The organism is Nocardia sp. NPDC003999, from assembly GCF_053604885.1.
Genome location: NZ_JBSGIB010000007.1, coordinates 57,672 through 171,693 on the forward strand (window position 1 = coordinate 57,672; position 114,022 = coordinate 171,693).

General features: G+C 67.2%; 104 protein-coding genes and 9 pseudogenes (1 of these 113 running past the window's edge). 47 read left to right on the plus strand and 66 right to left on the minus strand.

Annotated elements, in window-relative coordinates:
• Nucleotides 1-70 precede the first annotated feature (70 nt).
• From hxsC to hxsA2, 5 genes are all read right to left on the minus strand, one after another.
• On the minus strand, nt 71-1,231 hold the full coding sequence (gene hxsC, locus ACWESM_RS16335; RefSeq protein WP_452492376.1) for a His-Xaa-Ser system radical SAM maturase HxsC: 1,161 nt from the start codon (nt 1,229-1,231) through the stop codon (nt 71-73).
• A complete protein-coding gene (locus ACWESM_RS16340) occupies nt 1,228-1,911 on the minus strand; it encodes a hypothetical protein (RefSeq protein ID WP_452492377.1) in 684 nt (227 codons plus the stop codon). Before ACWESM_RS16340 ends, hxsC begins: the two co-directional genes overlap by 4 nt.
• A complete protein-coding gene (locus ACWESM_RS16345; RefSeq protein ID WP_452492379.1) occupies nt 1,911-2,687 on the minus strand; it encodes a radical SAM protein in 777 nt (258 codons plus the stop codon). The genes ACWESM_RS16340 and ACWESM_RS16345 overlap by 1 nt, the downstream gene beginning before the upstream one ends.
• Before the next feature lie 3 nt (nt 2,688-2,690).
• Complete coding sequence (locus tag ACWESM_RS16350; RefSeq protein ID WP_356963958.1) at nt 2,691-2,948, minus strand: hypothetical protein; 258 nt, start codon at nt 2,946-2,948, stop codon at nt 2,691-2,693.
• A 119-nt stretch (nt 2,949-3,067) separates the two neighbouring features.
• On the minus strand, nt 3,068-3,664 hold the full coding sequence (gene hxsA2, locus ACWESM_RS16355; protein ID WP_452492381.1) for a His-Xaa-Ser repeat protein HxsA2: 597 nt from the start codon (nt 3,662-3,664) through the stop codon (nt 3,068-3,070).
• Between the two features lie 769 nt (nt 3,665-4,433).
• Between hxsA2 and ACWESM_RS16360 the strand changes: the two are divergent.
• The 3 genes and pseudogenes from ACWESM_RS16360 to ACWESM_RS16370 all read left to right on the plus strand — a co-directional run.
• Nucleotides 4,434-4,547: pseudogene (locus ACWESM_RS16360) on the plus strand (IS3 family transposase); the annotation flags it as partial.
• Between the two features lie 621 nt (nt 4,548-5,168).
• Entirely contained in the window at nt 5,169-5,798 is a 630-nt protein-coding gene (locus ACWESM_RS16365) for a glyoxalase (RefSeq protein ID WP_452492383.1), read from the plus strand.
• 41 nt (nt 5,799-5,839) lie between these two features.
• On the plus strand, nt 5,840-6,274 hold the full coding sequence (locus ACWESM_RS16370) for a YdeI/OmpD-associated family protein (protein WP_397278104.1): 435 nt from the start codon (nt 5,840-5,842) through the stop codon (nt 6,272-6,274).
• Nucleotides 6,275-6,501: 227 nt separating this feature from the next.
• On the opposite strand, the gene ACWESM_RS16375 is transcribed toward ACWESM_RS16370, so the two are convergent.
• Entirely contained in the window at nt 6,502-7,383 is an 882-nt protein-coding gene (locus ACWESM_RS16375) for an IS3 family transposase (RefSeq protein WP_452492385.1), read from the minus strand.
• A gap of 2 nt (nt 7,384-7,385) precedes the next feature.
• Nucleotides 7,386-7,685 (minus strand): transposase, encoded by a 300-nt coding sequence (locus tag ACWESM_RS16380; protein ID WP_452492387.1) that lies wholly within the window; start codon nt 7,683-7,685, stop codon nt 7,386-7,388.
• 555 nt (nt 7,686-8,240) lie between these two features.
• Here ACWESM_RS16380 and ACWESM_RS16385 point away from each other — a divergent pair.
• Entirely contained in the window at nt 8,241-10,535 is a 2,295-nt protein-coding gene (locus ACWESM_RS16385) for a molybdopterin-dependent oxidoreductase (RefSeq protein ID WP_452492389.1), read from the plus strand.
• A complete protein-coding gene (locus ACWESM_RS16390) occupies nt 10,532-11,044 on the plus strand; it encodes a winged helix-turn-helix transcriptional regulator (RefSeq protein WP_397278108.1) in 513 nt (170 codons plus the stop codon). Before ACWESM_RS16385 ends, ACWESM_RS16390 begins: the two co-directional genes overlap by 4 nt.
• A 256-nt stretch (nt 11,045-11,300) precedes the next feature.
• Here ACWESM_RS16390 and ACWESM_RS16395 read toward each other — a convergent pair whose 3' ends face one another.
• On the minus strand, nt 11,301-12,938 hold the full coding sequence (locus ACWESM_RS16395) for an MFS transporter (protein ID WP_452492392.1): 1,638 nt from the start codon (nt 12,936-12,938) through the stop codon (nt 11,301-11,303).
• A 331-nt stretch (nt 12,939-13,269) separates the two neighbouring features.
• On the opposite strand from ACWESM_RS16395, the gene ACWESM_RS16400 reads away from it, so the two are divergent.
• Nucleotides 13,270-13,857, plus strand: coding sequence for a TetR/AcrR family transcriptional regulator (locus tag ACWESM_RS16400; RefSeq protein ID WP_397278112.1), 588 nt, complete (start codon nt 13,270-13,272; stop codon nt 13,855-13,857).
• A 69-nt stretch (nt 13,858-13,926) separates the two neighbouring features.
• Here the strand turns inward: ACWESM_RS16400 and ACWESM_RS16405 are convergent, their stop codons facing one another.
• The 5 genes from ACWESM_RS16405 to ACWESM_RS16425 are packed head-to-tail and all read right to left on the minus strand — an operon-like array spanning nt 13,927 to nt 17,591.
• Nucleotides 13,927-14,331 (minus strand): hypothetical protein, encoded by a 405-nt coding sequence (locus ACWESM_RS16405; RefSeq protein WP_452492394.1) that lies wholly within the window; start codon nt 14,329-14,331, stop codon nt 13,927-13,929.
• Entirely contained in the window at nt 14,328-15,596 is a 1,269-nt protein-coding gene (locus tag ACWESM_RS16410) for a molybdopterin-dependent oxidoreductase (RefSeq protein WP_452492396.1), read from the minus strand. Before ACWESM_RS16410 ends, ACWESM_RS16405 begins: the two co-directional genes overlap by 4 nt.
• On the minus strand, nt 15,593-16,249 hold the full coding sequence (locus ACWESM_RS16415; protein ID WP_364425613.1) for a methyltransferase domain-containing protein: 657 nt from the start codon (nt 16,247-16,249) through the stop codon (nt 15,593-15,595). Before ACWESM_RS16415 ends, ACWESM_RS16410 begins: the two co-directional genes overlap by 4 nt.
• Nucleotides 16,246-16,935: a TIGR04282 family arsenosugar biosynthesis glycosyltransferase gene (locus tag ACWESM_RS16420; RefSeq protein WP_397278120.1), complete on the minus strand. Its 690-nt coding sequence runs from the start codon at nt 16,933-16,935 to the stop codon at nt 16,246-16,248. Before ACWESM_RS16420 ends, ACWESM_RS16415 begins: the two co-directional genes overlap by 4 nt.
• Nucleotides 16,932-17,591 carry a glycosyltransferase gene (locus ACWESM_RS16425; RefSeq protein ID WP_452492575.1) on the minus strand — a complete coding sequence of 220 codons (660 nt, stop codon included), beginning with the start codon at nt 17,589-17,591 and terminating at the stop codon, nt 16,932-16,934. The genes ACWESM_RS16420 and ACWESM_RS16425 overlap by 4 nt, the downstream gene beginning before the upstream one ends.
• Before the next feature lie 124 nt (nt 17,592-17,715).
• On the opposite strand from ACWESM_RS16425, the gene ACWESM_RS16430 reads away from it, so the two are divergent.
• Genes ACWESM_RS16430 through ACWESM_RS16440 form a run of 3 tightly spaced genes read left to right on the plus strand, consistent with a single transcriptional unit; the run spans nt 17,716 to nt 20,814 of the window.
• On the plus strand, nt 17,716-19,062 hold the full coding sequence (locus ACWESM_RS16430) for a hypothetical protein (RefSeq protein WP_397278122.1): 1,347 nt from the start codon (nt 17,716-17,718) through the stop codon (nt 19,060-19,062).
• A gap of 5 nt (nt 19,063-19,067) precedes the next feature.
• A complete protein-coding gene (locus ACWESM_RS16435; RefSeq protein ID WP_364425607.1) occupies nt 19,068-19,778 on the plus strand; it encodes a response regulator transcription factor in 711 nt (236 codons plus the stop codon).
• Complete coding sequence (locus tag ACWESM_RS16440; protein ID WP_397278124.1) at nt 19,771-20,814, plus strand: sensor histidine kinase; 1,044 nt, start codon at nt 19,771-19,773, stop codon at nt 20,812-20,814. Before ACWESM_RS16435 ends, ACWESM_RS16440 begins: the two co-directional genes overlap by 8 nt.
• On the opposite strand, the gene ACWESM_RS16445 is transcribed toward ACWESM_RS16440, so the two are convergent.
• Complete coding sequence (locus ACWESM_RS16445) at nt 20,798-21,856, minus strand: NAD-dependent epimerase/dehydratase family protein (RefSeq protein WP_364425603.1); 1,059 nt, start codon at nt 21,854-21,856, stop codon at nt 20,798-20,800. The two genes, ACWESM_RS16440 and ACWESM_RS16445, sit on opposite strands and share 17 nt — an antisense overlap.
• A 385-nt stretch (nt 21,857-22,241) precedes the next feature.
• Between ACWESM_RS16445 and ACWESM_RS16450 the strand changes: the two genes are divergently transcribed.
• Nucleotides 22,242-22,574, plus strand: a complete 333-nt coding sequence (locus tag ACWESM_RS16450; RefSeq protein ID WP_364425601.1) for a site-specific integrase — start codon at nt 22,242-22,244, stop codon at nt 22,572-22,574.
• On the opposite strand, the gene ACWESM_RS16455 is transcribed toward ACWESM_RS16450, so the two are convergent.
• Entirely contained in the window at nt 22,565-23,050 is a 486-nt protein-coding gene (locus tag ACWESM_RS16455; RefSeq protein WP_397278127.1) for a hypothetical protein, read from the minus strand. The genes ACWESM_RS16450 and ACWESM_RS16455 overlap by 10 nt on opposite strands.
• A gap of 356 nt (nt 23,051-23,406) precedes the next feature.
• Here ACWESM_RS16455 and ACWESM_RS16460 point away from each other — a divergent pair, with 356 nt between their 5' ends.
• Entirely contained in the window at nt 23,407-24,369 is a 963-nt protein-coding gene (locus ACWESM_RS16460) for a tyrosine-type recombinase/integrase (RefSeq protein WP_452492399.1), read from the plus strand.
• Between the two features lie 22 nt (nt 24,370-24,391).
• On the opposite strand, the pseudogene ACWESM_RS16465 reads toward ACWESM_RS16460, so the two are convergent.
• Nucleotides 24,392-25,021, minus strand: a pseudogene (locus tag ACWESM_RS16465) (recombinase family protein); the annotation flags it as partial.
• Nucleotides 25,022-25,303: 282 nt separating this feature from the next.
• Nucleotides 25,304-26,674, minus strand: a complete 1,371-nt coding sequence (locus ACWESM_RS16470; RefSeq protein ID WP_452492400.1) for an FAD-dependent monooxygenase — start codon at nt 26,672-26,674, stop codon at nt 25,304-25,306.
• 69 nt (nt 26,675-26,743) lie between these two features.
• Between ACWESM_RS16470 and ACWESM_RS16475 the strand changes: the two genes are divergently transcribed.
• The 3 genes from ACWESM_RS16475 (at nt 26,744) to ACWESM_RS16485 (ending at nt 29,665) form a co-directional block, all read left to right on the plus strand.
• Entirely contained in the window at nt 26,744-27,424 is a 681-nt protein-coding gene (locus ACWESM_RS16475; protein ID WP_452492402.1) for a TetR/AcrR family transcriptional regulator, read from the plus strand.
• A gap of 677 nt (nt 27,425-28,101) precedes the next feature.
• The gene (locus ACWESM_RS16480; RefSeq protein ID WP_452492404.1) at nt 28,102-28,719 is read left to right on the plus strand and encodes a hypothetical protein; all 618 of its coding nucleotides are present in this window, start codon (nt 28,102-28,104) and stop codon (nt 28,717-28,719) included.
• 610 nt (nt 28,720-29,329) lie between these two features.
• Nucleotides 29,330-29,665, plus strand: coding sequence for a DUF732 domain-containing protein (locus ACWESM_RS16485; protein ID WP_452492406.1), 336 nt, complete (start codon nt 29,330-29,332; stop codon nt 29,663-29,665).
• A gap of 1,012 nt (nt 29,666-30,677) precedes the next feature.
• Here ACWESM_RS16485 and ACWESM_RS16490 read toward each other — a convergent pair.
• Complete coding sequence (locus ACWESM_RS16490; RefSeq protein WP_452492408.1) at nt 30,678-31,316, minus strand: TetR family transcriptional regulator; 639 nt, start codon at nt 31,314-31,316, stop codon at nt 30,678-30,680.
• 86 nt (nt 31,317-31,402) lie between these two features.
• Here ACWESM_RS16490 and ACWESM_RS16495 point away from each other — a divergent pair, with 86 nt between their 5' ends.
• The 4 genes from ACWESM_RS16495 (at nt 31,403) to ACWESM_RS16510 (ending at nt 34,021) form a co-directional block, all read left to right on the plus strand.
• Nucleotides 31,403-32,062, plus strand: coding sequence for a class I SAM-dependent methyltransferase (locus ACWESM_RS16495; RefSeq protein ID WP_364425585.1), 660 nt, complete (start codon nt 31,403-31,405; stop codon nt 32,060-32,062).
• Nucleotides 32,059-32,244 carry a hypothetical protein gene (locus tag ACWESM_RS16500; protein WP_364425583.1) on the plus strand — a complete coding sequence of 62 codons (186 nt, stop codon included), beginning with the start codon at nt 32,059-32,061 and terminating at the stop codon, nt 32,242-32,244. The genes ACWESM_RS16495 and ACWESM_RS16500 overlap by 4 nt, the downstream gene beginning before the upstream one ends.
• A 157-nt stretch (nt 32,245-32,401) precedes the next feature.
• The gene (locus tag ACWESM_RS16505; protein WP_452492410.1) at nt 32,402-33,646 is read left to right on the plus strand and encodes an MFS transporter; all 1,245 of its coding nucleotides are present in this window, start codon (nt 32,402-32,404) and stop codon (nt 33,644-33,646) included.
• Between the two features lie 3 nt (nt 33,647-33,649).
• Nucleotides 33,650-34,021, plus strand: coding sequence for an ArsR/SmtB family transcription factor (locus tag ACWESM_RS16510; RefSeq protein ID WP_355079489.1), 372 nt, complete (start codon nt 33,650-33,652; stop codon nt 34,019-34,021).
• 219 nt (nt 34,022-34,240) lie between these two features.
• Here the strand turns inward: ACWESM_RS16510 and ACWESM_RS16515 are convergent, their stop codons facing one another.
• The 3 genes from ACWESM_RS16515 to ACWESM_RS16525 all read right to left on the minus strand — a co-directional run bounded on the left by ACWESM_RS16515 (nt 34,241) and on the right by ACWESM_RS16525 (nt 36,147).
• Nucleotides 34,241-34,633 (minus strand): RDD family protein, encoded by a 393-nt coding sequence (locus tag ACWESM_RS16515; protein WP_364425578.1) that lies wholly within the window; start codon nt 34,631-34,633, stop codon nt 34,241-34,243.
• 95 nt (nt 34,634-34,728) lie between these two features.
• Nucleotides 34,729-35,085, minus strand: coding sequence for a hypothetical protein (locus ACWESM_RS16520; protein ID WP_452492413.1), 357 nt, complete (start codon nt 35,083-35,085; stop codon nt 34,729-34,731).
• A gap of 39 nt (nt 35,086-35,124) precedes the next feature.
• Nucleotides 35,125-36,147 carry a YncE family protein gene (locus ACWESM_RS16525; protein WP_452492415.1) on the minus strand — a complete coding sequence of 341 codons (1,023 nt, stop codon included), beginning with the start codon at nt 36,145-36,147 and terminating at the stop codon, nt 35,125-35,127.
• Between the two features lie 125 nt (nt 36,148-36,272).
• Between ACWESM_RS16525 and ACWESM_RS16530 the strand changes: the two genes are divergently transcribed.
• Nucleotides 36,273-36,419 carry a hypothetical protein gene (locus ACWESM_RS16530; protein ID WP_355079497.1) on the plus strand — a complete coding sequence of 49 codons (147 nt, stop codon included), beginning with the start codon at nt 36,273-36,275 and terminating at the stop codon, nt 36,417-36,419.
• A 186-nt stretch (nt 36,420-36,605) separates the two neighbouring features.
• Here ACWESM_RS16530 and mhpA read toward each other — a convergent pair whose 3' ends face one another.
• From mhpA to ACWESM_RS16555, 5 genes are read right to left on the minus strand one after another with little or no spacing between them, the layout of a single operon-like run.
• On the minus strand, nt 36,606-38,240 hold the full coding sequence (gene mhpA / locus ACWESM_RS16535) for a bifunctional 3-(3-hydroxy-phenyl)propionate/3-hydroxycinnamic acid hydroxylase MhpA (RefSeq protein WP_452492417.1): 1,635 nt from the start codon (nt 38,238-38,240) through the stop codon (nt 36,606-36,608).
• Nucleotides 38,237-38,593 (minus strand): DoxX family protein, encoded by a 357-nt coding sequence (locus ACWESM_RS16540; RefSeq protein WP_452492418.1) that lies wholly within the window; start codon nt 38,591-38,593, stop codon nt 38,237-38,239. Before ACWESM_RS16540 ends, mhpA begins: the two co-directional genes overlap by 4 nt.
• Nucleotides 38,590-40,506 carry an acyl-CoA synthetase gene (locus tag ACWESM_RS16545; RefSeq protein ID WP_452492420.1) on the minus strand — a complete coding sequence of 639 codons (1,917 nt, stop codon included), beginning with the start codon at nt 40,504-40,506 and terminating at the stop codon, nt 38,590-38,592. Before ACWESM_RS16545 ends, ACWESM_RS16540 begins: the two co-directional genes overlap by 4 nt.
• The gene (locus tag ACWESM_RS16550; RefSeq protein ID WP_452492422.1) at nt 40,503-41,441 is read right to left on the minus strand and encodes a fumarylacetoacetate hydrolase family protein; all 939 of its coding nucleotides are present in this window, start codon (nt 41,439-41,441) and stop codon (nt 40,503-40,505) included. Before ACWESM_RS16550 ends, ACWESM_RS16545 begins: the two co-directional genes overlap by 4 nt.
• Nucleotides 41,438-42,571: a VOC family protein gene (locus ACWESM_RS16555; protein ID WP_452492424.1), complete on the minus strand. Its 1,134-nt coding sequence runs from the start codon at nt 42,569-42,571 to the stop codon at nt 41,438-41,440. The genes ACWESM_RS16550 and ACWESM_RS16555 overlap by 4 nt, the downstream gene beginning before the upstream one ends.
• A 133-nt stretch (nt 42,572-42,704) precedes the next feature.
• Here ACWESM_RS16555 and ACWESM_RS16560 point away from each other — a divergent pair, with 133 nt between their 5' ends.
• Nucleotides 42,705-43,364, plus strand: coding sequence for a TetR/AcrR family transcriptional regulator (locus ACWESM_RS16560; protein ID WP_452492426.1), 660 nt, complete (start codon nt 42,705-42,707; stop codon nt 43,362-43,364).
• Between the two features lie 199 nt (nt 43,365-43,563).
• Here the strand turns inward: ACWESM_RS16560 and ACWESM_RS16565 are convergent, their stop codons facing one another.
• Entirely contained in the window at nt 43,564-44,268 is a 705-nt protein-coding gene (locus tag ACWESM_RS16565) for a TetR/AcrR family transcriptional regulator (protein ID WP_452492428.1), read from the minus strand.
• A gap of 38 nt (nt 44,269-44,306) precedes the next feature.
• On the opposite strand from ACWESM_RS16565, the gene ACWESM_RS16570 reads away from it, so the two are divergent.
• Nucleotides 44,307-46,553: a molybdopterin-dependent oxidoreductase gene (locus tag ACWESM_RS16570; RefSeq protein ID WP_452492430.1), complete on the plus strand. Its 2,247-nt coding sequence runs from the start codon at nt 44,307-44,309 to the stop codon at nt 46,551-46,553.
• A gap of 11 nt (nt 46,554-46,564) precedes the next feature.
• The gene (locus tag ACWESM_RS16575; protein ID WP_452492432.1) at nt 46,565-48,271 is read left to right on the plus strand and encodes an FAD-dependent oxidoreductase; all 1,707 of its coding nucleotides are present in this window, start codon (nt 46,565-46,567) and stop codon (nt 48,269-48,271) included.
• Nucleotides 48,272-48,295: 24 nt separating this feature from the next.
• Here the strand turns inward: ACWESM_RS16575 and ACWESM_RS16580 are convergent, their stop codons facing one another.
• Both ACWESM_RS16580 and ACWESM_RS16585 read right to left on the minus strand, forming a co-directional pair.
• Nucleotides 48,296-48,568 carry a hypothetical protein gene (locus ACWESM_RS16580; RefSeq protein ID WP_452492434.1) on the minus strand — a complete coding sequence of 91 codons (273 nt, stop codon included), beginning with the start codon at nt 48,566-48,568 and terminating at the stop codon, nt 48,296-48,298.
• Between the two features lie 92 nt (nt 48,569-48,660).
• On the minus strand, nt 48,661-49,569 hold the full coding sequence (locus tag ACWESM_RS16585) for a hypothetical protein (RefSeq protein ID WP_452492436.1): 909 nt from the start codon (nt 49,567-49,569) through the stop codon (nt 48,661-48,663).
• 80 nt (nt 49,570-49,649) lie between these two features.
• Between ACWESM_RS16585 and ACWESM_RS16590 the strand changes: the two genes are divergently transcribed.
• Together ACWESM_RS16590 and ACWESM_RS16595 are read left to right on the plus strand one after the other, a co-directional pair.
• Nucleotides 49,650-50,060, plus strand: coding sequence for a winged helix-turn-helix transcriptional regulator (locus ACWESM_RS16590; protein WP_364425548.1), 411 nt, complete (start codon nt 49,650-49,652; stop codon nt 50,058-50,060).
• Nucleotides 50,061-50,121: 61 nt separating this feature from the next.
• A complete protein-coding gene (locus ACWESM_RS16595; RefSeq protein ID WP_364425546.1) occupies nt 50,122-50,778 on the plus strand; it encodes a hypothetical protein in 657 nt (218 codons plus the stop codon).
• A gap of 168 nt (nt 50,779-50,946) precedes the next feature.
• Here the strand turns inward: ACWESM_RS16595 and ACWESM_RS16600 are convergent, their stop codons facing one another.
• From ACWESM_RS16600 to ACWESM_RS16620, 5 genes are all read right to left on the minus strand, one after another.
• On the minus strand, nt 50,947-52,611 hold the full coding sequence (locus tag ACWESM_RS16600) for a regulator (protein WP_452492438.1): 1,665 nt from the start codon (nt 52,609-52,611) through the stop codon (nt 50,947-50,949).
• Nucleotides 52,612-52,626: 15 nt separating this feature from the next.
• Nucleotides 52,627-53,337: a cysteine hydrolase family protein gene (locus tag ACWESM_RS16605; protein WP_452492440.1), complete on the minus strand. Its 711-nt coding sequence runs from the start codon at nt 53,335-53,337 to the stop codon at nt 52,627-52,629.
• Nucleotides 53,334-54,722 carry an allophanate hydrolase gene (locus ACWESM_RS16610; RefSeq protein WP_364425540.1) on the minus strand — a complete coding sequence of 463 codons (1,389 nt, stop codon included), beginning with the start codon at nt 54,720-54,722 and terminating at the stop codon, nt 53,334-53,336. The genes ACWESM_RS16605 and ACWESM_RS16610 overlap by 4 nt, the downstream gene beginning before the upstream one ends.
• Before the next feature lie 63 nt (nt 54,723-54,785).
• Nucleotides 54,786-55,454 (minus strand): GntR family transcriptional regulator, encoded by a 669-nt coding sequence (locus ACWESM_RS16615; protein ID WP_355079529.1) that lies wholly within the window; start codon nt 55,452-55,454, stop codon nt 54,786-54,788.
• A 385-nt stretch (nt 55,455-55,839) separates the two neighbouring features.
• The gene (locus ACWESM_RS16620) at nt 55,840-56,064 is read right to left on the minus strand and encodes a hypothetical protein (protein ID WP_364425536.1); all 225 of its coding nucleotides are present in this window, start codon (nt 56,062-56,064) and stop codon (nt 55,840-55,842) included.
• Between the two features lie 127 nt (nt 56,065-56,191).
• Here ACWESM_RS16620 and ACWESM_RS16625 point away from each other — a divergent pair, with 127 nt between their 5' ends.
• Nucleotides 56,192-57,055: a hypothetical protein gene (locus tag ACWESM_RS16625; RefSeq protein ID WP_452492442.1), complete on the plus strand. Its 864-nt coding sequence runs from the start codon at nt 56,192-56,194 to the stop codon at nt 57,053-57,055.
• Between the two features lie 221 nt (nt 57,056-57,276).
• On the opposite strand, the gene ACWESM_RS16630 is transcribed toward ACWESM_RS16625, so the two are convergent.
• A complete protein-coding gene (locus tag ACWESM_RS16630; protein WP_452492444.1) occupies nt 57,277-57,831 on the minus strand; it encodes a VanZ family protein in 555 nt (184 codons plus the stop codon).
• A gap of 580 nt (nt 57,832-58,411) precedes the next feature.
• On the opposite strand from ACWESM_RS16630, the gene ACWESM_RS16635 reads away from it, so the two are divergent.
• Both ACWESM_RS16635 and ACWESM_RS16640 read left to right on the plus strand, forming a co-directional pair.
• The gene (locus ACWESM_RS16635; RefSeq protein ID WP_397278182.1) at nt 58,412-62,941 is read left to right on the plus strand and encodes a HAMP domain-containing protein; all 4,530 of its coding nucleotides are present in this window, start codon (nt 58,412-58,414) and stop codon (nt 62,939-62,941) included.
• Nucleotides 62,941-65,322 carry a SpoIIE family protein phosphatase gene (locus ACWESM_RS16640; RefSeq protein ID WP_452492446.1) on the plus strand — a complete coding sequence of 794 codons (2,382 nt, stop codon included), beginning with the start codon at nt 62,941-62,943 and terminating at the stop codon, nt 65,320-65,322. The genes ACWESM_RS16635 and ACWESM_RS16640 overlap by 1 nt, the downstream gene beginning before the upstream one ends.
• Nucleotides 65,323-65,550: 228 nt before the next feature.
• On the opposite strand, the gene ACWESM_RS16645 is transcribed toward ACWESM_RS16640, so the two are convergent.
• A complete protein-coding gene (locus tag ACWESM_RS16645; RefSeq protein WP_397278186.1) occupies nt 65,551-66,498 on the minus strand; it encodes an anti-sigma factor RsbA family regulatory protein in 948 nt (315 codons plus the stop codon).
• Entirely contained in the window at nt 66,495-66,842 is a 348-nt protein-coding gene (locus ACWESM_RS16650; protein WP_356964031.1) for an STAS domain-containing protein, read from the minus strand. Before ACWESM_RS16650 ends, ACWESM_RS16645 begins: the two co-directional genes overlap by 4 nt.
• Nucleotides 66,843-66,941: 99 nt before the next feature.
• Between ACWESM_RS16650 and ACWESM_RS16655 the strand changes: the two are divergent.
• Nucleotides 66,942-67,136: pseudogene (locus ACWESM_RS16655) on the plus strand (IS256 family transposase); the annotation flags it as partial.
• A 144-nt stretch (nt 67,137-67,280) separates the two neighbouring features.
• Here ACWESM_RS16655 and ACWESM_RS16660 read toward each other — a convergent pair.
• Nucleotides 67,281-68,318 carry a PfkB family carbohydrate kinase gene (locus tag ACWESM_RS16660; protein WP_452492447.1) on the minus strand — a complete coding sequence of 346 codons (1,038 nt, stop codon included), beginning with the start codon at nt 68,316-68,318 and terminating at the stop codon, nt 67,281-67,283.
• Nucleotides 68,315-68,859: pseudogene (locus ACWESM_RS16665) on the minus strand (bifunctional 4-hydroxy-2-oxoglutarate aldolase/2-dehydro-3-deoxy-phosphogluconate aldolase). The gene ACWESM_RS16660 and the pseudogene ACWESM_RS16665 overlap by 4 nt, the downstream one beginning before the upstream one ends.
• Between ACWESM_RS16665 and ACWESM_RS16670 the strand changes: the two are divergent.
• Nucleotides 68,813-69,211 (plus strand): TSUP family transporter, encoded by a 399-nt coding sequence (locus tag ACWESM_RS16670; RefSeq protein WP_452492449.1) that lies wholly within the window; start codon nt 68,813-68,815, stop codon nt 69,209-69,211. The pseudogene ACWESM_RS16665 and the gene ACWESM_RS16670 sit on opposite strands and share 47 nt — an antisense overlap.
• A gap of 208 nt (nt 69,212-69,419) precedes the next feature.
• On the opposite strand, the gene ACWESM_RS16675 is transcribed toward ACWESM_RS16670, so the two are convergent.
• Entirely contained in the window at nt 69,420-69,566 is a 147-nt protein-coding gene (locus ACWESM_RS16675; protein WP_452492451.1) for a hypothetical protein, read from the minus strand.
• Nucleotides 69,567-69,844: 278 nt separating this feature from the next.
• Between ACWESM_RS16675 and ACWESM_RS16680 the strand changes: the two are divergent.
• The 3 genes and pseudogenes from ACWESM_RS16680 to ACWESM_RS16690 form a co-directional block, all read left to right on the plus strand.
• Nucleotides 69,845-69,904: pseudogene (locus tag ACWESM_RS16680) on the plus strand (hypothetical protein); the annotation flags it as partial.
• 69 nt (nt 69,905-69,973) lie between these two features.
• Nucleotides 69,974-70,585 carry a hypothetical protein gene (locus tag ACWESM_RS16685; RefSeq protein WP_355079577.1) on the plus strand — a complete coding sequence of 204 codons (612 nt, stop codon included), beginning with the start codon at nt 69,974-69,976 and terminating at the stop codon, nt 70,583-70,585.
• Between the two features lie 14 nt (nt 70,586-70,599).
• Nucleotides 70,600-72,858: a heavy metal translocating P-type ATPase gene (locus tag ACWESM_RS16690; RefSeq protein ID WP_452492453.1), complete on the plus strand. Its 2,259-nt coding sequence runs from the start codon at nt 70,600-70,602 to the stop codon at nt 72,856-72,858.
• 39 nt (nt 72,859-72,897) lie between these two features.
• Here ACWESM_RS16690 and ACWESM_RS16695 read toward each other — a convergent pair whose 3' ends face one another.
• Complete coding sequence (locus ACWESM_RS16695; RefSeq protein WP_452492455.1) at nt 72,898-74,808, minus strand: cytochrome c oxidase assembly protein; 1,911 nt, start codon at nt 74,806-74,808, stop codon at nt 72,898-72,900.
• A 346-nt stretch (nt 74,809-75,154) separates the two neighbouring features.
• On the opposite strand from ACWESM_RS16695, the gene ACWESM_RS16700 reads away from it, so the two are divergent.
• Together ACWESM_RS16700 and ACWESM_RS16705 are read left to right on the plus strand one after the other, a co-directional pair.
• Entirely contained in the window at nt 75,155-76,333 is a 1,179-nt protein-coding gene (locus ACWESM_RS16700) for an MFS transporter (protein WP_452492456.1), read from the plus strand.
• Nucleotides 76,334-76,484: 151 nt separating this feature from the next.
• A complete protein-coding gene (locus ACWESM_RS16705) occupies nt 76,485-77,501 on the plus strand; it encodes a hypothetical protein (protein WP_452492458.1) in 1,017 nt (338 codons plus the stop codon).
• 7 nt (nt 77,502-77,508) lie between these two features.
• Here ACWESM_RS16705 and ACWESM_RS16710 read toward each other — a convergent pair whose 3' ends face one another.
• Nucleotides 77,509-78,684: an acyl-CoA dehydrogenase family protein gene (locus ACWESM_RS16710; protein ID WP_364425507.1), complete on the minus strand. Its 1,176-nt coding sequence runs from the start codon at nt 78,682-78,684 to the stop codon at nt 77,509-77,511.
• Nucleotides 78,685-78,807: 123 nt separating this feature from the next.
• On the opposite strand from ACWESM_RS16710, the gene ACWESM_RS16715 reads away from it, so the two are divergent.
• A complete protein-coding gene (locus ACWESM_RS16715; RefSeq protein WP_364425504.1) occupies nt 78,808-80,607 on the plus strand; it encodes a CoA transferase in 1,800 nt (599 codons plus the stop codon).
• Nucleotides 80,604-82,256 (plus strand): class I adenylate-forming enzyme family protein, encoded by a 1,653-nt coding sequence (locus tag ACWESM_RS16720; RefSeq protein ID WP_364425502.1) that lies wholly within the window; start codon nt 80,604-80,606, stop codon nt 82,254-82,256. Before ACWESM_RS16715 ends, ACWESM_RS16720 begins: the two co-directional genes overlap by 4 nt.
• A gap of 52 nt (nt 82,257-82,308) precedes the next feature.
• Here ACWESM_RS16720 and ACWESM_RS16725 read toward each other — a convergent pair whose 3' ends face one another.
• The 17 genes and pseudogenes from ACWESM_RS16725 to ACWESM_RS16805 form a co-directional block, all read right to left on the minus strand.
• The gene (locus tag ACWESM_RS16725) at nt 82,309-83,079 is read right to left on the minus strand and encodes a metal ABC transporter solute-binding protein, Zn/Mn family (RefSeq protein WP_364425500.1); all 771 of its coding nucleotides are present in this window, start codon (nt 83,077-83,079) and stop codon (nt 82,309-82,311) included.
• An 8-nt stretch (nt 83,080-83,087) separates the two neighbouring features.
• Nucleotides 83,088-83,930 carry a metal ABC transporter permease gene (locus tag ACWESM_RS16730; RefSeq protein WP_364425498.1) on the minus strand — a complete coding sequence of 281 codons (843 nt, stop codon included), beginning with the start codon at nt 83,928-83,930 and terminating at the stop codon, nt 83,088-83,090.
• Complete coding sequence (locus ACWESM_RS16735) at nt 83,927-84,562, minus strand: ABC transporter ATP-binding protein (protein ID WP_364425496.1); 636 nt, start codon at nt 84,560-84,562, stop codon at nt 83,927-83,929. Before ACWESM_RS16735 ends, ACWESM_RS16730 begins: the two co-directional genes overlap by 4 nt.
• A 128-nt stretch (nt 84,563-84,690) precedes the next feature.
• Nucleotides 84,691-85,224: pseudogene (gene sigC / locus ACWESM_RS16740) on the minus strand (RNA polymerase sigma factor SigC); the annotation flags it as partial.
• A 391-nt stretch (nt 85,225-85,615) separates the two neighbouring features.
• Nucleotides 85,616-86,119, minus strand: a complete 504-nt coding sequence (locus ACWESM_RS16745; protein ID WP_452492461.1) for a hypothetical protein — start codon at nt 86,117-86,119, stop codon at nt 85,616-85,618.
• A gap of 448 nt (nt 86,120-86,567) precedes the next feature.
• The gene (locus ACWESM_RS16750) at nt 86,568-87,203 is read right to left on the minus strand and encodes a hypothetical protein (protein WP_355078066.1); all 636 of its coding nucleotides are present in this window, start codon (nt 87,201-87,203) and stop codon (nt 86,568-86,570) included.
• Nucleotides 87,204-87,799: 596 nt separating this feature from the next.
• The gene (locus ACWESM_RS16755) at nt 87,800-88,240 is read right to left on the minus strand and encodes a DUF1931 family protein (RefSeq protein ID WP_355078196.1); all 441 of its coding nucleotides are present in this window, start codon (nt 88,238-88,240) and stop codon (nt 87,800-87,802) included.
• Nucleotides 88,241-88,253: 13 nt separating this feature from the next.
• Entirely contained in the window at nt 88,254-89,978 is a 1,725-nt protein-coding gene (locus ACWESM_RS16760) for an FAD-dependent oxidoreductase (RefSeq protein WP_452492463.1), read from the minus strand.
• On the minus strand, nt 89,956-90,222 hold the full coding sequence (locus tag ACWESM_RS16765; RefSeq protein WP_083865197.1) for a UBP-type zinc finger domain-containing protein: 267 nt from the start codon (nt 90,220-90,222) through the stop codon (nt 89,956-89,958). Before ACWESM_RS16765 ends, ACWESM_RS16760 begins: the two co-directional genes overlap by 23 nt.
• Nucleotides 90,219-90,671 (minus strand): thioredoxin, encoded by a 453-nt coding sequence (trxA, locus tag ACWESM_RS16770; protein WP_379252338.1) that lies wholly within the window; start codon nt 90,669-90,671, stop codon nt 90,219-90,221. The genes ACWESM_RS16765 and trxA overlap by 4 nt, the downstream gene beginning before the upstream one ends.
• Before the next feature lie 14 nt (nt 90,672-90,685).
• Nucleotides 90,686-93,319, minus strand: a complete 2,634-nt coding sequence (gene clpB / locus ACWESM_RS16775) for an ATP-dependent chaperone ClpB (RefSeq protein WP_452492465.1) — start codon at nt 93,317-93,319, stop codon at nt 90,686-90,688.
• Nucleotides 93,301-93,629 (minus strand): annotated as a pseudogene (locus ACWESM_RS16780) (chaperone modulator CbpM). Before ACWESM_RS16780 ends, clpB begins: the two are co-directional and overlap by 19 nt.
• Nucleotides 93,626-94,531 carry a DnaJ C-terminal domain-containing protein gene (locus ACWESM_RS16785; RefSeq protein ID WP_397278256.1) on the minus strand — a complete coding sequence of 302 codons (906 nt, stop codon included), beginning with the start codon at nt 94,529-94,531 and terminating at the stop codon, nt 93,626-93,628. The pseudogene ACWESM_RS16780 and the gene ACWESM_RS16785 overlap by 4 nt, the downstream one beginning before the upstream one ends.
• Before the next feature lie 6 nt (nt 94,532-94,537).
• A complete protein-coding gene (locus ACWESM_RS16790) occupies nt 94,538-95,053 on the minus strand; it encodes a nucleotide exchange factor GrpE (RefSeq protein ID WP_364425480.1) in 516 nt (171 codons plus the stop codon).
• 8 nt (nt 95,054-95,061) lie between these two features.
• Nucleotides 95,062-96,945 (minus strand): molecular chaperone DnaK, encoded by a 1,884-nt coding sequence (gene dnaK / locus ACWESM_RS16795; protein ID WP_452492467.1) that lies wholly within the window; start codon nt 96,943-96,945, stop codon nt 95,062-95,064.
• Between the two features lie 3 nt (nt 96,946-96,948).
• Nucleotides 96,949-97,454: pseudogene (locus ACWESM_RS16800) on the minus strand (general stress protein).
• Between the two features lie 566 nt (nt 97,455-98,020).
• Nucleotides 98,021-98,317 (minus strand): putative quinol monooxygenase, encoded by a 297-nt coding sequence (locus tag ACWESM_RS16805; RefSeq protein WP_397278258.1) that lies wholly within the window; start codon nt 98,315-98,317, stop codon nt 98,021-98,023.
• A gap of 346 nt (nt 98,318-98,663) precedes the next feature.
• Between ACWESM_RS16805 and ACWESM_RS16810 the strand changes: the two genes are divergently transcribed.
• The 4 genes from ACWESM_RS16810 (at nt 98,664) to ACWESM_RS16825 (ending at nt 102,492) form a co-directional block, all read left to right on the plus strand.
• On the plus strand, nt 98,664-99,803 hold the full coding sequence (locus tag ACWESM_RS16810; protein ID WP_356964064.1) for a glutathione-independent formaldehyde dehydrogenase: 1,140 nt from the start codon (nt 98,664-98,666) through the stop codon (nt 99,801-99,803).
• A gap of 81 nt (nt 99,804-99,884) precedes the next feature.
• Nucleotides 99,885-100,298: a GlcG/HbpS family heme-binding protein gene (locus tag ACWESM_RS16815; RefSeq protein ID WP_355078076.1), complete on the plus strand. Its 414-nt coding sequence runs from the start codon at nt 99,885-99,887 to the stop codon at nt 100,296-100,298.
• Nucleotides 100,299-100,408: 110 nt separating this feature from the next.
• Nucleotides 100,409-101,704 (plus strand): DUF2254 domain-containing protein, encoded by a 1,296-nt coding sequence (locus tag ACWESM_RS16820; RefSeq protein WP_364425475.1) that lies wholly within the window; start codon nt 100,409-100,411, stop codon nt 101,702-101,704.
• A 422-nt stretch (nt 101,705-102,126) separates the two neighbouring features.
• The gene (locus ACWESM_RS16825; protein WP_364425473.1) at nt 102,127-102,492 is read left to right on the plus strand and encodes a MerR family transcriptional regulator; all 366 of its coding nucleotides are present in this window, start codon (nt 102,127-102,129) and stop codon (nt 102,490-102,492) included.
• Between the two features lie 7 nt (nt 102,493-102,499).
• On the opposite strand, the gene ACWESM_RS16830 is transcribed toward ACWESM_RS16825, so the two are convergent.
• A complete protein-coding gene (locus ACWESM_RS16830; RefSeq protein ID WP_364425471.1) occupies nt 102,500-102,907 on the minus strand; it encodes an ATP-binding protein in 408 nt (135 codons plus the stop codon).
• Between the two features lie 490 nt (nt 102,908-103,397).
• Here ACWESM_RS16830 and ACWESM_RS16835 point away from each other — a divergent pair, with 490 nt between their 5' ends.
• On the plus strand, nt 103,398-103,601 hold the full coding sequence (locus ACWESM_RS16835) for a cold-shock protein (protein WP_067806012.1): 204 nt from the start codon (nt 103,398-103,400) through the stop codon (nt 103,599-103,601).
• Between the two features lie 128 nt (nt 103,602-103,729).
• Here ACWESM_RS16835 and ACWESM_RS16840 read toward each other — a convergent pair whose 3' ends face one another.
• Nucleotides 103,730-104,023 (minus strand): DUF1330 domain-containing protein, encoded by a 294-nt coding sequence (locus ACWESM_RS16840; RefSeq protein WP_452492471.1) that lies wholly within the window; start codon nt 104,021-104,023, stop codon nt 103,730-103,732.
• A gap of 188 nt (nt 104,024-104,211) precedes the next feature.
• Here ACWESM_RS16840 and ACWESM_RS16845 point away from each other — a divergent pair, with 188 nt between their 5' ends.
• On the plus strand, nt 104,212-105,114 hold the full coding sequence (locus tag ACWESM_RS16845) for a LysR family transcriptional regulator (RefSeq protein ID WP_452492473.1): 903 nt from the start codon (nt 104,212-104,214) through the stop codon (nt 105,112-105,114).
• A 35-nt stretch (nt 105,115-105,149) separates the two neighbouring features.
• Here ACWESM_RS16845 and ACWESM_RS16850 read toward each other — a convergent pair whose 3' ends face one another.
• A complete protein-coding gene (locus ACWESM_RS16850) occupies nt 105,150-105,371 on the minus strand; it encodes a WXG100 family type VII secretion target (RefSeq protein WP_356964069.1) in 222 nt (73 codons plus the stop codon).
• Nucleotides 105,372-105,724: 353 nt separating this feature from the next.
• Nucleotides 105,725-106,954, minus strand: coding sequence for an alpha/beta fold hydrolase (locus ACWESM_RS16855; protein ID WP_452492476.1), 1,230 nt, complete (start codon nt 106,952-106,954; stop codon nt 105,725-105,727).
• Nucleotides 106,955-107,135: 181 nt separating this feature from the next.
• Between ACWESM_RS16855 and ACWESM_RS16860 the strand changes: the two genes are divergently transcribed.
• Nucleotides 107,136-107,696 (plus strand): TetR family transcriptional regulator, encoded by a 561-nt coding sequence (locus ACWESM_RS16860; RefSeq protein WP_355078083.1) that lies wholly within the window; start codon nt 107,136-107,138, stop codon nt 107,694-107,696.
• A 180-nt stretch (nt 107,697-107,876) separates the two neighbouring features.
• Here the strand turns inward: ACWESM_RS16860 and ACWESM_RS16865 are convergent.
• A pseudogene (locus ACWESM_RS16865) lies at nt 107,877-108,083 on the minus strand (MarR family winged helix-turn-helix transcriptional regulator); the annotation flags it as partial.
• 432 nt (nt 108,084-108,515) lie between these two features.
• On the opposite strand from ACWESM_RS16865, the gene ACWESM_RS16870 reads away from it, so the two are divergent.
• Both ACWESM_RS16870 and ACWESM_RS16875 read left to right on the plus strand, forming a co-directional pair.
• A complete protein-coding gene (locus tag ACWESM_RS16870) occupies nt 108,516-109,895 on the plus strand; it encodes a DEAD/DEAH box helicase (protein WP_452492478.1) in 1,380 nt (459 codons plus the stop codon).
• Between the two features lie 154 nt (nt 109,896-110,049).
• The gene (locus ACWESM_RS16875) at nt 110,050-110,502 is read left to right on the plus strand and encodes an excalibur calcium-binding domain-containing protein (protein ID WP_397278409.1); all 453 of its coding nucleotides are present in this window, start codon (nt 110,050-110,052) and stop codon (nt 110,500-110,502) included.
• A 328-nt stretch (nt 110,503-110,830) separates the two neighbouring features.
• Here the strand turns inward: ACWESM_RS16875 and ACWESM_RS16880 are convergent, their stop codons facing one another.
• Together ACWESM_RS16880 and ACWESM_RS16885 are read right to left on the minus strand one after the other, a co-directional pair.
• Nucleotides 110,831-112,237, minus strand: coding sequence for a selenium-binding protein SBP56-related protein (locus ACWESM_RS16880; RefSeq protein WP_452492480.1), 1,407 nt, complete (start codon nt 112,235-112,237; stop codon nt 110,831-110,833).
• Nucleotides 112,238-112,514: 277 nt separating this feature from the next.
• The gene (locus tag ACWESM_RS16885) at nt 112,515-112,805 is read right to left on the minus strand and encodes an FAD-dependent monooxygenase (protein WP_452492482.1); all 291 of its coding nucleotides are present in this window, start codon (nt 112,803-112,805) and stop codon (nt 112,515-112,517) included.
• Nucleotides 112,806-113,239: 434 nt separating this feature from the next.
• On the opposite strand from ACWESM_RS16885, the gene ACWESM_RS16890 reads away from it, so the two are divergent.
• Together ACWESM_RS16890 and ACWESM_RS16895 are read left to right on the plus strand one after the other, a co-directional pair.
• Nucleotides 113,240-113,542, plus strand: a complete 303-nt coding sequence (locus tag ACWESM_RS16890; RefSeq protein WP_452492484.1) for a hypothetical protein — start codon at nt 113,240-113,242, stop codon at nt 113,540-113,542.
• A gap of 266 nt (nt 113,543-113,808) precedes the next feature.
• Nucleotides 113,809-114,022, plus strand: partial view of a hypothetical protein gene (locus tag ACWESM_RS16895; protein ID WP_452492486.1) — the 5' end (the start) only. It continues 359 nt past the right edge of the window; 214 of the gene's 573 nt are visible here — the first part of the coding sequence; it begins with the start codon at nt 113,809-113,811; its stop codon lies off the right edge, out of view.

Below are 114,022 nucleotides of genomic sequence, written 5' to 3' on the forward strand. Positions count from 1 at the left end.
GGGAATCTACGATCGAAACACCAATCCGAAGCCCCTCATGCCAGCACACCCATCTCGTGAAAGAATTAGGCTAGATAGCGGTTATCCCGCGACTGAACTTTGGTCGCCCTGTCGAGAAGAAGCCGGCACATTCGTGGCGCACCGAGCAGTCGTCACACTCCGCGACGTACGCGTTCTTCCAATCCGAGATTGACTGCACCGCGAATGGCCGGATGCCGACATCGAGGACGCACAGGGGCAGGTTGTAGATCGAAACGTTCACCCCGGCGACGGACAGGGCGTCGACACCGGCCTTCAACTGCTCCTGGTAATCGACGGGATCGATCCACAGTGTGGCGTCGTTGGCGACCGCGAAGCCGGTGTTTTCCATGCCCATCAGAGCCACATGATCGACGAATGGAAGGTTACGCGCGATCCACGAGCAGGTCTCACGGAGGCGCGGTGCGGTGATGGCGTGCAGAACAATCCGAATCTCGACCCGTTGCCCGAGGTTCTTGAGTCGGAGCACGCCGAGAACAGTTTCGTCGAACGCGCCCGCGGCCTGAACCACATAGTCGTGAATGTGATCCACCGCCGCGTAGATCGGTATACCTGCTGAGAGCTGCGGATGCCCGATCTCGGCCCAGGCGCGCGCGACCTCGGGAACGGAGAAGGCGCGCCCGTTGGTCAACACGTGGATCGCGGTGCCCGGGAGCAGATCCCGCGACAGCTCCAGCAGCCCGATGAATCGGCGCCATTCGGTGAGCGGTTCCCCGCCGGTGAATGTCAGTGCGGGAGTCGCCGGGTCGAGCAGTGGCAGTGCCTCTGCGATCTCGTCGATCAGCCAGCCATCATCGACCTTCTTCGGCGGCTGCGAACACATCAGGCAGTAGTTGTTGCAGCGTTCGGTGACGAGGAAGAAGTTGTGTCGCGACGACCGACGGTAGAGCAGCCTCACTCTACCCGACCGCGGGTAGATGCTCATCACATCGCCATCGCCGACCTCGGCGAACCCAGCCGGAAGTCGGATGTAGCTCGACGATGCGCCGTCCGGGCACGCGTCGCGCCCGACCGCGATCCGGAATCCATTCGCCTGCGCCGCCGTCCAGTCGCAATCGTCGACGATCAGCGCGGCATCGCGATTATCCGACGGGGCACTGTTCGGGGGGCGGAGCCGCACGATCCGGTTCTCGTCACCGAGCCCGACGTTGTCCGCCGCCGGTGATCGTCCTACGAGCTGAAGAGGTTTCACGACGCCCACTCCCGGAGAACGGCGGCGTCTTCGGGTGAGTGTTCCAACAGTTCGAACAAGTGCGTGATCACGCCCTTCTGTCGCTCGCAGAACTCGGATAGCGGTTTGATCCCCAGCAGGTCCCCCTGCGTCGCGTGGTGATACACAGGGTCCGCGCCGCAGTTGGGCTCGAATACGCACGTCGAGCATTGGGGGGCCGTCTGGGTCAGCGAATCCGCCACCGCTGACACCAGCGTGTCGGACAACACCATATCTCGGTAACTATGCTCATGTACGTTGCCGAGTTCGAAGCTGCGGTCCCCCATTTCGGCGAGCATCCGTGCCTCGTCCGAGGCGAATACGGTGCCGTCATAGTTGTAGACCAGCGCACCGAGACCGATCCCCGCAGGACTTCTCAGATCGACATACCCGATGGGCTCATCACTCAGCATCCGGCGAAGGATCAGGGCCGAATAGAACTCGGGAAACCGGCGGCCGGACTTGTTGATCTCCAGGATGTAGCGAAGACCGCGCTTCCAGAATTCGAGCCATTCTCGGGCACCGTACTTGTGGAACTGTTTGGTCTTGATCGCATGACCGTACGGAGACAACGGCCTCAGGAAGATGCCGTCGAGACCCTGCGCGAGGTATTCGTCGACGATCTGCTCCACACGATCCAGACTCGCTTCGGTGGTGGTCATCAACGCACCAACCCGGTCCGGGCCGAGCCGAGCCGCTCTCGAATGCGCCCGATTCCGGCCACCGCGAGCTCGTAGCTGTTCTGGCCACGACGGGGCCGATTCTTGTTGTGCAGATCGCGCGGCCCGTCCAGTGAGGTACTGAGCAGAACATCGTGCTCAGCGCAGAATTCGAGCACCTCGTCATCCAGGAGCGCCAGGTTCGTCGCGATCACGAACTGCAACTGCTTACCCAGGGACATCGCCCGCTCCTCAGCGGTCACGACGATCCACCGGATGAGCTCGAAGTTCAGCAGCGGCTCGCCGCCTTGAAACTCGATCTTGATCATCGGCGCCGGCGCGGACAGAGCGATAGCCAGTGCTCTGGACGCCGTGGCGCTGTCCATGTCGTAGCGGACGCGGTCCTTGCTCTGACGCGACACCTGGCAGTACGGGCAGGAGTGCTCGCATCGCAGCGTGACGACGAACAGGTGCAATGGCGTGGCGGCGCGCAGGAAGCTCAGGCGGCTACGCAGACGAAGGGCGAGAAGCTGCTGCGGTGCGCGCTGATCGGCCGATCCGACGAAAAGCTTCTCGAAAGCCCTTTCATAGAGCCCGTCACCAGGGGTGAGATCGAGCGCGCACAACCGCTCCAGCTCGGTTGCCGTCATTTCCGCCATGTCGCCAACCATGTTGCCGACGAGGAAGCGGTCCGCACCGAGCCGTTCGAACCGAATGGGCAGGAGTCGCAGCCGGGACGTGTCGGGACGGAACGAGTCCGCTGAGGCGAAGCCGACCAACGGTCACTCCCCCTCGGCCAGCGATCCGAATGCCAACGCGACGATGACATCGCGAAACCGGCCGGTCTCGCGACCGACCTTCTCGCGCAGGTTCTCGTCCGTCACGAGATTCAGGAAATGAGTGCGCAACTCATCGCCCCGGAGCTGTGACTGCGTTGGTGAGAGCCGACAGACGTATCGCCCGTCCGCTTCATCGATCTGGCATGCCGCCTGCCCGATCAAACGGTAAGCGGCCTCCCGCAGCGCGTCGAGCGACTGCACCGACCTGCTGAAGTCGACAACCAAATCAGACACTGACATCACTCGATCCCATCACAGAACGCGGAACCCGCACTCGCCGAGAGCACCTGACATAGTTCGAAGGCAACTGCACTGCTCGGTCACCGAGGGGGCACCGCGGTCGTGTCAACCTCCGTACACAGGTCCAATGCTCGCTGGGCAAGATCCTCAGCCTCGGTCGCAGCGAGGCCGAAGACCTCTTGCAGCTCGCGCGCGATCTCATTCAGGCCAAGGCCCTCCTTTGCCCGCGTGCACGCCAGAGAGAACGGATCGGAAGCAGGCTGCGAGCTGGGCGGTGGGGTGGTGGTAGGAGGCGGAGCGGCTGCGGGCGGCGGAGCGGCCGGTGGGGTCACAGCAGGCGGTGGAATGTAACCCGGCTTCGGCACATCCGGTCGGCCGAACCCTGGACTGGAAGACGCATGAGATGCATGAGACGAATGGGATGAATGAGACGAATGAGAACCATGCCGCGCGAACAATCTGCCATCGCTGGCGCGATGTGTCGTGAAGCTCATCAACTCGACGTCGTCCGGCAAGGCAACCCGAGGCTCCGGCAGGGCCTGCTCCCGTGCCGCCGAGACGCGAGGTTCGTCCGTTCCCGTCGAGACGGACGTCTCCGCGACTGCCTGTGCGGCCGTGGGGATCGCGAGGGCGGCGAGGGCCGCCGTCAGACTCACGATCTTCGGCGTCTCACGCATTCGTACCTCCCAGAATCGAACCCGAGTAGACCACGGCGAACGAAATGCCCGTGCGTTCCATCGTCACTGCCCTCCATCACCACCCGACGAGCTTCGAACTCGTTACCGCAACTAGTATCTCGCCCGGCACCGGACCGTTACACATCGAGGCCTTACGCGCCCGCACAACGTTCCGGTGACGTCGACGACCGCACCCATCGGCCACAGGATGCGCCGTCACACTGGCACCGCCGACACCGACACCGACACCGCGCCCGCCACAGCTACTCCAGCGACGAACCGAATCACACCGCGATCCGGAAGTCCGGCTGGAGACTGACCCCGGATCCACGCGAACAACGTTGCGGGAGGTGGCGGGCATCGAGTCGATCGACAACTCGGTGATCGGCGACCGCCTGACCGACGCCGAACTCGCCTCCAAACATGTGTTACCGCGCGTGTACGATTCGCCGGACACACCACCGCGGGAGCTCGGGCGAAGGCCGGGCTGACAGGGCGCGACTACGCGGCGCCGACCGCATGAACCTGTCCGGGTAATGCCGGCGTAGGGAGCGAGCCGCACCATGGCGTCATCGACCGTCGAACCGAGCGGGCGCGAATCCCCCCTCACCCTAGACAAATTCGCGCCGCGGGTGCTCTCGTTTCGGCGCGGCGGGCGGCGCTTACGCCCTCACCCAGATCGTCGCCTACACCCTCGGATCGTGAGCATCGCGATCACCGCCCCGCAGATCGTCCGTGCTGCTGCGACAGGCTTTTGCGAGCAAACGCGATCTTCGAATACCTGGAGATCTTCCACAACCGTCGACGCCGTCATTCGGCCCTCGGCATGCGGACCCCGATCGAGTACGAGATGATGCAGTCATCTATCCAACCCGTGGCCTGAAGTCCGATATCCCGACTCCACGCAACCGTGGGAACATCAGTTCACCGCGGGCCTGCCCGGCATCGAGCAGTTCCGCGGCAACATGGCCTTGTGGTTCTTTCACCCCGGCTCCGCCACGCCCACCGCCGAACCCATCGTCATGCACTGGAATAGCGCCGCCGCCTACCGGGTCGCGACCCTGCGCGGCGCCCTCGGACGCCACCGCGACACCCCGCACGCCCTCACCCTGTGTCAGCTAACGATTCGCGGCTGGGTTGAACACCGCTCGGGCAGTTGCCTTCCAGGCTGCTGGATATAGTCATTCCAATTGAGCAGTAGCCGATGACCGCGCACGCCCTGGGCCAGGGTAGATCGCGATCTCCGTCGACCGTTCTGGTGGCAGCGTTCACGCGAGCGCCTGCGATCTACGTATGGGTCAGCACGACACCCGTGAGATCGCGGCCTCGCAGATCCGATTCCCAGAGCGACGTCATTTCCATGCGCACACCCCGAAGGTCTTCTGCTCGGTCATGGGGACAGGGCCGCCGCGGTCCACCAACCAACCACCTACTAGATTCTCCGTGGTGGGTTCCGTGGTCGGCACGGATGGCACCGGGGTGGCCCGTTCCTATCGTTATGGACATGGAAATCACCACGAAGACCAGCACCGACATCACCATCGAACTCGAAGTGGCCGACCCCCGAGCCGCCACCGCGATCTACGAGTCCGCCTTCGGGCTCGGTGACCGGATCGGGTTCCGCGCCTCGCAGACACCCAGCACCGGATTCCGCGGATTCCTGCTGTCGCTGGTCGTCTCCCAGCCCTCCGCGGTCGACAGCCTCGTCATCACCGCCCTCACAGCCGGGTTCACCATCGTCAAACCGGCCAAGAAGAGCCTGTGGGGATACGGCACGGTCCTGCAAGCACCCGAAGGCACGATCTGGAAGGTCGACACCTCCAACAAGAAGGACGTCGGGCCGTTCACTCGCGAGATCGACAACCTGGTATTGCTGCTCGGCGTGGCAGATGTCAAGGCCAGCAAGCAGTTCTACGTCGATCGCGGGTTCACGGTCGCGAAGAGCTTCGGCGGCAAGTACACCGAGTTCGCCAACCCGGGTTCGCCGGTGACCCTGGCGATGTATCCACGCAAGGCCGCCGCCAAGGACGCCGGGATGTCGCCGGAAGGCAGCGGATCGCACCGCATCGTGATGGACAGCGGCATTGGTTCGTTCACCGACCCGGACGGGTTCATGTGGGAAGCCACGGCCTGAGCCCACAAGTTGACCAGCGGCAGAACAACAGGAGAAGGCTCATGAAGTTTCGGACCCACGTCGAACCGCCCGAGCCCATGCGTGGCCTGGAAGTTCCGCCCGAAGTGGTAGCCGCGCTCGGCGAGGGCGCGCGGCCACCGGTGACGATCACGATCAACGGGCATTCCTGGAAGAGCCGGGTCGCCCTCATGCGCGGCCGCTACCTGCTCGGCCTCAGCAACGCCAACCGGCAGGCCGCGGGTGTCGAGATCGGCGAGGAAATCGAGGTCGAGGTCGAACTCGACACCCAGCCTCGTGTCGTCGTCGAACCACCGGACTTCGCCGAAGCTCTGGACGCCGACCCCGTCGCCCGCGCCGCGTACGACGACCTTGCCTACAGCCGCAAGCGCGAGCACGTGCACGCCATCGAGAGCGCGAAGAAGCCCGACACGCGTCAACGGCGCATCGAGAAGGCCATCGCCACCTTGCAGGGCTGAAATTCGGTAGCGATACTCCGCCGACTGGCTACACGGGTCAGAGGAACGCCACCAGTGCCAGTAACTGAATCCGCTTCCGACCCGACGGCACCCAACACCCGCGCCGATCCGAACACATTGAAATACCGCGACGCGCGTGTCTCCGCCTGCTCACGCGCCCCTCGGATGCCAGGCTCGGGAACCAAGGCAGGGTTGAGGTTCCCCCGCATTGTTGGAGGGCGGGGTAATCAGGTTCCAGCCGGAACCGGGTGATGGTAGCTTGCCTCGAATTCATCCGGTGATCGCCAACCCAGCTTCTGCTGGATGCGCTGGCTGTTGTACCAGCCATCGATGTAGGCGAACAGGGCGTTCTCGGCCTCGTCGCGGGTCCGCCAGGCCCGGCGATAGACCAGTTCGGTCTTCAGTGTGGAGAAGAAGTTCTCCATCAGTGCATTGTCGTAGCTGTCGCCGATCGATCCCATCGACTGCGCGATGCCGTTGTCTGCCAATCGGTTAGCGAACCGGATCGCTGTGTAGGTAGAGCCTCTGTCGCTGTGGTGTATCAACTCGCCGTCGCGGATGTCGCGGCTCCAGACCGCGAACTCGAGTGCACCCAACACCAGCTCGGTGTCGCAGCGATCCGAGGTTTTCCAGCCCACGATCCGGTTGGAGAATGCGTCCCGCACCGCGGCCAGCCAGAACGCGCCCTGACCGCACTGGATCCTGGTGGCGTCGGCCACCCACAATCGGTTCGGCCGGTCCGCGGTGAAGACCCGCTCGACCAGATCCGGTGCAGGCGCCGCCCGCGGATCGGCCCGCGTGGACGCGATGCGCCACCGTTTCCGCAGGAACGCGCCCTGCAAACCCGCGCCACGCATCACCCGCTCCACCCGTTTGCGGCCGACCGAGATGCCGCGTCGGGCCAGCATCGCATGCACCCGAGGAGACCCGTAAGTGCCGCCGGAGCTGGTATGGATATCGACGATCTCGGCAAGCAATGCTTCGTCAGCGAGCTGCCGCGCCGAGGGCTGTTCCAGGCGTTTGCACCACCAGTAATAGGTCGACGAGGCGATACCGAGGACCCGCAATACGAGCTCGACCGGGTGCCGGCTGTTCTTGACGAACCGCACGATCACCTCCGGGTCTGGCCGAGCTCCGAAGCGAAATACGCACTCGCAGAACGCAGAATGTCGTTGACCCGCTCCAGCTCGGCGACCTGTTTACGCAGCCGCTTGTTCTCCTCGGCCAGATCCGTCGCCGCGGGTTCCGGTCGCTGCCCGGTACCGGCTTGGCGGATCCAGTTCCGAAGCGCCTCGTGATGGACACCCAACTGCTGGGCGAGCTTCCGGATCGTCGGTTTCGGATCCGACTCCAGATACAGCCGGACCGCGCGAGCCTTCAACTCGTCCGGGTACTTCTTCGGTGCTGCCACGCGGGGCTCCTTCCCGGCCCTATCGGACCATGCTCAGAGCCCTCCAAGGAAGCGGGGGAACCTCAGACTGATGGTTGCCACCCCTAGCGCCGTGACAGCGTGAACCTACCCGCACGGAGCAGCGGGCATCTCATCACCCAAGCTCGAAGATCCGCACAGCACAAGGCCAGAGGGACTGGGCACGGTCCCACTGATCGACATGGCACCGAGCAGAGTGGTGGTTGCCTGGAATGAAGGTGACACCAACCCCCTGATCCGATCGTTCGTGCAGATAGCCACGATCGCATACCTCGTTCCCCCACCTCGGCCGTCAAGGCGACCCGGTCCACTAGGCGAACGGAGAGCGCGCCTCGGGACGCACCGAAAGTGACCCGTCGCTGCACGAGCAGTGGCTGATTCGGTTCGCAGATCCGGACACAGCGTCTGGCTGCGCCACACCGCCGCCGAGTGCATCGACTTCACAACCGGGGCCGCGCCGAATGGGCAACACCACTGCCAGCGCCGTTTCCGCCGGTGTCAGTAGCGCTAGTGAACTCACTCCCTTAGTATGGCGAGATGACGGAGTGGCGGCCTACGGCCTGCATCCTGTGCGAGTGCAACTGCGGCATTCAGGTACTTGTCGGACCTGATGGCCGGACGTTCGAGAAGATTCGCGGGGACAAGCAGCATCCCGCTTCAGCGGGGTACACGTGCAACAAGGCGCTGCGGCTCGACCACTACCAGAACGGGCGCGCGGGCCGGCTCACCGCCCCGCTGCGCCGTCGCACGGACGGCGGTTTCGACGAAATCGATTGGGACACAGCGATCTCGGAGATCTCGACCGGACTGCGGGAGATCGGCCGCCGCTACGGCGGCGAATCGATCTTCTACTACGGTGGCGGCGGTCAGGGCAACCACTTGGGCGGCGCGTACGCTCCGGCGACCATGGCCGCCTACGGCATGCGATATCGCTCCAGCGCCTTGGCCCAGGAGAAGACCGGCGACTTCTGGGTGTCGGCGCGGATGTTCGGTCACCCGCTGCGTTCCGATGTCGAGCATGCCGAAGTAGCGCTGTTCATCGGCAAGAACCCCTACCAGTCGCACGGATTCCCACGCGCGAGATCGGTGCTCAAGGAGATCGCCCGCGACCCGAACCGGGCGATCATCGTCCTGGACCCGGTGCGCACCGAGACCGCCGAGATGGCTGAATTCCACCTGCAGTTGCAGCCCGGCACCGACGTGTACCTGCTGATGGCGATGGCCGCCATGCTGGTGCGCGACAACCTGATCGACACCGGCTGGCTGGCCGAACACGCCGAGGGGCTCGAAGAGGTGCTGTCCGTGCTGCGCGCGGTGCCGATCGAGAAGTACTGCGTCATAGCCGACGTCGACCTCGAGCTGGTCACCGCCGCCACCCGGCGGCTGGCCCGAGCGGAGTCGGTGGCGGCCCTCGAGGACCTCGGCGTCCAGATGAACCGCTATTCCACGGTGGTGAGCTACGTCGAGAAGCTGCTGTGGCTGTTGACCGGCAACCTCGCCAAACCCGGAACGCAGTACGCGTTCACCGGGCTGACCGCGCTCGGTCACGACCGCGGACATCCGGCCGGACAGTGGCCGACGAGCCCTGTGGTGGGCGCACCCATCATCAGCGGCCTGGTGCCATGCAACGTGATCAGCGAGGAAATCCTCACCGATCACCCGGCACGCTACCGCGCGATGTTCATCGAGAGCAGCAATCCGGTGCATTCGCTGGCCGATTCGGCGCGGATGCGCGAGGCGCTCGCAGCGCTGGAACTGGTCGTGGTGATCGACGTGGCGATGACCGAAACCGCGCGGCTGGCCGACTATGTGCTGCCCGCGCCCACCCAATTCGAGAAGTACGAAGCGACGTTCTTCAACTTCGACTTTCCCCGCAACATCTTCCACCTGCGCAGGCCGGTGCTGCCGACGCCTGAGGGTGTGCTGCCGGAACCGGAAATCCACGCCCGCCTGGTCGAGGCGGCGGGCGCACTCGGCGAACAGGACTACGCACCGCTGCGCGCCGCCTTGGAACAGGGCAGAGACGCCTACGCGCTCGCGATGCTCACCGCGTCGGCCGATCCGGCCAAGGCCAAACTGGCTCCGGTTCTGCTCTACCGCACACTGGGCCCGACCCTGCCCAACGACGCGGCCGCTGCCGCGCTGTTGTGGGTGGCCGCGCACAACTGCGTCCGCAAGTTCCCCGCGAGCGTCGAACAGGCGGGATACGGAACGGGATTGCCCGCAGGCGAGCGACTGTTCGAGGCCATCCTCTCCGGTGAACACGGCATCGTCACCACCGAGGACAGCTACGAAGAGACCTGGAACCGCCTCCGCGGCAAAAAGGTCCAGCTGGACATACCGGAGCTGCTGGAAGTGGTGGCGGGCCTGCCGGATATGTCCGCCGATTCCGACGACTGGCCATTCGTGTTGTCCGCCGGGGAACGCCGGGCTTTCACCGCCAACACGATCATGCGCGACTACGGCTGGCGCAAGCGCGACGGTGCCGGTGCGCTCCGCATCAGCGCCATCGACGCGCAGCGACTCGGGCTGGTCGCCGGCGATCGGGTCCGCGTCACGACTCCTCGCGGCAGCGCGGAGGTGGCGGTCGAGCCCACCGACCGGATGCGATCGGGGCACCTGTCGCTGCCCAACGGCTTCGGACTCGAGGTCGCAGAGGCCGACACCGAGACGATCAGTATCGGGGTAGCGCCCAATGAGCTGACCCGATTCGACTCCCGCGACGAATGGGTCGGTACGCCTTGGCACAAATACGTAGAGGCCAGGCTGGAGGTATTGCCGAACGACACGGCGACCGACACCACGACATTCCTGGATACGGTCGAGGCATGAAGCGCACCACCTTCGCCAACTGGCCGTGCACCGTAGCCCGCACCGTGGATCTGATCGGAGACTGGTGGACTCCCCTCGTTCTGCGGGAGGCCTACTACGGTGCGACGCGTTTCGAGGAATTCGAACGCTCCCTGGGCTTGAGCCGCAACGTCCTCAGTCAACGGCTGACCCGGCTGGTGGACGAGTCGCTGCTGGAGCGAGTGCCCTACCAGCAACGACCGGTGCGGTACGAATACCGGCTCACCGAGCAGGGCCGCGACTTCTTCCCCGTCATCACCGCGATGATGCGCTGGGGCGATCGCTGGCGCGCACCCAGCGAAGGCCCCCCGATCACGCTGCACCACAACAGCTGCGGGCACGACATCTACGCCGAGACGGTGTGCGCGCACTGCCGGGAACCCTTGCGGCACAGCGATGTCAGCGCTCGGCTCGGGCCCGGATTCCCCGAACGACTGAGGGAGACCGCGCTGGCGACCGGACGATTCGACGACAACCCAGCGCAGCCCTAGCCTCGACGCCCGAATCGGCTGCCGAATTCGAAGAATTCCGCTCTCGGCGACGTCCGCAGTGCTGGCGATTCGGTGGTCGCCGAGCCCGCTGTCGCCACATCGGTGACGCGGGCCGTCCCCGCTGTTCTGTGAACACGTCCTGCCCTACGGGGGCGGTCGAGTTGGACATGAACTCCCCCAAGCCCCCTCAGCGGTGGCCGAACCCTGAGCAGTTCGGGCGAGACCGATTCCCTTTCGGCGGTAGCAGAGGTCAAAACTACCTGGATCGCGTCCGAAGTGGCTTGGGCTTCTCCCTGTAGGCGAGGAGAACGGAATCTTCAGCGGGTTTCCATGGCAGGAAGACGGCGATGGCGGCCGCGACGAGCAGTGACGCCGAGACCGTCACATAGGATGCGAGCTGGAACCCCTCCATCGATGCGGATTTCATCGCGTAGATCAGATCGGCCTTCTGTTGCGCGAAGGCGGGGCTGGTCGGGCGCCTGACCATTTCCATCACCGCGATGACGCTCTCGCGAGCGAAGCTCTTCTCGTTCGGGGTCATCAAGAAGTCGGGGACGGCATCGATCCGCGGGCCGATCTCGGATGTGTACACCGAGGCCATGATCGATCCCAGCACCGCGACCCCGAGCGTCCCGCCCGCTTCGCGGGTGGTGTCGTTCACCGCCGACCCGGCTCCTGCCTCATCGAGGGTCACCGAGGACATGATCGATTCCGTTGCCGGGCCTTGCACGATCGCCAGCCCCAAGCCCATCAGCACCATCGAGACAAGCACCGGACCGACATACGGTGTCTGCACCTTCACCTGCCCGGCGATGAACATCCCGACGCTCATCACCACCAGACCGAAGACGATGACGGCAGTGGTGCCGACTCTCTGCGCGGTCAGCGTGGCCAGCGGGGCGCCGACGGCGATGGAGGCCGCGAACGGCAGTGAGTGCAAACCGAATTGCAGCGGCGACAGCTCCATCACTCCCTGGAAGTAGGAAGTGATCATGAACAAGAACCCGAACATGCAGAAGTAGGCGACCGCGATCGCCGCCGCGGGCAGGGAGAACCGGCGTATCCGAAACAGGTTCATGTTCAGCACGGGCGAGGCGGTGCGCGTCTCCCATCGGATGAACACCACGAAGCAGACCACCGCGAAGACGAAGCCCATCAGGCTGATCGGGGCGAGCCAGCCTCGATGCGGGGCCTCGATGACAGTCCACACCAAGGCGGTAACGCTCATCAACGACAGGGCGATACCGACGACGTCGAGCCTGCCGACGTGTGCGCCCTTCGACTCAGGGACCAGCATGCGGGCGAGCACGAGGAGGACGAGGGCCACGGGAATGTTGACCCAGAAGACCGAGTGCCACGAGAAGTGCTCCAGGAGCCAGCCTCCGGCGGTGGGGCCGATCGCGATGGCGAACCCGGCCATCGCCGTCCACGCCGCGATGGCGATGGCCCGTTCCCTGGTGTCGGTGAAGACGTTGATGATCATCGCCAGGGTGGCTGGGAACACCGCGGCGGCGAACACTCCCATCGCGGCGCGGGCGGCGATCACTTGCCCCAGATCGGTGGCCGAGGCGCCGGCCAGGGACATCACCGCGATGCCTGCCAACCCGAGAACCATGACCTTGCGGCGGCCATAGCGGTCTCCGAGGTGACCGAACGCCAGCAGCAGCCCCGCGAAGGTGAGCGTGTAGGCGTCGACCACCCACTGCAACCCGCTGAAGCCTGCGCGCAACTGCACTCCCAGTGAGGGCAACGCGACGTTGACAACGGTGTTGTCGAGCACCACGAGCAGTTCCGCGACACAGATGACGACGAGGGCAGCCCACCGGCCCCGTGCTCCCAGGTCTGCGGTGTCCACTGTCGGTGCGGGTGGTGCTGCAACAGATGAGTGGGGCATAGCGAATCGGCTCCTCGTGATCGAAACAGGGCGCCGCCTCGGAAGGCGCGGTGAACGGCCCGACTGTCCGCGGCGGCCGGGCCACCAGGGTCGGCAGCCACAGCGGCGCTGGCGGCGCAGCTCGGGACCGAGCCAGGCTTTCGATACGCGGGCGCCATCGACCACTCCTTGCAAATTTGCCCGTTACGGTCGGTAACACTTAGTCACGTTAGTAGAACAGCTGGTCTATTACAAGGCGCAGAGCAACGCAATATCCAGGCTGTCCTGCACAGGGGCTCGGGTCAGAGAAGACGAACTGGTCTAGTGTGGCCATCGCTAGGCTGGTTGATCTGTGCCGCAGGCGAGGAGGGCGCATGGCCGTGAACGCGCGAAGGCGTTTGATCGAGAGCGCGATCGAGCTGATCCGACGTCGGGGGTGGCCGGCACGGGAGTGGCCGACCTACTCGAACAGAGCGGCACCGCTCGGCAGTCGATCTACACACACTTTCCTGGCGGAAAGACCGAGCTGATCGAGGAATCCGTCCGGACCGCAGGGGCCTGGATCGAGCAGATGATCCAGCAGATGGCCGAGACGCTCACTCCACTGGAAATGCTGCGGGCTTTCGTCGAGTACTGGAAATGGGTACTGGTAACCAGCGACTACCAGTCCGGATGCCCGATCGCCGCGGGGGCATACGGTGGAGCGCCTGGGGCCCGAGAACTGGCCAGCCAAGCATTCCGGCGCTGGGAAGACCATCTGGCCGAGCAGGCCATCGCCCGAGGCGTAGCCGCCCATACGGCACACAGCCTCGCGACGACAACAATCGCAGCTATCGAAGGCGCAGTCATGATGTCGATCGCAGACCGCAGCATCACACCCCTCAACCGCACCTACGACCAGCTTCGCGAACTGTTCCAGATCCATTTCCAGGCGCACTGACCGGCCTCGATCGAGCGCCCACAACGCGACAGCGGAGGACACATCGTCGAACTTCGATCCGGATCGAGGTCATCGAAGGCATCGGCGCAAGAGCAGGATGACGACGACGAGCGACCATACGATGACAAGGGCGGCGGTCAAGTTGAGCGAGTAGGCGCGGTCCAGCACGGTCGGATTGTCGGGCATCGCGTGTCGACGGCCGACAACTGGCGCGGCGATCACGGTGAGCGTGACGGTGCATACGGCGCCGCACGCTGCGGGCGCCCACCAGCCAGAGGGGAGTATTCGTCTCGCGCCGAGTCCGATGGCCGCCGACAGTGGAGCGAAGACGGCGTCGTGCAGCAGGATTCCGCCGCAGAACCACGCCACGACGGACAGCAGCTCCGCGGGGGCGAAGCTCAGCAGTGCGGTGATGCCGTACCAGCCGAGCCCGATGCCTGTTACGAGTAAGGCTGCCCGTGCGGCGGTGATCACGACAGCACCTCTATTCGGGAAAGCCATTTCGTCTGCAGCACGCCCGGTCGGTTCGGCGCGATGAGACGGCACGGGTAGCCGTGGTCGAGGTCGAGCGTTTGCCCGTTCAGCGTCAGCGCGACGAGCGTGTCCGGGTCGATGACATGATGCGCGGGCAGGACCGAGCTTCGATAGATTCCACCGGCTTCGAGGGAATCGAAGCGCACGTCTCCCCCGCTGTAACCGACCGCGGCGAGCAGCTCGCGCAGCCGGACACCGGACCAAGAGGCGGACGCCGACCACCCTTCGACGCACGCGATCGGCAGTCGGGCGCTGGTTTGCGGTAAGGCGGCCAATTCCTCTCGAGTGAACTGGTGTACCCGGTTACCTGCTGTGATGACCAGCCGGTAGCCCGGATCGCGTGCGAGATCGGCGACCGCGGCCGCAGCCGCTGATCTGTTGACCGGAACACCTTGCGGTCCTTCTCCGCTACGGGGCGCGAGGATCGCGGTCCAGCGCAGGAATGGGACAGTCTGGCCCGATATCGCCAGCGCGCCGACTGTCGCGGAAACCCATGCCGCGTTCAGGACCGCACGGCGGGAAATACGGGAGACGTCGGTCGCGGGACCGACTGCGATCGGATTGTCACGTGCTTTCGCCGCGGAGAAGTCATTGGTCGATAGTGATGCGGGCGCTGACGACTGTGCTGAACTCACGTCGGATGCCGCATCGGCCGACGAATCGAGCGGGCGGCTCAACACGTCGCGCAGCACAGGCAGCTTCACCGCCAGATGCACTGCGAGGGCCCCGATCGCGACGTATGCCATCGCATAGTGCGCTTTGGGGAAGAAGAATCTCCACGGATAGTACTGCGCGATGTTCGCAAGCCCGGTCGACAGTTGGAATACGACTGATCCCACCAGCAAGCCGATCGATCCACGTTCGGCGATCCACAGGGGCGATCGCAGGTTCGGTCGTCGGAACAGCCTCGGATAGACCGCCCAGAGCTTCACCACCAGCAGCGGAATGGCGACGACTCCGGCGATGACGTGCGCGCCCTGGCTGAGCCGGTACAGCCACACGGGTCGCGTGGGCCACCAGAACCAGATCGGTGGATGCTGGATCCAGTGGCTGACCAGACCGGTCGTGAAGCAGATCAGGATCGTGATGCCGAGTGGGATACCGACCCGGCCGGCGAGTTCCGGCCCGCGTGGTCCGGGGATGAAACGCTCACTGCCGCTGGTAGATTCGTGCGGTCGCTGCTCGGCGGAGTCGCGTGCGGTCATGCGAGCGCCGCCGCTGCGGTGGTCCTGTCGCGGTCTAGCCAAGCAATGTGTCGCCCAGCCACCTCGACTGTCGTGCGCACCCGGAAGCCCGCGGCCCCGGCCAGAGGTTCGGCGTACTCGACGCCGACCCGGGTCCACGAGAACCACGGCCCCGCCGAGGTCGCGGTCTCCACGCGTATACGCTGGGTGACCATACCGCTACCGGGACGGTCGAATTCGATCACGGCGACCCCATCGCTCGCGAGCAGTTCACCGACTCGGCGCAGCAAACGATCAGGATCGGCGCCGATGCCGATGTTGCCGTCCGCCAGCAGCGCGTAAGACCATCGTCCGGCGCCGGGCAGCGGTCCGAACAGATCGCGCTGCAGGGCGGGCGCGCCGCGACCTCGCGTGATCGCCACGGCCGTGGCGGAGATGTCCACGCCGAGGGCGATGACGCCGCGCCGCAGCAGCGTGGCGACCAGTCGCCCTGGTCCGCAGCCGAGGTCGATCGTCGGCCCGTCGCACTCTCGGGTCAGGGCGGTGTCGGCACGACGGTCGGCAGAGTCGGAGGAGTTCAGCCACCGTCGGGTCGGCAACGCGCGTCGGGTTCCGTCCCCGGCACGGATCCAGCATTCGGCGCCGGTAAGTGCCCGGTCGAACACTCCGCTCATCGGATCGCCAAGTGTCGGCCGCGTAGGCGGTGCACCGTCTCGGCGAACTGTCCTGAAGTGGACGCGGCGACGCGCAGGGCGTCTTCGAACAGGTCGACGTCGGAATGGGTGGGCAGCGTGCGCACATGAAGTCCGCATTCTCGCACGGCCTTTCGAGTCAGCAGGCCGGTGCGCGGGGTCGACATCGGCACGGTGATCAGGGCGCGCGCGGGCTGCGGTGTGGGCAAACCGAGGGCCCACCAGCCGCCGTCGGTGGCTGGGCCGAGGACGGCGTCTTCGGTGTCGACGAGTTCGCCTGCGGCGCAGGTCAGTTGATCGGCGCCGATCTGCGGTGTGTCCATGCCGATCTGCAGCACTGGCAGTGCGGCCCGGGCCGCGTCGGCGTGCGCGTTGGCCAGTCGCTCTCCGAAGGTGCGGCCGCGCTGTGGCAGGACCTGGACCCGGGTCAGCAGTTGCCGTAGTTCGCCCTGGCGCTCCGCTGCGGTCAGGTCGCCGGTCAGGGCGACAACACGGTGTGCGACGTTGCTGCGCAGCACGGCGTCGAGCGTGTCGAGCAACGACGCTGCGGCGAGGTCAGCGGCCTCGTGCGATGTGAGTGGCGGTGTGAGACGTGTTTTGGCGAATCCGGCGACCGGCGCCTTCGCCAGTACCAGCAGCGTCGCCGCTACAGTTGTCGGCCGTCTCATTTCAGGACCGCCCAAAAGTCGGCCGTGGCACGCACCGAGCCGCGCAAAGAGCCGGATACTTTCGACGCGCCACCGGCTCGTGGCCGGTAGGTGATGTCCTTTTCCACTATTCGCCAATTGGCTCGCGCCGCACCGATGAGTAGTTCCAGCGGGTAGCCGAAGCGGGTGTGCAGCGGGCCCAGCGCGAGCAGCGCAGAGCGTCGTGCGACTCGCATCGCGGCGATGTCGTGGACCGGCACACGATATTTGTGGCGCAATCGACCGGCGATTATCCGGTTGCCGAGGTGTGCGTGCCAGGGCCAGACGCCAGGGTGGACAGGTTTGCGTCGGCCGACCGCGAGGTCCGCGCCCGCCAGCACCGCCCTTACGAGCATCGGCAATTCGGCGGGGTCCATCGAGCCGTCTCCGTCGAGGACCGCGATCAACTCGGTCTGCGCCGCGGCGACACCTGCTTGAACCGCGGCGCCGTATCCGGGCTCCGGTTCGGCGATCACCCGGGCTCCCGCCGCGCGGGCGACGGCCGCGGTGGCGTCGGTGGATCCGTTGTCGACAACCAACGTTCGGTAGCTGCCGGGAATGGCCGCCAGAACGCCGGGCAACGCTTCAGCTTCGTCGCGGCACGGGATGACGACGGTCACTCCGTCTCGCTCGTCCATGGATTGGGTCACCGTGCCGACGCTAGGCGCAAGGACGCGTCGGAGGGCCTCGAAACTCGTGACGAAACTCTGACGTTATGCGAATCGCTTCCCTTCTCCGCTGATCCGGGAATCGCGCGAGCCTATGGTGACCTCTGTGCACGATCTCACCGAAGCCGCACGGGGCCATGCGGTCCGCCTGCGCGGCGATGTACTCGCCGGCGGTGCCGCCTGCGCGCTGGTTGCCGCAGCGTTCATCATTCCGCGAATTTTCAGCGAACAATGGCGCCGCTCGCTCTACGCGGGGACGGCCCCGATCTTCGGCGTATGGCTGCCACACGTCGGATGGGGCACCGTCCCGGCGATCTTGCTAGCCGGAGCGATCGTCACGTCCGGTCCTGCGGTCGCGGCCCGGTTGTCGTGGCGGCGGCTGCTGGGTGCGTCCTACGCTGCGTCGGTGTGCTGGGCGCTGTCGCTGGCGCTGATCGACGGATGGCAGCGGGGTTTCACCGAGCGTCTGATGGATCGCAACGAGTACCTGTACGAGGTTCCCGGGGTCACCGACTTGGCCGCGATGCTTCGCGGGTTCTCGGGACGAATTCTGGACTTCCAGCCTGACTCGTGGACCACGCACGTCTCTGGCCATCCTCCAGGGGCGCTGTTGTTCTTCGTGCTCTTGGAGCGGGCCGGACTCGGCGGCGGGACATCGGCGGCATGGGCCTGTCTGCTGATCGGGTGCAGTGCGGTGATCGCCGTGGCTGTCGCGCTGGACGCGCTCGGTGCTCGGGCACGCGCGCGGGCAACGTTGCCGTTCCTCGTGCTCGCGCCCGCGGCGTTGTGGATCGCGGTATCGGCCGACGCGGTTTTCGCCGCTGCGACCGCATGGGCTGTCGCATTGCTCGCTGTCGCGGCCCGTTCCGGCCGCGTGGCGGCTGCTGTCGGGGCGGGAGTGTTGTTCGGCCTCGGCGCGTATCTCAGTTACGGGCTGGTGCTCATGGCTTTTCCGGCTGCGGCCGTGCTCATCGCCGGTCGGACGGTGCGGCCGCTTCTTCCCGCGCTCGGGGGTGCGCTCGGGGTGGCTCTGGCGTTCACCGCCGCCGGGTTCTGGTGGCTCGACGGATACCACTCGGTGGTTCAGCGCTACTATCAGGGAATCGCCGCCGAGCGGCCGTTCGGCTACTGGTGGTGGGGAAATCTCGCCGCCACCGTGTGCGCTGTCGGTCTGGCCACCGTCGCGGCGATGCCGGGCGTGCTGGCCCGGTGGCGCTCGAGGGACCCGGCTGCGCTGCTGGTGGTCGCCGGGTTGTGCGCTGTCCTCCTCGCCGACGCCAGCGGTTTGAGCAAGGCCGAGACCGAGCGGATCTGGCTGCCGTTCGACGTGTGGCTGCTCGCAGGCACCGCTTTCCTGCCCGGGCCGTCGGTCCGGATCTGGCTTACGGTGCAAGCGGTGGGCACGTTGCTGCTGGTCCATCTGATCCTGACGAATTGGTGATCGCCATGTGCATACTTGTCGCCGACGACGACCCCGTAGTGCGGGAGGTGGTGCGCCGCTACCTCGAACGCGACGGCCTCACCGTGATCGAGACCGCCGACGGGGCAAGCGCCACGGCGGCGCTGGCCCGCCGCGACGACACCGAGCAGGTCGAGCTCGCGGTGCTGGACGTGATGATGCCTGCCCCCGACGGCATCGACATCTGCCGGTCCGTTCGCTCCGGGGCGCATCCGGACATGCCGATCATTCTGCTCACCGCGCTCGGCGAAGAAGAGGATCGGGTGCTCGGGCTGGAAGCGGGCGCCGACGACTACGTGACCAAACCGTTCAGCCCACGCGAACTCGCGCTGCGGGTGGCGTCGGTGTTGCGCAGGTCCCGGCTTCCGGTGACCTCTGGCCAACCGATATTGCGCGACGGCGGCATCGAGGTGCGCCCCGCGGCGCGATTCGCGACCGTCGACGGTGTGGCGGTGGACCTGACCCCGCGTGAGTTCGACCTGCTCGACTTTCTGCTCCGGCATCCGGGTACGGTGTTCAGCCGCGAAGATCTGCTGGCACGGGTGTGGGGTTGGGACTTCGGCGATCTGTCCACGGTCACCGTGCACGTCAAACGACTGCGTGCCAAGCTCGGCGACCAGCACCGGATCGACACCATATGGGGACGCGGCTACGCGTGGAAACGCGCCGGTGACGAGCGCGAGGCTTCGCATGGATGAGTCGACGGCGCACATCATCCTGTTCACCGCGGCCGGTTCGGTGCCGGTGGTCCTGCTCGGCGCGATCCTGCTGCACGCGGCGGGCAAGCGGTCGCTGACCAGCAGCATGGTCGTGCTGGTTCTGGTCCCGATTCTCTCGGCGCTGGCTGGTATGACCGTGGTCAGTGGTCTGATGTTCACCGCCGAACTGCATCGCACCCTGCTCGTGCTCCTCGTCGTCTCCGTGGTCACCGTGCCCGCGGCGGTGCTGCTCGGCCGGCAGCAGGCCCGCAAGACCGTCTGGGAGAAGCAGATCCGTGAGCAGGAGCGAGCCGCCGAACATGCCAGGCGTGAGCTGGTCGCATGGGTGAGCCACGATCTTCGTACCCCGCTCGCGGGTATCCGCGCCATGACCGAGGCGCTCGCGGATGGCGTGGTGGCCGACAGCGCCGACGTATCGCGCTACGCCGCTCAGATCGGCCGGGAGGTGCACCGGCTTGCCGGCATGGTCGACGATCTGTTCGAGATGTCGAAGATCAGCGCCGGTGCGTTGCGGCTGGAGCCGGAGCTGCTCGACCTGCGTGAACTCATCGATGAGGTACTCGCCGCCCACCGCGTGACCGCCGAGCGCGCCGCGGTCGCGCTCCATGCCGAGCACCCGGACTCCGCGATCACGGTGACCGCTGACGACCGGGCCCTGGGTCGTGTGCTGGCCAATCTCGTGTCGAATGCGATCGCGCACACCCCGCCCGGCGGTCAGGTGGCGATCTCGGCCGGATCCGACGACGGGCATGCCTGGGCGCGAGTCGACGACACCGGCCCGGGCATCGCCGAGAACGATCTGCCGCGCATTTTCGAGGTCGCCTACCGGGGCGCGTCCACCCGATCGCAAGTAGCCGCCGACGGCGTACCGGTAGGCAGCGGCATGGGACTGGCCATTGCCGCGGGCCTGGTCGAAGCGCACGGTGGCGACATCACCGCGCGCAATCGCGAACAGGGTTGCCGGTTCGAAGTGCGGCTGCCCTCTCCAGGGCACCGAGTCAGATCGTCGGCGTGAGCGCCCCGGTCGTCGCACGCAACGGCGCGAACGCGAACTCCGCGAGCCCCTCCCGCGGCCCTACTCGCGCACAGAACCCCAGCGCCCGCCGCGCTGCCTCGGGACTGGCCACGATATGGCGGACGTCGCCGGGCCTGAAGTCGCCGGTGACGACCGGAGGCAAGCCATCGCGGGCGCTCGCCAGTACCGCGGCGACCTCACCGATCGTGATGGGCTGTCCCGAGCAGATATTCAATGCCGAGAATCCGGGCAGCGGTTGCTCGACCGCGGCGAGATTCGCGGCCGCGATATCGGTGACGTGCACGAAATCCCTTGTCTGCCCGCCATCTTCGAACACGCGCGGCCGATGCCCCGCTTCCAGGGCCGACCGGAATATGGCCGCGACACCGGAATATGGCGTGTCCCTGGGCATATCGTCGCCATACACATTGTGATAGCGCAGCGCCGTGGCCATGCCGCCGGTGGCGGCGCTCCACGCCGCCGCATAGTTCTCCTGCGCCACCTTGCTGGCCGCATACAGGCTGCGTGGCCGAAGTGGAGCGTCCTCCGGCACCGGTTCCCAGTCCAACGCTGACCCTGTCTCCGCGCAGCGATGTTCGAACCGTCCGCGTTCGAGATCCGCCGGAGTACGCAGCCCTGCTTCCACAACCTCTCCGCGCGCGTTGCGGTAGCGGCCCTCGCCGTAGACCACCATCGACGACGCCAGCACCAGCCTGCGGCAACCGGCTTCCGCCATACCGGCCAGCAGAACCGCGGTGCCCAAGTCGTTGTGCCCGGCGTAGGCGGGCGCGTCCGCGACGCTCACTCCCGCCCCAACGACAGCGGCCTGGTGACACACCACGTCGATGCCCCGCAGCAACGGCTCGAGGCCGCGGCGATCGCGGACGTCGACCCGATGGACACCGTCAGGGGCGAGTGCACCGTGGCCATGTGCCGACGGCAACATCAAATCGACGGCGATCACCTCGTGACCGGCCTCCGACAAGGTCCGGCGCACCCGCGATCCGATGAATCCGGCAGCGCCGGTCAGCATGATCCGCATCGGCCTCACCCCTCGCCGACGCTGCTCGTGCGGGCTCCGCCCGCGAAATCCACGTCCATGAGGTGATTCTGTCCACATGACAGCCGCAAAAGTGTGTTCGACCATCGGCGCGTCACGGTTTCGTCACTTCTGCTACACAGCTCCGGCCGGGCTCTCCGGTGACCGCGCGGACCGATCCCCCGTCGAGCGACCTGGAGAGCACCCTCTCTCAGAAGAACAACCAGCCTGCTCCCGGTGGTATGGAGGTTGTGTTCAACTTGCTGAAGACACAGGCGTCCGTGTCAGGCCGACACGCACACTTCGACCCCACCAACGGCTGGCGCAACGCCGACCGCGCCGCGCCGTTCGATTCCTGGTTATCGGGCAACTTCGGAAAGGGGAGACCGTGCGCCACATCGACGACGCGATCGGCACCGACGAGACGGTGCTGCCGATGGCGGTGCACATCGAGGACTTCCTCACCGACCTGGCCAACGCCAACCGGCCTGCCGACACCCTCCGGGCCTATCGCGGAGACCTGACCGCCTTTGCCGAGCACTACGACGGAGACCTGGCGGGGATGGGCGTGAATCCGGTGCGCGTTCCTGTAGCTCAACGCCTGAGGTCCCCGAACACAACGAGAACCGGCCAGCGGATATCTGGCCGGTTCTCGCGTTCCACGGTCGCACGCTGCGCCGCAGTCCCGTGCGGACCGAGGCGGGCCGAGGACTATTCCTGAGTCAGAGTCAGGGTCCGGTTCTCGGTGGTGTCCTTTTGGATCTCGACCTGGCTCATGTCCTCGGCGTCAGGCGGCAGGTAGGCGAACGCGGCGGTGATCTCGACCGCACGGTCATCGTAGTAATACGTCATGAGTTCAATGCCGTCGCCGTCGTGAGCATCTGCGCGATTCGGGCCCTCGCCGTAGTCGTAGCCCAATGGCACCCTGACCTTCGTCTGCCGAGATTCGCCGTCACAGGTCACCCGATCCAGGGCCTCGTCTTTCATGCGGACGGGTCGGCCTTCCGGGCTTTTGAACCGTTCGGACTCGACCTTGACCCACAGGGCGTTGGCCTGGCCGGGTTCGCAGACGTAGGTGATCTCGGCGACGACCCACCAGCTGTAGTCGCCGTGTGCGTCTGGGAACGCTCTCCCGATCCATATGCTGGTCGTTGCGCTGGCCGGCCCGGCCACATTGACCAGTACAGCGGCGGTCAACGCGAGTATCGAAGCGAAAAGTCTTCCACGAACCACTATGTGCGCCTTTCGGTGTCGGTAGGTGGTGGAAAAGATCCGTCGAGCGGACAGCAGCCTAGACCACGCCACACAGCAGTTATGCACGAGTCCTATAAGTGACACCAGAGGGGTTTGCGCGAGTCCCAGGGTAAGCGCGAACCCCAGGTCGGCGACATGGTGCGGATCGGCTCCACGGCAGCGCATATTCCCCGCGCGGCCCGCGCGATGGGAGATTAGCGGCGACCCCAGTTGCCCAATCCGCCGCTGATCTCCGCCGTGGTCCTGTCAGTGCCCGCTGCGATGCTGGTACCCAACGGGTTTCGGCATGAAGGGCGGCGGTGAACGACAACGGCCAGGACATGCCAGGGCTGTTCTCCATCGAGATCGCCGCCGACCCGATGCTGGCCGGGTTCGCCGCCGCGCTGTCCGACCGCGACGACCTCGCCACCCGCTCGCGGGAGACCTACCTCGAACGCGTCGGACACTACCTGGGCTGGCTGGCGGCCGACCGCGGCCACGACGACGCCCTGCACTCCCCCGGCGGCCGCAACCGCGCCGTCGACGCATACCTCACCGCGGCCATCGAGGAACGCGGGATCGTCGGGCGCACCGTCAATCTCACCCTCACCGCGCTCACCGTCTTCTACACCTGGCTCGGCCTGGGCGCCCCGGCCACACCGCGGGTGGTGGTGGAGCCGATCAACCCCCGCACCCTCGGCCCCACCGAGCAGCGCGCCCTGCTGCGCGCCGCCGCGGCGCGCGGGCCGCGGGCGTTCGCGATGATCGTCCTCGGCTTGGACGCCGGGCCGCGGAAGTCCGAGATCGCCGCCCTAGCGTTGACCGGCCTGGATCTGGCCGACTGGCCCGGCACGCTCGCGATCACCGACTCCACCGGCAACGTGCGCACCGTCCCTTTGCAGCCGGGCACCCGCGCCGCGCTGGTCGCCTGGCTGGCCGAACGCCGCCGCCTGCTCCGCGGCCACCCCGAACAGGTCGCCCTGTTCCTCACCGAACACGCCCCGCACCGGCGCCTGGCCGTACGCACCGTCGACGACGCCATCCGCGCCGTCGGCACCGACGCCGGCCTCGACATCACCCCCGGCACGCTGCGCGCCACCGCCGAACAACGCATGCTGCGCGAAGGCCTCCCACCCGCGGTCGTCGCCGCCCGCCTCGGGCAGCAAGCACCCGACCGCGACCGGGTCCGCGCCCTGCTCGGCGGCACGGCGGCGCGCCCGCGTAACCGTCTCGCGCTCACCGGCAGTGAGCAGCTCGACTTGTTCGGCGACATCGCGATGTAGACGCGTGGCGCCGAACAGCGCGCTACGCGTCTGTTGCGGGTACGAGGGAGTCGATACGGACGCTGAAGGGGTAGCGGCCCGGTGCCTCGAGTCGAGGACAGACTCGACGAGGGCGTGGGTGTCGTCTTCGAGTACGAAAAGGGATTCCGGTAGCTTTCGCCGAAAATCGGGCGGATATGCCGTAATCGGCTGGTAGAGAGCAGTTTTCGTGTTGCGATCCGGGTGGGACTACGTCCGTGGTGTGGGGCCGCTGGCGATGCGATGGTGGAGCGGCCGACGCTGCATTCCTCGGCGAGGTCGGCCAGGCTCGCGTCGTCATCCGGGTCGTGGTAGCGGCGGAGGATTGTTTTGCGTGCTGCCAGAGGCAGTTTCGGCTGTTGCCCTTGAGCCGGCCTTTCGCGCGGGCTTTGGCCATGCCCTCGCGGGTGCGCAGGTGATTCAGGTTCGCCTCGAACTCGGCGACCATGGCCAGGGTTTGCAGAAAGACCTTGCCGAACGGGTCGTGCCAGTCGTAGATCGAGTTGCCGAGCCCGAACACTATGTCTTGCTTCCGAAGGCTGGTCAGGATCTCGCTGGCTTCGGCCATGTTGCGGGCGAACCGGTCGAACTTCGCCGTGGTCAGCACCACCTGGCGTTTGTAACTGACCGCGGCGGAGGAGGTGACCGCGGCGAGTGCGTTGTCGAGCCCGGTGCGGTTGCGGCGGGTGGTGCCGCAGGGGGTTCATCGGAACAGTTCGCGGAACAACCTCTACGGCACACCGTGACCAGGGCCGGAGTGCAGCGGCTGCGGTGTTCCGCTGACCGATCGGCCAACGGAACACCAGGCCCAGCGACGTCGTTCGTACTTCGGTCGGGATGGGATGGCCGCGTGTTGAACACCGCGTAGGAGAAGAAGGGCCTCCGCGATATACCGACCACCTGCCCGAAGGCGGCGCTAGCTGTACGAGCTGCTCACGAAACCGTCGGGGCGGACCAGCACCGTCCCGTATGGCCAGCTATCAACGAGGTGCACTGGAATGTCGGCCTCCACGCCGGGATCGGCCGTGAGTACACACCACTGCGATCCGACGAGATCCAGCGTGGACACCCCGTCGGCCACCCACATGTGCGGCAGGCGAGATCCTGGGGACCCGTCGAGGTCGAGGGCTACGTCCTCGGTGGAGGGGAGTTCCGCGCCGCCGTACCGGTAGCCCAGGTGCACCACCGGCGCGTTGATCGCCCCTGCTTTCTTGCGCGCCTGTGCCATGTCCTTGCCCCAGTGCAGGGACGGATCGTTGAACCGCAGGCGTGCCTGTTCCATCGTCATGAGGGCCACCGGATGGCGTTCGGCGTGATAGGTCTCCAGCAGTTCGGGCCCGGCCTCACCGCGCAGCACGTGTGCGAGTTTCCACGCCAGGTTGTGGGCGTCGGCGATGCCGGTGTTCAACCCGAACGCGCCCAGTGGGGGGATCGCGTGCGCCGCGTCGCCCACCAGGAAGACCCGGCCGACGGACAGGCGATCAGCGACCTGGCCGCGTCCCCGGAACCGAAGCACACTCCGGATCTCCACTTCGATGGACGGGTCGCCGAGCGCGGTGCGGATGAGTTCGGGAGTCGGCTCGGTGTCGAGGCCGGTGAGGAACACCCACTCGCGTGCGCCGTCGACGGTCACCAGCAGGCCGGTCGCGTCCGGATGCTCGACATTGCACATGGCGAACGGCTCGCTCGGACGCAGATCAGCGCGGAACAGGACACTCGTCGTCTCCCGACCCATCACACCGGGACCGGTGAGGCCGACACCGAGGACCTGCCGGACCCGGCTGCGCACCCCGTCGGCCCCCACTAGATAGCGCGCCCGCACGACACGCCCGTCGGACAATGTCGCGGTGACGCCGCCGGAGTCCTGCTCGAAGGAGTCGAGCGCCACGCCGAACTCCACGTCGCCGGCCTTGGCGATCAGCACGCGGTCGAGAAGGTTCTGACCGCACGTGCCGCGGATCCGGGCCGGGGTGTAGGTGAGTTCGGCTGCGGTCTTCGCCTTCCACTCCACGCCTTCGGCGAAGTCGGCCTCGGCGAGCGTGCGCCCTCTGATCTTGCCCGCCCGCAAGTCGACCGCAGCCTCGTTGACGGCGTGATCCAGGCCGACCTCGCGCAAGATCTCCATCGACCGCGACCCGATGCCGGTGGCCCTGGGGTGGGGCGAAAGGTCCGGCTTCTCCTCGACGACCAGGGGCTCGACGCCGTGGTGGCGCAACAGCACCGCGAGCATCAGCCCGACGGATCCGCCGCCCGCGATCAAAACATCCGTGGATACAGCCTGCTTCATAGTTCAGCCCTTCGATACAGTGAATTACGAAATACACTGTATCGAAGTATGCGATGTATTGTCAGCGGCATGTTGGTGTGGGAGCGGCCCGAGCCGCCGGATCGACGAGTGCTGGCCCCGCTGAGCCGGGAGCGGATCGTACGAGCTGCGATCCGGCTGGCCGACGCGGGCGGGCTGGCGGCGGTATCGCAACGCAAAGTTGCCGCCGATCTGGAGGTCGGGCCGATGCGGCTGTACGGCTACATCGCCACCAAAGAGGAACTGCTCGATCTCATGGTCGATGCGGTCTATGCCGAAATGCGACCGGTCGGAGACGGTTGGCGAGCGGTGCTGCGGTCTCTGGCCGAAACCACCCGGCAGGCCGCGCACCAGCACGAATGGTTCGCCGACCTGATCGGTGGACGGCCCCAGCTCGGGCCGCACGCGCTGGCCAGAGGAGAAGCTGTGGTGGCCGCGATGAGCGGCGTCAACGTGGACATCGTGATGCCGGTGGTCGCGGCGGTCAATGCCTATGCGGTCGGTGCGGTGCGCCGGGAGATCGCCGAGCGGCGCGCCGAGCGGGCCACCGGGATGAACGAGAAGCAGTGGCAGGCCACCTCCGGGCCCTATCTGGAGCGAACCTTTGCCACCGGCCGATTCCCCGCGCTGGCCACGGTCATACGCGACGCCGCCCACCTGGACGCCGACCAAACCTTCCGCACCGGCCTAGAGTTTCTCCTCGACGGCATCCAAGGCCACATCGCGAGCTGACACTCAGCCGAGAGACCAAGATAGGCGCCGCCCATGGCACCAACTCGGCGTTGACGCGCTGAGACGACGCGACTTCCAACGCCTGAAGTCACTATTCCGCGGCGGTGACGGCCTTCTCGACAGGGTGGCCAGCCCGACCCCGGCGCGCGTTCTGCCGGATCACGCGGCGGCTGCGAGGCCGGCGCCGGTGGGGTGGGTGTCTGGTTGTCGCCGGTGCTCCCCGGAAGCAACGCTGATGAACCACACAACGCTAGCCGAAACCTCACGGCCTAGAGTCATTTGAACACTGCAAATGGACACCTGCGTAGGCACGGTGGTGCGGGAGCAATTGACGGCTGCCGTTGCGGGCGGGTCACCGCACAGCCAGGCCAGAGCACCTGAGCGCAGCGGCCAGATGGGCCAGAACCTCACACTATCGAGTGGATTCCGAAGCTCGGATGAGGGTGGTGTTCCGGCGGGGACCATGGGGCCGCCTGGTTCCAGAGCAACCACCACGTGTAGTCGCTGGTCTCCGCGCACCACCACTCCGGCGGATGAACGCCGGACAGTTCTGCCCCGCCCTGTATGCCAGAAAGTCCCGAATGGTGGAGCTATCGCCGCCTGGCTGTCGGAGGGGAACGCTACCGTCCCCTCATACGCGCCTGCACCGAAACGGGCGACAAGAAAAGGAGCCACCATTGGACGAAAAGCTCTCCCCCGCTGACCAACTGGCGTCCGACTTGCGGAGGCGTACCAGGCCGTCGAACGAGCTTCCCGCGATCGTGGCCCTCGACGCTGTGCTCGCGCGCACCGACGACATCGTGATCGCGCTCAGCGGTGCCCGCGCCTACACCCAGGGAATCGAACTATTCCTCCGGCTGCACGTTCGCCAGCCCGGCGCTGTGTCGGCTACCGCGGCCTTCGCAGGACTCCACGGAGGCGGTAGCGACCAGTATCTACTCGGTGTCGAGTTCGCCGACGGCCGCACCGCGACAAACATCGACGACTCCCCCTCGGATGACAACAGCACAACCGCGGTGTTGATGTCAGGTGGTGGCGGTGGCAGCCCCGACTTCAGCAGCTACACCTACTACCTGACACCCGTCCCGCCACCGGGACGCCTGTCGATAATCGTCGCCTGGCCGACCGCTGGAATCGATGAGCACCGCTTAGACCTCGACGCAGAACCCTTCCGCAGCGCCGCCGAACGGGCACAGGTCTTGTGGCCGGAACAACCCACCTCGACGTGGAACCCACCGTCCTCCCCACGCCCCGATCTCGCACCCGGCGGCTGGTTCGCTCACGCACTGAACTGACCACCAGTACGGGCTACGACACGGGGCCGGAGCAGTGTTGACGAGTTTCATCGCAGGTACGGGCGTCAGTGAAACACGTTGTTCAGCGACTCGACCGGCCTCCGTACGGGTCGACGGGATTGGCTTGCAGCCCTCGGCTAGCGTCCCCTCGCACCCACCGGCAGACTTGACATATACAACTCGCGCAGTCCTTACTCCCCCGCTGTCGCAGTAAGGTCCCGCACGCCAAAATGCAGATCCTCCCCGGGACCAGGCTGCTCGGAGCCGCCCGGCCTTCAGCGAGTTTGGGTGCTCCACACCGCAGACGACGCTTGAACAGTGCGACACCCAACCGATGTCGTCACTGGAGCACATTGAATCCTCCCGGCATGTCCGGAGACCCCCGCGGGACATGCTCGGCGAGGCCAGTCCGCCCTTGGACGAGCCGGAATGAGAACAGCCGTCATCGATGACAAGGTAGCGCGCCCCCGTCCGCGCACCGGGCCTTTCCCGTGCGTCCAGCGCGCCGCAGGGGGTGGCCGACTCATCCCTGGGGTGGCTACTTCCGGGCGCGCCGGGGCGGAATCATTAAATCCCACAGGCACAACACCTCTCGAACAGGAACCACACCATGGGGATCACCCGCAACCGCTTCCGCACCTTCGCCGTCGCGACCGCCCTCACCGCCGCCGCGCTCGGCGCAACCGTGCTGGGCGACACCATCGCCACCGCCGACCCGAGTGCCGAGGGTTCCTTCCTCGAGGAGATCAGCATCAACAACGCCACCCTGCCCGGCAAGAAGGCCGACGAGATGGTCGCCGCCGGGTACGCGACCTGCGATCACCTGCGCGGCGGCACCTCGGTACTCGACGAGATCTCCGCGGTCGAGACCACATACCAGTTCCACCAGGGCGTGCTCTTCGTCAGCGCCGCCACCACCAACCTGTGCCCCGGGTTCGTCGGCTAGCTGTGATGTCCGGGCGCTCCTTGTCCGTCGTTGGGGCCAGCGGCCGAAATGTCGGCCATACGAGTACCAGTCCCAGCAGTTCGTCGAGGACGGCCCATTCGTTGGGTTCGGTCGGCATCGTCGTCCCTCTCGCCGGAGTGTTCGCGGAAATGTCGAAGCCGAAGCGCAAGCAGTGCCCTGGCCGCGTCGTTGGTCAGCGCGGGTGGGCTGTCGGGGCAAACCACTTCGATGATGCCTTCTCTGTTAACCCTGCGATTGTTGGGTCTCAGCAGACATGCTGGGACGCCACGCTTTCAACGCCCAGTGCTGGACTGAAGATGGCAGAACGCGCAGTCGCCTCGGAAGACTCAGCGCATGTCCGCAGAGAGGATGTGCAGACTAGCCGAAGCAGCGTACGGGCGCGCATCGAAAACCGATGGCAGTGGACCGAGGGCGAAAGAGTCTGTCCTGCAGTCATTACGGAAGCAAGCCAGCGATGTGGACGAAACCCGAACTTGCAGCGCACTCCGCTCAAAGCAATGCCAGCTACGCCCCGGAAGCGTCTCGATTGTTACTAATCCTTGCGATTCGGTGGACTGCACCCTGCGACTCCATGGTCGTACTCGAAACTGGCTCGGTCGGAAAGAAACAAGACCAGCTTGGCGGCACGCGCGAGGGAAGCGATGAACCAGGCATGGACATGACAGTCTCCTGACTGCCTGTCCGCCGATTCTCCGGAATCCAGGTTACCGCAGCAGGAACACCGCCCCGGACACACCGGGCGACGTGGTCACCACGGCCGCCGGCAACCCCGCGACGAAGCCCGGAGCACTACACCCGCCTCCAACTCCGGGGACTGTGGCAGCCAGCCGGGCGGCCCGTCCTTGCCGATGACTCCCGGCGAATCAGGAGCCACGACTGGCAAGGCCGCTACGGTGTAAAACACCGCCCAACCCGGCGGTGCCGCAGGACTTGGTGGCCATCCGCGACCGCAACCCCTCGCGCCGGATCGGAAGCGCCAGGGAGGCCGATATCAGACTTTGCTGGCGCCGTCGTCGAGTAGTGCGCGCAATGTCATGTGGGCGATGTGGGTTTCGAGTCGTTGCCGGTCGGGCATGACGGCGGCACGGAAGCGGTGTCCCGCTAGGAAGGACAGCACCGCCCATGCGGCCGCTTGCGGGTCGAGGTCCGCGCGCAGTTCCCCGGTTCGCCGGCCCCGCGTGATCATCTCGGCCAGGACGTCGGCGAGTTCGCCCATGTGGTGGCGGACCGCCTGCTCGACAGCGGGCTCGGCCGTCATGGTCATGGCGTCGGCGAAGATCACTCCGAGCGAGCCGGGTGCGTGGAGTTCATCGATGTGGCCGGGGCTGAGCAGGTGGGCCAGCAACGTGGCGACGGAGTCGGTTTCGGAGGCGACGGTGCGCATCATGGCGCACAGATGCCTGGAGGCGTGTGCCACGACAGCGGCGTAGAGCGCGGCTTTGGAGCCGAAATTCTGGAACAGCACCGGCTCGGTGACACCGACACGAGCCGCGATCTGCGCCATGGTGGCGCGCTGGAACCCCGACTCGGCGAACACCACAGTGGCGGCGCCGATGATCGACGCGCGCCGGTCCGCGGCGCGTAATCGAGTGCGCCGCTGTTCGGCGGGATCGGAGGATGCGCGTGCCATGCAGTCATCGTATCCGCCCTTGCCCAACAACTTAGTTACGACTAAGTTATTCACCATCTTAGTCGTCACTAAGTTAAGGAGGGGCCATGGGCCTCGGACATTTGATGCATCACACCCCGAACCCGGACACCGCGGGACTCACCATCGACCACGGCGGTACCTACGACGTGTTCGGCGCGGTGTTCTTCGGCGGACGACGCGACCGGATTTATCGCCGCCTCGCCGAGTTGAGCGGCGCCCGCCCGAGTGACCGCGTGCTCGATATCGGTTGTGGGACCGGATATTTGACGCGCCGCTTGGCCGCGGTAGCCGATGCGGGGACGGTGGTCGGTGTCGATGCGTCGGCGGCGGTGCTCGAGCGCGCCCGCAAGATCACCACCGAACGGAATTGCACCTACTCCGTCGGCGTCGCCGAATCGCTTCCCGGCGAGGACAGTTCGTTCGATGTGGTGACCAACTGTTTGATGCTGCATCACCTGCCGGAGGATGTGCGCGCGACAGCGCTGGAGGAGATGTGGCGGGTGCTGCGTCCTGGGGGCCGCCTGTTGATCGGCGAGTTCCGGCCACCGGCCAACCCTCTGGGCCGCCATCTGGTCGGTGCATTGACCGGTCCTTCGATGCAGCACAATCCCATCCATTTGCTCGAGCCGATGGTCGCTGAAGCGGGTTTCGAGCAAATCGGCTCAGGCGACCTGCATCCCTGGATCCGCTACATCACAGCCCTGAAGCCGGGAGCCACTCGATGAGGCACTCGACGGGCGTGCTGCGGGTCCTCGCTGTTGTGTTGATCGTCATCGGCCTGGCCGTGCATGTGGGGCTGGGCAGCATGGCCGGGCTCGGAGCCGCCGCCGTGGGCCTGATACTGGTCGCGCATCTGCTGCTCGCCGCCGTCGGGCGCCGATGGCTGCACCGCCTCTCCTCGAGATAGCCGCGTCAACGGCTCGGGGATGAACCGCGCCATCCCATCCGCCGCGACCAGCCGAAGGCGTGTGACCGTCCGCGGTACCCTACTCGCCAATAGGTTCGCATCTGCGCACCTATTGGCGTAAGGTCGCCCTTAGTCGAGCGAGTTCGGGAAGGTCAGCGTGATCGAGGTATTGCGGCGTCGCCGGTTCCGGCGGTTGTTCACCGCGCAGGTGGTGGCGCTGGTCGGGACCGGTTTGCTGACGGTGGCGCTCGGGCTGCTGGCCTACGATTTGGCCGGTAGCGACGCCGGGGCGGTGCTGGGTACCGCGCTGGCGATCAAGATGGTCGCCTACGTCTTCGTCGCGCCGGTGATCGCGGCGATTGCCGACCGCGTGCCACGCCGGGTGCTGCTGGTGTCCGCGGACGCGATCCGGGCGGTGATCGCCGTGACACTGCCTTTCGTCACCGAGGTGTGGCAGATCTATCTACTGATCTTCGTGCTGCAAGCCGCTTCGGCGACATTCACCCCCGCCTTCCAGGCAGTGATCCCGGCGGTGCTGGTCGACGAGGACGACTACACCCACGGATTGTCGCTGTCACGGCTGGCCTACGACCTGGAGTCGCTGCTGAGCCCGGTGCTGGCCGCCGCATTGCTGACGCTGATCGACTACAACCTGCTGTTCGTCGGCACCGCCGCCGGGTTCGCCGCATCCGCCGCGCTGGTGGTGAAGACCCCCTTGCCGCGCCTGGTGCCCGGTGACCGGACCGTGCCGCTGATCGAGCGGATCACCCACGGCGCCCAGGTCATGGTCCAGCGGCCCGTGCTACGCGGCCTGCTGGCCATGAACCTCGCCGTCGCCGCCGCGACCGCGCTGGTCATGGTGAACACCGTGATCTACGTCCAGGACCTGCTGCACGGCTCCGCTACCGGTGTCGCCCTCCTCCTGGCCTGCTACGGCGGCGGCTCGATGCTCATCGCGCTCACCATGCCGCGGCTGCTGTCAAGCTTCAGCGACCGCCGAGTCATGCTCACCGGCAGCGCTGCGCTGCCGGTGGGGCTGCTCGCCGCCGCCGCGATCGCCGCGATTCAGCCCTCCGCCGAGCGTGGCTGGTTTCTGCTGGCCCTGGCGTGGACAGCGCTCGGTGCGGGCACCTCGATGATCAACACACCGTCCGCGCGTCTGCTGCGCGCGGAATCGACACCGGAGAACCGCGCAGCGGTCTTCACCGCCCAGTTCTCGCTTTCCCATGCCTGCTTCCTGCTCACCTACCCCATCGCGGGATGGGTCGGCGCCGGAGCGGGCCAGCTCACCGCCGCACTGACCCTGACCGCCATCGCTACACTTGCAGCAACCACAGCCGCCCGCGTCTGGCCCGCGACCACGCCGACCGAACCGGAGGCGGTGCCAGCAGGAAGGCGGTGAACGATGGCAGGGCCTCCGAATCCGGCCGCTGACCCTCCCGTGCCCAGCCTCCTGCACCCGATCAGCCCCGACCAACCGCGTCTGGACGCGGCGACCGGCGCCTTCCGCATGCTGTCCGACCCCACCCGGCTGCACATCCTGTGGATCCTCGCCGACGGCGAAGCCGACGTCACCGCCCTCACCGAAGCAGTCGGCGCCTCCCGCACCGCGGTCAGCCAACACCTCGCCAAACTCCGCTTTACCGGCCTGGTCGACACCCGAAGAGAAGGCCGCCGCATCATCTACCGCGTCCGCGACGGCCACCTCACCCGACTGGTCCGCGAAGGACTCAACCTCGCCGACCACATCGTCACCGGCGAACCACCACACGCCTGACCGATTCGGTCCGGACCGACTTCGCCATGCCATGGCCTTCGCCGATCAGGCTGGACACGACAGGTGTGCACACTTCACCTCGCAGCCACAGTGCAGCGGGCACAGCGGTACCAATTGTCGGGTCGACAGCATGAGCCGCCTGATGCCGCCGAAATATCCGGCGTACGGCCGAACTCATCATGCGAGCTGCGGTCACCGAGACTGCCGTGGTGCATGCGGTCAACGATTCGCTGCCGACTGGCCGACCGGGTGGCGCTGGTCGCGTCGACGCACTGTGCGCAATCCGAAGGCTTGGCCCACGCTCGCGCCTTCGAGCAGGTATTGCAGTCCTATCACCACGAATCCGAACAGCCATCGTGCGACCGTCTGCCACAACCGGGGGCGTCGGCCGTCCTTCCATCGGAGGACCCGCATTCCGAACAGCAGCTTCGCGACACTCCCCCGCAGCAGCAGTGTGCCGAGGACGTGGTTGGCGAATGACAACGCGAGCACACACGGAATGAACGCGCCCAGGAACTCCACGACACCGTTGAAAGCATGAAAGGCACGTTGCGACAATGCGAAACCCACGACCAGCGCGACGAAGGCGTCGGTCACCGCAGCCAGGGCCAAGCGGTTCTCTCCCGCCTGCTCCGGGACACCGACCCCCCGAGGTTCGGGCGACTGGGCGGGTGATCGGCTCTGGTGAGGACCAGGGTGCGTTGCGTTCACGCGACGTATTGTGCCGCCACCCACCAGCTCTCCCCAGGGATGTGGAGGTCGCACCCGTGCGGGACGCTGAAAAACGACAACACGCCCGCGGTGGTGACCTGCAGATCGGTGCGCACCAGCGGGATGCGGTAGGCGGTGTTGTTGTCACCGAACTTGCCGGTGCGCCCGAAAGTGTCGGTGACCGGTTTCCAGTCCGCTTCGGTGGTCGCCACCGGTTGGCGCCCGGACGCGGCGGAAGTGGTCGCGGGTGTGGGCGAGGTGTCGGCGCTCGAGCATCCTGCCGCCGCGGTGAGCGCCAGCAACGCGGCCATTGTGGCCGCGCGTAATGGGGGTCGACGTGTCGAAACTGCCATGGCATGTCCATGTCGTCGAAAGATGTTGTGCCCGACGGTTCAGTGGGTGGGTTCGAACTCCCACAGCACCGGCGCACCGTCGGCGCCCCGGGGGACCGGGAAGTAGGTGTGGTGGGTGGCGGGGTCCAGCGCCAGCGAGTGGGCCCCGTCGGCCAGGTGCGCGGAGCCGACGGCGAGGGTCCGGCCGTCGCGGCGGTCGAACACGCTGACCCAGCCGCTTTCGGCCGCGAGGTAGACCCGGTGCGCGCCCGGGTCGTAGACCAGCACGTCGGGAGTCTCACCGACACGGTCTTGTCCGGTGACGGTGCGGGCGGCCAGGTCCACGGTGACCATGCTGGAGTTGGCCTCGCAGCCGACGAACATCACTCGATCGGCGGCGTCGAGGGCTTGGCCGTGCGGATGGTCGCAGCCCGGCGTCGGGATCCGGTCGGTCACCACGAAAGTCGCGGGATCGATCACCGCCAAATCGTCGCGCCCCTGGACCGCCACGACCATGCGGTCGGTGACCGGGTCGTAGACGACGTTGCCGACCTCACCACCCAACCCGACGGTGGCGCGCACCGCGCCGGTGTCCGCGTCGACGACGGTCTCGGTGCCGGCGTGCTCGTTGGTCGTCCACACCGCATGACGGACCGGGTCATAAGCGAGTCCGTCGGGGTAGTCACCGGTCGGGGCGGTGAACACCACCGCGCCGGTGTCGGCGTCGAAGGCGACCAGCTGGTTGCGGCCGGTCGCGGTGGCATACAGCCGGTGGGTGTCGGGGACCACGATCACCCCGTGCACGTTCGGCACATCGGGCAGGGTGCGCACCACTTGGTGGGCGCGCACATCGACCTCGATTACCTCCCCGGCTCCCATGTGCGCGACGAACAGCCGCCCGCGTCCGGCATCGAGGCTGGTGTAATCGAACCGCACCGGACCGCCGGTCAACGCGACCTGCGCGACCTGCCGCAGCGGCAGCTCACCGGCATGCTCGGGTCCCGGCGGCGCGGAGGTCGAGCATCCACTCACCGCCACGGCTGCGGCGCCCAGCAGCGCCGCGAGGGTGCGCGTCGGGGGCATCACCCATCTCCCACTCGGTGTAACCGTGGTTTCAAAACTACGCTAGGGGCTAGGTGCGGTGAAATGCCGTCACCGGATCGGAGGATTTCGCGCCCGACTCGCCAGCGGCGACGCCTGGGCAATGGGTGATGCTGTCGTATCGCATGCCTCGTGAGCCGTCCACGCCGCGGATTGCGTTGTGGCGCAGGCTCAAACGCCTCGGGTTCGGGCAGATCTCCGACGGCCTGGTCGCCCTACCGGCGGATGCGCGCACGCGTGAGCAGCTGGAATGAATCGCCGAGGACACTCGGCGACCGTGCCGCGGTCAGGCGTGCCCGAAGTGCGTGATGTTCATAACTCCTCGCCGACCCAGCCGATCTGCCGGCGCAGGCGAGATCGCCGACGTCCTCGCCGGCAGGCGAGTTCGGCGGTCGAGGTCGACCAGTCGGGATGACCCGTTCGGCTGGTCCCTCGCCTAGCTAGGAGTCGCTCACTGTCAGCGCATCTGCCTGCACAATGCCGCCGGAACTGGGCGGGCGACTGATGGGTTCGACGCGTTCAGCGGCTTTCGGGGTTGGCGAGCCGGTCTGCGCCGGACGTGCACTCGGCGCGAAACTCGGCAGTGACGAGTACAGATCCGACAGCGTTCTCCCGCAGGTCTGCACGGTGCCGTCGGGGCGGACGAGCACGGCGTCGGCGCGCCCGCCGCGCAGCCAGCGGTGCAGCGCGGTGCCCGGCACGGCCCGCAACACCACACCGCCGCGCTGTTCGACGGTCGCCGCCTGCACCGGTGATGGGGCCGATGTCGTGATGATGGCGTAACGCCCGGCGATGAGGTCGTCGACCCGGTGCCCCTCGGCCATCCGTTCGTTCGGGACCAGCCGTCCGGCCAGACCTCGACACAGCGGCGGTGCGGTCACCAGCGCGGAGCGGTGCAGCGGCGGTGACTCTCCGCTGATGATCGTCCGGGTCAGCCCGGGCAGCCGGTGCAGTCGCGGAGCGAGCAGGCCGCGCAGTCGATTGCCCAGTTCGCCGCCCTCGGTCATGGTCAAACCCATGAGTTTGGCCAGCCGGATCATCATGTGCGCGTGCGGTTTCCGCTCGGTCTCATAGGTGGCGAGCACCGGCTCCGGAAGCTCGCCGCGCAGCACCCCGGCCAGCTTCCAGCTGAGGTTGGCGGCATCGCGCACGCCCGCGCCCATGCCCTGCCCGATGAACGGCGGGGTGAGGTGGGCGGCATCGCCGAGCAGGAATACGCGTCCGGCACGCCATCGGTCGGCCAGTTGCGCGCGGAAGGTGTACTCCGCCACCCGGACCAGCTCCAAGCCCTCGCGGTCGGCGTCGGCCAGCCATGGGGCCAGCAGGGGCCACAGTCGAGCCAGATCACGGTAGTCGTCGGCGGATTCGCCGGGCCGCAAACGGAATTCCCACCGGTGGCGGGTCGTGCCGATGCGCATGTATGTCGCGGCTCGATGCGGGTCGCATACCTGATGCACGCCTCCCCAGTGCCCAGGATCGACCGTGGTCGCGAGGTCGACGACCAGCCAGCGCTGCTCGAATCGCAAATCCCGCATGCGCGCGCCGATCGCGGTGCGCACCAGGCTGTTCGCGCCGTCGCAACCCAGCACGTAGCGGGCGCGCACCGACTCGGACGCGCCGGTCGCGCGGTCTTCGAAATCAACCCGGATACAGTCCTTCTCGACCGTCAGCCCGGTGACTTCCACACCGCCGCGCAGCGAGACGGCCGGATGCAATGCCAGATTGGCCCGCAACAGCGCCTCCAGCTCCGGCTGGTCGAACAGGTTGGCTTCGGGGAATCCGTTGCGGCCCCCAGCCGGATCGCGGTCGAATTGCGCCAGCACCCGATGCCGCGGATCCACCAGGCGCAACCCCGGAGCGGGCCGGGTGATCGCGTCGAACCCCCGTCCGATGCCGAGAAGTTCCACGATCCGCCGGATCTCACCGTCGAGATGGACCGCGCGCGGCTGCGGGTAGACGCCCTTCCACCGCTCGAGGACCAGCGATTCGATGCCATATTGGGCGAGCAGCGTGGCCGCGGTGAGCCCGGATGGGCCCGCTCCGACGATCACCACCGGAACTGTCGGCGAAGTCATCGGGATCCACCGATCAACGTGGCCGCGTAGGCCGTGGCGACCACAGCCGTACCGGCCGCGGGCGCGACTTCGGTCGTGCCGTCGCCGTTTCGGAGATGGCTGGCGACCGCACCGGTCATCAACAGCACCAGCCCGGCCCCGGCAGCACGGCCGATCGCGGGGCGGACCGGTCCCAGCAGCACCCCACCGGCCGCGAGGAGTTCGACCGCGCCGATGCCGCGATAAGCGGTGGTGGAGTACCCGAGATGCGCCGCACGCTCGCGCATCGACGCGACCGCCGCGACCTTGGCCGTCCCGAGGTATAGGAATTCGGCCGCCAGCACGCCCCCGAGCACCTTCGCCACGGTTGTCATTGCCGCACCTCGATTCTCGCGTCGATCGCATAGTGGCCCAGGATCGCCTCGGCCGCGGCTGGGTCGGCATCGGGGTCCAGTACGACGGTGGCGACGATCGCGCCGTCCTCGACCGCGGCGGAGATACCCGCCACACCGGTGGTCTCGGCGAGCGCGTCGAGCAGTTCGCGGCGAGTGGCATCGGCGCGCAGGCTCAGCTTGTACGGCTTTCCGACATCGGTGACGGGCAGCGAGTCGAGGATGGTGACCGTCTTGGGGGCGGCGGCGCGCTCGTGCACCCGCTCGGCCGCCCACGCCACCAGTTCGCCCTCGGTGGCCTCGGCGCCCGCGGTGAGCGCGACGTAGGCGACCGGGACCTCGCCGGCGTGTACGTCCGGGCGGCCCACCGCTCCGGCCGCGCTCACCTGCGGGTGGCTCAGCAGCGCGTCCTCGATGCTCGCGGGATCGATGTTGTGGCCGCCGCGAATGATGAGATCCTTTGCGCGACCGTGCAGATGGATGAATCCCTCCTCGTCGATATGGGCCATGTCACCGGTGCTCAGCCAGCCGTCGACCACGGTGCCCAGTCCATCGAGGCGGTGACCGTGTTCGTCGCGGCCGGTCACGTATCCGGCGAAGACCGTGGGGCCGCTGATGACCAGGACGCCGGTCTCCCCGTCGGGGAGTGTCTCCCCCACCCCGTCTTCAGCCGTGCGGACGACCGCGACCTGCTGATAGGGCATTCGCTGCCCGACCGCGCCGGGCCGGGGAACATCCGGGAAGCTGCGTGCGGTGGCGCACGTCGCCTCGGTGAGGCCGTAACCCTCCACCAGCGTGACCCCGGTGTGCAGCTGGAAGTTTTCGCGGACCGCGAGCGGCAGCGGGGACGCGCCGACCATCGCGTAGCGCAAGCTGGTGATGTCGGTGTCGATCGGGCATTGGGCAAGTACCGCATACACCGTCGGCACGGCGCTCATCGCGGCAATCCGGAAGTGCGCCACGATATTCCAGAACTCCGCGTAGAGCGTGAAGTCCCGATATCCCAGCGGACCGGCCCATACCACCGGCTGACCGCGGAACAGCGGCGCGAGCAGGGTGACGACCAGCGCGTTGACGTGGAACAGCGGCAGCGCGGCGAAGACCACCGATTCCTCATCGAGCAGCGAGTTGGCGGCGATCATCCACGCATTGGAGACCTCACCGGAATGTCGGTGCGCCGCCAGTTTCGGCACGCCCGTCGTGCCGCCGGTGTGGAACAGCGACGCCAGATCCGATGCCGCCGGCGCCTCTCCGTGAAAGCGGATCGAATCCTCCTCGGCGGCAAGGGTATCGAGGTAGCCGATCCGGATGCCGCCGATGCCTGGCAGGGTCGGCGGCGGCTCCGGAGCTGCCGTCGGACGCAACACCAGCAGGGCATCCAACAGACCGCGCGCCGCGAGTTCGCGTGCGGTGGTCCAGGTGTCAGGCTCGAGTTCCGGACCGGCGGCGATCAAGACCCGAGCGCCCGAGCGGCGCAGCAGCTCCGCGACGTGCTCGTGCGACAGGCCGCCATTGATCGGTGCGCCGATGCCCGCCAGCTGTGCGGCGAGGGTTGCCGGGATCAGCTGTGCGCAGTTGGGGGCGATCAGCGCGACCGCGTCGGTGCGGCGCACACCCAGCTCGTGCAGCAGGTTCGCGTACTTGTGCACGTCGGCGAGCAGCTCGGAGTAGGTGCGCCGCAACGGCTCTCGCCATCGCGCCGCATTCGGCAGCACGGTGATCGCGGTGCGCTCCGGCCATCGCGTCGCCGCACGGACGAGCAGGGCGTAGGTCGATTCGGGCAGGCCGCGCGCCTCGAGCGGTATCGCTTCGATGGCGGCCAGGTCCTCCGGGCCCGTGTACCGGGGCCAGAGCAAGTCCTCGGTCGAGGTCTCGAGGGTCGTGTTGTCGGTCATCGGGCGTACCTCACGACCGTGCGCTGGCGGCCCAGGTCGAGGGCGCCGTCGTCGGTGCCGATCGCGGCCTCGACCACGTCCCCGTCCTTCAGGTACTTCGGGTTCTTGGCCTGGCCTCGGAAGAACATCTTCCACTTGACCTTCGGCGGCAGCAGCGAGCCGATGATCTCCACCGGCTTGGGCGGGGCACTGAGCGCGGTGCCGATCGGGGTTCCGGTGAGTAGCAGATCCCCGGCGTCCATGCGCTGGAATCGGGCCAGCGCGCGCAGCGTCTCGACCGGCCGGTAGATCATGTCCGCGACCGTCATGTCCTGCCGCAGCTGGCCATTGACCCACAGCCGCAGCCGCAGATCTCCGAACCGCTTCAGCTCATCGGCGTCGAGCAGCACCAGCGCCGGGCCGACCGGGGTGAAGGTCGGATACGACTTCGCCTCGTAGAACTGCGTTTTCGGCAGCTGCACGTCGCGCGCCGAGATGTCGTTGGTAACTACCAGGCCCGCGACGCAGTCCGCGAGGTTCTCCGCCGAGACATCAGCGCCGACCGGCATCTCGCGACCGAACACGAGGCCGATCTCCACCTCGTAGTCGAGCAGCTGCACATGCGCGGGCCGGATGACGTCGTCGTGGGGTCCACTGATCGATCCGGACGCCTTGCGGAAGAACGTCAGCGGCACCGTCTCGGGGTCCATCCCCGAATCCCTCACGTGCGAGGCGAAGTTCGTCATCTGCGCAACCACCCGACACGGCGCGGTCACCGGGGAGATCAACGAAAGGCTTTGCACTGCCACGGGTTCCGCGCCGGACGCAGCCGCGGCGATCGCCTCACGGTCGGCGAGCAGTTCCCGCGTGGTCGTCGCGGTGGTATCGATACGGGCGGCACCGGCGGGGGTCTGCACCCACCAGGCGTCGGCGGTGCGGAGGATGGATGTGCTCATGAGTTGGCCACTTTCAACAGGCCGCGCAGGCGGCGGATATCGAATTCGTTGTCCTCACGCAGCGCGTCGACGATCGAGCGCAGTTCGCGCAGCGATTCGGCTCCAGGCTTGATGCCGAGGAAGTCCTTGGTCACGGGCGGGCCCCACTGCGCCAGACCGGAAGCGCTCATCGGCGCCCAGCCCGGCTCGAGGGTGCAATCGAACATGTCGCCGTCACTGAAGTGCTCCACCATGAACCCGTCGGGATCGCGCCAGTAGTCGAAGATCTGGCTGCCATGGATATGGCGGCCGATCCCCCACGATCGGCGATAACCCTGTTCGCGCAGGTACTCTCCACCCGCCGCGAGCGCGTCCAGGTCGGCGACCTGATACGCGGAGTGCACATAGCGGTTCGACGGCCCGAGCGTCAACGCGAGCGTGTGATGGTCGGTCGGCACCGAACCCTGGTCGCAGCGAATGAAACTCATGACCGGACCACGCTCCCGCTGGCCCGGGTAAAAGAGGAAGTCGCTGACGATCAGGCCCAGATTCCGCAGATACCAGTCGAGGGTCTCGCGGTATCTCGTCGACTGGATCACCACGTGTCCGAGCCGACGCACGCGTGCCGGTGCCCGCAGCGGTCGCTGCGTGGCATTCACCCGCGCCACCTCGTGCCCGAAGTTGAAGATGTGGGGCCGTTGCGTCGGCAAAGCCTCCAGTTCGTGCGTCTCGGCGACCACTCGCACCCGCAGGCGGCTCGGATCGGAAAGGTCGACGGTCAGTCCGCCCAGTGACTCCGGCAATGGCATGGCTCGCGCACCGGTCGCGGCGGCCAGTCGCAGCAGATCGGCGGAATCGGCGGCACGAAAGGCCGGACCGACGAAGCGCGAGCGGACACCACGCCGGATGAGCACGCATGGCGCGCCCGGATCGGTCCCGCGCAGCTGCAACTCGTCGGCCGTCCGCATGGCGGTCGCGAACCCGAAGGCGTGGGCGAAAGCCTCCGCCCCGTCCAGGTCGGGCTTCTCGAACTCCAGCCACGCCAAGTCCAGCACCTTGATCACGGGATTGCGCGCCCGGCCCGGATGCTCACCCGCGTGCGCCCCCTGCTCGCTGTGCAGACCGCTGTGTACATCGTGATGGCCGCTCATCGACCACTCCCTTCCAACAACTGACGATATCGTCACTCACGAGAGCGGCGTCAGTCAATACCATCTGACGATTCCGTCAAAATTGAATCGAGCGGCTATGATGGTGAGCCTGTCCAGTAGGAGAGATGCATCGATGACCACGCACAATGGGTCGGCACCCAATCGCCTGGAACGCCGCAAGGCCCGCACGCGCGCCGCGCTGGTCGGCGCGGCGCAATCACTGCTGGCCGAGGGCAAGATCAATGTGCCGATCCTCGAGATCACCCAGGCCGCCGACGTCGGCATGGGATCGTTCTACAACCATTTCCAGAGCCGCGAGGAGCTGTTCCATGCTGCCGTCGAGGAGGCGCTCGACCGGCACGGCGCACTGCTCGATCTGCTGTGCGAAGACGTCGAGGATCCGGCTCAGGTCTTCGCGCAGAGCTTCCGCCTCACCGGCCGCCTGCACCGCCTGCATCCCACCCTCAGCAAGGTCTTGCTCAATGACGGGCTCGGCGTGGCGAACTCGGACCGCGGGCTCGCGCCTCGCGCACGCCGCGACATCGAGGCCGCGGCCGAAGCCGGGCGCTTCGACATCCGCGACCCGGAACTGTCGATGACCATCGTCGCCGCCGCGGCCCTGGGCCTCGGACGCCTGCTGCACGACCATCCCGAACGCGACGACGCCGAGGCCGCCGACCAGGTGGCCGAGGACCTGCTGCGCATGTTCGGGCTCTCCTCCGAGGAAGCCCACGATATCTGCCGACGCCCGCTACCGCCGTTGGACCTGCCGCGCGTCGGCTCGACTCCATAGACTCAGCGGTCGTCAACGGCGGGAGCCTGCGGCAACCATCTCGAGGGGGCAACGCTAGCTGGGCCATCGCGGCCGGAGCACCGCATGCTCTACCGGGGCCGGCACACCACCGAACGCCGGTCGGTGGGCCACGCGCCGCGCGACTCCAGCCGCTGGTCAGGGGGAATAGTGCTGGCGCGCATACGCTGCACGCGCGACGCTACGACGACGCCTGCGCGCTCGGTGAAACAGCCGAAGCCATCGGCTCGGCGCGGACCATCCGCTCACGGAGCCCGATCGGCTCGTCGTGGCGGGCGGCAGCATAGACCTGCAAGTAGCGAGTGATGGCGATCCGACCCTCGTCGGTCAGCGCGTCACTCTCGTCGCCGCGCTGGTGGGCCAGCTCGAAGACGTGGTCGCCCAGCTCCACGGCCACTTCGACGACGCGTCGGCTGGTGCCGGGCGCGAGCAGGCCGGTGGCAAGCAGGTGGCGGTGGAGCAGGTCGGTGAGCCTGCCGAGGTGTTTTCTGATGTCGTCGCGGAGAGCCTCGTTGTGCCGGGAGGCGTAGTAGAGCGCGACGAAGTCCGGGTGCGACATGTAGTGGCGGCCGTGAAAGGCGATGAACGCCTCGACGGCGGCCGCGATGTCCGGGTGTGGCCGGGCGGTGGCGAGAGACTCCTCCAGTTCGCTATCGAGGCGCGTGAGTTCGCGGGAGAGCAGCTGCTCGAAGATGGCGTCGCGGTTGGTGAAGAACTGGTACACCGTCGCCGACGGGACACCAGCACGTTCCGCCACGGAACGGACCGTCGCCGCGTCGGTTCCCTCGGCCGTGATGATCTCCATGGCGGCGTCCAAGATCCGCTGGACCCGCTCGCGGCTGCGCTGCTGGACCGGTTCGCGGCGGAGAGGGCTGGCGTCGGGCACGGCATCCATGGTAGACACGAAAAAAATAACATGACGTCATGTTCATGTTTCAGCGGATCTCTTGCGGAGGCGACTACACCATGAGTGCGACCGGGGCAGCCGTCGATGCGTTGACCGAGGCGGGGCGGGCGATACGCGGCTCCGGGGGCGGCGGCACCGCGAAGGCCGCTTGCAACTTGTGCGAGGCGATTTGCGGGATCGAGATCACCATCGAGGGCGGGAGGGCCGTCGGTGTGCGCGGCGACCGCGACGACCCCCTATCCCGCGGCCACGTGTGCCCCAAGTCCGTAGCGATGACCGACGTGCACAGCGACCCGGACCGGCTACGGCGGCCGCTGCGCAAGATCGACGGAGAATGGGTGGAGGTGGACTGGTCCGAGGCGATCAACGCGGCGGCCCGCGGACTCGCTCAGGCCCGTCGGCGGCACGGCGCGAATGCGGTGGCGGTCTACCTGGGCAACCCCTCGGTCCACAGCCTCGGCGCGATGACCCACGGGTCCGCGTTCGCCTCATTGCTGCGAACCCACAACCACTTCTCGGCATCCTCGGTCGACCAGTTGCCGCACCAGGTCGTTTCGGCACTGCTGTACGGGCACCAGTTCCTGCTGCCGGAGCCGGATCTGGACCGGACACAGCACCTGCTCATGTTCGGTGCCAACCCGCGTGCGTCGAACGGAAGCCTGATGACCGCGCCGGATATGGCGCGGCGGCTGCGGGAAATCCGCGAGCGCGGCGGGCGGGTCACCGTCATCGACCCGCGCCGCACAGAGACAGCCGCGGACGCCGATGAGCACGTATTCATCCGGCCCGGCACGGACGCCGCGGTGCTGTTGGCCATGGTGCACGTCGTCTTGCGAGACCGGGCACCGCGCCTGGCCGAATACATCACGGGTGCGGACGCGCTCCGAGACGCGGTCGCCGAGTTCACGCCGGAAGCCGCCGGCCGTTTCAGCGGCGTGCCCGCCGCCACGATCACCCGCCTCGCCCACTCCTTCGCCGACGCGGGTCCCGCCGCCTGCTACGGCAGGTTCGGCGTGTCGACCCAGCGGCACGGCACTGTGTGCCAGTGGGCCATCCAGGTGCTCAACATCATCACCGGCAACCTGGGCCGCGAGGGCGGGACGCTGTTCACCGATCCGGCCATCGACATGACACGGCTGCTGAGCCCGGGCCATTTCGGCCGACGCCGCAGCCGTGTGCGCGGGCTTCCTTCCTTCGCCGGGGAGTTTCCGGTCGCCGCCCTTGCCGAGGAGATCACGACGCCGGGCCAGGGGCAGGTCCGGGCGCTGTTGACGATCGCGGGAAACCCGGTGCTGTCCACTCCTGCCGGAGCCGCCCTCGGCACCGCGCTCGGCGGCCTCGACTTCATGGTGGCCGTGGACTTCTACCTCAACGAGACCACTCGCCACGCCGACGTCATCCTGCCGCCGACCAGCGCGCTGGAACGAGACCACTACGACTTGGTTTTCCGGTCCTTCGCCGTCCGCAATACCGCGAAATACTCGCCCGCGGTGCTGCCCAAGCCGCGCGGCGCGCGGCACGACTGGGAGATCTTCCGCGACCTCGGCTCGGCCTACCAACGCCACCTCGGAGGCGGCCGGATGCAGGTATTGCGCCGTCGCCTCAGTAGGCCCGCCCTGGCCACCGAGATTCGGCTGCGGACACCGCCGCGCCGGCTGGTGGACCTGCTCCTGCGCACAGGTCGCTACAAACTGAGCGTGCGGCGACTGCTCGCTCACCCGGCCGGGCTGGACCTGGGCCCGCTGCGGCCGGGCGTCGAGCATCGCCTGCGCACTCCTGACCGCCGACTACACCTCGTGCCACCGGAGATCGCGGACGCCCTCGACACCCTGCGCTCCGACCTGTGTACGGCTCCGGCGGATCCAGGGTCGCTGCTGTTGATCGGCCGACGGCACCTGCGCTCCAACAATTCCTGGATGCACAACTACGCCCGCCTCGTCGCCGGTCCGCAACGGCACCATCTGCTCATGCATCCTGCCGACGCGGCCCGCCTCGGACTGGCCGACGGGCCCGCCGTGCTGCGCTCGCGCACCGGCGCCGTGCGGGTGGACGTCAGGCAGACCACCGACATCATGGCGGGCACGGTCAGCCTGCCGCACGGGTACGGGCACGCGGCGGCGGAAAGTCGGCTGTCCGTGGCCTCCCGCGTCGCGGGCGCGAGCGCCAACGATGTCACCGACCCACTGTTCCTGGACACCGTCAGCGGAAACGCCGCCCTCAACGGAATCCCGGTCACCGTGGAACCGCTCCCCGACTCCCGCTAGCAAGGAACGCCATGCCCCACGTCATCACCCAGCCGTGCTGCAACGACGCCTCCTGTGTGCCGGTGTGCCCGGTCGGCTGCATCCATCCCACCCCAGACGAACCGGGCTTCGCCTCCGCCGAAGCCCTCTACATCGACCCCGCCAGCTGCATCGATTGCGGCGCCTGCGTCGCCGAGTGCCCGGTCGGGGCGATCACCCGCGACACCGCGCCCGCCGCAGGCCGGTTCTTGGACCTGGCGGAGGCCTATTACCAGCGAAACCCGCTGCCGCCCGGCATCCCCGACGCCTCGCCGCCCGCTGCGCGGGCCGAGATCGAGGAGCTTCGAGTCGCGGTGGTGGGCTCCGGACCCGCAGGCGCGTATGCCGCACTCGAGCTGCTCGAGCATCCGGGCGCGACAGTCACGATGTTCGACCGGCTGCCCACACCGTGGGGGCTGGTGCGAGGCGGCGTGGCCCCCGACCACCCGTCCACCAAATCCGTCACCGAGGTATTCGAGCGCGCCGCCGCCAATGGCCGCTTCCGCTTCCACCTCAACGTCGAGGTCGGTACCCACATCACCCACGACGAGCTGGCCGCAGCGCATCACGCCGTCGTCTATGCCTATGGGGCCTCCGGTGACCGCCGCCTGGGGATTCCCGGCGAGGACCTGCCGGGAAGCGCGTCGGCAACCGAGTTCGTGAACTGGTACAACGGCCACCCGGACTTCATCGACCGCATGTTCGATCTCTCCTGTCGCCGTGCGGTCGTCGTCGGCAACGGCAACGTCGCCCTCGACATCGCCCGCCTCCTGGTCGCCGATCCCGCGGAGCTCGCCGCCACCGATATGGCCGACCACGCGCTGGCCGCCCTGGCCGCAGGCACGATCGAGGAAGTCGTGGTGCTCGGCCGGCGCGGCCCCGCGCAGGCCGCGTACACCACTCCCGAGCTGCTCGCCCTGACCGATCTCGACGGCGCCGATGTCCTCGCCTTGTCCGACGAGGCCAAATTGGATCCCGACCAGCTCGCCGCACTTCGATCGGACCCGATCGGGCTGGCCAAAGCGCAGGCTGCCGCGGAACTCACCACACGCCGCCGCGGTGCGTCGCGCCGTATTGTCCTGCGCTACTTGTGTTCTCCGCTGGAGATCTTGGGCGATCAACGAGTCACCGGAGTGCGTGTGGCTCGCAATCGGCTCGAACACGGCCCCGGCGGCGACGTCCGCGCTGTCCCGACCGGAATCGAAGAGACCATCGAGGCGGGCCTGGTACTCCGGGCGGTGGGCTACCGCGGCGCTGCGCTGTCCGGCCTGCCCTTCGACCATGACCGCGGTGTGCTGCCCAACGACTTCGGCCGAGTCCTCGCCGGCACCGGCGAACCCATCCCCGGCGTTTACACGGCGGGATGGATCAAGCGGGGCCCGTCCGGAGGCATCGGCGCCAACAAGAAATGCGCACTGGACACTGTCGCCGCACTCCTCGCCGACCATTCCGCAGGATTGCTTCCCGCCCCGGCAACAACCCCGCAGGACCTCGACGCACTGGTCCGGCAGCGCCGGCCCACCGCCGTCGGTGTGCACGAGTGGCGGGCGATCGATCGGACCGAGCGCGACCTCGGCGCGGTTCAGGGACGGCCGAGGCGCAAACTCGCCTCGTTCCCCGCCTTGCTCGCCGTTGCGCATGGGGAGGACTCGATGCCGACGATTCCACTGCCGATCGACGCAGACGGGTTCCGCCTCTAACCAATCCTGCTAATGCTGCGTTCCTCAAAGGTGGTAGATAAAACGGCGGCGTAGGGTCCTGGGTTTCGGCTCTTGCAGCTTGAGCCAGCATGCCCCGACCAGGATGAAGGCCTGTTTGATCCGGGGGTGACCCTCGAGCCATTCGCGGGCGGATTTGCTGTTGTGGCTGGAGAGGTTGTCGGTGATGACATAGATATCACCGGTGGGGTTGGCCGGTTCGAGCATTTCGAGGAAACGCCGGTAGTTCACGCTGTTGCGCGAGGATGCGGTGAGTGTGGCGGCGTGACCGTCGCGCACGCGGATCGATCCGTGGACCCAGATCTTGTCGGGAATGCGCTACAGCGATATCGCACAGGAGCTGGACATTCTTGACTCGCCCGGCCTGCTGTTCAGCGCGACGCGTTCACCGATGCCGACTGAAACCCGCCCGCCTGCACCGCGTCGGTGATGAGCGTCCGAACGTCGCGCGGTGCGCCCGCCAGCAGCTCGAGGAGGTCGGTGCTAGATGCCTCGAGCAGTCCGGCACCGAGATTCGCGAACAACGAGAGGGTATGCGTGATCTGGTACGGCTCCAATCCACTGCCCTGCAACATATCCCGCGTTTCGCCGAGCGATATCGGCACGTATCGCACTGGGCGATTGAGGGATTCGCTCAGGATCTCGGCGATATCCGGGCCACCGATCGCGGTCACACCCTCGAGCTCGTATACCTTGCCCGCATGTCTGCTGGGCCGCCCCTCAGCCAGATCACGCTCGGATTCCGCGGCTACCCGAACGGCTACCTCGGCCAGGTCCTCGCGCGCCACCACCGAGATCCGGCCGGTGCCGAATGCCGCCGCGAATACACCCGATTCGGCCGTGGAGGCGGCACCGGCGACGGCGAGGCCGACCGGCACCTCCGCGTAGAGGCCATTGCGCAGGACGGTGGCGTCGAAAGGTGCTGCGGCGAGACGTTTTTCGGTCCAGCGGTGCGGCAGGGCGATGGTCATCAGATCGCCGGATCCCGCGAGACCGGTGTAGATCACGTGCCGGACACCGGCCGCGCTGGCGGCGTCGATCACCGCACCGTGGCGGGCCAACACCACATCGTCTTCGGCGTATCCGGCCGAAATCAGGACCAGGACATCGACATCCCGCAGTCCCGCGAACAGCGTCGCCGGGTCGTCGAAATCGATACGACGCGTGGTGATGTCGTCACCGGAGCGGCTGCCCGCCGCTACGGTCAGGTCGTCGACGGTGGACAGGCCGCGGTGGACGAGGCCGCCGAGGGCTCCGGAGATGCCGGTTACCAGGATCATCGCAACACTCCCGATTGTTGTAGTTGCTGGATTCGACCCAGCATCGGCGGCCGCGGCGCGCGGCATAAGGAGGCACTTTCATGTCGGTCACGAACACTGCGGTCACCGCGCAGGTCGCGGGCACTATTCCCGACGGGCCCTGTGGCGATGACGACTGCGGCATCCGCGATGTGCTCGACCGATTGGGGGATCGGTGGACGGTATTGGTGATCGTCGAACTGAGTAAAGGGGTGCGGCGTTTCCGTGAGTTGGAGCGGGCGATTCCGGGCATCTCACAGCGGATGCTGACACTGACCACCAAACGCCTGTGCCGCGACGGCATGGTGGAGCGGATCGCGTACCCGACGATCCCACCGCAGGTCGAATACCGGCTCACCGAGACCGGCCAGAGCCTGGCCGCGGCCATCAGCGCACTCGCCGATTGGTCGCGCGAGCACAAGGACCGCATCGCCGACGCGCGCCGACACTGGGATGCCGAGCACGGCGACTGAACACCTGTCGCGGGCGGGCGGACAGCGCTTGAATGGAAGCATTCCCACAGGGAGGTTCCCGATGACCCTTACCGCTCGTGACCTGCTCTACGGGATCCAGGCCGAGCTGGCCCCGCACGACGACGACAATCGCATGGTTCCGCTGATCTCGGTGGGCAGGGCGCCACGCGCGGTATTCGCGGCGATCGCCGCCGAGGAACAGCGCATCATTAGCAGCGACTGGCGCAGCTTCCACGCCATGGCGGCGCGAGCGGACGACCCGCACGTCAGAGCGTTCCTCGACGGCCTCCCGCCCGGCGAGCAGCAGGCACTGGCTCTGTTGGACGCACTCGTGGCGGCGGCCGGACCAGATCAGGGCATGGAGCCGCCCAGAGCGGGTTGTCAGGCCTATCCCGCGTATGTCGCGTGGCTGGCGCTCAACGCCGAACCCTCCGCAGCGACTGCCGGTATCTACGCGAATGTCGCCGCATTCGGCCGCTATTGCCGTGTGGTCGCCGACAGCATGCGCACCAACTACAAGTTCGACGACCCGGCCTGCGCATTCTTCGACTTCTTCGCGGCCGATAGCCCCGAATATGAACAGCGGGCCCTCGCCGCAATCCAGGCCGGAATCGACACCGACCGACTGAATCCGAACGACGCCCACCTGTACGCCAGACTCTTCCAGAACTACGAACTCATGTTCTGGAACACCCTCGCCGACGAGTTCGCCGGATAGCACCGCAACCGTCGGTGTTCCTCCGAGCCGACCGCTCGTCGGCAGCTGAGCTAGCTCGCACCGTCGTAGACCACTGCCGATCGGCGAATCTCGATATGTTGATCAACAACGCGGGCCGCCCGCTGCAAGACCCGTCTGACAATCCCGTGGCACACAGAACGGGTTAGCTCAGTCGAGCGGCGTCGCGGCGGGCTCCGCGGCCACCGGCTCGGGCTGCGCCGGTATGGCCGCTGCCGGTCGCGTCGGCCGTTCGGGCGCTGCCGGGACCGCCGCGAGCGGCTTCCGAGCCCCGGCCAGCCGCGAGTAGGCGAGGCAGACCAGCCCGCATAACAGATAGCCCAGCGCCACCTTCGGTGCCGCAGCCCAGGCGATCTGGGCGGCGTGGATGAGGCCGATCCAGCTCAGTGCCGCGGCGGCGGCGCACGCGGTGGCCGCGGCGACGAAGCGCTTGTCCAGGATGAAGGTCACGACCGCGCCGAGCACCAGACCGGCCAGCACGCCGCCCGAGCCCAGCGTCTTCAGCCCGTCGTACACCACGCCCGCTTGGCCGAGCGCGGCGTCGCCGACGTTGTCGGCGGTGGTACCGGCCGCCGTCAGCGCGTTGTCGATCTGGCCGACCGCCCACTCGGCGAGGTTGGGGATCAGCGCCGCGACCACCGCCACGGCGTGCAACTTGGGCACCGCCTGGAACGCCTGTGCGCCGATCAGCAGGCCGATATACAGCAGAATCGGCACGATCGCCGGGATCGGCAGCAGGGTGGCGAGCACCCCGAACAGCCCCAGCAGGCACATCACGCCGATGGTGACGCCGCTGGCCAGCGAGTATCCGGTGCGCCCGCCGGCGTCCTTCCAGCCCGGATGGCCGATGTAGACCGCGGGCGGGAACGGCGAGCCGAAGCCTGAGCCGACGACGGCGCCGAGCCCGTCGGCGAGCAGCACGCTGCGCAGGTTGTAGTTGTCGCCCGCCGCCGCGGCGCTCTCCACGTTGCTCATCGCCTCGGTGAAGTTGTAGACGCCCAGCGGAATCGCCGTGGCCAGCAGCGGGCTGAGATTGCCGAGGCCGGTGAACAGCAAGTGCAGGTGCAGGGTCGGCAGCCCGATCGCGATGTCGTGCGCGGCCTTGCTGACGTCCGGCACCGACATGAACCCGCCGATCCAGCCGATCGCCGTGCCGATCAGCAGCGCCACCAGGCCGACCGGGACGTTGCCGGGCAGCCGCACGTCGGTGAAGAAGCCGATCAGGATGATCGCAAGCACGGGCAGCGCGATCCACGCGGCCTCCCACATCTGCGCGGCCGGGCGCATGGAGATGAACGTGATCGAGATGCCCGCCAGCGTGCCGAGCATTGCCGCGCGCGGGGTGATGCGGCGGATGTAGGGGCCCACGAAGCCGCCGATCATGACGATCACGCCGATCAGGAACGCCCAGGCCAGGCCCGCCGACCACGCCTTCAGCGGATCGTGGCTGCCCAGATAGATCGGCAGCATGACCACGAACACCACGATGAACATGTGCGGCACGCTGGGTCCGTACGGCAGCGCCGTCACCGTCGCCCGCTGTTCGCGGCGAGCGAGGCGGCGGGCCAGCAGCACGTAGTAGAGGTTGCCGAGCACCAGGGCCACCCCCAGCGCGGGCAGCACGCTGCCCAGCACGTCCTTGCTGGAGATGTTCACCACCGTGATGGACAGCGTGGTGAGGGTGAGCACGTTGACCAGGATGTTGAAGCAGAGCCCGAAGTAGGCGTTGGTGTCGCCGCGCGTCCACCAGGGCAAGCGGAGGGCGGCGGGTTCCTCGGCGGGTGCAGTGTCACTGGGTTGCGTTTCGAGGGACATCGGCTTTCCTGTTCACTAGACCGGGCGTATCGGCGGAAGGAGCGAGCTGGGCGGGGTGGTCAGCCCGGCGACGACAGCGGCCGAATCGGCGACCCAGCCGAAAATGCCGCCCTGTGCCGCGATCATCTCCAGCCCCACTCGCTGGAATTCGGGGAAATAGGAACCGACGCAGTCGGACACGACCAGGCACTCGTAGCCCCGGTCGTTGGCTTCGCGCACGGTGGTGTGCACGCACACCTCGGTGGTGACCCCGGTGACCAGCAGGGAGCGGATGCCCCCGCGCTGCAGTTCGTCGGCGAGGCCGGTGGCGTAGAAGGCGCCCTTGCCCGGCTTGTCGATCACGACCTCGTCCGGCAGCGGTGCCAGCTCGTCGACGATGTCGTGGCCGTACTCGCCGCGGATCAGGATGCGGCCGAACCGCCCCGGGTCGCCGATGCGCTGGGAGGGGTTGCCGCGCAACAGCTTCGACGGGGGGCAATCGGACAGGTCGGGCCGGTGACCCTCCCGGGTGTGCAGCACCGGCACCCCCGCCGCGCGGGCGGCGGCCAGCAGCGCGCGCAGCGGCTCGATCACCGTGCGCAGCAGTCCGACGTCGTTGCCGAGGCTCTCGCCGAAGCCGCCGGGCAGCAGGAAGTCGCGCTGCATATCGATGATCAGCAGGGCCAGGGTGCCCGGCTCGTATCGGAAGGGTCCCGGCCGCGCCGGAATGGACTGTGTGGCGGTCACTGTCGCTCCTTCGCTGCTCGGGCGGCGGCCGTGGCGGTCACCACCGTGCGGGGTTCGTCGAGGATGCGCGCCGCGGCCGCCAGCACGGTGTCGTCAGCGAGCGCGGGACCGGCCACCATGACCGACAGCGGCCGCCCGTCGCCGGTCACGCCCACCGGCACCGCCACGGCGGTGAGGTCGAGCAGATTCCCGAAATGGGTGTAGTGCCCGAGCACGGTGTTGGTGGCGACAGGATCGGCCAGCACCTGCGCCACGGTGAAGGTGGTGCCGATAGCCGGCAGCACCAGCACGTCGAAGTCGGCCCACATCCGGGCCACTCGCGCGCGCAGCCGTTGTAGCCGCTGCTGCGCCCGGAACACGTCCACCGCGTCGAACCGGTAGCCACCGGTGAGGATTTCGCGCACTGTCGGCAGTATCGAGTCCGGATGATCGGCCAGGAAGTCGCCGAACTCCACCAGCCGCTCGGCCACCCAGGGGCCCTGATAGAGCAGCTCGCCCGCCGCCAGGAACGGCTCCAGAGTGGTCGTCACGCAGTCGAATCCGAGCCCGGACAGGCGCTCCCGCAGCGTCAGGTGCGCATCACGGAACACCGTGTCGCCGAAGAACTCCAGCTCCGCCGCGGCGGGCAGCCCGGCGCGCAGCCGCCCGCCGCGGTGGCGCGGCCCGCGGGGGCGGCTCCAGGGATCGTCCGGGTCCACCGCCGCGATCACGTCGAAGACCCGGTCGAGGTCCTCGATCGAGGTGGCGGTGAGGGTGACGCAGTCCAGCGACTTGCACGCCGGGACCAGCCCGACCGCGCTGATCAACCCGCGCGACGGCTTCCAGCCGACGATGCCGTTGAGCGCGGCCGGGACCCGGCCGGACCCGGCGGTATCGGTGGCCACGCAGAACGGCACCTCGCCCAGGGCCACCGCCCGCGCGGAGCCGGAGCTGGACCCGCCGCAGACGAGGTCGCCGCCGAAGACGCTGCGCGGGATGGTGTATGGGGTGCGGGTGCCGTTCAGCCCGGTGGCGAACTGATCCAGGTTGGTCTTGCCGACGAACAGCGCGCCCGCGTCCAGCAGGCGCTGCACCGCCGGGGCGGTTCCGGTTGCCGTATAGGCGAAGTCGGGGCAGGCCAGGGTGGTGGGCCAGCCCGCGACATCGATGCTGTCCTTCACCCCGAACGGCACGCCGTACAGCGGCAGCGTGCGCGCGCCCGGCCGCCGCTCGATCTCGGCCGCCGCGGCCAGCAGTTGCGCGCGGGGCACCGGCGTGATCCAGGTGCCGTCGTCGCCGTTGGCGGCGATCGCGTCGGCGACCCGCGCCGCGGTGTTCGTCGGTGAGCCGCTACCGCTTTCGTGTGAATGCAGGATCTCGGCGATGCTGGGTCCCGTGCTGCGCATTTGTCGATTGTCGACAGAATGCGTGAAGCCCGGTGTGTTCGTGTGTTTCGGCTGTGTTGCCGGTCAGCGGAATTCGAGATCGAGGTAGGCCAGCTCGCCGTGCGTGCGCATCTCCTCCAGCACGATGTCCCGGTCGTTGGTCTCCAGGGCGGCCAGCAGCGCGGCGTGCCGGCGCACCCCGTCGCGGCGGTGCGTGGCCCGCGCCTCCTCCCGCAGGTTGCGGGCCATCGGCAGCTGCAGCTTCAGCAGGATCGGCGCATAGGCCAGATCCAGCTGCCGATGGCCGGCCAGCGCGACGATCGCGGCGTGGAAGCGGCGGTGCGCGTTGTCCCGCTCGAAGTCGTCGCCGCAGCCGTCGGCCGCCCGCATGTCGGCCAGCGCGGCGCGCACCGCGCGCAGCGGATCTCCCGTGGCTGGCAGCGGAAACGCGCTCTCCACCGCGTGCCGCTCCAGGACCCGCCGCAGCTCGAACAGTTGCCGCACGTCCGTGGCCGACCACACCACCACCCGGAAGCCGCGGCGCGGCAGATGCTCGATGAGCCCCTCCTGCACCAGCAGCCGCAGCGCCTCCCGCACCGGCGCCCGGCTGGTGCCCAGCCGGGCGCACAGCGCCTCCTCGCCGATCCGATCGCCCGGCGCGTACGCCCCGCTCAGTACCTCCGACCGCACATGCCGCACCGCCAAATCCACCAGGCTCGGCGGCAGCACGGTCTCCTCAGCACGCACCGTCATGCTTCGAGTCTACGAACGGGGTGTTCGGCGGCCGCTGCCCCGGACCCGCCCAGGACAGGAAGGCCGCCGTGGTCACCGTGACGTCGGCGGAGCTGTAGTACCAGCCGTTCCAGGTGTCGGCGACGATCACTGGATGCCGTGCCCGCGCGCCGTGTCATTGGCGGGCAGCCAGATCCCGTTGCAGCCTCGACCTTGTTCCACTGCCTCGGGGAGCGCCACGTGCGGCATGAACAATCTGAAGCGGTTCACCGAATTCGACACTGGCGCCGCGCGCATCGGCGGCCACCGCTACCGAACGAGGACTGCGCTGATGCGCTGCGCGAGCACTCCGAGTCTCGGCTTCGAACGCGCTGTGTTGTCGCGACCCGGGCGGTTCAGCGCCGCCTCAGAACAGCCGATCACCCGAAGGCTCCGGCACGGGCGTCGTTCCCACGCGTACGCGCTCCTCGTCGTCGATGACATCCTCGATCGCGTCGATCTGGTCCTGAACCACCTCGGCGCGGGCCACCAACTCGATCCGGTCGGGCTCGGTGAGGCTCTCGGCACCGAGCTTCTCGAAAACGCAGGAGAGCACCGACCGTAAGTCCTCTAGCTTGCTGTCTGACTCCACGGGACCTCACCCTACGTCCGAACTCGACGAACATCCGCTTCTGCCGATTATCGAGTGGTAGACGCCGATCAGCTCTGGGACCATCGGGTCAGCGTTCGACATTGATGCCGATGGAAGGAAATCGCGGATGACCACGCCGCGGCGGTACTGGATCAGATTCGACCCACAGCAGTGCTCCGACCCACGGTTCCGGCAGGGCGTCGGCGTGACTGGATTCGACGTACCGGATTGCCTGTCGATGGTGGCGAAGCTGTTCCCCGACGAACCGATGCCACCTGTGCGCCGAATTACGGCCGACATCTCACTGGCCGAGCCACTGCCGGTGAATCCTCGCTATCTCGGAGTCCCGGTGTGGCGCGGCGTGTGGTATCCACCCGTGAATCTTGAAACCGGGCCGACCCGCGCCATCGACCGAAGAGGCGCGCCTTCCGAATACCCGGCACCCGTCACAGCATCGGGCCGCCGAATGCGAATCAGCGAGACACTGCACACGAAAACCACATGGCGGGACGAAATCCCGCATATCAATGGGCTGCTGTGGCCGCTGGTGACCATGCACCACGCCGAGTACGGCCGCGGAATGCGGCTCAGCGCCCCAGCGCTTCGCGCCGTCTGCGCCACGGATCCGACCTACGGGGACATGGTGCGCGAAGCTCTCGACTACATGATCGCGTGGCGCCCGACACCGGATGAATGGTTCGACGCGACCGAAACCAGGTTCGCCGATCAACGGGACCTGGACGAGTACCTGCGAGCCTTCCGCGACTACCTATTCGGAACTCGCCCGGAGCCGCTCTATCCTCCCGGCAGCGAACCGCTTTCACCCGAGGACGAGTACATGCGGGCCATCCGCCGCTTGGTCATCACTCGCCCGGAGCCCATCCACCCACCCGGCAGCGAACGGCTTTCACCCGACGGGGAACAGAGTTTCGCTCGCGCTGCACGTCAAACCCCTGTTGAGAGCTCAACTCTTCGTTCCGAAGCCGAATAATCTCTACACGCGGCTCACGGGTCCAACCGCCGCTCGGCAACACCTCGGAACCACTCCCCCGGCCGATCACCGAGCTGGCTCTAGTGAACTCGAGTGCGCGCTCATGCCGATTTCCGTGCATCCAGCGGGATCGGTCTCCAGTGTGGGATCTGTTGATCGGGGCAGCTCGTCGCGGATGGCCGGCATCGCCCCAGCGGCCACGCACTTTCTCGATGATCTCCCTACTCGGGGAAGGTGGGCTGGAGGACGCCGTATCGCTCGGAGACGATGCCCCGTGTCGGCTCTTCGGGTAAAGCCGGCTCGGAACGGTCGGTAATTGCGCGCGACGCCCACAGATGTCGTGAAAGCTGGCCCGCCAGGCATGCACCGACCGCGTTCAACAGTACGTCGTCGACGGATGAGTGACGGCCGATAGCGAGGGCGAACTGTGCAGCCTCCACCGCGATCGAAGCTGCTGCTCCCGCCAACAGGATGCGGTACGAGCGGGCGAACCAGGGTCGGCGCACCGGCAACAGGAAGCCGAGTGCGGCGAAGACCAACAGATTCCCGCCGAACTGCTCGATCACCCGGTCGTCGGCCAGTTGCTCGGCCAGATCACGCAGCGGCACGAGATTCAGCGAACGACCCGTTCCGGTCGGCGTGAGGATCATCCACAACCACGGCGCGGTACCCGTCACCATCCCGACATCGCACAGCGCCGCCCGCCACCCGCGCCGCCCAACCAGCCACCAGGCCACGAGACCGGCTACCGGTATCGCGGCGATCGCGGCCACCACGACCCCGCCCCACGCGTGCCACGTCCCGTTCACACCGCCAGTATCACCCAAATCACCAGCGCCACAGACTTGGCCGAAATCGCCACCCGCACAGCTCCACCCATCGCCACCCATGCCCGGCGGAGGTTCCTGAAGTCGGGTGAGCGGCAAAAGCCCTGACACCAGTCTTAAGTAGCCGCTGTGCGCGCTGAGCGAAGCGGTCACGGGGCGGTGCCCGGCCCCCAACTCAGCTGGATTGAACGAGCCTTGGCGAAGGTCCCTCTCTCGACCGATCTCGCATGCTTACCATTGGCGACTTCCGTCCCCTTGCATGCCGCGCACGCATCACAGCCGCATGGCTGGATGCAGCGCTCCTTTCGCGTGCCGAACCTGATGGCCATGCTGCTGCGGGCTGGGCCGTTGGGCCCTTCCAAATCGGTTCCGCGAAACCGGACGCCGGGCATCGCGTCTCGTGAATGATAGTTTCAAAGCGATATGCGCGGGTGTCTCTGTGTTCAGCAGCCAGCACAGCACCGCTGGTCGGCGATCCCGTCGTGCGCGGCATCGCGTCCGAATGGGGTGGGGCAGAGCGAGGATGAGCATGACAGACACGGCGGCACCTGCCCGCACCGCATCGAGGCAGGCTGTCACGGCCGCGGATCAGGTCGAGTTGCGCCAGCTACTGGCCGGATTGACAGCCGTGCGCGACGGCGATTTCGGCACCCGGTTGCCGACGGACGCCGACGGGTTGCTCGGCGAGATCGCGACGGTGTTCAACGGCATGGTGGACCAGCTGTCGCTGTTCACCTCGGAAGTCACCCGGGTCGCGCGCGAGGTCGGCACGGACGGGCGGCTGGGTGGTCAAGCCGAGGTGCCCGGCGTGTCCGGCACCTGGAAGGACCTCACCGACTCGGTGAACGCGATGGCGGGCAACCTCACCAGCCAGGTGCGCGACATCGCCCAGGTCGCGACCGCGGTGGCGCGGGGCGACCTGTCCCAGAAGATCGACGTGGACGCACGCGGTGAGATCCTCGAGCTGAAGAACACGGTCAACACGATGGTGGACCAGCTGTCCGCGTTCGCGGACGAGGTCACCCGCGTCGCGCGCGAAGTAGGTTCGGAGGGCCGGCTCGGCGGTCAGGCGGAGGTGCCCGGCGTCGGTGGCGTGTGGCGCGACCTCACCGCTTCGGTGAACTTCATGGCGGGCAACCTGACCGACCAGGTCCGCAACATCGCGCAGGTGACGACCGCGGTGGCGCGAGGCGACTTGAGCCAGAAGATCACAGTGAGCGCCCGTGGCGAGATCCTCGAGCTGAAGAACACCATCAACACGATGGTCGATCAGCTGTCGTCCTTCGCCGACGAGGTCACGCGGGTATCGCGCGAGGTGGGCACCGAGGGCATCCTCGGTGGCCAGGCGGATGTGAAGGGCGTCTCCGGCACCTGGCGCGACCTCACCGACTCGGTGAACTTCATGGCGGGCAACCTGACCGCGCAGGTGCGTTCGATCGCTCAGGTGGCAACCGCGGTGGCGCAGGGTGATCTGTCGCAAAAGATCAGAGTGGACGCCCGTGGCGAGATCCTGGAGCTGAAGAGCACCATCAACACGATGGTCGATCAGCTCTCGGCGTTCGCCGACGAGGTCACCCGCGTGGCCCGCGAGGTCGGCACCGAGGGCAGGCTGGGCGGGCAGGCGGACGTGAAGGGCGTCTCAGGTACCTGGAAGGACCTCACCGAGTCGGTCAACGTCATGGGCGACAACCTCACCGCGCAGGTGCGTTCGATCGCCCAGGTCACCACCGCGGTGGCCCGTGGCGATCTGAGTCAGAAGATCAGGGTGGACGCCCGCGGCGAGATCCTGGAGCTGAAAGAGACCATCAACACGATGGTCGATCAGCTCTCGGCATTCGCCGACGAGGTCACCCGCGTGGCCCGCGAGGTCGGCACCGAGGGCAATCTCGGTGGCCAGGCGACTGTGCGGGGCGTGTCGGGCACGTGGAAGGACCTGACCGACAACGTCAACGTGATGGCGTCGAACCTGACCGGCCAGGTGCGTTCGATCGCTCAGGTCGCCACGGCGGTGGCGCGCGGTGATCTGAGTCAGAAGATCACCGTGGAGGCGAAGGGCGAGGTCGCGGCGCTTGCCGGGGTGATCAACACGATGGTCGACACGCTGTCCGCGTTCGCCGACGAGGTCACTCGCGTCGCCCGCGAGGTCGGCACCGAGGGCATGCTCGGCGGCCAGGCACGCGTGCCGAATGTGGCGGGCACGTGGAAGGACTTGACCGACAACGTCAACTCCATGGCGAACAATCTGACCAACCAGGTCCGCAACATCGCCCAGGTCACCACCGCGGTCGCGCAAGGCGATCTGACCCGCAAGATCGACGTGGACGCGCGCGGCGAGATCCTCGAGTTGAAGACCACGATCAACACGATGGTCGACCAGCTGTCCGCGTTCGCGGCCGAGGTCACCCGCGTCGCCCGCGAGGTGGGATCGGAGGGGCGGCTGGGTGGCCAGGCCGAGGTCGAGGGCGTCTCGGGCACATGGAAACGGCTGACCGAGAACGTCAACGAGCTGGCGGGCAACCTGACCCGCCAGGTCCGCGCGATCGCCGCGGTCACCAGCGCCGTCGCCGAGGGCGACCTGACCCGCTCCATCACCGTGGAGGCCTCCGGTGAGGTCGCGGAGTTGAAGGACAACATCAACGCGATGGTGGAGTCGCTGCGCGAGACCACCAAGGCCAACCAGGATCAGGACTGGCTGAAGACCAATCTCGCTCGTATCTCCGGTCTCATGCAGGGTCAACGCGACCTGCACGTGGTGGCCGGGCTGATCATGGACGAGCTGGTGCCGTTGGTTTCCGCGCAGTTCGGCGCGTTCTACCTCGCCGACGACAGCGACGAGCGGCCGGAGCTGCGGCTGATCAGCTCCTATGGCAGCCCGGAGGAACCGGGCAGCCCTTCGCGGTTCGCCTTCGGCCAGTCCCTGGTAGGCCAGGCCGCACGCAGTCGCCGCACGATCGCGGTGGAGAATGTGCCCGGCGATTACGTCACCATCTCCTCCGGGCTCGGGCAGACCGCACCGGTCAACCTGCTCATGTTGCCGATCGTGGTGGAGGAACAGGTCCTCGGCGTGATCGAGCTGGCTTCCGTGCACCGCTTCACCCGCATCCACGGGGATTTCCTCGACCAGCTGATGGAAACCGTCGGCGTCAACGTCAACACCATCATCGCCAACGCCCGCACCGACGAGCTACTGGTCGAATCCCAGCGCCTGACCACCGAACTGCAAGCCCGTTCCGAGGAATTGCAAGTGCAGCAGGAGGAACTGCAGCGATCCAACGCCGAGCTGGAGGACAAGGCGGCACTGCTGGCCATGCAGAACCGCGACATCGAAGCCAAGAACCTTCAGATCGAGCAGGCGCGGCAGGAACTCGAGACCCGTGCCCAAGAACTCGCGCTCGCGTCGAAGTACAAATCGGAATTCTTGGCCAACATGAGCCATGAGCTGCGCACCCCGCTCAACAGTCTGCTCATCCTCGCCCAGCTGCTGGCCCAGAACCCGAGCCGCAATCTCACGCCCAAGCAGGTGGAGTACGCGGGCATCATCCACTCGGCGGGCTCGGATCTGCTCCAGCTGATCAACGACATCCTCGACCTGTCCAAGGTGGAGGCGGGCAAGATGGACCTCACGCCCGAACGCGTGTCGTTGCGTCAGTTGCTGGACTACTTCGAGGCCACCTTCCGGCCGATGACCACCCAGAAGAGTCTGCGCTTCCGCGTCACGACCGCACCCGGCCTGCCGTCGGACCTGCTCACCGACGACTCGCGGCTGCGGCAGGTGCTGCGGAACCTGCTGTCCAACGCGGTCAAGTTCACCGAGACCGGGTCGGTACAGCTGCGGATCGAACCGGCGGAGGCGAGCGAGTTGCCCGCCGCAGTGCGCCAGCACGGCCCGGCCGTCGCGTTCCGGGTGATCGACACCGGGATCGGCATCGCCGAACACCAGCTCGAGTCGATCTTCGGCGCCTTCCAGCAGGCCGACGGCACCACCAGCCGCAAGTACGGCGGCACCGGCCTGGGTCTGTCGATCAGCCGGGAGATCGCCTACCTGCTCGGCGGCGCCATCAGCGCCGAAAGCACGCTGGGCGAGGGCAGCACGTTCACCCTCTACCTCCCGGTCGCGCGGCCGGACTTCCAGGAGGCGCCGCCTCGCGAGCGGGACGACACGCAGCAGGCCGACAGTCGGCCGGAGCGCACCCCTGCTCCCACACCTCAACAGCACCGCAGGCTCCTGGTCGTCGAGGAGCGCCCGCAAGGCCTGCTGTCGCTGGTCGCGCAGAGCGCTGTCGCCGAACTGGCCGACAGCAACGACCCGCGTGGTCCGGTTCAGGTCGTCACTACGGTGGGGGTGGAAGAGGCGGTGGCGGCGATGGCCGCCGAAGCGTTCCATTGCGTCGTGCTCGAGCTGGACTTGCCCGACGGCGCCGCGCTGCGGTTCCTGGAGACGATGGACGGGGACGTCGCATTGAGAAGCGTCCCAGTACTGGTTCACAACCGCCGGCTCGACGCCGAGCAGGAACGCATGCTGCAACATCGCGCCACAAGCCAGCCGCTGGAGCTGCTGTCCAGCCTGGACGATCTGCGGGAGCGGATCGCGCTGCACGTCACCGCCGAGGCACCCGGCGACTTGCTGCCCTTGGTCCGTCGCGAAGACGCATCCGCCCCGGCGCCACAGCGGCCGGACGGCAAGCTCGCCGGCCGCACGGTGCTCATCATCGACGACGACGCCCGCAACCTCTTCGCGCTCAGCAGCATCCTCGAACTGCACGGCATGAGCGTTCTACACGCGGAGGACGGGCGGGAGGGCATCGACAAGCTCATCGCCCACCCGGAGACGGACCTGGTCCTGATGGACGTGATGATGCCCGAGATGGACGGCTACACCGCGACGGCGACGATCCGCGAGATGCCACGGTACGAGAGCCTGCCGATCATCGCCGTGACAGCCAAGGCGATGCTGGGCGACCGCGAGAAGAGCCTCGCCTCCGGAGCCAACGACTACGTCACCAAACCGGTCGACGCGGACGCCTTGATCGCGTGCATCCAGCACTGGCTGGATGCCTGATGACCGACCTGGACAACCCCTACACCGAGGCCGGCGCGGCAGCTGACGCTTCCTCGCCCGTTGGCCCCGCGGTCCACCGCCTCGCGGCCACCGTAGAGCGGCTGCGTGCGCAAATCCAACAGGCCCAGGCCACCGCCGACGGACGCGCGCTGATCGAGATGGCCAAAGGCGTTCTGGTCGAACGGCTGCACTGCGGGCCCGCGCAGGCGGCACGGCAACTCGAGGCCCTCGCCGAGCGAGCGGGCATCACACCGCTCGAGTTGGCCGCCGAACTGGTCGACCAGTCGGCCCAGGACAAGGTCAGCGCGGTGGTGGGCGAGTTCTTGCTGCGCGCCGCCTCACCGGGAGAGCCATCCGCGGCCGTGCGCTTGCGTACGGCCGAAAGCGGGCTGCTTGCAGCCGGTGACAGTCAACGTGTCGCGGAGTCCGTGCTGGAGCACGCTCTGACGCCGCTGGGCGCCACCGCCGTGGCGATCTGGTCCGCAGGCGCCGACGCGTCGCTGACCCTGTCCGGTTTCGCCGGCATCGGCCCCCACGAGGCCGAGCGCTGGCGATACGTGCCGCCCGGTGTGGTGACTCCGGCCCGGCAGGCGCTGATGGAGCGCAACGCGGTATGGATCGATGACCTGAACCGGGCCGGGCCGCCGTCCATCGGTGACCGCGAGGGCGGCAGGGCGGCGATTCCGGCGGGCGCGGGGGGCAAGCTGCTCGGCGTCCTCGAGGTGTGCTGGCCGCAACCGCTCGAACCACAGCCGCCCCAGGTGCTCCGGCAGTTGGAGGCACTGGCCGAGCTGTGCGCACACACCTTGGAGGCGGACCTCGCCGCCGTGCGGGCGCCGGACCGCCCCGGTGTCGCGGATCTCGTGCGACTCGCGGACGGCCTTTTCGACCCGGCGCTCGTGCTGCTGCCCCACCTCGGCGAGGACGGCGCGCTCGCCGACTTCCGCATCCACCACGTCAACAGTTGCTTCGTCGACCCGGCCGGGCGTCCGCGCGGTCTGGTCAACGGCGCGTTGCTGCTCGAGGCGTACCCGATGGCGGCGAGTGACGGGCAGCTGTTCGAGCGGATCGAGCACGTCTTCGCCACCGGCGAGACCTACCGTGCCGACCGAATGATGCTGACCGAACTGGTCGGCCAAGTGCCGCTGACCGTCTCGACCGCCCTCAGCGTCAGCCGCCACGGCGACACCGTGCTGCTGGTATGGCGGGTGGAGGACGAGACGGCGCGGCTGGCGGCGCTGCTGCAGCACGCACAGCGCCTCGGCCGCGTCGGCGGGTTCGAAGAGAACGCCGCAAGCGGCGAGATCACCTGGAGCAGTCAACTTTTCGCTCTCTACGGGCTCGCGCCCACCGCGGAGCCGATCCCGCTCGCGCAACTGCCGGGGCACGTCCACGACGACGACGTGAATGCCGTCGACCGGTTCCTGCGGACCTTGCTGCGCTACCGCCGCTCGGCTTCCACGGCCTTCCGGTTGATCCGGTCGGACGGCGTGACCCGGCATATCCGGATCGTCGCCGAGCCGGTCCTGGAGGCAGGTCACCTGGCCGCCATCCGCGGCGCCTATCAGGACATCTCCGCGCAGCACTGGACCGAGGTCGCGCTGTCCGCGACACGCGACCGGCTGGCGCACAGCGAGCAGCACGCCGCCGAACAGAGCCAGCTGGCCCGGCAGCTCCAGCAGGCGATCATGCCGGACGCGCAGCCGTCCATCGAGGCGTTCGGTCTGCGCATAGCGGTGCGATACCGGCCCGCCGAGCAGGAATACACCGTCGGCGGAGACTGGTACGACGCGGTCGTGCTGCCTTCCAAGCAGATCCTGGTGTCCGTCGGCGACATCACCGGCCACGGCGTCAAGGCAGCCACAGGCATGGTGGTGCTCCGCAACGCCCTGCGTGGCCTCGCCGCCACCGGCGCAGGTCCAGGGCAGATGCTGACGTGGCTGAACCTGGTGGCCCACCACCTGACCGACAACATCTTCGCCACCGCCATCTGCGGGCTCTACGACCCACAGACCCGCGTCCTGCGCTGGGCCCGCGCGGGCCACCTGCCGCCGGTGCTGGTGCGCGCAGGCCAGGCGTCCAGCTTGCCCCTGCTCCAAGGGATGCTCCTCGGAGCTGTGGCGGAGACGACGTTCGAGGAAGCCGAACTGCAACTGGAGCCGGACGACACTCTCCTGCTCTACACCGATGGGCTGATCGAGCGCCGAGACCGGCTGCTGGACGACTGCATCGAACGGTTGCTCGTGAGGTCGGCACAGCTCAGCGGAACCCTGGACGAGCGCCTGGACGAATTGCTCGACGGCAGCGATGCCGATACCGACGACGACACGTGCGTGGTGGGTATTCAAGTGGGGCCGGGTCAAGACTCCCCGGGCAGCTGAGACCGGCCGACCGAGGACGCCGGTGCGAGTCCGGTACGAACTCGGCACGCGGCGACGGTGGAAAGTTCTGCCTCCGAGACCTTTCGCGAGGCCGAAAGTGCAGTGAACTCGTCACGGGCCGGTCCGCCGACCGCCCTTGCGCGCTCCGGCTCGCAGAGCGGCTGGGGCGTCGGCGCGCCGCAAGGTGCTGGTGCGCACGGACGGTGCCGCCGGGTGCAGAGCGCGGTGCTAAGGCGAATCGCGATCCAAGTCGAAGTGGAGCTGGATGGTGGTGCCGTGCGGGGTGGTGTGGATTCGGACGAGGTCGGTGAGCTGGTTGACCATCAGCAGCCCGCGGCCGCCTGGGCGATAGGACTGTGCGGGCAGGCGGCCCGCGAGGCGATTCGTGATGTGTCCTTGATCGCTGATCTGGTAGCGGATCTCGTTCTGCTCGGCCCACATCGTGAGCCTGCCGTGCCCACCGCCGTGGACGACCGAGTTGGTGGTGGTCTCCGCGATCACCAGTTCGAGATCGATCTCGCGGTGCTCGGGCATGCCGGCGTCGCGGGCGTAATCGATGGCCAGGCGCCGGATGTGGGGCAGCGACGTCGCGTCGAAGGCTACGGTTGCGGAGGCCGCGGGCGGGGAGGGCAGTTCTCTGTTGTAGAAGTCGACGATGTGGTCGGGGTTGTAGGCGCTGCTCGTTCGCCGGCCCGCGTGATCGATGAGCACAGGGTGGGTAGCGTGCGCGTCGTTCAAGACCTGGGTCGAAAGACGCTCGGTGTCATAGGGACACAGGATGCTCACTTCCCGCCCGGTGAATGCCGCGTTGATCAGAGCCTCGTGCTGAACGCAGGCTGGATACTCCAGCGACGAGCGTCCGGCCCAGATCGGTTCGCCGATGATTCGCACGCGTCCGGCGGGGTACTTGTCGGCGAAGGCGCGAAGCACGCCGGGAATGATGCGGCCCGGGTTGCGGCCTTCGACAGTCATGTCCATCAGCTGGACCGAGGCGGCGTCGGAGCCCAGTGCAGTGCGCAGAAGCGACAGATTGGGACCGGGGACCGCCACCGCGACCGGTTCGCCGTTCTCGAGTCCTTGGCGGATGAAGCCGAGGGTGCCCGCGAGGTACTCCGCCGTGTCGCGGTAGAACAGCGCGGGGTGCACGAATGGGTCGGTAACGCCAGGCAAGCTCATGTGTGCACTACCTCGATCGTCTGTAGAGAGGGCCAGAACACCGCGAGTACCCGAAGCATCATCGCCGGGGGCCGATGTACCACGATTCGCCGAACCTCCGAGGATCGGGTGGCGGCTTCTACCAAAATCGAGGTTCCGTAAGTGTCGATGAACGTAAGGCCGGACAGGTCCAAGTGGACGTCGTGGTCCCTGGCAGTCAGTTCCGAGACAGCCTCGCGCCAGGTTTCGCGGGTGGTGAAGTCGACCGAGCCTGCGCATCGCAGGCCAGGGGGACTGCAGATCCGAGACGTCCGAAGCGTCGAGGGACCCGGGGCAGCCCGACTGAGCCGGAGCGCGGGATCCACTGGCTCACCGACCTCCCATCGGCCATCACGAACAGGACGCGCAGGATCTTACGCTTGCGTTCGCAGCCGCCGGTCGCGGGCTCGAGCGCGGATTGGCCGCGCTACCGGCGCGCGATCAAAGCCCGAGGCCACTTCCCGACCGAGCAAGCCGCGCTGAAGTGCCTGTATCCGGTCACCCGATCACTCGACCCGACCGGCGCCGGTCGGGCACGAAGGACGATGCGCTGGAAGCCCGCGGTCAACGCGTTCGCGATCACCTTCGCCGACCGCTGGCCCGACGTCCAAACCTATTGATAGAGATCGCCGCAAACACCCTTAGCGAAGCAGTCCCCGGCCAGAAGCAGGGCCACCTCAGTGTCGCGATGTAGTGCTTCGAAATTTCGTGGTTGCCAGCGTATTTGGAGTTTGTCACCGCGTCTCGGTGGTCAACCATCGCGGTCAGCGTGTGACGTGGGCTGATCCGTTTTCGATGAGTGCTTCGACCTCGGCGAGCGTGGCCATGGAGACGTCCCCTGGTGTCGTCATGACGAGGGCGCCGTGGGCCGTGCCGTAGGCGAGAGCGCGTTCGATCGAGGCGCCGGTGAGCAGACCGTGGATCAGTCCGGCGGCGAAGCCATCGCCGGAACCGACGCGGTCCAGAACATGCAGGCCGCGCATCCAGGGGCCCGAAACGAAGCCGGTCTCGGCGGACCAAGCAGCCGAGGACCAGTCGTTGACATCGGCCGAGTGGACCTCGCGCAGCGTCGTCGCCACGACCGACGCGTTGGGGGCCCGGCCCGCCGCCTCCACCAGCGCGTCCGGTATCTCCTCGGCACCGACACGCACATCACCCGGGCGGGTGCCGGCCAGCCCCAGGGCACCCACGACGACGTCGGCGTGCCGGGCCAGTCGCAGGTCGACCTCGCGGGCCCTGTCCGCGCCGCCTCTGTCGGCCCAGATGCTGGCGCGGTAGTTGGGGTCGTAGGACACGGTGACCCCGTGGCGGCGGGCGGCCGTCATGGCCTCCTCGGCGACATCGACGGTGGTTTCGGAGAGGCCGGCGAAGATGCCGCCGGTGTGGAACCAGCGCGGGCCTGCCGCGAAGACGGCGTCCCAGTTGAAATCACCCTTGCGCAGCTGACTGATGGCGGTGTGTGCGCGGTCGCTGACGCCGAGCGCGCCACGGATGCCGTAGCCGCGTTCGACGAAGTTCAGCCCGTTGCGGGCGGTGCGGCCGAAGCCGTCGCCCGGCATCCAACGGATCAGCGAGGTATCGACTCCGCCCTGGAGTATCAGGTCCTCGACCAGTCGGCCGACGGCGTTGTCGGCGAGGGCGGTGACGATCGCGGTGCGCAGTCCGAAGCAGCGGCGCAGGCCTCGTACGACGTTGTACTCACCGCCGCCCTCCCAGACCTGGAAGGTGCGGGCGGTGCGGATGCGGCCCTCGCCCGGGTCGAAGCGCAGCATCACCTCGCCCAGGGCCATGACGTCGGTCACGGCGTGCTCCGATCGACAGCCTCGGCAGTCAGCCGGCGAATTTCCTCGTAGTCGCCCCGCTCCAGGTGCGTTACGGTCGCCATCCAGCTGCCGCCGACGGCAAGGACCGCGGGGTCGGCGAGGTAGGAAGCCAGGTGGCGCTCTTCGATCCCGCCGGTCGGAATGAATCGGGCCTGCGGGAAGGGCGCCGCCAGTGCCCGCAGCGTTCGCAATCCGCCGAGTGGTTCGGCGGGAAAGAGCTTGACGGTGTGGCAGCCTGCCCGCAGGGCGCGCATCAGCTCGGTGGCGGTGGCATGCCCGGCACCACGGGCACACTCAGCTCCTGGCACCGTGCTACGACCTCCTCGTCGTAGCCGGGCGAGACGACGAAGCGGGCTCCGGCGGCCACGGCCCGTTCCGCCTGATCCGGGGTGAATATGGTGCCCGCGCCGACTCTCAGGCCGCCGTGAGCCGCCATCGTCTCGAGTACCTGCTCCGCGCCCGGGGTGCGGAAGGTGACTTCGGCGCACCGGGCGCCGCCCGCCGCGAGCGCGTCGGCCAAGCGGTGGGTCGGCGTCGTCGGCGGAATCTACGGCATCGGCGGCGGATCGCTGCTGAGCCCGATCCTGGCCGGACGCGGCGTCCCCTTGGCCGAACTCGCACCGGCGGCGCTGACCTCCACACTGATCACCTCGATCGCGGGCGCGGCCACCTACGCCGGCATCGCCGTCGCCACCGGCGGCACCGACATAGCCCCGGACTGGATCGTCGGCCTTGGCTGCGGCATCGGCGGGCTGGCCGGCGGATACCTCGGCGCACACCTGCAACCCCGGCTACCGGAAACCGCACTGCGCTTCACCCTCGGCGGCGTGGCCATCGCGACCGCCGCCCTCTACACGACCCAAGCACTCTGACCCATCACTCGGGGACCAAATGCTCAGCCACCGGGCTCGCTGTTGGTGCCATCCCATATTCGACCTGCTCGTATGCCCCTGGAAGGGGTTCCGGACTCACCGAGAATCCAACGAAGTTCGGGATATGCCCTGGTAGAGGGTGATCACGGACCGGCACCCGACGCTCGCCGGCCCAGCCATTGACAGTTGTGAAGAGGTCGCAGCGGCTTCATACCACTCCGCCCACAGGCGGCGGCCCGATCACCGAGCCGAGCCGGTCCAGCATTTCCTCGATGTTCACGTCCACTCCCATCAGCCGTCCGTTCTCGATGGAGGCTGTCCACCTCCAGAGTTGGAAGCACGGGGTCGGCGTCACCCGGCCCACCATCTACCGCCACGTGAACAAGAAGGGTTCGTGTTCCGGCTTTTCAGGCGGGTCGGTCAGCACGATTACACCGCATCCGACGACGCGCCAGGGCATGAGACCGGCTTCATGCGCTACCGCCTCACCGACGAAACGATCTACCAACTCTTGCCCTGGATCGGCGCCACACACGCCTCCGAGCCGAGTCCACTCTGAGGCTGCGGTTTCCCGCGGAACGGTAATCGCGGCCTTCGGGGAACTCGAGTGTCGGAGTGGACGACAATCTGCACGTGGAGTGCGAAGTTTGCCGGACAGCACTGTCGGCTCGGATCGACGGTGAGCCCGAAGCCGTCCCCTCGACGCGGGTGGATGAGCACCTGGAGCAGTGCCGAGAGTGCTGTTCCTGGTACCTCACGGCCGTGGAGGTTTCGAAGCTCGTGCGCGGGAGCCGGTCGCGCGCACCCGACCTCACCGACGTGATCTATGCCGCAGCCGAACTGCAACGGCCGAGGCGATCGGTCTCCTCGACATTGCGCGCAATCGTGCCGAGTTCGCGGGTCGAGCTGACGAGACTGCTGCTCGGCGCGCTCGGTGTCGTGCAGGTCGCCCTCGCACTGGCCCAAATCGCAGGCCTCGACTTCGGAATGAGCCACCACGGTGCCGAAATGACTCGCCACCTGCTCAACGAGAGCACCGCGTGGAACCTGGCCATCGGGGTCGGACTGCTCGCCTGTGCGATACGTCCATCGGCGGCCGCGGGAATACTGCCCGTGCTCGCCGCAGTCGTCGCCGTACTCAGCGCCTTCGTTGTCGCCGACCTGCATTCCGGCGTGGTGCCACTGCCGCGCGTCGCGTCGCACGGCGTACTGGTCGTCGCGCTCGCACTGGTCACCATCGTCCACCGCACGCGACGACCTGACACCTCTCCTCCGGTCGGCGACCGCGCACCCACTGAATTCGTCCTGCCCACAGGCGCCCGACTGGGCAGACGCGCAGATCATCTCCGCTCGACCCAAGATCCCGCCGCATAATAAGAGGGACTCACATGACCATCGAGCTCGACTCGACAACCCACGCGCCCAACCGGATCTCTCTCGCCGTCACCGGAATGAGCTGCGCCGCATGCGCGAACAGAGTCGAACGCAGGCTGAACAAAGTCGACGGCGTCACCGCATCGGTGAACTACGCGACCGGAGTCGCCACGATCGATGCCGCCGACCATGTCACCGCCGAAGACCTTTGCGCAGAAGTCGACGCCGCGGGATACGGCGCGTCACCCATCATCGACCACACCGAGGCGATCAGCGCCACCCCCGAGGACGCCGAGGTCAAGGACCTCCTGCGCCGCCTCGTGGTCGCCCTGATGGCGTTCTTCCCTCTGGCCGACCTGTCGGTGATGTTCGCGACTCTGCCGTCCACCAGAATTCCCGGCTGGCAGTTCATCCTCACCGCGCTGGCCCTGCCCGTCGTGCTATGGTCGGCGGCGCCGTTCCACCGGCGCGCGTTCACGGGCGCGAAAGTCGGCGCCGCGAGCATGGACACCCTGGTCTCGGTCGGCGTACTCACCGCCACCCTGTGGTCGCTGGACACGATGTATCTGCACCCATCCCGGACCGGAACCGCGCCGGACGGAGTGTGGGCTGCGATCTGGGCCAGCGACGCCATCTATCTCGAAGTCGCCGCGGGCGTCACCGCGTTCGTTCTCGCGGGGCGATACTTCGAGGCGAAGGCGAAGCGCTCGGCGGGCAGCGCCTTGCGGGCACTGGCCGCACTCGGCGCCCGCGAGGTCACTGTGCTGACCCGCGACGAGCGCGAGATGCGCATTCCGATAAGCGAACTCGTGGAGGGGCAGCGATTCGTGGTACGGCCAGGTGAGACGATCGCCACTGATGGACTGGTCGTGTCGGGCGAATCCAGCATCGACGCCTCCGCCATGACCGGCGAATCCCTTCCGGTCGACATCACGCCGGGTATGGCGGTGATCGGCGGCACCACCGCGCTGACCGGGCGGCTGATCGTCGAGGCCGCCGCGGTCGGTGCCGACACCAAACTCTCGGGCATGATCCGGCTCGTCGAGCAGGCTCAGACCGGTAAGGCGCGCATGCAGCGCGTGGCCGACCGTGTGTCATCGGTCTTCGTGCCATGCGTATTCCTGCTCGCAGGCGTGACCTTCGGCGTGTGGTGGATGACCGGGAGCGGAGGTGAGCGTGCGGCCGCGGCAGCGCTGGCGGTGTTGGTCGTCGCCTGTCCGTGCGCGCTGGGCCTGGCCATACCCACCGCGCTGCTGGTGGCATCCGGCCGTGGTGCGCAGCTGGGCATCTTCATCAAGGGTCATCCAGCGCTGGAAGCGACTCGCGACGTCGACACCGTGGTGCTCGATAAAACCGGCACCCTCACCCACGGGGTGATGAGCGTCGTCGCCGTAACCGTCGAGGGCACGCGCACCGACGGCGAGGTGCTGCGTTTGGCCGGGGCCGTGGAATCGGCCTCCGAACATGCGGTCGCGGCCGCGATCACCCGGCATGCACGACAAATCCACGACACCCTGCCTACGATCGAATCCTTCGAGGCACTACCGGGACTGGGTGCACGCGGCATCGTCGAAGGTGCGCAAGTGCACGTGGGAAGGCTCCGTCTCTTTCACCAACAGCGCATCGACGTGCCCCGGGCCTTACTGCGGGAGCTCCGCCGTCAGGAACGAGTCGGCCGCACCGTTGTGCTGGTCGGGGTGGACCGGGTCGCCGTTGCGCTCGTCGCGGTGGCCGACACCGTGAAAGACAGCGCGGCTCCTGCTGTCGCCCGACTGCGTCGACTCGGTCTGCGCGTGTTCATGTTCACCGGCGACAACGCGTATGCCGCGCAGTCCGTCGCCGACGAGATCGGCATCGACGAGGTGGTGGCCGAGCTACTGCCCGAAGGCAAGGTCGAGCTGATCGCACAGATGCAGGAGCGCGGACATCGAGTCGCCATGATCGGCGACGGCATCAATGACGGCGCGGCGCTGGCCACCGCGGACCTCGGCATGGCGATCGGCGCGGGCACCGATGTCGCGATCGCCGCCGCCGATGTCATCCTGGTGCGCGAAGACCTCGCCGCGGCCACCGACGCGATCGAGCTGGCGCACGCGACTTTGCGCACCATCAAAGGGAACTTGTTTTGGGCCTTCGGCTACAACATCGTCGCCATCCCGGTGGCCGCGCTGGGTTTGCTGAACCCCCTGATCGCGGGCGCGGCGATGGCTTTTTCGTCGTTCTTCGTCGTCTCCAACAGCCTGCGCCTGCGCCGAGCGCGGCTGGGCGGGTGATCGGGTACCGGGCATCTTGGTCAAACGGCTCGGGCAAGATCACCTACGGCTGCGTGCCAGCTGCTCCAGCATCGCGTTGTAAGCGGCGAGGTCGGAATCGCCGTACTCGTCGTCCTTGCGGTCGGTGCGCACCGCGGTGCGCCGATCCTGGGCCGCCCACTGCGTCAGCAACGCGCCCACCACCAGCAGAATCGGGACCTCACCGGACACCCAGGCAATGCCGCCCCCGGCGTGCTGATCCGCCAGCAGATCGATCGTCCACGGCAACTGGAGATTGCCGTAGAACCGCTGGCCCACAACGGAATTCATCGACATGATCGCGATGCCGAAGAACGCGTGGAACGGCATCACCGCGAACAGCATCCCCAGCCGCCCCAGATGAGGCAGTCTGCGCGGACCCGGATCGATGCCGATGATGCCCCAGTAGAACAGGTACCCGACGATCAGAAAGTGGACGTTCATCAGAACGTGGCCCCAGTGGTAGCGGGTCAGGTTCTCGAACAGCGTCGTGAAATACAGCCCGTACAAGGAGACCACGAACAGCGCGATCGCTGTGCCGGGGTAAGCCAGGACAGCGGTCGGCTTGGCATGCAACAGCGCCAGCACCCACTCGCGCGGCCCGTGCACCGCGCCCCGCGCCGCCGACGGAAGAGCTCGCAGCAACAGCGTCACCGGCGCGCCGAGCACAAGAAGCACCGGGACGAACATGTTCAAAGCCATATGCGTGATCATGTGCATGCTGAACATCGCGAGACCGTAGGTGCCGATGCCCGAGGACGTGGCGATCAGTAGCGCTAGACAACCACCCATCCATGACAGAGTGCGCCATCGCGACCAGCGGTCCCCACGACGACGCAGACGCCACACGCCGAGGACATACGCCACAACCGCGACCGACGCCGCCGTCCCGAGCACGAAATCGAAACGCCACGACGCCAGCAGCCGCCACAAGGCGGGCCGATCCGTCAGTTCGAAACCGAGGAACACCTCCTGCGCGGTGAACGACCGGTCGGCGAACGCGGGCGCCGGTTGCACCGCCATCGCCACCAGTACACTCAGCACCACTGCGGAAAGCGCTGCGCTACAGGCGTTTACGAATACATTCCCATCATCCGGCACCCGGGTGCGGTAAGAGCGCCACAGCGTCCACCCCGCCGCCATGAGCCCCAATCCCGCGAACAGTGCCAACCGTCCGTATCCGGTCGTGAGCACACACGACCACGGTAACAGCACGAGTACGAGCACCAGCCCGCCGGCCGCCGCGGTCACCGTGCACAGCATCCCGATGACCACGGCGCGCCGAACTGCGACCGCCGTGTCCGAACCACCGCGCCGCAGCTGCTCGGCCACACACCAGAACAACCCCGGCCCCACCGACACCGCGACCTGGAAGAGGATCATCGCGCCCGTGCCGTAATCGTGGTTCGGCCCTTCACCCGCGTTGCCGACCAACGCGGGCGGCAGCACGCCCACAGCCGCCACCAACGTCAGCAAGACGACCCCGCTCCAGGACAACGTCAGCCGTGCACCGAGACTCACCACAGCGGCCAGCGCGGCGACGACAACCCATGCCTTGGGTTTCTCGCTCGCATCGAGTAACGCTCCGAGCGCGCCCGCGCGCACCAGGCCCGACAGGCTCAACCCACCGACATCCGCTGCTGTGACCGGTATCAATACCAGCGCCGAGACGAACCAGACCAGGCCGGCACGCTCGGCCAGCCGCAAGCCCGCATAGCCGTCGACCAGGATCCGCCCCTGTGCGGAGACCCGCGTACAGCACACCGCGTAGACCAGAGAACCGAGCGCCACCGCGCCCGCGAGCGCGGCCACCGTCCGCAACAGCGCGTAGCCCAACGCGGACGCAAGCCCGGGATACGTCGTGCCGGCCGCGCGGTAAGGAACCTCACCCATCGCCAGCACGGCGCCGGTGACGAGCGTCAGCGACACCACCACCGCGACGATCCCAATGCAACGGACATCTCCGCGATTCACGTCCACCGTTGGATCCACCCGACCTCCGACCAGAAAGTACTGCCCTCCAGAGGAAACAGCTCGCGCATAGTGGTCGGATCGCACCGACGGAAAGTTCCCGACATCGGTGGACCGGACGCCACCGCGTCGCCGACGCTTCCGATCGGTAGGGCCGGGCTCCGCTACTCGCCTGCTGGCGGAACCGAACCCGCACGCCGCGCGACTATCTGACCTCAGGGCCGCTGATGGGCGGCGTGGCATGGCTGGGAGGACGGCAGTGCAGACACACCCCGCGGTTGGACGGGACCGGCTGACGACAGCCTCGGTGACCGGCGTACTGACAGCAGCCATGGCCTTCTCCATGCTGCAATTGTTCGTCCTCGGCGCGCTGGGCCCGCGCCTCGTTCCGGATCTCGGGATGTCCACCACCGCATTGGGATTGACGACGACCATGGGCTTCGGAACAGCCGCGCTGCTGTCGCCGCTGGCCGGTAGCGCGGTGGATCTGCTCGGTCCACGACGATGCCTGATCGCGCTGCTGCTGACCGTCAGTGCGGCCCTCGGCGCCATCGCCGCCGCACCGGCCTACGGCGTCCTCCTCGCCGCGGTGGCCCTGGGCGGCGTGCCGCAGGCACTGGCCAACCCCGCAACGAACAAAGCGATCCTGGCTGCAATCCCGCCGACCTATCGCGCAGGGGTGACCGGCGCCAAACAATCCGGTGTCCAACTCGGCGCCATCGCCGCTGGATTGCCGCTCACCGCGCTGGCCGCTTCGGCGGGCTGGCGTACTGCGGTGTGGACGGCGGCGGGTATCGCGCTGCTAGTAGCGCTGTGGGTGTGGCGTACCCTGCCCGCCGACCCGTCGCGACAGCATCACGGCACGTCCAGCTCGGGCATCGGTGACAAGCCGCAACCACGCGGGAACGACGGCATCGTGTACTGGCTGGCCGTGTACTCCCTGTTTTTGGGAGCCGCCATGGCATCGATCAACACTTACTTGGCGCTGTTCGGCGAACGACGGCTCGGCCTCGGCGCTGCGGCAGCGGGGACCCTGGTGGCCGTGCTCGGCGTAGCGGGCATCGCAGGTCGCATCGGCTGGGCACGTGTGGCGGGGAACCCGCGCGCGGCAGTCGTCCTGCCCGCCGGATTGGCGTTCGGATCCGGCATCGCGGCGCTGCTGCTGGCCGCCTCCGCCCTGATGACCGGGGTGGTGTGGATCGCGGTGATTGCCGTCGGCTTCTTCGGCATGGCGGGCAACGCGGTGTCCATGGTGTTGGTGATCCAGCGCTCGGCCCCTGGACGAGCCGGACGCAACTCGGCATTGGTGTCGGCGGGGTTCTTCGCCGGATTCGCGATTGGCCCGCCGTTTTTCGGCACCGTGGTGCCCTCGATCGGATACAGCAACAGCTGGCTGATGGTCGCGGTGGAATTCGCTGTCGCGGCGGCAGTCGCGGCGTTGTGGGCAGTGCGCGATCGTGAGGCCCGCGTCGAGGAGCGGGCGTGAGGAATATGCATGACAAGCGCCGCTGTGAATGCACGAAACGTGCGCCGCGACAGCAGTTTTCATTACGTACAGTTCAACAGCTGCATACGACGGAATGGTGCGGGGGCGCAACATGGTGACGGATTGGGCGTGCGAGGCATTCGATGCCCTCATGAACCGCGTATCGAGCACACAAGCCGCTGTGGGCACCCGGTTTCCGCTCTACGCCGACAGCATTTCCGGCGAATGGACAACCACCTCCCGCGGATCCTGGACCGGCGGCTTCTGGGCAGGCCTGCTGTGGCTGCGCGCATCAGCTAGCGGTCGGCACGAGCATCGCAACGCCGCCGCAGAGACGACACAACGCCTGGCCGACTGGGTGACATCGGACACTTCCACCCGCGGGTTGATTCTCTGGTACGGAACAGCCCTGGCAACCAGGCGCGGGGAAGACTCCCGCGCCTCAGCGCTCCGCGAGAGTGCCGCACGCCAGTGCCGTTCGGACTTCGATCACAATCTCCGTGTACTGCCATGGGGTTCAGCGTTCGGTGGCCCACGCCTCCTCGCTCGCGTGGACGGAATTCCCGGCCTAGTACCACTTCTGGCCACAGACAAAGACCCCCGCGGCGCGGATATCGCCCGCGAACATCTCTCAACACACCTGCACCTCTGGCGGACAACACCGATCGGCACCCCGGCATGGGCCTGGTCGGATGGCACATGGCTTCCCTCGCCGCAACCGCAGCGAGGATGGAGCCGAGGCAGGGCCTGGCTCCTGCTCGCACTGGCCGACGCATGCCGGTACCTGTCCCCGGAATTCCTCTTCGATGCCTGTGCACTCCTCGATGCCGATCAACTCCTGGTACCAACCGCCGAAAACCATCCTGACGCGCCACCAGACACCTCGGCCGCCGCGATCGAGGCGGTAGCGCTGCTGAAACTTGCTGCAGCACAAACGCGTACAGCACGGTCCGCAGCGATGCGGCTGCGAGCCACCGAGATCACGCGACGGCTTGCCACGGACTTCATGAGCGGTCCCGGCGCGCCGCAACCCGGGGGCAGGCTGGGTGGCGGATGCTACGACTTCGGCCGCGGGCTTGCCACCAACCACGAGCTGATCTGGGGCAATTTCTTCTTCGCCGCGGCTCTGGCCATACAGACCGGGTTGATCGCTCCTTTCGACACCTGACGCGGCCTCAGCGCAACACCGACCTGGCCACGGAGGTGATATGCAGTTCGTCCGGACCATCCAGCAAGCGCGCCATCCGCCCCATTCGCAGCAGTCCCGGCAGCGCGGTATCCGGTCCCAGCCCGGCAGCCCCGTACACCTGGATCGCGGAATCAGCCACTTGTTGCAGCGTCCGCGCCGCGGCCACCTTCGCCAAACCGGATTCCACGCGAGCGTCATGACCTGCGTCGAGGAGCGCGGCCGCCTTGTGCACGAGCGGCCGGGTGCTCCGGATGGCCAACAGCGACTCGAAAACATGCTGCTGCACCAGCTGGCGTTCGGCCAGCGTTCCCGATGACTGACCGCGCGTGCGAGCTCGCTCGCACATCAGGTCATAGGCCCGCTGCGCCTGGCCGAGCCAGCGCAGGCAGCGCAACGTCCGGCCGAGCTGCAACCGCTGCCGCGCGATCGGCAACGCACGTCCCCGCTCGCCGATTAGATGGTCTTTCGGCAGCCGCACCTCGTCCAGGGCGATCTCCCACTGCCCACCAACGCCGAGGACCGGCAGCTCACGCACGAGCCGGAAGCCCGGAGCGTCCGTCGGCACCAGCAGCAACGACAGCCCATCCCGGTCCGACGCCCGCCCGTCGGTGCGAGCCAGCACCGTGATCACATCGGCGTCCTGGGCGCCGCTGACGAACCATTTGCGACCGGACAGCACCCACGAACCGTCCGGAGCCTCCGTCGCTCGGGTGGCCGTCAACGTCGGATCGGTGCCTGGTGTGTCGGGTTCGGTCATCGCGTACGCCGCATGCAGTTCCCCGGAAACCAGTCGCCCCAGGTAGGTCTCCCGAACGCGGTCACCGGCATGACGCTGCAACATCCGCACATCCAACAGCGAGGCCGAGCCGAGCACCGCAGGCCCGTGGTCACTGGCGCCTTCGGCCTCGGCCAAGCACACGTACTCGGCGAACGAAAGTCCCCGACCACCAAGTTCCCTCGGCAGCGGCAACCCCCACAGCCCTTCCGCCCGCGCGGCGTCGGCCAACTGCGAACGGGCTGCCGCAGCATCCGGGCCACCTGTGTCCAGCAGGATCTCTTGTGGCATCACTCGTTTCGCCACAAAGGCTTCCACACGCTCACGCAGCGACGTGCCGTCGATCGCGGCGGCGGACATACGGGTGTCGGATGCATACGGGTCCATGGCTTCTCCTCGTCTGCCGGGAACTCGACGTCCCCGCGCTGCGACTGCTGTTGTCCGCGGGAGTGGTCGGCGGCGATCGCCACCGAGTTCCCGCGGCGGTCACTCTGTTCGAGAAGGAGAGCCATGACACTCGGCGCTACGCGGACCTCCGACAACCAACTGACGGCGAAACCATTGGAGGGGGTGCAGCTCGAGACCGGTGGACCGCCGGGTCCGGTCTCGATCGCGGCGCAGCACCTGCGGTTGCTGGGCGCCGAACCTTCCACGGCCGACCATGACGCGCTGACTCTCACCGACCTCGACGGCGCGAGAGTCGAAACCCGCCTGTTCTGGGGCAGGCCGGACAGCGAGGTGTGCGATGAGGCGACCGCGCAGGCCGCCGCAGGACTGATGCTCGTGCACGGACGTCGCGACGGCTCACCCCGCGGACTGGCCGTGGACTACGTCTCGACCGCTTCCGGTGTGCTCGCCGTCCAAGGCCTGTTGGCCGCGCTCATCGGCCGCGCGAGGGGCACCTTGGTCACCTCGGCGGATGTCTCGCTCGATCGCGTGGCGCTGCTGACCGTCTCGCAGTACCTCGCCGCAGCGTGCGCCGAGGACGATGAAGCCAGCCCACTGGCGCCTGGTGGGCCACCGTTCACCACTGCCGACGGCGTTCGATTCGAACTCGAAGCACTGGACGTCGCGGTGTGGGCCGAATTCTGGCAGGCCATGCGAGCACCGATGCAAGCCGCACGAAAAGGCTGGCGGCCCTTCCAGTTCCGCTATGCCACCGCCTGCGCTCCGATCCCCGATGAGCTGCATCACGCCACGCTGGCCAGCACGTGGGCACAGGTACAGGCAGCCGCGGCCGAATCCGGCGCCGACGTCTGCCGATTACACACCCTCGCCGAACGCTCGGCAGAACTGCACGACGGCGGAGAATCGACGCTGCCCTGGGAACTGGCCACCTACCCGGGGATCCCCGCGGCGATACCGGCACGCGGCCGATGTAGCGACGAGCGCCCTCTGGCGGGGTTCACCGTGCTCGAGGCAGGACGTCGAGTCCAGGCCCCACTCGCCGCGCACCTGCTGGGGCTGCTCGGCGCGACCGTCGTGCGAATCGAACCGCCAGGCGGTGACCCGCTGCGTGGCATGCCACCCACCTGCTCGGACATCTCCGCACGCTGGCTGGCCCTCAACCGGGGCAAGGACACGATCGAAATCGACATCAAGTCCCCCTCCGACCGACAGCGGTTGCTCGAACTGGCAGCCGACGCCGACGTCTTTCTACACAACTGGGCGCCCGGCAAAGCCGAGCATCTCGGGCTCGCCGCCGACACGCTGTCGGCCGCCAACCCGAGCCTGATCTACGCCTACACCAGCGGCTGGGCAGGACGGCTCCCCGACGCCCCCATGGGCACCGACTTCATGGTGCAAGCCCGCACCGCCGTCGGAGAGGCGGCCCGCCCAGCCGACGAACCACCGACACCGTCACTGATGACCCTGCTGGACGTGCTCGGCGGCATGCTGGGCGCCGAAGCGATTCTGGCCGGATTGCTGACCCGCGAACGCACCGGCCGCGGCGTGCGCGTGGAATCCTCCCTGTTGGCCGCCGCGCAACTACTGACCGCGCCGGCTCTGCGCCGGGCGCATGACGGTCTTCCCCTCCGTCACCCCGCCGGATTCCGTCGCCCGTTGCCGACCGCTGACGGGCTCATCGCACCCGCTGACGAGCACGCCGTCGCGGCAGCCGACACCGCGGCACAGGTGCGTGCGCTGTCCACCGACGACGCCTGCGCGATGCTTCGCGGCCGAGGCATCATCACCACCTCGGTGACCACCGATCTCACCACCCTGCCCACCGATTCTCGCTTCGCAGGCGCCATGACACGCGACGAACACGGCGCCGTCGCCGTGTCGTCGCCTTGGAGGTTCCGATGAGCGTCGCACTACACGATCTGGTCCCCCGCAAGCTACGCAGAACCTGGGCGGCCGACGGCAGCTACCCCGACCTCGACCTGTATTCGCTATTCCGGGCACGCCGCTGCCAGCACCCGCACCGAACCGCACTGGTCGACAACGAAGGCGAGGTCAGCTACGCGGAATTGGACGCCCTGGCGCGGCAACTGGCCGCCGGTCTGGCCGCCCGAGGCGTACAAGCCGGCGATGTCGTCGGCATCCAGCTGCCGAATTGCCGCGCCGCTGTCATCGCAGACCTCGCTTTGGCCGCACTGGGCGCGGTAGCCCTGCCGTTCCCCGCCGGCCGCGGCATGCGCGAGGCCGAGTCGCTGCTGCGGAGATCGGAAGCCGTCGGTGTCCTGGCCGCCGCCCAGTTCCGTGGACACCACCACGCAACAGATCTCGCGCAGTTGCTCGGCCAATTGCCGACATTGCGTTTCGTAGTCTCCGTCGGTATCGACTTCGCGCCGAAAAGCTGTGTGCCTTTCGCCGAGCTGTTCCCTGGCGACTATGACGATTTCGTCCCGGATCGCCCCGATCCGGACGCGGCCGCTCGCATCCTGGTGTCCTCCGGGTCGGAGTCGGAACCGAAGATGGTCGCCTACTCTCACAACGCGCTGGCAGGCGGCCGCGGCAACTTCATGGCATCGCTGTTGACCGACGACCGACCGCCCCGCAGCCTGTTTCTCGTACCGCTCGCCACGGCGTTCGGCAGCAACGGCACGGCTGTGACGCTGGCCCGCCACGGCGGCGCGCTGATTCTGCTGGATCATTTCTCGCCAAGGGAAGCGTTGGCGTCGATCCAACGGCATCGCCCCACGCACGTGCTCGGCGTCCCCACCATGATCCGGATGATGCTCGAAAACGGCGCAGCCGAGACCGACACCTCCGCACTGACGGCACTGGTGCTCGGTGGTTCCCAACTCGACGCCACCACCGCCCGGGAGGCACAACAAGCATTCGGATGCACGGTGGTGAACCTCTACGGGTCGGCCGACGGCGTCAACTGTCACACGGACATCGACGAAATCGATTCCGGCGAAATCAATTCCGACGACGGGACTTCGGGAGTGCTGGTCGGGCGACCCGACCCGCGGGTGGCGCAGATCCGCATCGACCGGGTCGACACCGGCCGGACCGCGGCGCCGGGTGAAACCGGAGAAATAGTCGCCCGGGGCCCGATGACGCCGCTGTGCTACGTCGGGGACCCGCAATTGGACTCACGTTATCGCACGAGCGACGGCTGGGTACGCACCGGTGACCTCGGCGTCCTCGACCCCGCAGGCCGACTGCACGTGGTCGGGCGGCTCAAGGAGATCGTCATTCGCGGTGGCGCGAACATCAGCCCCGCCGAGGTCGAACGCATGCTGGCCACGCATCCCGATGTCCGCGACGTGGCGTGCATCGGCGTCCCCCACGACGTGCTCGGTGAGCGACTCGCGGCCTGCGTCGTGCCACGGCCGGGCAGCATGCTCGACTTGGAAGGGCTGTGTGCTCATCTGGCGGCCAACGGCATGGAGCGAGGCAAACACCCCGAATCGCTCCTGCTGCTCGATGCCCTGCCGTTGACCCCTGCGGGCAAACCCGACCGCGCGGCTCTGCAAACACGGTTCACCGCCGTCAGGCACTGAAAACACTGCGGGGCAGCCATTCCACGGCTGCCCCGCCTCACGATCCGCCTGGTCAGGACCCGGAGAGCGCCTTCTTCAACGCGGTTGCCGCACCCCGATAGACGGACAGAAGATCCTGGCCCTGCTCGGGATAGTTCACGATCGATACCTGTTCGACGCCCGAGTCCGGCAGCACGGCGCCGGTGGACATGTGCGCGTTGTCGAGCACGAACTGCGGCTTCTTCGCACTCAACTCCGCCAACTGACCGGGCGTCACGGGTTCAGGACCATAGGTGCCCACAATCTGCGCACCTGCCAGCTCGGCCGCCCACGTCGAGAACACCTGGGCGATGACCGTCGGCTGCCTTCCACCCGGCCAAGCCGAGCGGACGTCCCCGCCGAGCTTGTCGTACTCGGTGCTGAACGTCGCGGTCCACGCCTGCGCCGCCGCGGTGGTGCCGAAGCGCTCGCCCAGCGCCTGCACTTGGGCTTTCACCTTGGCCGCGGAGTTGTCCAGATCGACTTCGATCACTTCGGCCTTCGATCCCGCGGCTTCCTTGATCTTGGCCGCGAACGGCTCGAACGGCGCGTAGAGCACGAAATCCGCTTCCGCCACCGCGGTCAGATCCGACGGTTTGGGATCGTAGTCCGGAGCATGGTGAACCGACGGCGGAACAATGACTTTCACGTCCGCCGCGCCTGCGGCTTCGGCGAACGCAGCCTCCCAGGTGGTGGTCGCCACGACGACCGGGTGGGTGTGTCCATGGTGGTCGTGCTGTTCGCTTTCGGAGCTGGAACACCCGCTCAGCAGCACGGTTGCCGCGACCACAGTCGTCAGGCTCATACCGGCGGTCAATGGTCGAAAGCGTGCCATGAGAATGTTCTCCGTTCAGGAATCAGATGGGCCGCGAAGGCGACTGCCCCCGCGGTGAGGACCAGCACCGGCCCAGGAGGAAGATCGAAGGCCAGCGCCAGCACGAATCCCACGGAATTCACCGCAACGCCGATACCGACAGCCCAGACGATGATCGAAATCAGCGAGCGGCCCAACCGCCGCGCGGCCAAAGCCGGCAGCAAGGTGAGCGCATCCACGAGCAGCGCACCGGTCAGCCGGATCGCTCCGGCCACCGCAACCGCGATCAGCACCAGCAGAATCAGCGTGAGCCGCCCCACCGCCACACCGGAAACCAACGCCAGCTCGCGATCGTGCAACAGCAGCGCCAAATCACGTCTTCGCCACCAGAACAGCGCAGGCACCACTACCGCGAGCACCGCCAACACGACGACGTCCTGGACCCGGACCGCGAGAATCGAACCCCACAGCAGCGAAAACGCCGCCGAAGCGTTCACTCCGGCCACCGCAAGCACCAGCAGCGCTGCCGCGACGGCCGAACTCATCAGCAAACCCATTGCGCCGGAGAGGGTTTCCGGCGTGCGCGCCAGCGGAGTGATCCCCGCCCCGGCCACCGCACACGCGAGCAGACCACACAACGCCGGATCCCATCCGGTCAGCATGCCGACCGCGGCGCCCAGCAGCGCGACGTGCATCATCGCGAACCGGACCGGGATGATCTCCAGCCCCACGATGGCCACACCGACCACCGGCAGCCCGATCGAGCCCACCAATAGCGCCACCCCGGCACGCTGCACCGACCCCATTCCGAGCAGATCGAACAGCTGCGCAGGCCCGTTCACGACAACTCCCGCAGTCGGCCTGCGGCCATCTCCAGCACTCGGTCGCAACGCCGCGCCATGGCGCGGTCATGGGTGACCACGACGAGGGTGACAGGCAGCTCCGTCAGGACATCGGCGGCTTCCTCCTGACCAGCGAAATCCAACGCGGCCGTGGGTTCGTCGGCCAGAACGACGCTCGCACCAGCTGCCACGCACCCCGCCGCGCGGGCCAGGTGCATACGCTGCAGTTGCCCACCCGAGAGCGTGTCGAGTGGTCGGCCGAGCAGCTCGCCCACACCCAGCCGTGTCGCCATCGCCTGCGCCTGACGGACGTCTCCACTGCTGGCCAAGAGCTCACCGGCCAGCAGCGGAAATCGGCCCGCCGCGGGCCGCTGGGGAATCCACCCGCACACCCGCCGCCGCCACGCATAGTCCGCCGATGTGCGACCACCACGGCCTCCCACGGAGATCTCGCCCCGCACAGCCGCGTGCAGGCCGATCACCGCGCGCAGCAGCGTCGTCTTGCCCGAGCCATTGGTACCGGTCAATGCGACCCGTTGACCGGCAGAAATGTCGAGGTCGACATCACTGACCACGTCGACACGTCCGTGCCGGCACGACACCCCCCGCAAGCGCAGGTTCAGCCCCGCCATCACCCCACCTCCTTACCGGCCGTCACCCGCACGCCGACCGGTGTGCCCGGAAGTAGTCGCACCACCACGCCTATCGGTTCCGCGACATGATCACCGTCGGCGGCGGACCCGTCGATCCCCCGCACCACCGAGACGAGGGTTTCGCGGGCACGGGCCACCCGAGAGCGAATCGTGCCGACCGGACAACCCACCGTCTGCGCCGCCTCGGCATAGGACATACCCAAGACCTGGGTCAACACGAACGCCTCGCGCCGCTCTTGCGGCAGACTGCACAGCAGGTCGTTCAACGCCACCTCCTCGGCGAAATCCGGCGTACGCCGATCAGGCCGCTGCTCGAGAATCTGCGACCATTCCGGCACCTGAGTCGTCTTCGGACGAGCGGCGACACTGCGGAACCGGTCCACCACCACGCGGCGAGCGATCGACAGCAGCCAGGTTCGTGCGGTCGAATTCCCGGCGAACCGCGGCAGACTGCCCATGGCCCGCAAGAACGTCTCCTGTGTCAGGTCGTCAGCGGATTGGACATCGGTCAGGTGCGCGACGAAACGCCACACATCGCGCTGCGTCGATTGGATGAACTGCTCCAACGCCTTTCGATTGCCGGCACCGGCCGACAACGCCAGCGCGGTCAGGAGTTCGTCGGACATCCGCGGCCTCCACATCGACGCATCCGGCACACGAGAAAGCGCCCAGCGCTTAGAGCCGATCGAGGAGAAGGACCGTCGCCGCGGCAGGCAGCCGACAGCGGAGAAGGAGAAAACATTCGCACAATTTCTGTTCGCGACACCACCATTCGGCGGTGCGGAGAGACCGGCAGCCGGACTCGCACGGTGCGCACACCGGCGTAGAGGACCGACTGCCGCTGGACGGGGGCCGGGTGTGCGCACCGGCGTCGCGGCAGACCCTGACGGCTTGCTCACGCGCATCGATGACACGAGCGGCTACGTTCGCCCCCGGAATACCGGCAGCGCCGAATCGCGCCGATCGACGATCGGCCGGGCAGCACTGCCTCCACCGGCAGCACAAGGCGTGACTGCCTCCGATGGCGAACTCTCAGAACCGAACCGCGCCCACCGGAGGCCCACGCCGCGCCATCACATGACGCAGCACGCCCGCGCGCAGCGTCTCGATGCGATGGTCGGCTTCCACCACGGTTCGGGGCTCGCTGTCGACCGACGGATGCACCAGAACCAGAAGCAGAGGCGCCAGAATCCGTGTATACAGCGTCGCCAGTAGCGCGAAGAAGGCGAGTTCCCCGCGCCACAGCCACACCGCGCACACCAGCGCGGCCGCCGCGTGCGCAGCGAACATGCCCGCATCACTGTGCGGATCAATGGTTTGGGAAGCGGCGTGAGCGGCCGACATCGATGACATGCCGAACCACACGTGCAAGACCGCCTGCATCACCGCAAGCCCACCGCCGATGGCGAAGAAGCCACGCTGACGATCGGCCAGCGCCCACGCCATCGAACCCGTCGCGGCAAACGCCACGATGAAAGCCGACACCGACACGCTGTGCCCCGCCGAGGCCCCATGCCCCAGCGCCGACAACAACACCGCGATTCCCGCGAACACGATGGCACGTGCCGCCCGCGCGTTCCGGGGCGCGGGCACAGTGTTCATAACGCCGTCCATCATGACACTCATATGCCGGCACTGTCCCGCGGGGTTTCGATCACGGCCTCGCCGCAGGCTGCGAAACCGACGAGCCGAACATCAAGCGGCCGAGCATGATCAGGACCTGCGACGAGCCACTCCCATACCGAGTGCCACAAGCAGGCCCAGGGCGCCCAGCACAATGCCGATCCCGCCGAGCCAGCGCGCGGTCGTATCGCTCGACGAACCAGAACTGGAGGACGCCGACTGGATGTCACCATGGTTGTCGGCGCCACCGGAATGCTTGGCGGCCAACGTCAGCGAAGGAGCTGGACGCTCCGGCTCGGACCCGAGCTCGGCGTCGTGGAGGGTCCGGCACCCGACCACGACTTCCGGACCTACCGACTGCTCAGTGGGTGTCGTTCCAGAACTGGATACCGGCTGCGATCAACGCCGGGACGCCGACGATTACGGTGCCCGCGACCGCGCCCATGCCTGCCAGTGCGGCGCCGGTGATGAGGCAACCGCCGATCGCCGCCGGAACCGCGAGCAGACCGATCGACACCACACCCCCGGTCGCTCCACCGACGATGCCGCCGGCGACGCAGCCGATGCCGCCGCCGATCGCACTACCCAGCAGGCTCCCGACAGTCGCCGCAGCCATCATCGACATGCTGAAGTTGCCGAGGGCCGCGTTGTAATTCGGATGAGACAGTGCATCGATCTCCTGAGCTGTCGCCGCGCTGATCGGGCGCGCGTCGGCGGGGTCGGCGCTCGGGGTCAGCGTGACCGTATCGCCGTCCAGCTGCGCGGCGATCGGCATCGCGCTGCCACCGTGGACGTAGGTCAGCGGAAGAGTCGCGACGGACGTTCCGCTCCGATCGATGAACTGCAGATGGTCATCGCTGACGGTGAGCGCCCCGGCATCCACGGTGAGCACAACCGAGCGGTCGACCACGTTGGCCTGGAAATGGACATCCGGAGTCTCCTGCGTGGGATCCGCCGTCGCGGTTCCCGCCGAGATACACAAAGCCGAGATAGCCATGGCGGCCACCGCAGCGCCCTTACGAAACATCACTGTCGTCTCAACTCTCGATTTCCTTGTGGCAGCGTGGGTTCGCAGCCGACAAAAGGTCGGAGAAGTTGTCGAACCAGTTCCTGATATGACGCACAACACATACCGACAGGAGGAGCGCAATCGCCGAGACCCGCTGTCACCCGTGCCGACGGTCACGGCCCCAGCTTCTGGGTCAGCTCCGCTCACGCTGTGACTTCGCAGTGAACCACGCCGATGGTAGCGGGCCAACGCGCCGGGGACGGACACCACGTTGAACAGCAGATTGCCCATACTCACCCTGAGAGCTACTATAGCCGCCCGCGTCGCATTCCCGGGGCAGATCCAGTAGCAGCATGCGGGATTGCCAGTCGCCGATGGGGCGGGTCACTTACAACTCTATGCGGCGGTTAGGTGCCCGTCGCTGACCGCTCGTCTCGGGTTGACATACCCGGAACTCAATCTGCGCGAGTTTGTTTGCTCTACCAACGCACGCTCAAGGGATACATTGCCGTGCAGACTATTTCGCAGCAGATGAGCCGTCGCGGCCAGCGGCGGTCTACTGGTTCGCCGGGCACGGGCGGTGGTCAGAGCAGGAGATGGAAGATGTCGAAGGCGATGTTCCATTCGGCGGTCCCGGGGTTCTTACGGTCCGGTTCGATCGTGACGAATGTGTGCGCCAGCGCCACGCTCAAGCCTCCGGCAATCAGCGGCAGTCGCTGCTCGGTCGCCTCGGAAAGGGCCATGTCCAACGGCGGCCGGGCCGCCAGTTGATCGAGCACAGACTGTAGTTCGATCTCCTCATCCAGTTTCTCGAACCGGTGGATGCTCTCCTGCAGTCCCTTGGTGATCGGCAGGTCCCACGGTTCGATCACGTCCCTCAGGTTTGCCTTTGCCGAGGCCTTGCCGATGAGGATCAGATCGTAGATCTTGTCGTCGATGAAATCCGTGTAGCGCTTGACGTCGTTCCGGTCGACTTGCAGGCCGGCCGCTGCCCGGAAGAATTGCTGGAATTTCACGGTACCCATCACTGGCATGTCGTCAGCTCCTGTCGAAGTATTCATGGATTTGGCGAACCGCCATCGCTCCCTCACCGACAGCGGAGGCGACACGTTTCACGGAGCCGGTGCGGACGTCACCGGCAGCGAACAGGCCGGGCAGGCTTGTTTCGAGCGTCCTCGACGGCCGGTCGCCAGTCCGCCGGTTGCCGTCCTCACGGGCGTAGACCGCGTCCATGCCCGTGAGGACGAAGCCGTGGTCGTCGAGTGCGATCGCGTCGGCCAGCCACCCGGTGTGCGGCACCGCCCCGATGAAGACGAACAGTGCGTGTACCCGGAGGGTGTTCTGTTCGCCCGTGTGATTGTTCTCGACCACAATCCGGTCGAGGTACTTCTCGCCGTGGACCTCTCGAATCTCGGTATTCCGGTGGACGGTCACGCGTGGATGGCGTTCGATCTGGTCGACGAGGTACCGGGACATGCTCTTTCCGAGGTCACCGCCGCGGATGAGCAGGTGAACCTGGGAGACACGGTCCGCGAGAAAGACGGTGGCCTGTCCGGCGGAGTTTCCGCCGCCGACGATGGCCACCGGGTCGGTGCCGCACATCCGCGCTTCCTGATGGGTTGCGGCGTAGTACACGCTCGTCCCCTCCAGCACCTCGATTCCCGGAACCGCCAACTTGCGGTATCGCGCCCCGGTGGCGAGCACGACGGCCCGGCCGCGAACCGTGCCGCCGTCCGCCAGCCGGAGCACGTGGTGGCCGTCCTCGGACCCCAAACCGCTCACCTCCGCCGACACCAGGATTCGGGCGCCGAACTTGCCGGCCTGGATCACGGCTCGCTCCGCCAATTCGGCGCCGGAGATCCCTGCCGGGAAGCCGAGGTAGTTCTCGATCCGTGAGGAGGTACTGGCCTGGCCGCCTGCGGCGAACGACTCCAGTGTCACCGTGTTCAACCCGTCCGAGGCGCCGTACACGGACGCGGCCAGACCGGCCGGTCCCGCACCCACCACGACGAGGTCGAACACGTCCTGGGCCGCGTCGTGGACCGAGTCCGGGACCGGAAGCCCGACGATGCGGGCGAGTTCCGCATTCGTGGGATTGCGCAGCACCTTCTCGCCGTGCCAGATCACGACGGGGGTGTCCTCGGGGGCGACGTCCAGGCTGCGCAGCAGCTGCTCCGCCCGTTCGTCCTGCTCCACATCGATCCATCTGTGGGGCAATCGGTTTCGAATGGCGAACTGCCGAAGCCGCAACGTATCCGGTGAATAGCAGGAGCCGATGATCCGGAATCCCGAACCGAGCCCGATCAGCAGGTGCCGGCGCACCAGGTAGGCGCGCAGGATGAGATCGCTGAGCACGGGATCGTGGGAAACCAGCTCGCGCACCCGGTCGGCCGGGACGACGAGTATCTCGCCGTCCTCGATCGCCTCGGCGGTGAAGAACGCCACCTGGCCTTCCAGCAGTCCGAGCTCGCCCAGGAATCGGCCGGGACCATGCACGCGCAGTAACCGGCGTTCGCCGTCTCCGTCGCCCTCGTCGATGATCGCGACCTTGCCCGAGAGGATGACGAAGAAGTCGTTGCTGGGTTCGCCCTCTCGGATCAGCACCTCGCCGGGGCGAACCGCTCGACGCGTGCCACCGACCTCGAGTGTCGCGACCTGGTCGTCCGTCAGCCGCGGGTATCCTCCGAGCTCATCCGGAGTCTCGTCGAGCGGCGGAATGTCGCGGACGGGAGCGGCGCTCTCAGACGAAGTTCTGGTCGACATAACACCAGCGCCAATCTTCACCTGGCTCCATCGACTGGACGATCGGATGGCCGATGGCGTGAGCGTGCGCGCTCGCGTGCTTGCCCGGCGAGGAGTCGCAGCAACCGACGTGTCCGCACGTCAGGCACAGCCTCAGATGTACCCACGGGGTGCCGAGGCGAAGACATTCCTCGCAGCCCTGCGGAGTCCGGGGTACGACGGGACGGATCGCGGTCACGTGTGGGTCAACATGGACAGATGTCATGGCTTCGTCTCCTTGCCTGCTTTTTCCGAAAGCGCCTGGTCGAGCCATGTGCGCAGTTGTGGTACCGGAGCGGCGCCCGCCTGACGAGCCAGGATCTCGCCTCGGTCCATCACCAGCAGAGTCGGTACGGCGCGGACGGTGAACCGTTCGGCCGTCCTGGGCGCAGCATCCACGTCGATCTTCACCAGCTTGATTCGACCCGCGCGTTCCCTGGCGAGCTGCTCGAGCGCCGGACTGACCATGCGGCACGGGCCGCACCACGTCGCCCAGAGGTCGACGAGCACAGGCACCGAGGATTTCTCGGCGACCTCCGCGAAGTCGTCGTCCCCTGCCGAGGCGATCCAGGGCAGCGGCTCGTGGCAGTTCCCGCAGCGCGGTTTTCCTTCCCCGGCCGCCGCCACCCTGTTGACCTTGCCGCAGTTCGGGCACTTCACCATTTCGGATCCCACGACGGCACCTCTTCTCAGGCCGCCGCGACGGCGGGTTCCGCATACGCGACGGCGAGTTCGTCGCCGGCCACCGTGACACGGATGGTGCCACCCGGTTCGATCTCGCCGCGCAACAGCGCACGACCTATCCTCGTCTCCACCTCGTGGGCGATGTACCGCCGCAGCGGCCGCGCGCCGTAGACCGGGTCGAAACCGTGTTCGGCGATGAGCCGGCGCGCTTCCGGCGTGATATCCAGATGTATTTGCCGCTGCGACAATCTGTTGCGAAGATCGGTGAGTTGTAGCTCGACGATGTGCTCGATCTGGGGCAGCGTGAGCGGGGTGAACAACACGATGTCGTCGACCCGGTTGAGGAATTCGGGACGGAAGTGCCCGCGCAGCTCGGCCAGCACGCGCTCCCGGGCATCCGGTTTGATCTCGCCGTCGGCTGTGACTCCCTCGAGGAGATACAGGGATCCGATGTTGGAGGTCATGATGATCACCGTGTTCCGGAAATCGACCTGCCTGCCCTGAGAATCGGTGATCCGGCCGTCGTCGAGCACCTGCAGCAGGGTATTGAAGACGTCGGCGTGGGCCTTCTCGATCTCGTCGAAGAGCACCACGGAGTACGGCTTGCGGCGTACCGCCTCGGTGAGCTGGCCGCCCTCGTCGTAGCCGACGTACCCGGGGGGCGCACCGATGAGCCTGCTCACCGTGTGCCGCTCTTGGTACTCGCTCATGTCCAGGCGCACCATGTTGTCTTCGCTGTCGAAGAGGGCACTGGCCAGCGTCTTTGCGAGCTCGGTCTTTCCCACGCCCGTCGGGCCCAGGAAGATGAACGAACCGATCGGCCGGCGTGGGTCACGGATACCCGACCTCGCCCGGATCACCGCGTCTGCGACCAGTTGCACCGCCTCGTCCTGACCGACGACCCTCTCGTGCAAGATCTCGTCGAGCTTCAACAGCTTCTCCCGCTCGCCTTCCTGCAGCCGGGCGACCGGGATACCCGTCCACGCGGCCACGATCTCTGCGATCTCGTCTTCGGTGACCACCTCACGCAGCAACGGATTCCGGCCCTGCCTGGTGGCCAGTTGCTCCTCCGCCGCCCTGAGTCTGCGTTCCAGCTCGGTGATCTCGCCGTATCGCAACTCGGCGGCCCGGTTGAGGTCGTAGTTGCGCTCGGCCTCCTCGGCCTCGTGGCGCAACCGTTCCAGCTCTCCCCGCAGCTCCTGCACCCGCCGGATCGCCTGCCGCTCGGCCTCCCACTGAGCGTGCCTGGCGTCGGCCTCGGCCCGTAGGTCGGCCAGCTCCTTGCGCAGCTCTTCGAGGCGCGCCTTGCTGGCCGCGTCCGTTTCCTTGGACAGCGCGGCTTCTTCGATCTCCAGCCGGGTCACTTTCCGGGTGAGCTCGTCGAGTTCGGCGGGCATCGAGTCGATTTCGGTGCGTTGCCGAGCGCATGCCTCATCGACCAAGTCGATCGCCTTGTCCGGAAGGAAGCGGTCGGTGATGTACCGGTGCGAGAGGGTCACGGCGGCGACCAGGGCGCCGTCCTTGATCTTCACGCCGTGAAACACCTCGAGGCGTTCCCGAAGTCCGCGCAGAATCGAGATCGCATCCTCGACACTGGGCTCGTCGACGAGAACGGTCTGGAAGCGACGCTCCAGTGCCGCATCGGATTCGATGTGCTTGCGATATTCGTCGAGAGTGGTGGCGCCGATCATGTGTAGTTCGCCGCGGGCGAGCATCGGCTTGAGCATGTTGCCGGCATCGAGAGACCCGTCGCCGCCGACTGATCCCGCGCCCACAACGGTATGTAGCTCGTCGACGAACAACAGGATGCGCCCCTCTGCCGCCTTCACCTCCGACAGCACCGCTTGCAGTCGCTCCTCGAACTCGCCGCGGTACTTCGCGCCGGCCACCAGGGAACCCATGTCGAGCGAGAAGATCGTCTTGTCGCGCAGGCCCTCGGGCACGTCGCCGCGGACGATCCGCTGGGCGAGGCCCTCGACGATCGCGGTCTTACCGACGCCGGGGTCGCCGATCAGCACCGGATTGTTCTTCGTCTTCCGGCTCAGGATCTGAGTTACCCTGCGGATCTCGGCATCTCGGCCGATGACCGGATCGAGATTGCCTGCCCTGGCCTCGGAGACGAGATCGCGTCCGTACTTCTCCAGCGCCTCATAGGCCCCCTCCGGGGTCGCCGAGGTGACACGCTGGTGGCCGCGCACGGTGGTCAAGGCGGTGAGGAAGGACTCTCGCGTGACCCCATGACTGGCGAGGACCCTGCCTGCCGCAGTGGCCGACCCCTCCTCGGAGAGGGCCATCACGAGATGCTCCACCGACACGTAGGAATCCTTGAGTCGCTTCGCCTCCCGTTCCGCCGCGTCGAGCAGCCTGGCCAGGCGCTGGGTGATCATCACCTGACCGGGCGTCGCACCCGGGCCGCTGACCTTCGGCCTACGCGACAGTTCACGTTCCAGATCGGATCGCAGGGCATCGACGTTGGCGCCGGCCTGCTCGAGCAGTCGGGGTACCAGCCCTTCCCGCTGATCGACCAACGCGAGCAGCAGGTGCTCTCCGTCGACCTCGGTGTGACCCATTCTTGTCGCTACATTCTGGGCTTCCTGCAGGGCTTCTCGTGACTTTTCAGTCAGGCTGCCGGTGTCCATGGGGTGCCCTCCTTCCGCGGGAAGCTGCTTCGAGTTTCTCGATTCGATCCAGCAGATCGAGTACGAGCCCGATTGCCGAGTAGTTCAGGCCCAGACCGGTCCGCAGCCGTTGGATGCGGGCGGCATGGGCCACTTCGGATGGTTGGAACGACATCTCGCCGCCGGCGTCTCGGTGGGCGTCGAGCAGGCCGAGCGCCACAAGCCTTCGTGCCAGGTCCGGGTGTAGCCCGGTACGTTCGGCGAAGGCATCTGGCGACAATCCGGGACGGCGAACCAATACGTACCGGGTGACCGGGGTCGGGGTGCTCATGTATCTTTCCTCGGATCGAAGTTCGATTCGGTGGCCAACTGCTCGAACAGCTCACGTTCGCGTGCTGTCGGTTTCGACGGCACCATCACCTTGATCTCGGCGTAGAGATTGCCGTTGGGGCCACGCGGATTGGGCATTCCTTCTCCGCGCAGCCGCAGCTTCCTTCCCGTCGACGAGCCCGGCGCCACTTTGACTTTCGCCTCGCCACCCGGGGTGGGAACGACGACGGTCGACCCGAGCACCGCCTCCCATGGCGATACGGGCAGGTCCACGTAGATGTCGCGACCCTGTATCCGGAAGCGGGAATGCGGCTTGATGCGCACCACGAGGTACAGATCCCCGGGCGGCGCGTCACCGTTGCTCCGCCCGCCTTGCCCGGCCAGCCGGATGCGCTGGCCGTCCAGGACACCGGCGGGAATGTCGACGTCGTACTGGCGTCCGTCCAGTCTGAGTGTGCGTTTGCCGCCCCGATACGCCTGTTCCAGAGTCAGTTCCAGTTCCGCTTCCTGGTCGGCCCCGGGAATCGGCCCGTACCCGCCGGCGCCGCCGAACATCTGCCCGAAGAGGTCCTCGAAGTCGACGGCGCCCTCGCCACCGAAACCTCGACCGAAGTGCACCCTTCTGCCCCCGCCGCCGTACCCACCGGCGCCGGCCCGGACCCGTTCGTCGTAGTCCTCGGGCACACGCCGGAAGTCCGCACCGAATCGGTCGTAACGTTTCCGGGTGTCCGGGTCGGACAACACCTGGTAGGCCTCGTTGGCCTCCTTGAACTTGTCCTCCGCAGTGGGGTCCTTGTTCACGTCGGGGTGATACTTGCGCGCCAGCTTGCGGTACGCCTGCTGGATTTCGTCGGTGCCTGCGCCGCGCGGGACACCGAGCACTTCGTAGTAGTCACGCGCCATCGGTGCTCACCCCTCGGGTCGGCTGACGACCACCGAGGCGGGACGTAACTGCCGACCGTCCTCTCCATAGCCCGGGCGCAAGACCTCGATCACGGTCCCGGAGGGAACGTCCGGTTGGGCCACCACGCTGACCACTTCGTGTAGCTCCGGGGAGAACGGCACACCGACCTCGTCGTGGCGCTCGAAGCCGAACTGCGCCAGCACCTGCACCGCCTGGTCCCGGATCGCCTTCACGCCCTCGACGACGGCCTGGGGATCGCTGCCAGCATGGGCCAGCGCGAGCTCCAAATTGTCCAGCACCGGGAGCCACGCAGCGGATACCTTCGCCACCTCCGCGGCGCGGGCACGGTCCAGATCCTTAGCAAACCGCTTGCGCAGGTTGTCCAGATCTGCAAGGGCCCTGCGCCAGCGGTCCTCGAGTTGAGCCAGCTCGGCCCCCGTGTCGGTGCGATCCGGCGCCGTCTCGGTCTGATCCCCGTCGGTAGCCGACTCGGTCGTCGAATGATCTGCGGACCTTTCCATCGTGTGCCTCAGCTTCGATCGAATTCGGCGTCGATCACGTCGTCGTCATCCGACGACGCCGCTTCTCCGCCGCCTGCCCGGTGTCCGTCTCCGCCGCCGGACTGGACCGGTGCGAGCCCGTAGAGCAGCTGCTGCAGCTCCGAGGTGAGTGGCTCTACCTCCGCGGGGGAAGCATTGTCTTCCACAGCTTTCCTGGCATCGGCGATCAGCATCTCGGCGCGTGCCTTGTCGTGCGATGGAGCACTGTCGCCGAGTTCGGCGAGTCGCCGTTCCACTTGATAGGCAACCGAATCCAGCGCGTTGCGCGCGTCGACCGCCTTTCGCAGCGCCTCGTCCTCGGCCCGGTTCCGTTCGGCTTCCGCGAGCATGCGCTCTACCTCACTCTGGTCGAGGTTGCTCTGCTCGCTGATCGTGATGCTCTGCTCCTTACCGGTGTCCTTGTCGCGGGCGGTGACGTGGAGGATGCCGTTGGCGTCGATGTCGAACGTGACTTCGACTTGGGCCTCGCCACGGGGTGCGGGGCGGATGCCTTCCAGCCGGAACCGACCGAGCACCCGGTTGTCGGCGGCCCGTTCGCGTTCGCCCTGCAGGACCACGACATCCACTGCGGGCTGATTGTCTTCCGCGGTGGCGAACACTTCACTGCGCCGGACCGGGATCGTCGTGTTGCGCTCGATGATCTTGGTCATCACCCCGCCCTGGGTCTCGACGCCGAGGGACAGCGGGGTGACATCGAGCAACAGCACATCGGAGACCTCGCCCTTGAGCACGCCCGCCTGGACTGCGGCACCGAGCGCCACGACCTCGTCCGGGTTGACGCTCATGTTGGGGTCCTTGCCGCCGGTGAGCCGGCGAACCAGCGCCTGCACCGCCGGAATACGTGTCGAACCACCGACCAGAATCACCTCGTCGATGTCGTTGGCGGTGACCTTGGCGTCACTCATCGCCTGCTTCACCGGGTCGAGGCAGCGTTCCACCAGATCCGCCGTCAGATCCTCGAATTTCGATCGCATGATCGTGGTGGTGAGGTGCTTGGGACCGTTCGCGTCAGCGGTGACGAAGGGCAGGTTGACCTGGGCCTGCGTCACCGAGGACAGCTCGACCTTGGCTTTCTCCGCTGCCTCGAAGAGGCGCTGCAACGCCTGGGCGTCTTTGCGCAGATCGATGTTCTCCGCCCGTTGAAATTCGTCGGCGAGGTAGTCCACCAGACGTCGGTCGAAGTCGTCGCCGCCGAGGTGGGAGTCGCCGGCCGTGGCACGAACCTCGACCACTCCCTCGCCGACGTCGAGCAGGCTCACATCGAAGGTGCCGCCGCCGAGGTCGAAGACCAGTACGGTCTCGTGGGTCTGCTTGTCCATGCCGTATGCCAGTGCCGCGGCGGTCGGCTCGTTGATGATTCGCAAAACCTCGAGGCCCGCGATCCGGCCGGCGTCCTTGGTGGCGTTGCGCTGTGCGTCGTTGAAGTACGCGGGAACGGTGATGACCGCTTCTTTGACCTTCTCACCGAGGAACTTGCTCGCGTCGTCGACGAGCTTGCGCAGCACGAGGGCACTGATCTCCTCCGGCGCGTACTTCTTGCCCCGCACGTCGAATCGAGCCTCACCGTTGTCACCCGGCACGACGTCGAAACTGACCGCTTTGGCCTCCTCGGAGACCTCGTCGTAGTGACGTCCGATGAAGCGTTTCGCGGAGTATATTGTGCCCTTCGGATTCAAGATCGCCTGCCGTCGGGCGAGCTGACCCACCAGCCGCTCCCCGCTCTCGGTGAAGGCCACCACCGACGGCGTCGTCCGCGCTCCCTCGGCATTGGAGATCACCCCCGGCTCGCCGCCTTGCCAGCTTGCGATGACCGAGTTCGTGGTGCCCAGGTCGATACCTACAGCGGTCGCCATGACTCATTCCTTTCGATCGGTCCGGCCGGTGAGCAGGCGAACGGCTTCGTCCGTGACCTCGACGTCGGCAAGGACTTCGTAGTGACGTGGTTGTAATGACTGGATTGAGGTGAAGTCGCGCCGACCGCCCCGCAGCGCGTACATGAATAGGCCGAGCAGGACGCCGACAACAGCGCCGAACACCAGCCCGTAGCAGGCGAGCACGAGGCCGATGAGCAACGGCTGGACCCAGTCGAGTAATCCGAAGATCCAGCCGAACAGTGCGCCGTCAGCGCACCCGCGGCGGCGCCTCGCAAAGCGGCCCAGCCGTAGTTCAATCGGCCGACGACCTGCTCGGCCAGCTCGATGTCGCGTCCGACGACGGCCAGTTCGTCGTCGACTGTTGAATGCTGGTCGGAGAGGTAGTCGACGGCGCTTTCAGCGTCGGCGTAGTCGTCGAACGTTGCCATTACCTGGCGGGCAGGTTGGTTCAGACGTATCGGCGAGGTTCCGCGATCAGACTCTGACATCACGCCCCCTGGGCGTCGATGATTCGGTGTTCGCCGAGCCTGCGTGAACCAGTTCGGCGTCTGGCCGGTCGGTCAACCGCTTGAACTCACGGACGGCTCAACCGCTGAAAGTTCTTCATCCGCCTGTAGGCGTCGACAGAACGGGAGGCGGTGGCGTCCACACCCCGGCTGGGGCATAGGAGTGCCGGAACCCGCTCGAGGCGGCCGGTGCGCGCACTCCGGGCATCAGCCACTACTTCAGTGCTTCCACGAGTAGAACTCCGATACGAAAGATCGGGACTGCTGAGCGGTGTGACAAGGTCCCAGCAGGTCGGAAGTGGAAGCCAACTACGCCACACAGTGTAGCCACGGGAGCACCGAGAGTCACGGCTCCGTGCCCGCTCGCGCCAGGAACAGCGGTCACCTGCGCGAGGACTTCACCGACGAGGCATCGTCATCTGTTGCGCTCACCTCGTCGTTGCGCACCGAGAATCCGACAGGTTCGGCGGACTCGCGTACCAAAGTTCGCGGTCAGGTGGGTGACGCGGTTCTGTCGAGCTTTCGGGGGGCTGTTTCCAGTCGGTGGTTCAGAGCTTGTTGGCGAGCACGTCGAGGTTGCTGATTTCGGGCGGCGCGGCGAAGAGTTCGTCGGCGCGTTCGCCGAGGGCCTTGCCGACCGGCCCATTGAGATGTGTTTCGCGGGCGGCCTGGTCTGGGAATGCGTCGACGATGCCGAACGTCGAGGGGCCGAACCGTACCGCGAGCCAGGGCTTCGTGCCGGGCTCCTGCTCGACGAGTGGCAGCGCCGATCGGAGGAATTCCACGACCGCGTTTTCCTTGCCGGGTTTGGCTTCGAGTCGGACCAGCAGCGCCTTGGTGGCCATGGCGGGTCTCCTGTTCGAGGTGGTGGACATTATCCAGCATCACATCATCGACCGGTGAAGAGAAGGAGCCGAGCCCACAAATCAATCACCAATCTCGACCCCCTAGCGATCGCGGAGCCGAAGGAGGAGACTCCAGGGTGGAGAACGCGACGCCTGGAATGCACCCACTGCTTGTTGTTCATGACGCGAAACATGGTGGTGTGCCTTAGTTTTGGTGTGTTCTTCCGTTGCGTGCGCTGTCGCCTCGGCTGCTCTAGCAGAACGGTTCGTTCGGTCTGTCGCGCACACGTAACCGCCTGTGGCCGCCGGGCGTCGACCGGAAACGCCGCATGTCAGGAGTATCGAGATGAAAGCGCTTGTGTACGACGGACCCCGTGAGGTTCATGTGAAGGATGTGCCCGATGCGAGGATCGAGCAGCCGACCGATGTGCTGGTAAAGATCACCAGCACCAACATTTGCGGGTCGGATCTACACATGTATGAGGGCCGCACCGATCTGGAGCCCGGGATGGTCCTCGGTCACGAGAACCTGGGGATCGTCGCCGAGGTGGGCAATGCGGTGGTAAAGGTCACCTCCGGGGACCGGGTGTGCCTGCCGTTCAACATTGGTTGCGGTTTCTGCCGAAACTGCGAGGAAGGGTTGACCGCGTTCTGCCTGACGGTGCATCCGGATCCGAAGATGGCGGGCGCCGCGTATGGTTTCGCCGGGATGGGACCGTTCTGGGGCGGACAGGCCGAGTATTTGCGGGTGCCGTTCGGCGACTTCAACTGTCTGCGGCTGCCTGAGGATGCTCAGGACAAAGAAAACGACTATGTGATGCTGGCGGACATTTTCCCGACCGGTTGGCACTGCACCCGTCTGGCCGATATGCAGCCCGGCGATTCGATGGTGGTCTACGGGGCCGGCCCTGTGGGCTTGATGGCGGCATATTCGGCGATGATCCAGGGCGCGAGCAAGGTGATGATAGTGGACCGCCATCCAGACCGGTTGCGCCTGGCCGAGCAGATCGGCGTCATACCGATCGACGACTCGAAGGGCGACCCGGTAGAGCAGGTGCTGGAGCAGACCAACGGGCACGGCGCCGACAAGGGTTGTGAGTGCGTCGGCTATCAGGCCCATGACCCGCAGGGAAATGAGGATTCGGCCATGACCATGAACCGGCTGGTCGATTCGGTGCGGTTCACCGGGCACATCGGCGTGGTGGGCATCTTCTTGCCACAAGACCCCGACGCGCCCGACAAGCTGGAGAAGAAGGGCAAGATCGCCTTCGACATGGGCAAGTTCTGGTTCAAGGGTCAAAAGGCCGGAACCGGGCAGGCCAACGTCAAGCACTACAACCGCCAGCTTCGTGACCTGATCCATGAAGGCCGGGCCAAACCGTCGTGGATCGTCTCTCACGAACTCCCGCTGGCTGAGGCCGAGTCCGGCTACCAGCATTTCGATGCCCGCGACGACGGATGGACCAAGGTCGTAATGCATCCGTGAGGCGGCCCGGACCGATAGGAGCGCAACGATGGCGAATGCACTGCAGGGCAAGCAGTTCGCGAAGACCGGGACAGGTGCGTGATGACAATGAACCAGACCTCGGTGTCCCTCGACGACGCGCAGCGGGTGATTGCCGCCGGGCAGGCCAAAGCCGCCGAGATCGAATCGCCGTCGAATATTGCGGTGGTCGATGCCGGAGGCAACCTCGTAGCCCATGTGCGGATGGACGGCGCATGGATCGCCAGCATCGACATCTCGATCAACAAGGCATTCACCGCCCGAGCGCTGGACATCTCGACCGAGGACCTCGCGGCCGACGCGGGTCCGGGCAAGCAGTTCTACGGGATACATACCTCCAACGGTGGGCGCATCATGATCTTCGCCGGCGGTGTGCCGCTGCGGCGCAACGGCCAGGTCGTCGGGGCGGTCGGCGTCAGCGGCGGCACCGGAGAGCAGGACAAGGCTGTCTCCGAGGCAGCCGCAACGGCGATGTGAGCAGGGAACTACGTCGACACGGCACCGTCGCGGACAGCCTGACAAAGCGGCCCCGCTGCCCGCCGGCCGCACCGCGATTTTCGGCCACGGCCGGAAGAGAAAGGCGTTTGATGGTGTGCCTGCGGTTCCGTCATCGGCTGCGGTCCAGCCTGTGGATCACGCCGTTGCTATGCGTGCTGGCCTCGATCGGGCTGTCGTTCGTGACCGTGGCGATCGATCGGCAGTTCGGCGATCGGCTGATCCCGGTGGCGATCACGGGCTCGGCGGACGCGGTGTCCAACATCCTCAGCACCATCGCCGCCGCGATGGTCACCCTGACCACGCTCGTGCTCACGGTGACGACGGTGGCCGTCCAGCTCGCGATGGGCCAGTTCTCGCCGCGCATCGTGCGGGCGTTGCTCCAGGACCGCAGCAGCCAGCTGGCCTACGGGCTGTTCGCCTCGACGTTCATCTTCGCGATCCTCGCGATCCGCGAAGTCAACGCCGTGGGCGAGGGTACGGTGCCAGGCCTGACCGTGTCGGTGGCCTACCTGCTGATGCTGGCCAGCATCGCCACGTTGTTCCTCTACATCCACCATTCGGGAAACGCGCTGCGCGCCTCTGGCCTGATCGACCTGGTCGGCGATCATCTGCACGAGCAGCTGGACCGCAAGTACCCAGCGAAGGGGCCGCCGCACGCCCAGCCTGATGTCGTGGTCTCGCCCGAACCGGGGCTCGTTATCGACCTGGATCGTCCCGCGCTGGTCGCAGCAGCGTCCGAGGCCGGCTGCGTGATGGAGATGGTCCCCCTCATGGGCGACTTCGTACCAGCAGGCGCGCCACTGTTCCGCGTGCACGGCGACCCCGTCCGTCTCGACCACGCCCGTGTCGCAGGCCTCGTCGTCCTCGCCGCGGAGCGGACTCACGGCGATGACCCGGCGTACGGCTTCCGCAAGCTGGTCGACATTGCCGAGCGTGGTCTGGCCCAACCGTTCACCGACCCGACCACCGCCGTGATGGTGATCGACCGACTGCACGACTGCCTGCGGCAGCTCGCCAACCGCGACTTCCCCTCCGGCCGGCACCACGACGACGGCGGCGAGGTTCGGCTCATCGAGCGCACGCTCAGCTGGGCGGGCTACGTCCGGCTCGCGTTCGACGAGCTCTGCCTCGCCGGAGCCGCCTCCCCCCAGGCATCGCGCCGGTTACGCGCCGCACTGGAAGACCTCCTGACGGTCGCACCACCCGAGCGGCACCCACCGCTCGAGCGGCAGCTCGACGTGCTCGTCGCCGCCGTACACCGCAGTTACGACGACCAGCGCGACCGACGTGCGGCGCTGGTCGCCGATCAGCAGGGCATCGGTTCGGGCGCCGACCTCGCAGCGGAGTCCGAGGCGGCGACCAAGCGCGCCGGCGCGGGAACATGATCGACAGGATGTACGGCGTGCAGAAAAACCCTACCCGTGATGCAGAAAAATCTGTATCGCAGGGTGTAGACATTCGGGAGGGCGGGGTGTACTTTATCTTTCGTTGGAGATGAGATGTCTGGTTGGCCGGGCAGGTGAACTGCACCGGAAGCAAGATCCACATCCCCTCCGGCGGAGAAGAGAATCCGGTGCAGTCGGCCGGACCGCCGGAGGGGATGACGAACTTTCGCAGACAGGTCCGGCAACTCAGGAGGTGGTGACTGAACAGCTCTTCCCAGATTCCGCGTCCCGGGCTGTTGCCGGGCGTGGTTCCCGCGGTCGGCTCTACCGCCCGACCGGCGGGATCGACGTGAAAACCCCCTCGATCCCAGGCCCCGGCGCACCACGCGCCGGGGCCTGACGACGTTGACCCCAGAGGTGTTGTGCAGCAATCGAACGACCCCACCGACCCGACCGACGCTTCCAGTGCCGCCGACCGGCTGGATGACGAGGACTACCCCGCCTACAGCATGGGTAGGGCCGCGGAAGTCCTCGGCGTCACCCCCGCCTTCCTGCGCGGCCTGGACGCCGCCGACCTGCTGACACCGCAGCGTTCACCGGGCGGGCACCGCCGCTACTCCCGCTCCCAGTTGCGGATCGCCGCGCGGGTCCGCGCGCTGGTCGATGCGGGCACACCGCTAGAGGCAGCGTGCCGCATCACCGTCCTCGAAGACCAACTCGCCCAAGCCCACGAGCTCAACGCCGAACTCACCCGGCAAAACCCGCCCGCGCCGGACCACGGCAGCTGAGCTCCGATCAGCCGGGGCCGCGGGTGCCGAGTTCGGCCCACACCGTCTTGCCGCCGCCGTGGTAGTCCACACCCCAGCAGGTGGCCAGCTGATCGACCAGGATCAACCCGCGCCCACCCGTGTGATCCGGTCGGCGGATCCGCGCAGGCACGGGCGAAGCATCGTCGACCTCCACACGCAACCAGCCGCCGTGGTCGGCCACCATCAACCGGCAACCACGCGGGGCGCGGGCATGCACGACAGCGTTGCCGGCCAACTCGTCACACACCTGCACCGCGTCCTCCACCCCGATACCGGCGAGCGGGGCGAGCAGGCGCCGCACCGCAGCCCGCAGCTGCCCCAACGACACAACCTCGAGATCCCACTCGCCAACAGCGCCTTTGGCGCGCGCCTGATCCAGTGTCGAAATTCCCACCCTGCACCCCTCCTTCCGCTCGCTCAGTACCGGCCTCTACGCGGACAGCACTACATCGGCGACATACCCTCACCACACCCCGGCGAAAACACCGCATCCACGCTCACTGCGGACCGTGTGAGGTGTTGGGAATCGTTCGGTTCTCCGGTACCCCGCATCGATCGGGAGTGCAGAGCACGGCCTGGTCCCGCCAGCCCGCCGCACACCCGGCGTGACCGGCTGCGGTCCCGCGGTCCACATCCGAGGACAAGTCCCGCTTCGCGGGGTTGCCGAGCGGGGCGAATACCCGCACGGGTCGGCGCCGGGACGGGAATCGTCTGCGGCGGTCGGTCTCGGCGTGACGTTCAGCCGTCCGCAGCCCGTAGGCCCGGCCCTCCGATCACTGCGTGAGGCGAGCGAACGGCGACGGTTGTGGCATAGTGAGAGGTTGAGTACGGGCTTTTCACCAAGAATTTGCTCGGCTCACTACAGAAAAGAAGTTGTTTACAGCATGGCTCAAGGCAGTGTGAAGTGGTTCAACGGTGAAAAAGGCTTCGGCTTCATCGCTCAGGACGGAGGCGGCCCGGACGTCTTCGTGCATTACTCGGCCGTGAGCGGCTCGGGTTACAAATCCCTCGACGAGGGTCAGCGTGTCGAGTTCTCGGTGGAACAGGGCCAGAAGGGTCCTCAAGCCCAGGACGTCCGCGCCATCTGATTCCGCGCGCTCGCGTTTGTTTGTGAAGAGCTTCGCACCGAGGTCGGTGCGAAGCTCTTTTCGTTGAACCTCGTTCAGCACCGTGTTTGTACAGGTGACGGATGCTCAGCGATGGCTGGGCCCGCCGGTCAGTCGATGCCTTCGATGATGCGGAAGTCGCGCTCGATGCCGTCGGGTAGGGCCACCAGCGCCTTCTGGTATGCCTCGCTCTCGTATGCCGCGACGGCCTGTTCAAAGCTGTCGAACTCGATCAGAACTACGCGTTGCGTGATTCCGGCCTCGTGGGCGACGACTCGACCGCTACGGGACAGGACGCGCCCGCCCCCAGCCTGGACAGCCGGACGGGCCAGCTTGTTGTATGCAGTCAGCCTCTCAGGGTTGGAAATGGCGGGGTAGACGCTGACCCAGTAGCCCTTAGCCATGGAAACCTCCTGTGTTCGGCCGGACACGTCCGACTTCGAATCGATATTCAGATCGATCGATCCCGGCGAAGGGTACTGCGGTCAGCCGAATCGTCATATGCGCAGGTTAGGGCTTGATGCGCGGTCGAGGGAAAGACCGGTACGCGATAGACTCAGAACGGATCGTTATCAATCGGCAGGGAGGGCATGTGGCGCCGGATACGGTGAGCCTGCGGTACTTTCTGGTGCTGGCGCAGGAGTTGAACTTCACCCGCGCGGCCACACGGATCGGGATCGCACAGCCCGCACTCAGCGCCCGGATGCGCCGATTGGAGACGGAACTCGGTACTGCCCTGCTGGTTCGCAACACGCGTAGCGTCGTATTGACCACGGCCGGTGCGGCTTTGGCGGAGTCCGCGCCGCCCGCGCTGGCGGCGCTGGACCGGGCATGGGACATCGCCCGGAATGCGGGGGCCGGTGAACTGGGGACGCTCCGCATCGGATACAGCCTCAGCGCGGGGGCCGAGACGGCACCGGCCCTGGTGGACAGGCTCATTCGCAGCAGCCCGGGACTCGAGGTCGGCGCGGTCCCGATGGCGACACCGGAGATCTCTCCCGCGGTCGCCGACGGCCGCATCGATGCGGGGATCACCCGCGGTGAACAGCCGGGTCGTGGCGTGCGCCGGTTCCTGCTGCGGCGTGTGCGCGTCGGGGTCCAATTGGCACAGCATCATCCGCTGGCCGAACATCCGGAGATCGAGATCGCCGATGCGGCCGCGTATCCGCTGCGACTCCCCGACCGCGCGGCCAATCCCGTGATCCACGATCAGCTGTCCGCACTTTTCCGCGAGATCCGGCCGACCCCCCGATTCCACACGCTCGCAGTCTCTTTCGACATGTCTCAGCGCGACCTACGCGACGGGCTCACCCTCGCCCCGGCCGGAGAAACCGCGGTCACGGCACAACCAGCCGGTCTCACCTGGCGACCGCTGCGGGGCGCGCCCAGCCTGACGCTCCACCTGGTCCTCCCACGCGAGCAGTCGCCGCTACACCGCCGCATCCGTGCCGTCGCCAAAACCCTGGCGCACGAGCTGAACTGGCTGCCGAACTGACGCGCACCAGGTCACGCAGAGCGCGTCCCATGCCTTCACCGCGCCGTCCTGTCATCCCACCCCTCGCGATAAGCATCGGCGGCACTCCCCTTCCAGGTATCGAACAACGCCTGAACCTCACGGTCCAATGCCACCGATCCCGATCTCAGCTGCTGCGCCATGTCAAAGGCCTGCCTGCCGACCGCCGTCACCGCGTCGCGAACGACATTTCCGCGGTTGATCGTTTGTCGCCATGCTCTCCCCCGGCCCCAGACCATCGCCCTGACCCCACCCGTCCTTCCCGGCGCTCATCAGGTCTGGGCCTGATCGAACTGGCGCCATCGACGCGGCACCAAGCTCGTCTATCGCCCTACCGGCGGCAAACCGGCTCGCAGAGAGTTGCTTCGGAGCTGCCGACGGCACGGGGGACGGAATCACACTGCAGTCACGCCGCGCGCTGATCCGAGCCGAAGAGGTCGGCCATATGCTCGAGGCGCGATTTCACCTGGAGGAGAGCCGGTCGGCGAACAAGTCGGCGAGGCACCAGCGTGCGCCTCTCAGCTGCGGTGCCGGCGCCGTCGAGGACGGAATCTCGCCGAGCACCCAGACGGCTTCGAGCAGCCGGTTGGGCTCACTCGGCGCTCGCTCGAGCGAGCGCTTCATCGGCAAGCGCTACCGCCGCCTCGACCGGCGCGTACACGGCCAGCGCGGCGACGAGGTCACGGATATCGCTGCGAATCGACGGTGCCAGCCGGGCGTGGCGGGCGACGTCGAGCTCGTTTGCGATGGTCAGGACGGCGAAATCACGGAGTTCCGTTCCTCCGATCGTCTTCGAGCCGCCGCTGAATCTGTCGGTCACGGGCAAGGGCCGTCGGCCGAGCTCGCGGTAGGTGCGCGAGCGCTCGCATGCGCCGTAGAGGTATACCAGCGCCGCCGCGTCGGGGCCGATGACGTGATCCAGCCGCTGGCGATCCGTGATCGGCAGCAGGGCATGCGGCAACCCATCGGTGCCGTATGACGCGTGGCAGATCGCCGCCAGCCGGGTTCGTGGCGCTGAGTTCCATTCGACCGTGAGGGCGTGCACCCGGCGAAGGTGCTCGAACAGGGTCCCGCCTGGGTGATCGATCTGTTCGGCGCCGAGCGTGCGCTGTAGCTCGAACGCGCGGCGGACGACGTCGTCGGTCCCGAGCCACTTGGTGGCGTGCGCCGAAACGATGCGCGCGAGTTCCGCAGGGGCGTCGCGAGCGACGAGGTGCCCGGCGTCCGGTACGCGGGTAACGGTGACACGCCGGTTGGTCATGCGGAGCCGGTCCACGTCGGCGTCGCCGAGCGGAGACCGTGGTCCTCCCCGCACGAGCAGGATGGGCAGGTCCGATGCCGCGATGATCGCGTCGAGTTCGGAGCGGGACGCGAGAATGTCGTCGGCGAGCTCGGTATCTCGGGCGAGGAGTCCGTGGTCGTCGAGCCAGCGCCGGGCGCGATCCGCATCGATGTCGGGGACGACGTCCACGAGCACGAGGCCGGCGACACGCTGCGCGACGGACGACTCCGCGAGGGCGGCGACGGCGGCCAACCCTCCGAGGGAGGCGCCCACCACGACGATCGGCGCCGGTTCGCGAACCACCATCTCGATCACGTCGTCGGCGATCACCCGCAATGCGGTCGCCCGCCCGGAGCTCTCGCCGTGCCCGCGCAGATCGAAGGCCACCGTCCGCAGTCCGCACTCGGTCATCCCCTCCGTGACCGGCGCCCAGACGTCGCGACGCTCTCGGCCCGCGTGAAGCAGCAGGACCGTGGGGCCCGCGCCGGTCACCGTGGCTCGAAGTGTGACGTCGGGCAGCGTGAGGGTCATGTCTGTCATCGTCGATCCACCTCGGTGCCGAATCTCCTTCTCAACACCATGATTTCGACCATCGACATACCTTCTCCGATTTACCTTGAGCAGTCGAGGTAACGATACGCAGTGAAACCTTGGCTAGTCAAGGTACGATTCCGGGGTGAGCAATTCGAGAACGCGCAGACCACCGGACGAAGCCCGTCGGTTGATCCTCGATGCCGCGGCTTCGCTGCTGGCCGAGGGAGGCGTCGCCGCTGTACAGGTGCGCGCAGTGGCAGCGCGGGTCGGCATGACCGACGCCGGCGTCTCCCACCACTTCGGCAATCGCGACAAGCTGCTCGCCGAACTCCTTCGCCATGGTGGACGTCGGCTTCGAGCCGCGCTCCACGACGTCATCGCCGCATGGCTGGAGCACGGCACCGATGTCCTCGAGCTCGTCGAGTCGCTCGAGTCCGTGTATCGGGGCGGCTATGGCGAACTCGCGGTGGCGCTGCACGCGGCGGGTTGGCGCGACCGCGGTGGCGGCATGCTCGACCCGGTCGTCGACGCCCTGCATCGGAGTCGGCCTCCCGGAAGTTCCCTCGACGAGACACGGCTCGCGGTCGCCGCCCTCCACCAGGCGATGGCAACCGAGCCCCTCTACGGGGTCGATTTCCGTCGGAGCGCCGGCCTCACCGGCGCGGCAGCGCAAGACTCGACCGCTCACCTGCGCTGGTGGGCCAGCCAGCTTCAACGCGCGCTCGACATCGAGCCGGCGCGCCATTGACCCGAGCGGCGGTCAACACCCCTCGGCATCAGCAGTGCACTCCGATTCCGGTGTTCCCGCGTAATGACCAGCGGCGGAGGGCCATTCGCGACGAACACACATCGCACGCGGGCGCGATAAGCGGATCAGCGCCGTGCCCGATGCGGTAAAGATCGAACCCTCAGTGTGTGGCACAGATAGTCATGCGCTGGACATCCAGTCGCGGATCGCCCGCACGGCCGCATGAGCAGCGGCCGGGTCGGAGGCCGCCAGCGCCACGGCTCCCCTCTTCCGGAGTTCGGCGCATTCGGACGTGAGTGTCGACTGTTCGGCCCGGCGGTCAGTGGGGTGGGTTTGCCGCTCGATCAGTCGCAGGGCTTCGAGTTTATCGATGATGACGGTGGCGTTGGACGGTTCGCAAAGTGGTCACCACCACCACCTTGTCCGGTTCCGGAGGAGACGCAAGCTTGCCGGAAGCCTTGTCGAGGAAGATCTGCTCGCACCTGGCGACGGTAAGCGCGTCATGCGGGCCTCGGGAGCTGATCGCGGGTGGAGATTTCGAACACGAGCCTGGCGACCCAGCCCTGGCCAGAAGCGAGAAACCTCACCCGATGAGTACGAACCGCCCATCACAGGCTATTGTTGATCAAGTGCGTGACATGTCACGCCAAGCGTCGTAGATCGCATTCGCTTCGCAACCAGCGCTTGCCGCATCCGCTCTTCTTACGGCGATCGATTTTGCCCATCGGCAATCTCGCCACTTCGTGCCCCCGGCGCGGACCCCGAAGGTCCACAGACGGCTCGGGCACCACCTGATGTCCGAAAGGCACCGCAACATCTATGAGTTCTGCTGACATCTCTTTCGCCGCGCTCGGTGTGAGCGCACCGCTGGTGAAGGCGTTGACTCGCGCCGGGATCACCGAACCTTTTCCGATCCAGACCGACACCCTGCCCGATTCGCTGGCCGGACGCGATGTGCTGGGCCGTGGCCGGACCGGCAGCGGCAAGACGCTCGCCTTCGCCATCCCGATGGTCGACCGTCTCGGCCGCGGTCTCGCCGGTAGGCGCGCACCGAGCCGCCCGACCGGCCTGGTGCTGGCGCCGACTCGGGAATTGGCCACCCAGATCACGGCCGCGCTGGAACCCCTCGCCGCGGCCTATCGCATGACAGTCACCACGATTTTCGGTGGGGTCCCGCAGAACCGGCAGGTCCGGGCGCTGCGCGCCGGTGTCGACATCGTCGTCGCCTGCCCCGGCCGGCTCGAGGATCTGATGAACCAACGTCTGATCTCCCTGGACGCCGTCGAGGTCACCGTGATCGACGAGGCCGACCACATGGCCGACCTCGGGTTCCTGCCAGGCGTGACCCGCATTCTCGCGGCCACCCCGAACGACGGTCAGCGCCTGCTGTTCTCGGCCACCCTGGATAACGGCGTCAACAAGCTGGTCAGCCGCTTCCTGCCGGATGCCGAGCTGCATTCCGCCGATGAGGCGAACTCCCCGGTAGCCGCCATGACCCATCACGTTTTCGAAACCGCGAGCGTCGAAGCCAAGCGTGAGGTCGTACACCGGCTCGCCTCGGGCTCGGGTCGGCGAATCCTGTTCATGCGCACCAAGCATCAGGCTCGCAAGCTGGCCAAGCAGCTGACCCTCGCCGGAATCCCGGCCGTCGATCTGCACGGCAACCTCTCGCAGGGCGCCCGCGACCGCAACCTCGCGGTCTTCGCCGCCGGTGATGCCCTGGTGCTGGTGGCGACCGATGTGGCCGCGCGCGGCGTGCACGTCGACGGTGTGGAACTGGTCGTGCACGTTGATCCGCCCGCCGAACACAAGGCGTACCTGCACCGTTCGGGCCGTACCGCGCGGGCAGGCAACTCCGGTGAAGTGATCACCCTGGTGCTGCCCGGCGAACGACGCGACCTGGCCGACCTCATGCGCAAGGCCAAGATCACTGTGACCCCGCAACGAGTCACCGCCGATTCGCCCGTGGTGGCCGAGCTCGTCGGCACGGTCGCCCCATTCGTCGCGCCCTCCTACAGCGACCGGGCGGCACGGGAAGACGACCGCCGCAGCGGCAGCGGAGCGCACCGTAGCACTGGCGGACCGCGCAGGGGCAGCGGCGGACCGCGCCAAGGCGGCGGCCGTCGCAACGGCAGTGCGGCACAAGGTCAGTCGCGCGCCAAGCCGCGCGCTCATTCCGCGCGCGGAACGGTCGCATAGGGCCCGTTTTGGTCGCTCCCCCAGGCAAGCCCATGCCGAGATCGCCGCGTCGCTGAGCATCGCCAGCGGATTGCCGGGCATCGAATGCTGGTGTACATGGCTGATGACGCCGGCACTGGCGGGCAACCCATCGAGCGCGAGGCAGTCGCGCCTGATGGGTTGCCGTGCGATTGCGCGGCCGCGGAATCTGCAGGCGTGGCCAAGAGGGTTGGGACACGAGACCGATCCAACCCTCCCCTCCGATTCCACGCGAAGCTGGATTGGCCGGACATCACCGACAGGGACGGACACCGACCGTCCGCGCCCAGCTCCGCGCGAAGTGAGGGCGAACCCGTGTCCAGCACAGCGACTCCGAGGTGTCAGACGTGCGGTCTCATCGTCGGGACTGGTAGATGGCTCAGAGGCAACCGCGCCTGCCCCGCCCGCGGCAGTGGTACCGACACCTCCGGCGCCGGCCGTGCCGGTGCCACCGCGACCGGCAGCTCCCAGCGTCTACTACTCCAACTGCGCCGCCGCCAAGGCCGCGGGCGCCGCGCCGCTACGGCGGGGAGAACCCGGCTACAGATCAGAACTGGACCGCGATAAGGACGGCATCGCCTGCGAATAGGACAAACCGACGCTGTTCGTGCCGGCGCGGCAGAGGATAGCTCTTGATAATCCGGCTCGAGACCACGGGCGGCAGAACAGAACAACCACGTCGACTTCGCGTTGCTGACCACCCAGAAGCAGCCCGGCCGAGCATGCCAACCGACACGACGATCCTCTCGCTACACCGACGAGGCTGCTGAGTTCAAACCCCAAGGCGCCTGGGGCTTTCGGCGAGCACCTCTGGGGACGATCTCCTAGCGCCAAAAGCGTGTCCGAGGTTGAACGTGTGGGACACTTCGCCGACCGGGCATACGCGGTGGAGATCCAGGGGTCCCCGCTCGACCCGACTACTGGTAGCAGTAGGAGTCGGAGGAGGCGTCGCCGCCCTGGAGGCGCACCTGGTGCACCCGCAGACCTCGAAAGTCCTCGTCGTGCGGGAAGAACGACTCGTCGATGGTCATTCCGCCGTCGGGACCGATGCGCATCACGGCCATCCAGGCGCCAACCCCATCCGGGTAGAACTGGTCGTCCCATGCGCCATAGAGCGAGTTGGTGAGGTAGACCCGCCGACCGTTACGGCTGATCTCGACCATCTGGGGGCCGCCGGCAAGCGGCTGGTTCGGCGCGGCCGGGTGGGCGGTGCGGCCCACGATCCCGCCGAGCCGGACCGACCCGGTCTCTTTCGGGTCAGCCGGATCGCGCACGTCGAACTGTTTCAGCTCCCCGGTACCCCAGCACGAGACGTAGAGGTATGCGTCGTCGACCGACAGGTCGATGTCGGTGACCAGCGGCGGCACCGCGCCGAAGGGTTTCAGTGCCGGCGGCAGCAGGTCGGGATCGGCCGGCTCGGCCGGGATGGTGATCACCTTGTCGACCGCCCACACGCCGCTATCGCGGTGCCAACGCCACACGGAGGCCGACAGATCCTCGGTCGAGATCACCACGCCGACGAACCCCCAAGCGGCGTCCGGATCGTGCGACGGGCGCAGCTCGAGTGCCATCTGGTATCGCTCGCCGAGATCGATCCGCTGCTGGTGCCGACCGGCGCTGAGGTCCCAGAAGTGGATCGCGTGGCCGTACTTGTTGGCCAGCAGCAGCTCCGGGTTCAGCCCGTCCTCGATCATGGCCGGGGTGCCCCACTCGCTGCTGATCAGCGTGTTCTGGTTGAGATGCCACCAGGCGTCGTACGCCAGGTATTGCGGCCCACGGTCGGTCTCCCATTGCCGCAGCACATCGAACGTGCCGTGATCGAGCAGCGCGATCCCGCCCGGCCCGTCCGATCCGTCCGCCCCGCCGAGGCAGGTCATGAACACACCGTCCGGCCCGCAGTGCAGCGTGTGTGGACGGGAGTAGCCGGCCTTGGCCGCGAGCTCGGAGCTGTCCACGATCTTGGACAGGGTGGGCTGGCGTGGGTCGGGCTGGGTGTCGAACACGTACAGGCGCGACGAGCGCAGACCCGGCACGATCAGGTACCGCCGAGTCAGTCCCTCAATCTGGTGGCCCTCGTGCTTCAGCGCGCTGCTGCAGGCGTTCCAACCGAAATGGTGCAGCTCGTTGCCCAGGTGGGGTACCTCCGTCCAGCCCACCACCCGGCCGTAGGTAGCCGAGCCCGGATCCACATCGATTACTGACAGCGCATCTGGTTTCTGTGCCGCGCGGTCGAACGCAACAACGTATGCGAGCCGCTCCGGTGGCGCGGCCGCCGCCTCCGCTGCGCTCCGATAGAAGGTCGGGTCCAATTCTGAGTGATTCATTTCCAGCCTCCTTTATGTCGATAGGCGGAGACCCACGCACCTCGCCCGATCTGGCGGTTCCGAGGCGAGCGCGACCCGTGTGGTCGCGTGCCGTATGGCGCGGGCAGGCAATAACAGTCTCGGCCTATCGACGCAGATCCACCAGCTACCGCCGGCGCGGCGGCAGAGTGCGCGGTAGGGCGCAGTTCCGTCGAAGAGCGTCAGCCGGAGAATCTGGATGCATCGTCACCGTGCGGCCCACGGATTGCCTTACCCATGTCCGGATGGGGCTTCGAGGTCAGCCAGAGTCAGCACCTTCGGTTTGTGTCAGGCCGGTTCTGTCTGCGGGGCGATGGCGGGCAGCGCCTGAGGTTGAAGCGGACGGCCTCGGCGCCGTATTCGAGCATCTGGCGCTCGTAGTCGCCGATCGCGCCGAGGAGATCGCGGTCGCCGGTGCGGCAGCGGCGGAGCAGGTCGGCGTCGCGCAGGCGGTGTTGGCGCCGTTGCCTCCGGTCGGTGAGGTGGCGTGGATGGCATCGCCGAGCAGCGTGACCGGACAGGGCGACCAGCGTTCGCCGGGCTCGACCACTCGGATGGAGAGCAGGGTGCTGTTGTCCGGATCGGCCTGTTCGATCAGCGCCCGCAGGTCCGGGCCGGCCCGGCATCCTGGACAGCACGGCCTCCTGTGGGGTCGCGGTGCCGAGTGAGCCGTTCGGCGGCACGATCGTGGCCCAGCGCACGTAGTCGCGCATATCGGGCAGGGTCACCTCGGGTGCCAGCGCCTCGACCGCCTCCTTCGGCGGGGTACGGAAGCGCATCGCGCCGAGCAGCAGGCTCACCCGTCCCCGTCAGCGGGCTCAGCGCAGCGATCGTAATTCCCGAACCGGACCCGGCCACGTGGCGCAGTCAGCTCCTCGACGTGTTCACCCAGATCCGTGACCAGTACCTGGAATACCCCGGCGCCTCGCGCGCCGCACTGGCCATGGTTCTCACCAACCTCGAGGCGCTGCGGGTCCGGGAGGGATGTTCGCGAGCCTGCTCGCGGGCGGAACCGAACCCCGGATTGCCGCCTGGACGCTGGACGCACTGTCCCTCTACGTCAGCGCCTACGCCCTGGAACGGTCACTGGTCCAGCACCGCCGGAAATACCCGGATCAGGAGTACGTAGTCAGCCGCGCGGAGCTGGTGCGCCGGTTCACCGCGCTGCCCGCCGACACGTTTCCGCAGACCCGGCGCTATGCCGCCGAGCTGATCTCCGGCACCGAGCCCGACCGCTTCGCGTTCACTCTCTGCCTGATCATGAACAACCTCAGGCCGTCAGCCTGACAAGTTCTCCAGCCGGGCCAGGATGCGACGGAGGACACACTTCTACCAGTGCTTCCGTCCTTCTCGACGGTCGACCGCGCCGTGGGCGATCAATCGGTTACGGGTGCACCTGGTCCGCCTCTGGGCGTTGTCGAGAAACACCCGCCGAGCACCGCGGTGCACAGCATCCGCCCGGTCGATGCCAACGGCCGCGTGATCGACAAAGCCGTGTTGACGGCGCTGGACTGGCGGCCCGGGATCTGCTGTCGTGGCGGATCGCCGGCGGGTTGATCGCGATCACCCGCCCTGGTTACGGCCGCCGCGGTGTCAGCAAGTACGGGCACCTGTCGCTGCCGCTGCCGGTCCGTCGCGGCGCGGGCATCCGCATCCACGACCGGGTCCTGCTGGCCGCCGACCCCCACCAGACGCCGTTCGGCCGCGCTGAGCCGACCCGTGATCACTCCGTGGAGTACCTGTCGCGGCAGGTACTCCACGCCAGCC

Bases quoted from the DNA above. Each gene is read 5' to 3' on its own strand.
- ACWESM_RS16340 (WP_452492377.1), bottom strand. From the start codon at position 1,911: ATGACCACCACCGAAGCGAGTCTGGATCGTGTGGAGCAGATCGTCGAC.
- hxsA2 (WP_452492381.1), bottom strand. From the start codon at position 3,664: ATGCGTGAGACGCCGAAGATCGTGAGTCTGACGGCGGCCCTCGCCGCC.
- ACWESM_RS16365 (WP_452492383.1), top strand. From the start codon at position 5,169: ATGGAAATCACCACGAAGACCAGCACCGACATCACCATCGAACTCGAA.
- ACWESM_RS16370 (WP_397278104.1), top strand. From the start codon at position 5,840: ATGAAGTTTCGGACCCACGTCGAACCGCCCGAGCCCATGCGTGGCCTG.
- ACWESM_RS16385 (WP_452492389.1), top strand. From the start codon at position 8,241: ATGACGGAGTGGCGGCCTACGGCCTGCATCCTGTGCGAGTGCAACTGC.
- ACWESM_RS16390 (WP_397278108.1), top strand. From the start codon at position 10,532: ATGAAGCGCACCACCTTCGCCAACTGGCCGTGCACCGTAGCCCGCACC.
- ACWESM_RS16395 (WP_452492392.1), bottom strand. From the start codon at position 12,938: ATGCCCCACTCATCTGTTGCAGCACCACCCGCACCGACAGTGGACACC.
- ACWESM_RS16410 (WP_452492396.1), bottom strand. From the start codon at position 15,596: ATGACCGCACGCGACTCCGCCGAGCAGCGACCGCACGAATCTACCAGC.
- ACWESM_RS16415 (WP_364425613.1), bottom strand. From the start codon at position 16,249: ATGAGCGGAGTGTTCGACCGGGCACTTACCGGCGCCGAATGCTGGATC.
- ACWESM_RS16420 (WP_397278120.1), bottom strand. From the start codon at position 16,935: ATGAGACGGCCGACAACTGTAGCGGCGACGCTGCTGGTACTGGCGAAG.
- ACWESM_RS16425 (WP_452492575.1), bottom strand. From the start codon at position 17,591: ATGGACGAGCGAGACGGAGTGACCGTCGTCATCCCGTGCCGCGACGAA.
- ACWESM_RS16430 (WP_397278122.1), top strand. From the start codon at position 17,716: ATGGTGACCTCTGTGCACGATCTCACCGAAGCCGCACGGGGCCATGCG.
- ACWESM_RS16435 (WP_364425607.1), top strand. From the start codon at position 19,068: ATGTGCATACTTGTCGCCGACGACGACCCCGTAGTGCGGGAGGTGGTG.
- ACWESM_RS16440 (WP_397278124.1), top strand. From the start codon at position 19,771: ATGGATGAGTCGACGGCGCACATCATCCTGTTCACCGCGGCCGGTTCG.
- ACWESM_RS16445 (WP_364425603.1), bottom strand. From the start codon at position 21,856: ATGCGGATCATGCTGACCGGCGCTGCCGGATTCATCGGATCGCGGGTG.
- ACWESM_RS16470 (WP_452492400.1), bottom strand. From the start codon at position 26,674: ATGAAGCAGGCTGTATCCACGGATGTTTTGATCGCGGGCGGCGGATCC.
- ACWESM_RS16475 (WP_452492402.1), top strand. From the start codon at position 26,744: ATGTTGGTGTGGGAGCGGCCCGAGCCGCCGGATCGACGAGTGCTGGCC.
- ACWESM_RS16485 (WP_452492406.1), top strand. From the start codon at position 29,330: ATGGGGATCACCCGCAACCGCTTCCGCACCTTCGCCGTCGCGACCGCC.
- ACWESM_RS16490 (WP_452492408.1), bottom strand. From the start codon at position 31,316: ATGGCACGCGCATCCTCCGATCCCGCCGAACAGCGGCGCACTCGATTA.
- ACWESM_RS16495 (WP_364425585.1), top strand. From the start codon at position 31,403: ATGGGCCTCGGACATTTGATGCATCACACCCCGAACCCGGACACCGCG.
- ACWESM_RS16500 (WP_364425583.1), top strand. From the start codon at position 32,059: ATGAGGCACTCGACGGGCGTGCTGCGGGTCCTCGCTGTTGTGTTGATC.
- ACWESM_RS16510 (WP_355079489.1), top strand. From the start codon at position 33,650: ATGGCAGGGCCTCCGAATCCGGCCGCTGACCCTCCCGTGCCCAGCCTC.
- ACWESM_RS16520 (WP_452492413.1), bottom strand. From the start codon at position 35,085: ATGGCAGTTTCGACACGTCGACCCCCATTACGCGCGGCCACAATGGCC.
- ACWESM_RS16525 (WP_452492415.1), bottom strand. From the start codon at position 36,147: ATGCCCCCGACGCGCACCCTCGCGGCGCTGCTGGGCGCCGCAGCCGTG.
- mhpA (WP_452492417.1), bottom strand. From the start codon at position 38,240: ATGACTTCGCCGACAGTTCCGGTGGTGATCGTCGGAGCGGGCCCATCC.
- ACWESM_RS16540 (WP_452492418.1), bottom strand. From the start codon at position 38,593: ATGACAACCGTGGCGAAGGTGCTCGGGGGCGTGCTGGCGGCCGAATTC.
- ACWESM_RS16545 (WP_452492420.1), bottom strand. From the start codon at position 40,506: ATGACCGACAACACGACCCTCGAGACCTCGACCGAGGACTTGCTCTGG.
- ACWESM_RS16550 (WP_452492422.1), bottom strand. From the start codon at position 41,441: ATGAGCACATCCATCCTCCGCACCGCCGACGCCTGGTGGGTGCAGACC.
- ACWESM_RS16555 (WP_452492424.1), bottom strand. From the start codon at position 42,571: ATGAGCGGCCATCACGATGTACACAGCGGTCTGCACAGCGAGCAGGGG.
- ACWESM_RS16560 (WP_452492426.1), top strand. From the start codon at position 42,705: ATGACCACGCACAATGGGTCGGCACCCAATCGCCTGGAACGCCGCAAG.
- ACWESM_RS16570 (WP_452492430.1), top strand. From the start codon at position 44,307: ATGTTCATGTTTCAGCGGATCTCTTGCGGAGGCGACTACACCATGAGT.
- ACWESM_RS16575 (WP_452492432.1), top strand. From the start codon at position 46,565: ATGCCCCACGTCATCACCCAGCCGTGCTGCAACGACGCCTCCTGTGTG.
- ACWESM_RS16585 (WP_452492436.1), bottom strand. From the start codon at position 49,569: ATGATCCTGGTAACCGGCATCTCCGGAGCCCTCGGCGGCCTCGTCCAC.
- ACWESM_RS16590 (WP_364425548.1), top strand. From the start codon at position 49,650: ATGTCGGTCACGAACACTGCGGTCACCGCGCAGGTCGCGGGCACTATT.
- ACWESM_RS16595 (WP_364425546.1), top strand. From the start codon at position 50,122: ATGACCCTTACCGCTCGTGACCTGCTCTACGGGATCCAGGCCGAGCTG.
- ACWESM_RS16600 (WP_452492438.1), bottom strand. From the start codon at position 52,611: ATGTCCCTCGAAACGCAACCCAGTGACACTGCACCCGCCGAGGAACCC.
- ACWESM_RS16610 (WP_364425540.1), bottom strand. From the start codon at position 54,722: ATGCGCAGCACGGGACCCAGCATCGCCGAGATCCTGCATTCACACGAA.
- ACWESM_RS16615 (WP_355079529.1), bottom strand. From the start codon at position 55,454: ATGACGGTGCGTGCTGAGGAGACCGTGCTGCCGCCGAGCCTGGTGGAT.
- ACWESM_RS16625 (WP_452492442.1), top strand. From the start codon at position 56,192: ATGACCACGCCGCGGCGGTACTGGATCAGATTCGACCCACAGCAGTGC.
- ACWESM_RS16635 (WP_397278182.1), top strand. From the start codon at position 58,412: ATGACAGACACGGCGGCACCTGCCCGCACCGCATCGAGGCAGGCTGTC.
- ACWESM_RS16640 (WP_452492446.1), top strand. From the start codon at position 62,941: ATGACCGACCTGGACAACCCCTACACCGAGGCCGGCGCGGCAGCTGAC.
- ACWESM_RS16645 (WP_397278186.1), bottom strand. From the start codon at position 66,498: ATGAGCTTGCCTGGCGTTACCGACCCATTCGTGCACCCCGCGCTGTTC.
- ACWESM_RS16690 (WP_452492453.1), top strand. From the start codon at position 70,600: ATGACCATCGAGCTCGACTCGACAACCCACGCGCCCAACCGGATCTCT.
- ACWESM_RS16705 (WP_452492458.1), top strand. From the start codon at position 76,485: ATGAACCGCGTATCGAGCACACAAGCCGCTGTGGGCACCCGGTTTCCG.
- ACWESM_RS16710 (WP_364425507.1), bottom strand. From the start codon at position 78,684: ATGGACCCGTATGCATCCGACACCCGTATGTCCGCCGCCGCGATCGAC.
- ACWESM_RS16715 (WP_364425504.1), top strand. From the start codon at position 78,808: ATGACACTCGGCGCTACGCGGACCTCCGACAACCAACTGACGGCGAAA.
- ACWESM_RS16720 (WP_364425502.1), top strand. From the start codon at position 80,604: ATGAGCGTCGCACTACACGATCTGGTCCCCCGCAAGCTACGCAGAACC.
- ACWESM_RS16725 (WP_364425500.1), bottom strand. From the start codon at position 83,079: ATGAGCCTGACGACTGTGGTCGCGGCAACCGTGCTGCTGAGCGGGTGT.
- ACWESM_RS16735 (WP_364425496.1), bottom strand. From the start codon at position 84,562: ATGGCGGGGCTGAACCTGCGCTTGCGGGGGGTGTCGTGCCGGCACGGA.
- ACWESM_RS16750 (WP_355078066.1), bottom strand. From the start codon at position 87,203: ATGGCTATCTCGGCTTTGTGTATCTCGGCGGGAACCGCGACGGCGGAT.
- ACWESM_RS16755 (WP_355078196.1), bottom strand. From the start codon at position 88,240: ATGGGTACCGTGAAATTCCAGCAATTCTTCCGGGCAGCGGCCGGCCTG.
- ACWESM_RS16760 (WP_452492463.1), bottom strand. From the start codon at position 89,978: ATGTCGACCAGAACTTCGTCTGAGAGCGCCGCTCCCGTCCGCGACATT.
- ACWESM_RS16765 (WP_083865197.1), bottom strand. From the start codon at position 90,222: ATGACATCTGTCCATGTTGACCCACACGTGACCGCGATCCGTCCCGTC.
- clpB (WP_452492465.1), bottom strand. From the start codon at position 93,319: ATGGACACCGGCAGCCTGACTGAAAAGTCACGAGAAGCCCTGCAGGAA.
- ACWESM_RS16785 (WP_397278256.1), bottom strand. From the start codon at position 94,531: ATGGCGCGTGACTACTACGAAGTGCTCGGTGTCCCGCGCGGCGCAGGC.
- ACWESM_RS16790 (WP_364425480.1), bottom strand. From the start codon at position 95,053: ATGGAAAGGTCCGCAGATCATTCGACGACCGAGTCGGCTACCGACGGG.
- dnaK (WP_452492467.1), bottom strand. From the start codon at position 96,945: ATGGCGACCGCTGTAGGTATCGACCTGGGCACCACGAACTCGGTCATC.
- ACWESM_RS16805 (WP_397278258.1), bottom strand. From the start codon at position 98,317: ATGGCCACCAAGGCGCTGCTGGTCCGACTCGAAGCCAAACCCGGCAAG.
- ACWESM_RS16810 (WP_356964064.1), top strand. From the start codon at position 98,664: ATGAAAGCGCTTGTGTACGACGGACCCCGTGAGGTTCATGTGAAGGAT.
- ACWESM_RS16815 (WP_355078076.1), top strand. From the start codon at position 99,885: ATGACAATGAACCAGACCTCGGTGTCCCTCGACGACGCGCAGCGGGTG.
- ACWESM_RS16820 (WP_364425475.1), top strand. From the start codon at position 100,409: ATGGTGTGCCTGCGGTTCCGTCATCGGCTGCGGTCCAGCCTGTGGATC.
- ACWESM_RS16835 (WP_067806012.1), top strand. From the start codon at position 103,398: ATGGCTCAAGGCAGTGTGAAGTGGTTCAACGGTGAAAAAGGCTTCGGC.
- ACWESM_RS16840 (WP_452492471.1), bottom strand. From the start codon at position 104,023: ATGGCTAAGGGCTACTGGGTCAGCGTCTACCCCGCCATTTCCAACCCT.
- ACWESM_RS16850 (WP_356964069.1), bottom strand. From the start codon at position 105,371: ATGGTCTGGGGCCGGGGGAGAGCATGGCGACAAACGATCAACCGCGGA.
- ACWESM_RS16855 (WP_452492476.1), bottom strand. From the start codon at position 106,954: ATGACAGACATGACCCTCACGCTGCCCGACGTCACACTTCGAGCCACG.
- ACWESM_RS16870 (WP_452492478.1), top strand. From the start codon at position 108,516: ATGAGTTCTGCTGACATCTCTTTCGCCGCGCTCGGTGTGAGCGCACCG.
- ACWESM_RS16875 (WP_397278409.1), top strand. From the start codon at position 110,050: ATGGGTTGCCGTGCGATTGCGCGGCCGCGGAATCTGCAGGCGTGGCCA.
- ACWESM_RS16880 (WP_452492480.1), bottom strand. From the start codon at position 112,237: ATGAATCACTCAGAATTGGACCCGACCTTCTATCGGAGCGCAGCGGAG.
- ACWESM_RS16890 (WP_452492484.1), top strand. From the start codon at position 113,240: ATGTTCGCGAGCCTGCTCGCGGGCGGAACCGAACCCCGGATTGCCGCC.